The 115343-nt window shown below is 65.7% G+C and carries 97 protein-coding genes, 1 tRNA gene, 2 other RNA genes and 3 pseudogenes (2 of these 103 running past the window's edge); 45 read left to right on the forward strand and 58 right to left on the reverse strand.

The window, feature by feature from the left end:
* Window positions 1-122, reverse strand: partial view of a serine--tRNA ligase gene (gene serS, locus FHY19_RS08990; RefSeq protein WP_259164959.1) — the start only. Its footprint begins 1159 nt before the window's first position; 122 of the gene's 1281 nt are visible here — the first part of the coding sequence; it begins with the start codon at window positions 120-122; its stop codon lies beyond the left edge, outside the window.
* A 111-nt stretch (window positions 123-233) separates the two neighbouring features.
* Here serS and FHY19_RS08995 point away from each other — a divergent pair, with 111 nt between their 5' ends.
* Window positions 234-899, forward strand: coding sequence for an energy transducer TonB (locus FHY19_RS08995; RefSeq protein ID WP_259153778.1), 666 nt, complete (start codon window positions 234-236; stop codon window positions 897-899).
* 245 nt (window positions 900-1144) lie between these two features.
* Window positions 1145-1723 (forward strand): energy transducer TonB, encoded by a 579-nt coding sequence (locus tag FHY19_RS09000; RefSeq protein WP_259164962.1) that lies wholly within the window; start codon window positions 1145-1147, stop codon window positions 1721-1723.
* Here FHY19_RS09000 and aroA read toward each other — a convergent pair.
* From aroA to serC, 3 genes are all read right to left on the reverse strand, one after another.
* Window positions 1707-3023, reverse strand: a complete 1317-nt coding sequence (aroA, locus tag FHY19_RS09005; RefSeq protein WP_259164988.1) for a 3-phosphoshikimate 1-carboxyvinyltransferase — start codon at window positions 3021-3023, stop codon at window positions 1707-1709. The genes FHY19_RS09000 and aroA overlap by 17 nt on opposite strands.
* 109 nt (window positions 3024-3132) lie before the next feature.
* Entirely contained in the window at window positions 3133-4356 is a 1224-nt protein-coding gene (gene pheA / locus FHY19_RS09010; RefSeq protein ID WP_259164993.1) for a prephenate dehydratase, read from the reverse strand.
* Between the two features lie 66 nt (window positions 4357-4422).
* Window positions 4423-5508 (reverse strand): 3-phosphoserine/phosphohydroxythreonine transaminase, encoded by a 1086-nt coding sequence (gene serC / locus FHY19_RS09015; protein WP_259165001.1) that lies wholly within the window; start codon window positions 5506-5508, stop codon window positions 4423-4425.
* A 176-nt stretch (window positions 5509-5684) separates the two neighbouring features.
* On the opposite strand from serC, the gene msrP reads away from it, so the two are divergent.
* Both msrP and msrQ read left to right on the forward strand, forming a co-directional pair.
* A complete protein-coding gene (gene msrP, locus FHY19_RS09020) occupies window positions 5685-6653 on the forward strand; it encodes a protein-methionine-sulfoxide reductase catalytic subunit MsrP (protein ID WP_259153773.1) in 969 nt (322 codons plus the stop codon).
* A gap of 142 nt (window positions 6654-6795) precedes the next feature.
* Window positions 6796-7452, forward strand: coding sequence for a protein-methionine-sulfoxide reductase heme-binding subunit MsrQ (msrQ, locus tag FHY19_RS09025; RefSeq protein WP_259165005.1), 657 nt, complete (start codon window positions 6796-6798; stop codon window positions 7450-7452).
* Here msrQ and FHY19_RS09030 read toward each other — a convergent pair.
* Window positions 7394-8203 (reverse strand): FHA domain-containing protein, encoded by an 810-nt coding sequence (locus tag FHY19_RS09030; RefSeq protein ID WP_259165011.1) that lies wholly within the window; start codon window positions 8201-8203, stop codon window positions 7394-7396. The genes msrQ and FHY19_RS09030 overlap by 59 nt on opposite strands.
* 239 nt (window positions 8204-8442) lie before the next feature.
* Between FHY19_RS09030 and FHY19_RS09035 the strand changes: the two genes are divergently transcribed.
* The 3 genes from FHY19_RS09035 to FHY19_RS09045 all read left to right on the forward strand — a co-directional run bounded on the left by FHY19_RS09035 (window position 8443) and on the right by FHY19_RS09045 (window position 10903).
* The gene (locus FHY19_RS09035; RefSeq protein ID WP_005991192.1) at window positions 8443-8718 is read left to right on the forward strand and encodes a polyhydroxyalkanoic acid system family protein; all 276 of its coding nucleotides are present in this window, start codon (window positions 8443-8445) and stop codon (window positions 8716-8718) included.
* Window positions 8719-8880: 162 nt separating this feature from the next.
* Window positions 8881-9414: a phasin family protein gene (locus FHY19_RS09040; protein WP_046965565.1), complete on the forward strand. Its 534-nt coding sequence runs from the start codon at window positions 8881-8883 to the stop codon at window positions 9412-9414.
* A 478-nt stretch (window positions 9415-9892) separates the two neighbouring features.
* Window positions 9893-10903: a restriction endonuclease gene (locus FHY19_RS09045; RefSeq protein ID WP_259165013.1), complete on the forward strand. Its 1011-nt coding sequence runs from the start codon at window positions 9893-9895 to the stop codon at window positions 10901-10903.
* A gap of 485 nt (window positions 10904-11388) precedes the next feature.
* Here the strand turns inward: FHY19_RS09045 and hutC are convergent, their stop codons facing one another.
* Together hutC and FHY19_RS09055 are read right to left on the reverse strand one after the other, a co-directional pair.
* On the reverse strand, window positions 11389-12126 hold the full coding sequence (hutC, locus tag FHY19_RS09050; protein ID WP_259153767.1) for a histidine utilization repressor: 738 nt from the start codon (window positions 12124-12126) through the stop codon (window positions 11389-11391).
* A 42-nt stretch (window positions 12127-12168) separates the two neighbouring features.
* Window positions 12169-13539: a formimidoylglutamate deiminase gene (locus FHY19_RS09055; protein ID WP_259165015.1), complete on the reverse strand. Its 1371-nt coding sequence runs from the start codon at window positions 13537-13539 to the stop codon at window positions 12169-12171.
* A 60-nt stretch (window positions 13540-13599) separates the two neighbouring features.
* On the opposite strand from FHY19_RS09055, the gene hutI reads away from it, so the two are divergent.
* The 7 genes from hutI (at window position 13600) to FHY19_RS09090 (ending at window position 22848) form a co-directional block, all read left to right on the forward strand.
* Window positions 13600-14805: an imidazolonepropionase gene (gene hutI, locus FHY19_RS09060; protein ID WP_259165028.1), complete on the forward strand. Its 1206-nt coding sequence runs from the start codon at window positions 13600-13602 to the stop codon at window positions 14803-14805.
* Between the two features lie 17 nt (window positions 14806-14822).
* A complete protein-coding gene (gene hutH / locus FHY19_RS09065; RefSeq protein ID WP_259165034.1) occupies window positions 14823-16364 on the forward strand; it encodes a histidine ammonia-lyase in 1542 nt (513 codons plus the stop codon).
* A gap of 166 nt (window positions 16365-16530) precedes the next feature.
* Window positions 16531-17388, forward strand: a complete 858-nt coding sequence (gene hutG / locus FHY19_RS09070; RefSeq protein WP_259165042.1) for an N-formylglutamate deformylase — start codon at window positions 16531-16533, stop codon at window positions 17386-17388.
* A 16-nt stretch (window positions 17389-17404) separates the two neighbouring features.
* The gene (hutU, locus tag FHY19_RS09075) at window positions 17405-19072 is read left to right on the forward strand and encodes a urocanate hydratase (RefSeq protein WP_259165044.1); all 1668 of its coding nucleotides are present in this window, start codon (window positions 17405-17407) and stop codon (window positions 19070-19072) included.
* 469 nt (window positions 19073-19541) lie between these two features.
* Window positions 19542-20666, forward strand: coding sequence for an acyltransferase (locus FHY19_RS09080; RefSeq protein ID WP_259165049.1), 1125 nt, complete (start codon window positions 19542-19544; stop codon window positions 20664-20666).
* A gap of 234 nt (window positions 20667-20900) precedes the next feature.
* Window positions 20901-21995 carry an acyltransferase gene (locus FHY19_RS09085; protein ID WP_259165051.1) on the forward strand — a complete coding sequence of 365 codons (1095 nt, stop codon included), beginning with the start codon at window positions 20901-20903 and terminating at the stop codon, window positions 21993-21995.
* 124 nt (window positions 21996-22119) lie between these two features.
* Complete coding sequence (locus tag FHY19_RS09090) at window positions 22120-22848, forward strand: hypothetical protein (protein WP_259165053.1); 729 nt, start codon at window positions 22120-22122, stop codon at window positions 22846-22848.
* A gap of 187 nt (window positions 22849-23035) precedes the next feature.
* Here FHY19_RS09090 and FHY19_RS09095 read toward each other — a convergent pair whose 3' ends face one another.
* The 7 genes and pseudogenes from FHY19_RS09095 to ligA form a co-directional block, all read right to left on the reverse strand.
* A complete protein-coding gene (locus tag FHY19_RS09095; RefSeq protein ID WP_259165058.1) occupies window positions 23036-25507 on the reverse strand; it encodes a membrane-bound PQQ-dependent dehydrogenase, glucose/quinate/shikimate family in 2472 nt (823 codons plus the stop codon).
* Window positions 25508-25729: 222 nt separating this feature from the next.
* Window positions 25730-28438 carry a DNA gyrase subunit A gene (gene gyrA, locus FHY19_RS09100; protein ID WP_259165075.1) on the reverse strand — a complete coding sequence of 903 codons (2709 nt, stop codon included), beginning with the start codon at window positions 28436-28438 and terminating at the stop codon, window positions 25730-25732.
* Between the two features lie 210 nt (window positions 28439-28648).
* Window positions 28649-29713 (reverse strand): S-methyl-5-thioribose-1-phosphate isomerase, encoded by a 1065-nt coding sequence (gene mtnA, locus FHY19_RS09105; RefSeq protein WP_259165090.1) that lies wholly within the window; start codon window positions 29711-29713, stop codon window positions 28649-28651.
* Between the two features lie 42 nt (window positions 29714-29755).
* Window positions 29756-29945 (reverse strand): annotated as a pseudogene (locus FHY19_RS22370) (hypothetical protein); the annotation flags it as partial.
* 267 nt (window positions 29946-30212) lie between these two features.
* Window positions 30213-30896 (reverse strand): DUF3011 domain-containing protein, encoded by a 684-nt coding sequence (locus FHY19_RS09110; RefSeq protein ID WP_259165092.1) that lies wholly within the window; start codon window positions 30894-30896, stop codon window positions 30213-30215.
* 442 nt (window positions 30897-31338) lie between these two features.
* Window positions 31339-32301 carry an EF-P lysine aminoacylase EpmA gene (gene epmA, locus FHY19_RS09115; protein ID WP_259165100.1) on the reverse strand — a complete coding sequence of 321 codons (963 nt, stop codon included), beginning with the start codon at window positions 32299-32301 and terminating at the stop codon, window positions 31339-31341.
* Complete coding sequence (ligA, locus tag FHY19_RS09120; protein ID WP_259165106.1) at window positions 32298-34799, reverse strand: NAD-dependent DNA ligase LigA; 2502 nt, start codon at window positions 34797-34799, stop codon at window positions 32298-32300. Before ligA ends, epmA begins: the two co-directional genes overlap by 4 nt.
* A 341-nt stretch (window positions 34800-35140) precedes the next feature.
* Between ligA and FHY19_RS09125 the strand changes: the two genes are divergently transcribed.
* The gene (locus tag FHY19_RS09125) at window positions 35141-36265 is read left to right on the forward strand and encodes a pyridoxal phosphate-dependent aminotransferase (protein WP_259165108.1); all 1125 of its coding nucleotides are present in this window, start codon (window positions 35141-35143) and stop codon (window positions 36263-36265) included.
* A 246-nt stretch (window positions 36266-36511) separates the two neighbouring features.
* Here FHY19_RS09125 and FHY19_RS09130 read toward each other — a convergent pair whose 3' ends face one another.
* The 8 genes from FHY19_RS09130 to FHY19_RS09165 form a co-directional block, all read right to left on the reverse strand.
* Window positions 36512-36895, reverse strand: a complete 384-nt coding sequence (locus FHY19_RS09130) for a hypothetical protein (RefSeq protein ID WP_259165109.1) — start codon at window positions 36893-36895, stop codon at window positions 36512-36514.
* Window positions 36896-36903: 8 nt separating this feature from the next.
* Entirely contained in the window at window positions 36904-37638 is a 735-nt protein-coding gene (gene zipA / locus FHY19_RS09135; RefSeq protein ID WP_259165117.1) for a cell division protein ZipA, read from the reverse strand.
* A gap of 56 nt (window positions 37639-37694) precedes the next feature.
* The gene (smc, locus tag FHY19_RS09140; protein ID WP_259165128.1) at window positions 37695-41198 is read right to left on the reverse strand and encodes a chromosome segregation protein SMC; all 3504 of its coding nucleotides are present in this window, start codon (window positions 41196-41198) and stop codon (window positions 37695-37697) included.
* Between the two features lie 182 nt (window positions 41199-41380).
* Window positions 41381-42346 (reverse strand): alpha/beta hydrolase-fold protein, encoded by a 966-nt coding sequence (locus tag FHY19_RS09145; RefSeq protein WP_259165132.1) that lies wholly within the window; start codon window positions 42344-42346, stop codon window positions 41381-41383.
* A gap of 152 nt (window positions 42347-42498) precedes the next feature.
* Window positions 42499-42948, reverse strand: coding sequence for a 50S ribosomal protein L9 (rplI, locus tag FHY19_RS09150; protein ID WP_005991240.1), 450 nt, complete (start codon window positions 42946-42948; stop codon window positions 42499-42501).
* 269 nt (window positions 42949-43217) lie between these two features.
* A complete protein-coding gene (gene rpsR / locus FHY19_RS09155) occupies window positions 43218-43448 on the reverse strand; it encodes a 30S ribosomal protein S18 (protein ID WP_005991243.1) in 231 nt (76 codons plus the stop codon).
* Between the two features lie 11 nt (window positions 43449-43459).
* Window positions 43460-43891, reverse strand: a complete 432-nt coding sequence (gene rpsF, locus FHY19_RS09160) for a 30S ribosomal protein S6 (RefSeq protein WP_039411444.1) — start codon at window positions 43889-43891, stop codon at window positions 43460-43462.
* A gap of 354 nt (window positions 43892-44245) precedes the next feature.
* Window positions 44246-44584 (reverse strand): iron-sulfur cluster assembly accessory protein, encoded by a 339-nt coding sequence (locus FHY19_RS09165; protein ID WP_259165134.1) that lies wholly within the window; start codon window positions 44582-44584, stop codon window positions 44246-44248.
* Window positions 44585-44802: 218 nt separating this feature from the next.
* Between FHY19_RS09165 and asnS the strand changes: the two genes are divergently transcribed.
* From asnS to FHY19_RS09190, 5 genes are read left to right on the forward strand one after another with little or no spacing between them, the layout of a single operon-like run.
* Window positions 44803-46197, forward strand: a complete 1395-nt coding sequence (gene asnS, locus FHY19_RS09170; protein ID WP_259153716.1) for an asparagine--tRNA ligase — start codon at window positions 44803-44805, stop codon at window positions 46195-46197.
* 28 nt (window positions 46198-46225) lie between these two features.
* Window positions 46226-46576: a hypothetical protein gene (locus FHY19_RS09175; protein ID WP_259153714.1), complete on the forward strand. Its 351-nt coding sequence runs from the start codon at window positions 46226-46228 to the stop codon at window positions 46574-46576.
* Complete coding sequence (locus FHY19_RS09180) at window positions 46573-46878, forward strand: hypothetical protein (protein WP_046964620.1); 306 nt, start codon at window positions 46573-46575, stop codon at window positions 46876-46878. The genes FHY19_RS09175 and FHY19_RS09180 overlap by 4 nt, the downstream gene beginning before the upstream one ends.
* Window positions 46875-47210 (forward strand): hypothetical protein, encoded by a 336-nt coding sequence (locus FHY19_RS09185; RefSeq protein WP_259153713.1) that lies wholly within the window; start codon window positions 46875-46877, stop codon window positions 47208-47210. Before FHY19_RS09180 ends, FHY19_RS09185 begins: the two co-directional genes overlap by 4 nt.
* Window position 47211: 1 nt before the next feature.
* Window positions 47212-47847, forward strand: a complete 636-nt coding sequence (locus FHY19_RS09190; protein ID WP_259165136.1) for an FMN-binding negative transcriptional regulator — start codon at window positions 47212-47214, stop codon at window positions 47845-47847.
* A 534-nt stretch (window positions 47848-48381) separates the two neighbouring features.
* On the opposite strand, the gene FHY19_RS09195 is transcribed toward FHY19_RS09190, so the two are convergent.
* Complete coding sequence (locus FHY19_RS09195) at window positions 48382-49092, reverse strand: hypothetical protein (RefSeq protein ID WP_259166351.1); 711 nt, start codon at window positions 49090-49092, stop codon at window positions 48382-48384.
* Between the two features lie 517 nt (window positions 49093-49609).
* On the opposite strand from FHY19_RS09195, the gene can reads away from it, so the two are divergent.
* The 8 genes from can to FHY19_RS09235 all read left to right on the forward strand — a co-directional run bounded on the left by can (window position 49610) and on the right by FHY19_RS09235 (window position 59223).
* The gene (gene can / locus FHY19_RS09200; RefSeq protein ID WP_005996458.1) at window positions 49610-50272 is read left to right on the forward strand and encodes a carbonate dehydratase; all 663 of its coding nucleotides are present in this window, start codon (window positions 49610-49612) and stop codon (window positions 50270-50272) included.
* Window positions 50273-50357: 85 nt separating this feature from the next.
* Window positions 50358-50888, forward strand: coding sequence for a 3-hydroxyanthranilate 3,4-dioxygenase (locus FHY19_RS09205; protein WP_259165144.1), 531 nt, complete (start codon window positions 50358-50360; stop codon window positions 50886-50888).
* A gap of 207 nt (window positions 50889-51095) precedes the next feature.
* Window positions 51096-53225, forward strand: a complete 2130-nt coding sequence (locus FHY19_RS09210) for an FUSC family protein (RefSeq protein ID WP_259166355.1) — start codon at window positions 51096-51098, stop codon at window positions 53223-53225.
* A gap of 32 nt (window positions 53226-53257) precedes the next feature.
* Complete coding sequence (kynU, locus tag FHY19_RS09215; protein ID WP_259165151.1) at window positions 53258-54532, forward strand: kynureninase; 1275 nt, start codon at window positions 53258-53260, stop codon at window positions 54530-54532.
* Between the two features lie 170 nt (window positions 54533-54702).
* Window positions 54703-56070, forward strand: a complete 1368-nt coding sequence (locus FHY19_RS09220; RefSeq protein ID WP_259165153.1) for an NAD(P)/FAD-dependent oxidoreductase — start codon at window positions 54703-54705, stop codon at window positions 56068-56070.
* 339 nt (window positions 56071-56409) lie between these two features.
* Window positions 56410-57855 carry an exodeoxyribonuclease I gene (gene sbcB, locus FHY19_RS09225; protein WP_259165165.1) on the forward strand — a complete coding sequence of 482 codons (1446 nt, stop codon included), beginning with the start codon at window positions 56410-56412 and terminating at the stop codon, window positions 57853-57855.
* On the forward strand, window positions 57852-58538 hold the full coding sequence (locus tag FHY19_RS09230) for a DUF2461 domain-containing protein (protein WP_259153705.1): 687 nt from the start codon (window positions 57852-57854) through the stop codon (window positions 58536-58538). Before sbcB ends, FHY19_RS09230 begins: the two co-directional genes overlap by 4 nt.
* Window positions 58539-58656: 118 nt before the next feature.
* Window positions 58657-59223: a DUF2939 domain-containing protein gene (locus FHY19_RS09235; protein ID WP_259153704.1), complete on the forward strand. Its 567-nt coding sequence runs from the start codon at window positions 58657-58659 to the stop codon at window positions 59221-59223.
* 211 nt (window positions 59224-59434) lie between these two features.
* Here FHY19_RS09235 and FHY19_RS09240 read toward each other — a convergent pair whose 3' ends face one another.
* The 10 genes from FHY19_RS09240 to FHY19_RS09285 all read right to left on the reverse strand — a co-directional run bounded on the left by FHY19_RS09240 (window position 59435) and on the right by FHY19_RS09285 (window position 69443).
* Window positions 59435-60178: a transferase gene (locus FHY19_RS09240; RefSeq protein WP_259165166.1), complete on the reverse strand. Its 744-nt coding sequence runs from the start codon at window positions 60176-60178 to the stop codon at window positions 59435-59437.
* Complete coding sequence (locus tag FHY19_RS09245) at window positions 60175-61140, reverse strand: 5'-nucleotidase (protein ID WP_259153701.1); 966 nt, start codon at window positions 61138-61140, stop codon at window positions 60175-60177. The genes FHY19_RS09240 and FHY19_RS09245 overlap by 4 nt, the downstream gene beginning before the upstream one ends.
* 181 nt (window positions 61141-61321) lie before the next feature.
* Window positions 61322-62098, reverse strand: coding sequence for an NAD kinase (locus tag FHY19_RS09250; protein ID WP_259153699.1), 777 nt, complete (start codon window positions 62096-62098; stop codon window positions 61322-61324).
* 204 nt (window positions 62099-62302) lie between these two features.
* Complete coding sequence (rlmKL, locus tag FHY19_RS09255; RefSeq protein ID WP_259166358.1) at window positions 62303-64438, reverse strand: bifunctional 23S rRNA (guanine(2069)-N(7))-methyltransferase RlmK/23S rRNA (guanine(2445)-N(2))-methyltransferase RlmL; 2136 nt, start codon at window positions 64436-64438, stop codon at window positions 62303-62305.
* 165 nt (window positions 64439-64603) lie between these two features.
* A complete protein-coding gene (locus FHY19_RS09260; RefSeq protein ID WP_259165178.1) occupies window positions 64604-66217 on the reverse strand; it encodes an ATP-binding cassette domain-containing protein in 1614 nt (537 codons plus the stop codon).
* Between the two features lie 229 nt (window positions 66218-66446).
* Window positions 66447-66520, reverse strand: a non-coding RNA gene (locus FHY19_RS09265) — sX9 sRNA.
* 234 nt (window positions 66521-66754) lie between these two features.
* On the reverse strand, window positions 66755-67714 hold the full coding sequence (locus FHY19_RS09270; protein ID WP_259165180.1) for a class I SAM-dependent methyltransferase: 960 nt from the start codon (window positions 67712-67714) through the stop codon (window positions 66755-66757).
* 162 nt (window positions 67715-67876) lie between these two features.
* Entirely contained in the window at window positions 67877-68383 is a 507-nt protein-coding gene (locus tag FHY19_RS09275) for an N-acetyltransferase (protein WP_259154004.1), read from the reverse strand.
* Window positions 68384-68427: 44 nt separating this feature from the next.
* Entirely contained in the window at window positions 68428-68955 is a 528-nt protein-coding gene (locus FHY19_RS09280; protein WP_326521118.1) for an alpha/beta fold hydrolase, read from the reverse strand.
* Window positions 68952-69443 (reverse strand): MOSC domain-containing protein, encoded by a 492-nt coding sequence (locus FHY19_RS09285; protein WP_259153693.1) that lies wholly within the window; start codon window positions 69441-69443, stop codon window positions 68952-68954. Before FHY19_RS09285 ends, FHY19_RS09280 begins: the two co-directional genes overlap by 4 nt.
* Window positions 69444-69466: 23 nt before the next feature.
* Between FHY19_RS09285 and FHY19_RS09290 the strand changes: the two genes are divergently transcribed.
* A complete protein-coding gene (locus FHY19_RS09290) occupies window positions 69467-70042 on the forward strand; it encodes an N-acetylmuramoyl-L-alanine amidase (protein ID WP_259153692.1) in 576 nt (191 codons plus the stop codon).
* 43 nt (window positions 70043-70085) lie between these two features.
* On the opposite strand, the gene FHY19_RS09295 is transcribed toward FHY19_RS09290, so the two are convergent.
* The 4 genes from FHY19_RS09295 to FHY19_RS09310 form a co-directional block, all read right to left on the reverse strand.
* Window positions 70086-71033 (reverse strand): DUF1684 domain-containing protein, encoded by a 948-nt coding sequence (locus FHY19_RS09295; protein WP_259165185.1) that lies wholly within the window; start codon window positions 71031-71033, stop codon window positions 70086-70088.
* An 87-nt stretch (window positions 71034-71120) separates the two neighbouring features.
* Window positions 71121-71993, reverse strand: a complete 873-nt coding sequence (locus tag FHY19_RS09300; RefSeq protein WP_259165193.1) for a sulfurtransferase — start codon at window positions 71991-71993, stop codon at window positions 71121-71123.
* Complete coding sequence (locus FHY19_RS09305; RefSeq protein ID WP_259165200.1) at window positions 71990-72787, reverse strand: CoA pyrophosphatase; 798 nt, start codon at window positions 72785-72787, stop codon at window positions 71990-71992. Before FHY19_RS09305 ends, FHY19_RS09300 begins: the two co-directional genes overlap by 4 nt.
* 117 nt (window positions 72788-72904) lie before the next feature.
* Complete coding sequence (locus tag FHY19_RS09310; protein WP_259153687.1) at window positions 72905-73603, reverse strand: FKBP-type peptidyl-prolyl cis-trans isomerase; 699 nt, start codon at window positions 73601-73603, stop codon at window positions 72905-72907.
* A 164-nt stretch (window positions 73604-73767) separates the two neighbouring features.
* Between FHY19_RS09310 and FHY19_RS09315 the strand changes: the two genes are divergently transcribed.
* The 3 genes from FHY19_RS09315 to nth are packed head-to-tail and all read left to right on the forward strand — an operon-like array spanning window position 73768 to window position 75636.
* On the forward strand, window positions 73768-74550 hold the full coding sequence (locus FHY19_RS09315) for an enoyl-CoA hydratase-related protein (RefSeq protein WP_259153685.1): 783 nt from the start codon (window positions 73768-73770) through the stop codon (window positions 74548-74550).
* Window positions 74551-74557: 7 nt separating this feature from the next.
* Window positions 74558-74929 carry a hypothetical protein gene (locus FHY19_RS09320; RefSeq protein WP_259153684.1) on the forward strand — a complete coding sequence of 124 codons (372 nt, stop codon included), beginning with the start codon at window positions 74558-74560 and terminating at the stop codon, window positions 74927-74929.
* A gap of 41 nt (window positions 74930-74970) precedes the next feature.
* Window positions 74971-75636: an endonuclease III gene (nth, locus tag FHY19_RS09325; RefSeq protein WP_259165207.1), complete on the forward strand. Its 666-nt coding sequence runs from the start codon at window positions 74971-74973 to the stop codon at window positions 75634-75636.
* Window positions 75637-76042: 406 nt separating this feature from the next.
* Here the strand turns inward: nth and FHY19_RS09330 are convergent, their stop codons facing one another.
* From FHY19_RS09330 to FHY19_RS09340, 3 genes are all read right to left on the reverse strand, one after another.
* A complete protein-coding gene (locus FHY19_RS09330) occupies window positions 76043-77602 on the reverse strand; it encodes a SulP family inorganic anion transporter (RefSeq protein ID WP_259153682.1) in 1560 nt (519 codons plus the stop codon).
* Between the two features lie 11 nt (window positions 77603-77613).
* On the reverse strand, window positions 77614-78294 hold the full coding sequence (locus FHY19_RS09335; RefSeq protein WP_259153680.1) for a carbonic anhydrase: 681 nt from the start codon (window positions 78292-78294) through the stop codon (window positions 77614-77616).
* A 115-nt stretch (window positions 78295-78409) separates the two neighbouring features.
* Complete coding sequence (locus FHY19_RS09340; protein ID WP_259154002.1) at window positions 78410-78730, reverse strand: hypothetical protein; 321 nt, start codon at window positions 78728-78730, stop codon at window positions 78410-78412.
* A gap of 337 nt (window positions 78731-79067) precedes the next feature.
* Between FHY19_RS09340 and FHY19_RS09345 the strand changes: the two genes are divergently transcribed.
* From FHY19_RS09345 to FHY19_RS09380, 8 genes are all read left to right on the forward strand, one after another.
* On the forward strand, window positions 79068-80318 hold the full coding sequence (locus tag FHY19_RS09345; RefSeq protein WP_259165209.1) for an OprO/OprP family phosphate-selective porin: 1251 nt from the start codon (window positions 79068-79070) through the stop codon (window positions 80316-80318).
* A gap of 196 nt (window positions 80319-80514) precedes the next feature.
* On the forward strand, window positions 80515-81534 hold the full coding sequence (pstS, locus tag FHY19_RS09350; protein ID WP_259153671.1) for a phosphate ABC transporter substrate-binding protein PstS: 1020 nt from the start codon (window positions 80515-80517) through the stop codon (window positions 81532-81534).
* A 336-nt stretch (window positions 81535-81870) separates the two neighbouring features.
* Window positions 81871-82962 carry a phosphate ABC transporter substrate-binding protein PstS gene (gene pstS / locus FHY19_RS09355; RefSeq protein WP_259153668.1) on the forward strand — a complete coding sequence of 364 codons (1092 nt, stop codon included), beginning with the start codon at window positions 81871-81873 and terminating at the stop codon, window positions 82960-82962.
* A 112-nt stretch (window positions 82963-83074) separates the two neighbouring features.
* Window positions 83075-84049: a phosphate ABC transporter permease subunit PstC gene (gene pstC, locus FHY19_RS09360; RefSeq protein ID WP_039420811.1), complete on the forward strand. Its 975-nt coding sequence runs from the start codon at window positions 83075-83077 to the stop codon at window positions 84047-84049.
* A complete protein-coding gene (gene pstA, locus FHY19_RS09365) occupies window positions 84049-84918 on the forward strand; it encodes a phosphate ABC transporter permease PstA (RefSeq protein ID WP_046964651.1) in 870 nt (289 codons plus the stop codon). Before pstC ends, pstA begins: the two co-directional genes overlap by 1 nt.
* A 22-nt stretch (window positions 84919-84940) precedes the next feature.
* Entirely contained in the window at window positions 84941-85771 is an 831-nt protein-coding gene (gene pstB / locus FHY19_RS09370) for a phosphate ABC transporter ATP-binding protein PstB (protein WP_039420807.1), read from the forward strand.
* 128 nt (window positions 85772-85899) lie between these two features.
* Window positions 85900-86610 (forward strand): phosphate signaling complex protein PhoU, encoded by a 711-nt coding sequence (phoU, locus tag FHY19_RS09375; RefSeq protein WP_075285808.1) that lies wholly within the window; start codon window positions 85900-85902, stop codon window positions 86608-86610.
* A 121-nt stretch (window positions 86611-86731) separates the two neighbouring features.
* Entirely contained in the window at window positions 86732-87121 is a 390-nt protein-coding gene (locus FHY19_RS09380; RefSeq protein ID WP_259165216.1) for an RcnB family protein, read from the forward strand.
* Window positions 87122-87268: 147 nt separating this feature from the next.
* On the opposite strand, the gene FHY19_RS09385 is transcribed toward FHY19_RS09380, so the two are convergent.
* Window positions 87269-87335: non-coding RNA, sX9 sRNA (locus FHY19_RS09385), on the reverse strand.
* Window positions 87336-87840: 505 nt separating this feature from the next.
* Here FHY19_RS09385 and rnt point away from each other — a divergent pair.
* On the forward strand, window positions 87841-88476 hold the full coding sequence (rnt, locus tag FHY19_RS09390) for a ribonuclease T (RefSeq protein ID WP_259165224.1): 636 nt from the start codon (window positions 87841-87843) through the stop codon (window positions 88474-88476).
* A 216-nt stretch (window positions 88477-88692) separates the two neighbouring features.
* Here the strand turns inward: rnt and FHY19_RS09395 are convergent, their stop codons facing one another.
* The 4 genes from FHY19_RS09395 to rnr form a co-directional block, all read right to left on the reverse strand.
* Window positions 88693-91617, reverse strand: a complete 2925-nt coding sequence (locus FHY19_RS09395) for a ligand-binding sensor domain-containing diguanylate cyclase (RefSeq protein WP_259166359.1) — start codon at window positions 91615-91617, stop codon at window positions 88693-88695.
* A 343-nt stretch (window positions 91618-91960) separates the two neighbouring features.
* Window positions 91961-92710, reverse strand: coding sequence for a 23S rRNA (guanosine(2251)-2'-O)-methyltransferase RlmB (gene rlmB, locus FHY19_RS09400; RefSeq protein ID WP_046964963.1), 750 nt, complete (start codon window positions 92708-92710; stop codon window positions 91961-91963).
* 315 nt (window positions 92711-93025) lie between these two features.
* Window positions 93026-93499 (reverse strand): GFA family protein, encoded by a 474-nt coding sequence (locus tag FHY19_RS09405; protein ID WP_259153658.1) that lies wholly within the window; start codon window positions 93497-93499, stop codon window positions 93026-93028.
* 132 nt (window positions 93500-93631) lie between these two features.
* Complete coding sequence (gene rnr / locus FHY19_RS09410; protein ID WP_259165236.1) at window positions 93632-96154, reverse strand: ribonuclease R; 2523 nt, start codon at window positions 96152-96154, stop codon at window positions 93632-93634.
* A gap of 121 nt (window positions 96155-96275) precedes the next feature.
* Here rnr and FHY19_RS09415 point away from each other — a divergent pair.
* Window positions 96276-96362: transfer RNA gene (locus FHY19_RS09415), tRNA-Leu, on the forward strand.
* A gap of 458 nt (window positions 96363-96820) precedes the next feature.
* Here FHY19_RS09415 and FHY19_RS09420 read toward each other — a convergent pair.
* The 3 genes and pseudogenes from FHY19_RS09420 to FHY19_RS09430 form a co-directional block, all read right to left on the reverse strand.
* Window positions 96821-98344 carry a platelet-activating factor acetylhydrolase IB subunit gene (locus FHY19_RS09420; RefSeq protein WP_259165237.1) on the reverse strand — a complete coding sequence of 508 codons (1524 nt, stop codon included), beginning with the start codon at window positions 98342-98344 and terminating at the stop codon, window positions 96821-96823.
* 531 nt (window positions 98345-98875) lie between these two features.
* Window positions 98876-98962 (reverse strand): annotated as a pseudogene (locus tag FHY19_RS09425) (acyl-CoA dehydrogenase family protein); the annotation flags it as partial.
* 191 nt (window positions 98963-99153) lie between these two features.
* Entirely contained in the window at window positions 99154-100302 is a 1149-nt protein-coding gene (locus FHY19_RS09430; protein WP_259153652.1) for an acyl-CoA dehydrogenase family protein, read from the reverse strand.
* Window positions 100303-100425: 123 nt separating this feature from the next.
* Between FHY19_RS09430 and FHY19_RS09435 the strand changes: the two genes are divergently transcribed.
* Window positions 100426-101421 carry a metalloregulator ArsR/SmtB family transcription factor gene (locus tag FHY19_RS09435; RefSeq protein WP_259153651.1) on the forward strand — a complete coding sequence of 332 codons (996 nt, stop codon included), beginning with the start codon at window positions 100426-100428 and terminating at the stop codon, window positions 101419-101421.
* Window positions 101418-102548 (forward strand): homocysteine S-methyltransferase family protein, encoded by a 1131-nt coding sequence (locus FHY19_RS09440; protein WP_259165247.1) that lies wholly within the window; start codon window positions 101418-101420, stop codon window positions 102546-102548. The genes FHY19_RS09435 and FHY19_RS09440 overlap by 4 nt, the downstream gene beginning before the upstream one ends.
* Window positions 102549-102564: 16 nt before the next feature.
* On the opposite strand, the gene FHY19_RS09445 is transcribed toward FHY19_RS09440, so the two are convergent.
* A complete protein-coding gene (locus FHY19_RS09445; protein WP_259166389.1) occupies window positions 102565-102747 on the reverse strand; it encodes a hypothetical protein in 183 nt (60 codons plus the stop codon).
* A gap of 48 nt (window positions 102748-102795) precedes the next feature.
* On the opposite strand from FHY19_RS09445, the gene metH reads away from it, so the two are divergent.
* A complete protein-coding gene (gene metH / locus FHY19_RS09450; RefSeq protein WP_259166360.1) occupies window positions 102796-105582 on the forward strand; it encodes a methionine synthase in 2787 nt (928 codons plus the stop codon).
* Between the two features lie 371 nt (window positions 105583-105953).
* Here the strand turns inward: metH and FHY19_RS09455 are convergent, their stop codons facing one another.
* The 9 genes and pseudogenes from FHY19_RS09455 to FHY19_RS09495 all read right to left on the reverse strand — a co-directional run.
* The gene (locus FHY19_RS09455) at window positions 105954-107159 is read right to left on the reverse strand and encodes an AGE family epimerase/isomerase (RefSeq protein WP_259165249.1); all 1206 of its coding nucleotides are present in this window, start codon (window positions 107157-107159) and stop codon (window positions 105954-105956) included.
* Entirely contained in the window at window positions 107156-108142 is a 987-nt protein-coding gene (locus FHY19_RS09460; protein ID WP_259165251.1) for a carbohydrate kinase, read from the reverse strand. The genes FHY19_RS09455 and FHY19_RS09460 overlap by 4 nt, the downstream gene beginning before the upstream one ends.
* Window positions 108139-109449, reverse strand: a complete 1311-nt coding sequence (fucP, locus tag FHY19_RS09465; protein WP_259165263.1) for an L-fucose:H+ symporter permease — start codon at window positions 109447-109449, stop codon at window positions 108139-108141. Before fucP ends, FHY19_RS09460 begins: the two co-directional genes overlap by 4 nt.
* 13 nt (window positions 109450-109462) lie before the next feature.
* A pseudogene (locus FHY19_RS09470) lies at window positions 109463-110545 on the reverse strand (LacI family DNA-binding transcriptional regulator); the annotation flags it as partial.
* Between the two features lie 516 nt (window positions 110546-111061).
* The gene (locus FHY19_RS09475; RefSeq protein WP_259165267.1) at window positions 111062-111895 is read right to left on the reverse strand and encodes a transporter; all 834 of its coding nucleotides are present in this window, start codon (window positions 111893-111895) and stop codon (window positions 111062-111064) included.
* Window positions 111896-112336: 441 nt separating this feature from the next.
* On the reverse strand, window positions 112337-113074 hold the full coding sequence (locus FHY19_RS09480) for a DUF2058 family protein (RefSeq protein WP_326521119.1): 738 nt from the start codon (window positions 113072-113074) through the stop codon (window positions 112337-112339).
* A gap of 18 nt (window positions 113075-113092) precedes the next feature.
* Window positions 113093-113329, reverse strand: a complete 237-nt coding sequence (locus FHY19_RS09485) for a SlyX family protein (RefSeq protein WP_005988457.1) — start codon at window positions 113327-113329, stop codon at window positions 113093-113095.
* Window positions 113322-114668 (reverse strand): UDP-glucose/GDP-mannose dehydrogenase family protein, encoded by a 1347-nt coding sequence (locus FHY19_RS09490; RefSeq protein ID WP_046964976.1) that lies wholly within the window; start codon window positions 114666-114668, stop codon window positions 113322-113324. The genes FHY19_RS09485 and FHY19_RS09490 overlap by 8 nt, the downstream gene beginning before the upstream one ends.
* A gap of 24 nt (window positions 114669-114692) precedes the next feature.
* Window positions 114693-115343: the 3' portion of an FKBP-type peptidyl-prolyl cis-trans isomerase gene (locus tag FHY19_RS09495; protein ID WP_259153641.1), read on the reverse strand. 321 nt of this gene lie beyond the right edge of the window; only the last 651 of its 972 coding nucleotides appear in the window; its start codon lies off the right edge, out of view; it ends in the stop codon at window positions 114693-114695.

Consider the following 115343-nt stretch of genomic DNA (forward strand, 5'->3'; position numbering starts at 1 on the left):
ATCCGCTTGCGTTCGCTCTCCAGCGACTCCAGTTCCGCAGTGTCCAGGGAGAAACTGCGCGTGCTGCGCAGGCGCTCGGCAAGGTCGGCGGGATGTTGGCGAAGCAGGGCCGGATCTAGCATCGGAAGTCTGTGTGTCGGTGAGGAGCACTAGATTATCGCCTGTTCCGCCACCTGCTGCGATCGATTCACCGGGGCTATGCCAGAATTACCGCGATCCTTCAGGTGAGCCCTATGCCCGCGCCCCGCCCTGCATCCGATCGTCAGATCGTCCTGCGTCTGCCCCGCCACACCCTGAAAATCGCCGGTATCGCCTTCGGCGCCGGCCTGCTGCTGTTCCTGCTGGTGTGGGCAACCGGCCGCAAGGACGATTTTTACAAGGCCTCCCCGACACAGCCGACGGCCGGCACGCCGGCCGCCGACGACACCATTCAACCGCTGCCGGCGCCGCTGCCCGCCCAGGACGGCGCCAGCGACATGCCACAGGCCAAGCCGCCCGAACAGGCGCCGACCCTGGTGGAGACCGCGCCACCGGCGCCGCCTGCACCGGCTCCGTTGCCGGAGAACACGGTACCCGGTGCGCCAGGCACTTCGGCGCCGCCTAACGCGCCAGTGGCAGGCGGCAACCGCCCGGTCCCCATGCAGGGCCAGATGCCACCGCCGCGTTATCCGTCGGCAGCACTGCGGCGCGGCGATGCCGGCGATGTGGTCGTGCGTGTGGACGTCGATGCCGCCGGCAATCCGGGCGGTGTGACCCTGGTCAAGCGCAGCGGCTCACGCGATCTGGATCGCGCCGCAATGGAAGCGGTACGCCATTGGCGCTTTCACCCAGCCCAGCAAAACGGGCAGCCGGCTGCAGGAAGTCTGGATATCCCCTTCGAGTTCAAGCCGGCGCAGTAAGCACGGCACGCCAGCTGGACCGGCGGACTCGGTCCGCCACCATAAGCACGTGCAAGGGGCTGTTTTGCAAGGGATCGGCTGGCGCTGCCCGGACGATTGTCGGCAGTGCCATCACGCAATAGGCGCCTCACCAAGCTGAACGACTACAGCGTCGTAACAGTGACGCGGGCATTCGCCTTAGCTGCCCCTCAGGCAGCGCCGACCAGACTGGCTGCGTCATCCCAAAGATGCGCCAGGAGGCGGCCATGTCCTTCATCTCGAACCCCTCGTCACATCACACGCCGTCACTGTCTCGCTCTGCCCCTACAGCGTCCGGGCGTCGGCAGGACATGCAGGACGACGGTGCCTCGCCGTGGCTATGGGCAACGCTGCTGGCCTTGTTGGTGGTGATCCCGGCGTGGTGGTGGGCCCGGCATGGCGATGAGTCGCTCGCCACCGACATCCGCCCTGCCCCTGCTGCCAGCCGCCAGATCCTGCCCAGCGCGGATGGCCCGCGCGCGATGACGATGATTGCGCATCAGCCGGTGCGCGCGGCGATCAACAGCGTGGATGCCAAGCCACTGCCGGGTAACACGATGCCCCGCTACCCGACCGATGTTGCGCGTGCCGGCATTCAGGGCAGCCGCACCGCACGCCTGCAACTGGACATGCAGGGCCAGGTGCGTGCAGTGACAATCGTCGACCGCAGCGGCAGCAACGACCCGCGGCTTGACGCAGCGGTGACCGAGAGCCTGCGCCAGTGGCGTTTCGAACCGGCCACGCGCGATGGCCACGCAGTGGTCAGCAGCGTGCAGGTGCCGGTCGAGTTCAGCGCAGAGCGCTGAGCCCGAAACCGGCGCCCTGCGCCAGCGTATCGAAGTCCGGGAACGAGGTGGCGACGTTGGCGATGTCGTTGACCTGCACGGCGCCGGTCGAGAGCTGACCGGCAATGGCGAATGCCATCGCGATACGGTGATCGCCGTAACTTTCGATCACACCGCTGCCAATCGTGCCGCCGTGAATGGTGGCGCCATCCGGTGTTTCATCGACCTGCACGCCGAGCGTGCGCAGACCGGTGGCCATGGCGGCCAGACGATCGGACTCCTTGACCCGCAGCTCGGCAGCGCCGGTCACGACGGTCTTGCCGTTGGCGGCCGCAGCGGCCACGAACAAGGCGGGGAATTCGTCGATCATGTCCGGCACCAGCGCTTCGGGAATCTGCGTGCCCTGCAACGGCGCATAGCGCACGCGCAGATCGGCCACCGGCTCGCCGCCATGTTCGGCATGGTTTTCTTCGGCAATATCCGCGCCCATCAACCGCAATGCAGCCAGCAGGCCGGTGCGCCGCGGATTCAGGCCCACCGCGCGCAGCACAATCTGCGAATCGGGAATGATGCTGGCAGCCACAATGAAAAACGCTGCCGACGAAAAGTCCGCAGGCACCGCAATGTCGGTCGCACGCAAACGCTGGCCGCCACGCAGACGCGCCTTGCCCGGCGAAAAATCGATCTCCACACCGAATGCAGACAACATGCGCTCGGTGTAATCGCGCGTGGGATGCGGCTCGGTCACCGAGGTCTCGCCCTGGGCGTACAGACCTGCCAGCAGCACGGCGGATTTGACCTGCGCACTGGCGACCGGCGACACAAAATCGATGCCGTGCAACGACTGACCGCCGTGCACACGCAAGGGAGGCGTGCCGTCGTCCTGGGTCTCGATGCTTGCGCCCATTTGCGCCAACGGGCCGGTCACGCGTCGCATCGGCCGCTTGGACAAGGACGCATCGCCGACCAGCACGCTGTCGAAGCGCTGCGCGGCCAGCAGGCCGGCGAGCAGGCGCATGCCGGTGCCGGCGTTACCGCAATCCAGTTCCTCGGTGGGCGCCTGCAAGCCGTCCACGCCGACGCCGTGCACAACGCGCTGCGATGCCGATGGGGTGTCGATCCGCACGCCCAGCTTGGCGAAGATGGCTGCGGTGGAGCGCGTGTCCTCGCCTTCGAGAAACCCATCGATCTGCGAAATGCCATCGGCGAGCGCGGCAAACATCACCGCACGATGCGACACCGACTTGTCGCCGGGAATGGCCAACGTACCGCGCAATGCGCTGCCCTGCTGCGCGATCCAGTGTTGCGTGCTGCTGCTCATGCGAATGATCCGATTGCTGCGCCGCCATGCAGGCGATGCGCTGGGTAAGAGATGGCAGCGCCGTCATCGCCAGAGCGGCGGCGCGCCAGTTGGGCGGGTGGTCGAGTGCTCAGGGGATCGCCACCGGATACGAGCCCAGCACCTTGATCTGCGCCGAATGCGCTTCCAGTTCGGCCAACGCCTGCTTCATCGCCTCGTCTTCTACGTGGCCGGCCAGATCGATGAAAAAGCCGTATTCCCACTTGGCCTGGTGCGAGGGACGCGACTCGATGCGATTCATGCTGATGCCATGCCGCGCGAACGGGCTGAGCACGTCGAACAACGCGCCCGGCTTGTCGTGGATGAACACCAGCACCGAGGTGCGGTCATGCCCGGAGGTGGGAAAGATCTGCCGGCCGATCACCAGGAAACGCGTGGTGTTGTCGTCGTCGTCTTCGATCGACTTCATGATGACTTTCTTCAAGCCATACACGTGCGCGGCGCTCTCGCCGCCGATCGCTGCGGCATCTTCGGCATTGCGCGCGCGCCGCGCGCCCTCGGCATTGCTGGAGACGGCGATCTTCTCGACCTTGGGCAGGTGCGAGCGCAGCCAGCCGGCGGTCTGGGCGAAGGATTGCGAATGCGCGTAGATGCGCTCGATGTCTTCCAGTCGGCCGTTGCGCGAGAGCAGGTACTGGTGCACGCGCAGCTCGACTTCGCCGCAGATTTTCAGGTTGGAGGTCAGGAACATGTCCAGCGTGACCTGGATGGTGCCCTGGCCCGAGTTCTCCACCGGCACCACGCCGAAGTCCGCATTGCCGGCTTCAACTTCCTGGAACACTTCCTCGATGGTCGCCATCGGCAGACCCACGGCCGAGCGCCCGAAGTGCTTGAGCACCGCCTGCTGGCTGAAGGTCCCTTCCGGGCCGAGATAACCGATCTTCAGCGGCTCCTGCTGGGCCAGGCAGGCCGACATGATTTCGCGGTACACGTGCACCAGCACTTCATCGCTGAGCGGGCCTTCGTTGCGGTCCACCACCATGCGCAGCACCTGCGCCTCGCGCTCGGGGCGGTAGTAATCCACCGCTGCGGCAAGCTTGCCCTTGGCCTTGCCGACCTGGTGGGCGAAGTTGGCGCGCTCGGCGATCAAGGCCTGGATGTTGCGGTCGATCTCGTCGATCTTGGCGCGCACGTCGGCCAGCACCGGTGCGGCGGCGGCAGGCTTGCCGATGGCGTTGCCCGGCTTGGTCGCGGGCTGGGCGACCTGCCTGGTCGCCGAGGCATCAGCCGCGCTGCTCGCTGTTTTGGTCTTGCTGCCCTTGGCAGCAGCGGGTTTGTTGGACTTGGGAGCCATCGCTGGGCATTCCTTGAGAAACGGCGCAAGCGCCTGCGCGGCCTGCGCCGCGGTCGAAGATGGGACTCAGCCGTGACGCTGCTGAAAGTCGTGCATGAAGGCCACCAGCGCCTGCGCGCCAGCCACCGGCATGGCGTTGTAGAGCGAGGCGCGAATGCCACCGACGGCTTTGTGGCCCTTCAATGCCAGCAGACCGGCGGCCTTGGATTGGCTGACGAACAACGCGTCCAGCTGCTCGTCCGGCAGGAAGAACGGGATGTTCATGCGCGAGCGCACGGCCGGCTTGATCAGGTTGCGATAGAAGCCGCCGGAGCGATCGATGGCGCCGTAGACCAACGCGGCTTTCTCGGCATTGCGACGTGCGAACTCTTCCACCCCGCCCTGCTCCAGCATCCACTTCACGGTGAGCCCGAGCAGATACCAGTTCCAGGTCGGCGGGGTGTTGAGCATCGAATCGCGCGCGGCATGCGAGGCGTAGTTGAAGATGTCCGCACGCGGCTGGCCGGCGCGCTCCAGCAGGTCGCGCCGCACGATCAGCACCGAGATACCGACCGGGCCCAGGTTCTTTTGCGCACCGGCATAGATCAGCCCGTAGCGCGAGATATCCAGCGGCTCGGAGGCAATGGACGAGCTGAAATCGGCAAACAGCGGCAAGGTACCGACATCCGGCGTGTCGCGAAATTCGACGCCGTGGATGGTCTCGTTGGCGGTGATGTGCACGTAGGCCGAGTGCGGCGACAAGGTCCAGCTGGCCACCGGCGGAATGTCGATAAAGCCATCTGCCTGCGCATCGGCGGCAATGCGCGCATCCACATAGGTGGCCGCCTGCTTGATCGCAGTCTTGCCCCAGTGCCCGGTGATCACGTAGTCGGCGGCCTGCCCGGGCGCGGCGAAATTCAGCGGCAACAAGGCCTGGATGGTGGTGGCGCCACCAGCGGTGAACAGCACCGCGTAGTCGTCGGGAATGGACAACAAACTGCGCAGATCGGCTTCGGCCGCGGCCGCTACGGCCATGAAATCGGCGCTGCGGTGGCTGATTTCAACGATCGAGGCGCCAACGCCATTCCACTCGATCATTTCCGCCTGCGCCTGCCGCAGGACAGCTTCCGGCAATGTCGCAGGGCCGGCACTGAAATTGAACGCGCGTGTCATGGCACACCTTGTCGAGCTAGCCTTCTAGTATGCCGCAGCGCATCGGGCTTGGCAGCGGGCAAAAAAGTTGCAGCTGCATCCTTTTGACCGGGCCTCACGTAACGTGGTGACAGCCACGGGACGAACGTTCACCCCTGTGGGCTACTCTCACGCTGCAGCCACTGCCGGAGCCTGCCATGTCGTTTCGCGATGCGTTCAAACTGCCGTCCAGCCAGATCACCGATGAGTCCGTCTACCGCGACCGGCGCCGGCTGCTGCAGCTGTTTGCGCTGACCCCGGCACTGGGCATGGCCGGATGCGCCGAGGCCGACCCGCCGCCTCCGCCCAAGACCGTGGTGACGCCGGCGCAGGCGCGCAGCGGCTTCCGCACCGCCGAAGAACTGACCAAGCTGGAAGACGTGACCAGCTACAACAACTTCTACGAGTTCGGCACCGACAAGACCGACCCGTCCAAGGCCGCCAAGACCCTGAAGTTGTCGCCCTGGTCGGTGAAGGTCAGCGGCGAATGCGAAAAGCCCGGCAGCCTGTCGCTGGACGAATTGCTCAAAGGCATCAGCGCCGAAGAACGCATCTACCGGCTGCGCTGCGTGGAAGGCTGGTCGATGGTGATCCCGTGGACCGGTGTGCCGCTGGGCGAGGTACTCAAGCGCTTCGCGCCAACCTCCAAGGCCAAGTACGTGGCGTTCACCACGCTGGCCGATCCGCAGCAGATGCCAGGCGTGCGCTATCGCTCGATCAACTGGCCCTACCGCGAAGGCCTGCGCATCGATGAAGCGATGCACCCGCTGACGCTGCTGGCCACCGGCCTGTACGGCAAGCCGCTGCCGCAGCAGAACGGCGCGCCGCTGCGGCTGGTGGTGCCATGGAAGTACGGCTTCAAGAGCATCAAGTCGATCGTGGAGATCCGCTTTGTCGAAAAGATGCCCGAGACCGCCTGGCACGACCTGCAGCCCTCCGAGTACGGGTTCTTTTCCAACGTCAATCCAGCGGTGGACCATCCGCGCTGGAGCCAGAAGACCGAGCGCCGGATCGCCGGTACCGCCAGCAAGCTGTTCGCCGAGCGCATCGCGACCAAGCCGTTCAACGGCTATGCGGATCAGGTCGCCTCGCTGTACGCGGGGATGGACCTGAAGAAGTGGTTCTAGGCAGTGATGTCCCCCGCGTAGGAGCGCACCCGGGCGCGACGGGCCTTACCGGTAATGCCTGTCGCGCCCGGGTGCGCCCCTACGTTTCCTGCCCGCGTGGCATCTCCTGCCCGCGTGGCACCGCTTCCTTGTTCGAGATCGCATGGCCAAGACGTCCGCTTCCCTGATTGCCGCCAAGACCCTGGTCCATGCCGCCGCACTGACGCCGATCGCATTGCTGGCCTGGCAGTTCTGGCAGGTGTGGCAGACCGGCAGCGATGCACTTGGCGCCGACCCGGTGGCCGAGATCGAGCATCGCACCGGGGTGTGGGCGCTGCGCTTTCTGGTGATCACCCTGGCGATCACCCCGCTCCGCCAGCTCACCGGCCAGGCCGTGCTGATCCGCTTCCGCCGCATGCTGGGGCTGTACGCCTTCTTCTATGCCAGCGTGCACCTGGCGGTGTACCTGAGCCTGGACCTGCGCGGCTTCTGGACGCAGATCTTCGAGGAGATCATCAAGCGCCCCTACATCACCGTGGGCTTTGCGGCGTGGCTACTGCTGGTGCCGCTGGCGATCACCTCGACCCAGGGCTGGATGCGGCGGCTCAAGCGCAACTGGGGCCGCCTGCATCAGCTGATCTATCCGATCGGCGTGCTGGCGGTGCTGCACTTCTGGTGGCTGGTGAAATCCGATATCCGCGAACCGGCGCTGTATGCCGGCATCCTTGCGGCCCTGCTGGGCTGGCGGATCTGGAAGAAGCTCAGCGCGCGCCGAACCACAGCAAGGCGCTCAGCGCAGCCGCCAGCAACACCGCGCTGAGCAGCAGCCATGGCCAACGCGCCACCTTCATCGGCGCGCGCGCCGGCTCGGCGACGGCGCGCGGGGGGAGCGGCGGCTCGGAATCGGGGATGTCCCAGGTGGTGCCGTGATGGATGCGCGGCACTTCCACCACGAAGCGGTGGCGGGCGTCGAACACCACCTGGTCGCCGGCCTGCAGCCAGCCATCGCGCACCTGCACGCCGTTGATCCAGCTGCCCTCCTCCGAGCCGAGATCGCGGATCAGTACGCGGTCGCCATGACGCTCCAGGCGTGCATGCTGCGCGGCGAAGGCGGGGTCGTCGATGACGATGTCCGAGGCCGGGTCGCTGCCGACCAGACGCGAGCGGTCCAGGGTGAAGCTGCGCCCGTGGTGACGGCCGCCCAGCCCGCGTAACAGCAGGCAGACTTCGCTCAGGCCGGCATCGTCTTCCTGCGTATCGTTGGCCGGCGCGCTGGAGGGCGCACTGCGCAACAGCATCTCCACGCCATCGGCATAGATCGCATCGCCCGGGCGCAACAACGCCATGCGGCGCACCGGGCGCCCGTTGACGTGGATGCCGCGGATGCCGTTGGCCACCTGCAGCCACAGGCCGCGCTGGTCCAGACAGAATTGCGCCAACAGCAGCGCCCCCTGGGCATCAGCCACCACCCGCACGCTGCCAGAGGCATGACGGACGATCCGGTGGACGCCGGGCTTGAGGGAATGATCCGGCTGCTGCCGGTGAGTGAAATGAACTTGCAGGTCGCGCACCCGCGGCAGACTAACAGGTTTGCCCCCGCCAGCGGCCAATCACCTCGCGCCCAGCCGCTGGGTGCCGGCATCGCGCGCAGCGGCCACCACGCGTTCGAAATGCGGGCCGCGTCCGTCACCGCATCGCCGCAGCATCGCTTTGCTCGCCTCGGTGCGGCCTTGCCACGTGCGTCCGCACTTGGAGCCAGCCGCGCGCATGCGCACAATGCGCGACTACTTTCGTCTTACCCAGGCAGCTCATGTCCAGCATCGATATCCGCCACGACCATTCCCTGCCGCCGGCACAGGCCCGCGCGGCGATCGACGAGGCGGCGCGCAAACTGACCGATCGCTACGGCGTCGCCTCGCATTGGGAAGGCGACACCTTGCGCATCTCCCGCGCCGGCGTGGACGGGGCGATCGCGCTACTGCCGCAGCAGGTGCATGTCACCGCCGAACTCGGCTTCCTGCTATCGGCCATGCAGCCGATGGTGGAGTCGGAAATACGTCGCCTGCTGTCGGAAAAGCTCGCCTGAGCGAGCGCTGTCGTCACAGCTGCTTCAGCGCCAAGTCACCCGCCCCGCACGCGATGGGCGGATGCTTGAGCCGGGCCAGGTCGGGCACCGCTTCACCTGCCCGATGCAGGGCCGGCACTAGGGTGAACGTAACGTCACTTCGGCAATCGACAGGAGCATCGCATGACGACCGGATACGATCAGAACGGCAACCGTGACACCACGGCGTCGGGCTTCCAGGCCCAGGCAGAGCAGATTTCGCGGCGGCTTGGCGAGTCGGCGCAGACCGTATGGCTGGCCGGACTCGGCGCACTGGGCCGCGTGCAGAGCGAAGGCGGCAAGTTGTTCGACTCGCTGGTGCGCGAAGGCGCCGCCTACGAACGCAGCGGCCAGCGCAAGGCCGCCGACAGCGTGGACGAGCTGCGCGAGGAAGTGGAGACCCAGTTCGAGCAGGCCCGCGATACCGCAGTGCGCGGCTGGGACAAGCTGGGCAAGGCCTTCGACGAGCGCGTCAAGGGGGTGCTGCGCACGCTCAATATCCCCGAGCAGGAAGAACTGGAAAACCTGCGTCGCGAGGTCGAATCGTTGAAGGCGCAGGTGCGGGCCAACACCGCCGCAACCAAGCGGGCCAATCGCACCGCCAACCAGGCCGCACAGGCTGCGAGCAGCGACGCGGGCTCGTCGACCGGCAATCCGGCGGCGTTCGACGGGGAATAAGCGTTACCGCCGCTGGTGATGGCGAAATCTCACGGCCCCCGGCGGCGGGTAGAGGTGGCAGTTCGATCTGCCTGTGGGTTGCCCGTGCAACTCTTTGGGGTCGGACCTTCTGTGGGCTATCGGCACTACTGAGCCTTCCGTCAGGTATCGATAGGCTGGACGCCATTACGGCAGGATGGCGTCGCAAGCCGTGCTTGCGTCGCCATGCTGCGCCACGCTTACACACCTGCGGCTGGGCAGCAGCCATACGCATGCGCGATGTTGCAAGGCAGCATTATTTTTCGGACAATCGGGAAGGACCCGCCAGTCCTGCAACACGAAGTCCGTTTGCTCCCCTCCCCTCACGGCTTCGGACTGGCGGGTCTTTCGCTGCCTGGGTCACGGCTCGTGACATCCCTGCCTGCGATGCATTGACGAAACCTGCGCGAAGGATTCTTCTAGGCGTACCGATTCGTTATACGCGCCATACCCTCGCTTGATGCTTATGCCTTCCTGGATCTTGGCGCTGCTGGCCGCACTGCTGCTCTGGCTGGCGGTGTCTGTCTACTTCTGGCTGGTGCGACGTCGCGCCAACGAAACCGATGCGGGCATACGCGCGCTGGCGGCCATGCACTGGCGCGATTTTTCCGCCGTGGTGCTGCGGGTCCTGCAGGACCAGCGCGGCTGGCAGCCGGTCCAGCTGCCGCAGGACGGCCTGCCCACGGCCGACTTCATGATGCAGACCGATCACGGCACCCGCCTGGTGGCCTGCAAGCATGGCCGCGGCTATCGCATCGGCGTGGCTGCTGTGAACGAGCTGGGCGCGATGGCGCGGCTGGCCGGTGCCGGCGGCGGGGTGATGGTGACCGAGGGCCGCATGGAGCGCGAAGGCCTGGCCGCTGCGGAAAAACAGTCCATCGAAGTGCTGGACGGCACGCGGCTATGGCCACTGCTCAAGCCTTATCTGCCAGGCGATGTGGAGACCGGCGTGGTCAACATGGCGCGGCGACGGGCGATCCGCCACAGCATCATCGCCGGTGCCGCACTGGCCACGCTGGCGCTGGTAGCGGTGCTGGCGCTGCGCCCCCCTGAGCCTGCTCCGGCACCGGCGCAGACGGTGGCCGCTGCGCGTGCATCGGCGGATGCGGCACCGCGCACGCCACCGGCGGCCACTTCGCCGGTGAACGCTACGCAGGCCGCGCCCGGTGCAGCGTCGACAACGGCCGCCCCCCTGCCGCCGGCAACGGCGGCAGAGCCGGACGACGCAACGCTGCAAGGCTATCGCCGCGAAGTGTCCAGGACGCTGGCGCAAACGCCGGGCCTGGTGCGCGGCATCTGGATCACCCAGGCAACGCTGGCGGTGGATCGCACCGTGGAAGACAGCGCGGCCTGGCCATTGATCTGCCAGCAGCTCGAACGCTACCCCTATCTGCGCACGGTCCGCGTGCAGCTCAATCCCCGCCCCGGTGTGGACGAGCCGGTACGCTGGCGGCAATGCACCACGATCTGACCGGGTGTGCCCTACAGATTGCGCCGCGCCATCGAGCACCGGCGGTTCTGATATGGACGCGATTGATCGAGACGGCAGTTGCATGCACAAGCAGCTGCAAGTCCAGAAAGGAGTGGCGCAAATGCGCCGGCTGACTACCTGCGGACGTCGAGGTCGCGATCCTTATGTCACCCGATCCAGCCAAGACAGCACGAGAAGGCATGAGAAGGCAGTCGTGAGCATGATCGTCTGCACACCGGCGCTGCCCTGCCGCAGATAGACCGGCTGGCTGCCTGCAGTCGGGAGTCACGCCCCTCTGTCAGCCAAATGTCGGGATACATGGATTGGCCGACCGACGCCTCGAAGGGATTGCGCGTTCGATTTGCGGCGTGATTGCAGCTGCTGACCCGCTCAGGCAGCCCTGCCTGCGACACGTCGATGTCGATCACGCCGACATCGTCCACAGCACCGTTACCGATGCCACCCACCCATTCCAGCACCGCCCCTCAACGCATGCCGGGCGCAAATCGCGCCACCAGATCGTATGAGCCGCCCAGAAACATTTGCCGCACGTAGGTCACCGGCTGATCGCCGCGCCAGGTGTGGCGGTCGATCACCAGGCATGCAGCACCCTCGTTGACCTGCAGGCACCTGGCTTGTACGGCGTCGACGCTGACCGCACTGATGCGATGCTCGGCGCGCGTCCACGGCACGTTGCGCAATAGCCAGCTCCCGGGCGCCACATCGGTGAACGTCTGCCTTAATGCGTCTGGCACGGTGGTCACATCGATCACGCGCTGCTCCAGCGCAAACGGGCTGCCGTCGGCCAGATGCACGCTATCGAGCGCCAACAGTTTGCCGGTGCTGCCCAACGCGCGCTCCTGAGGCACGCGCTGACGCACGTTGCGCAGCCGGCGCGACAACAGCGAAAACGCATACAGGTGACCGCGCGTGGTCATTTCCACTTCGATATCCGGGATCGAGAGCGCCACCTGCTCCAGATGCGGATGCGGCCGGGCCACGAACGACCCGGTGCGGCGGCGGCGCTCGATCATGCCCGCATCGGCGAGCAGGCCGAGCACCTTGTTGACGGTCATGCGCGAGCAGCCGTACTGCGTCATCAACTCGTGTTCGGGCGGGATGCGATGGCCCGGCGGCCAGTCGCCGCTATGAATGCGTTGCTCCAGATCCTGCCGGATGCGTTGATGCAAGGTGCCGGGTGCGGCGATGGGGGTGGCGGTCAAAGCTGCGGTCTCCGGTCAGACCTGCATTGTGCCCGCATCGTCTCAATTGCCCAGCACTGTGCGCAACACGCCGGCAAAACGCGTGGCAATGCGCGCGCGATCCACATGCCGACCATCGCGCACCACCTGGCGCCCGCCGCGCCAGACGTGACGCACGGCAGTGGCGCGTGCGGCGAACAGCCAGCTGTCCAGCAAGGCGTCGCCGCTGCGGGCGAGCAAGGACGGATGGGCAGTGTCCAGCTCCACCAGATCGGCCGCAGCGCCGGACTGGATTCCATGCCGCGCCACGCCCAGCGCCTGCGCTGCACCGTCGCCCGCCTGGTCGTACAACCAGCGCCCGCTGGAGATGTCGGCAGGCGCGAGCACGTTGCGCGCCTGCCGGTGCAGTCGTTGGCCGTATTCGAGCAGGCGCAGTTCTTCGGCCGCATCGATCAACACGTTCGAATCCGAGCCCACGCCAAAGCGACCACCGGCGGCGGCGAATGCCTGCATCGGGAACAAGCCGTCGCCCAGATTGGCCTCGGTGATCGGGCACAGCCCGACCACCGCGCCGCTGTCGGCGATCGCCCGCAGCTCGCTGGCATCCACATGCGTGGCGTGCACCAGACACCAGTGCGCCGCCACCGGTGCGTTGCCCAGCAACCATTGCACCGGACGCTGGCCCGACCACGCCAGGCAGGCGTCGACTTCGCGCTGCTGCTCGGCGATATGGATGTGGATCGGGCCATCGGTGAGCGGCACCAGCGCCTGCAGCTGCTGCGGCGTGACCGCGCGCAAACTGTGCGGTGCCAGCCCGAGCACGGCATCGGGCAATGCCTTGAGGCTGAGCCTGCAGTGCTCGAGCAGGCGCGCGAACCCATCGATGTCATGGATCAGGCGCTGTTGCGCCGCGCTCGGTGCAGCCCCGCCGAAATCCGAATGCGCATAGAACACCGGCAGCAGGGTCAGCCCGATCCCGCTGCTGACGGCCGCAGCGGCGATGCGCTCGGACATCTCGCCGGCATGCGCGTAGGGCGCACCGCCGACAGCGTGATGCAGATAATGGAATTCGCCGACGCGGGTGAAACCGCTCTCCAGCATCTCGACATAGGCCTGCTCGGCGATCGCCTGCAGGCTGTCCGGATCCAGCCGGTCGACGAAGCGGTACATCAACTCGCGCCAGCTCCAGAAGCTGTCGCCGCTGCGCCCCCCCACTTCGGTCAGGCCGGCCATGCCGCGCTGGAGCGCATGGCTGTGCAGGTTGCCCAGGCCTGGTACCAGCATCTCTGCGCGGGTATCGGTGGCGGCCGCGGCCACCTCGGTCTGTACCGTGGCGACGCGCCCCTGCTCCAGGGTGATCCGGACGCTGCCCGCCCAGCCACTGGGCAACAGGGCCCGCGCTGCCCACAACGCCTGTACCGGTTGATCTGCCACTGGACACCCTCGATTGACGATCTTATTGTATATACATATCAGACACCACGAGCCTGCGCCATGCATTGCGACGCCCTCTGGCACAACGCGCAGCTGATGACCCTGGACGCCGCCGATGCTGGCCTGGGCATCGTGGACGATGGCGTGATCGCCTGCCGGGACGGCCGCATCGTGTATGCCGGCGCGGCGGCACAGGCGCCCGCGCTTGAAGCAGACAGCACGCACGATTGCCAGCGGCGCTGGATCAGCCCGGGCCTGATCGATTGCCATACCCACCTGGTCTATGCCGGCAATCGCGCCAACGAGTTTGAACAACGCCTGCGCGGCGCCAGCTATGCGCAGATCGCCGCGGCCGGTGGCGGCATCGTGGCCACCGTGCGCGCCACCCGCGCCGCAGACGATGCCGCATTGCTCGCCGCCAGCCTGCCGCGCCTGGATGCCATGCTCGCCGAGGGCGTGACCACGCTGGAAATCAAATCCGGCTACGGGCTCACGCTCGAGGACGAAACCAAGCAACTGCGCGTGGCGCGCCAACTTGCCACGCTGCGTCGGGTCGAAGTCGTGCCGACTTTTTTAGGCGCGCATGCGGTGCCGCCGGGCAGCGATGCGCAGCAGTACATCGATGCGGTGTGCACGCAGATGATTCCGGCCATTGCCGCGCAGGGGCTTGCCGAGGCGGTTGACGTGTTCTGCGAGCACCTGGCGTTTTCGCCGGCGCAGGCCGAACAGGTTTTTATCGCCGCGCAGGCCCAGGGCTTGCGCGTCAAGATCCATGCCGAGCAACTGAGCAACCAGCACGGCGCAGCGCTGGCGGCGCGCCATGGCGCGTTGTCGGCCGACCACATCGAATACCTGGACCAGGCCGGCATCGATGCGATGGCCGCTGCCGGTACCGTGGCGGTCCTGCTGCCCGGCGCGTTCTATTTCACCCGCGATACCCAGCTGCCGCCGATCGATGCGCTGCGTGCGGCCGGGGTGCCGCTGGCGTTGGCCACCGACTGCAATCCGGGCACCTCGCCGCTGACCAGCCCGTTGCTGGCGATGAACATGGCGGCCACGTTGTTCCGCATGACGGTGGACGAATGCATCGCCGGTTTCACCCGCGAAGCTGCGCGTGCGCTCGGCCGCAGCGCCCGGCTTGGCCAGCTGCGCGCCGGCATGGACTGCGACCTGGCGATCTGGGACATCGACGCGCCGGCCGACCTGGTCTATCGCATGGGTTTCAACCCTCTTCATGCCCGCATCTGGCGCGGGCATTCGACCTGATCGATCGTGGAGTTGTCATGAGTGCTTCTGTTGTCTTGCAACCCGGCCAGGTGACGCTGGCGCAATGGCGCGCGTTGTATCGCGGCGCTGACGCGGCATTGGATGATGCCTGCGCGGCGGCGGTGCTACGCAGCGCGCAGACCGTGGAGGCCATCGTCGCGCGCGGCGAGCCGATCTATGGCGTCAACACCGGTTTCGGCAAGCTGGCCAGCGTGCGCATCGAGCGGCAGGACCTGCAGACCTTGCAACGCAATATCGTGTTGTCGCACGCAGCCGGCGTCGGCGATCCCACGCCGGTGGCGGTGGTGCGGCTGATGATGGCGCTCAAGCTCACCAGCCTTGCCCAGGGAGCCTCGGGCGTGCAGCCGGACACGCTGGCATTGCTGGAAGCGATGCTGCGTCAGGGCATCACCCCGGTGGTGCCGTGTCAGGGGTCGGTCGGTGCGTCCGGCGATCTGGCGCCGCTGTCGCATCTGGCGGCGGCGATGATCGGCGTCGGTGAAGCCTTCGTCGGCGGCAAGCGTTTGCCTGCCGCCGACGCGCTTGCGCAGGCGCAGTTGCAGCCCCGCGTGCTCGGCGCCAAGGAGGGCCTGGCGCTGCTCAACGGCACCCAGTTCTCCACCGCCTGTGCATTGGCCGGCCTGTTCGAGATCGAAACCGTGTTGCAGGCCGCGCTGGTGACCGGAGCGCTATCGGTGGAAGCGGCCAAGGGCTCCGATACGCCGTTCGATGCGCGCATCCATGCACTGCGCGGGCAACCGGGGCAGATCGCAACCGCTGCGGCGCTGCGGGCGTTGATGGCCGACTCGGCGATCCGCGAATCGCATCGTCTTGGCGATGTGCGCGTGCAGGACCCGTATTGCCTGCGTTGCCAGCCGCAGGTGATGGGCGCAGCGCTGGACATCATGCGGCAGGCTGCGCGCACGCTGGAAATCGAAGCCAATGGCGTCTCCGATAACCCGTTGGTCTTCAGCGACACCGGCGAGGCCTTGTCTGGCGGCAACTTCCATGCCGAGCCGGTGGCCTTTGCTGCCGACATGCTGGCGATGGCGGTGTGCGAGATCGGCTCGATCAGCGAACGCCGCACCGCAATGCTGGTCGACCCGGCGCTGTCCGGCCTGCCGGCGTTTCTGACCCCGCGCCCGGGCCTGAATTCCGGCTTCATGATCCCGCAGGTGACTGCTGCGGCATTGGTGTCGGAAAACAAGCAGCGCGCGTATCCGGCCAGCGTCGACTCGATCCCGACCTCGGCCAACCAGGAAGATCATGTGTCGATGGCCGCGCATGGCGCGCGACGCCTGCTGGCCATGGCGGAAAATGCCGCGCACGTGATCGGCATCGAGTTGCTGGCGGCGGTGCAAGGCTGCGATTTCCATGCGCCGCTGCGCTCCAGCACTGCACTGGAAGCCGCACGCGCCCTGCTGCGTGCACAGGTGCCCATGCTGCAGGACGATCGCTACTTTCATCCCGACATGCTGGCGGCCAGCGCGCTGGTGCGCTCGGGTGCATTGGCAGACGCGGCGGCGATCGCGTTGCCGGGCGTGGAGCAGCACGCATGACGCGGCGGGTAACACAGCATTTGCGCAGCGCCATGGCGCCGTGCGGCGCGTTGGCGGCCAACGCGAGATCTGCACGCAACACGGCTGCATTGCGTACTCAACCCCATGACGCTCGCTCTGGCCGGCACGACTTTCTGGTTGCCATGCATGCAACCGGAGCACAGCGATGAGCGCCCTGCCCGCTTGGCTGGAAGTGCATCGCGGCGAGGCGCCATTGCTCATCAGCTTCCCGCATACCGGCACCGAGCTGCCCGATACGGTGGCCGACCAGTTCGTGTCGCCATGGCTGGCGCGCCGCGACGCCGATTGGTGGGTGCACCAGTTGTACGACTTCGCACAGGCGATGGGTGCCACGACGGTGCGCACGGCCATCTCGCGCTCGGTCATCGACGTCAACCGCGACCCCAGTGGCGCATCGCTGTATCCGGGCCAGAACACCACCGGCCTGTGTCCGCTGACCACCTTTGACAATCAGCCGCTGTATGCCGACGGGCAGGCGCCGGATCAGGCGCAGATCGATCTGCGCCGCACGCAGTGGTTCGACCCGTATCACCTCGCCCTGTCCGACGAAATCGCGCGCCTGCGTCAGCGCCACGCAAAGATTGTGGTGTACGACGCGCACTCGATCCGCTCGGTCATCCCGCATCTGTTCGACGGTGAGTTGCCGCAGTTCAACATCGGCAGCAACGACGATCGCAGCTGCGATCCCGCCCTGGCCGACGCCGTCGAACAGCTGTGCCGCAGCAGCGGCTCCAGCACCGTGCGCAACGGACGTTTCAAGGGCGGCTGGATCACCCGTCATTACGCGCAGCCCGAGCACGGCGTGCACACGCTGCAGATGGAGCTGGCCTGCCGCGGCTACATGCGCGAGCCGGACACCATCACCCAGGACAGCTGGCCCACGCCGTGGCAGCCGGTGCACGCCGTCGCGTTGCGCGCAGTGCTGCGACACGTGCTGCTGGCCTGCCTGCAGTTCGCCAATGCGCCCCTCTCCAACACCGCGCCGCACGCGGCCAACCGTTGATTGCAAGGAACCCGGCATGACCCGTCACGATGCAACCCGCGTCATCCGCGCCGCCACCGGCACCACGCTCACCGCCAGGAGCTGGCTCACCGAAGCGCCGCTGCGCATGCTGATGAACAATCTGGACCCGGACGTGGCCGAGCGCCCGCAGGAACTGGTGGTGTATGGCGGCATCGGCCGCGCCGCGCGCGATTGGGAATCCTTCGATGCGATCGTCGCCGCACTCACCCGCCTGGACGAGGACCAGACCTTGCTGGTGCAATCGGGCAAGCCGGTCGGGGTGTTCCGCACCCATGCCGATGCGCCGCGCGTGCTGATCGCCAACTCCAACCTGGTGCCGCGCTGGGCCACCTGGGACCACTTCAACGAACTGGATAAAAAAGGTCTGGCGATGTACGGCCAGATGACCGCCGGCAGCTGGATCTACATCGGCGCGCAAGGCATCGTGCAAGGCACCTACGAAACCTTCGTCGAGATGGGCCGCCAGCACTACGCCGGAAACCTGGCCGGCAAGTGGCTATTCACCGGCGGCCTCGGCGGCATGGGTGGCGCGCAGCCGCTGGCTGCGGTGATGGCCGGCGCTTCGTGCCTGGCGGTGGAATGCCGCCGTTCCAGCATCGACATGCGCCTGCGCACCGGCTATCTGGACACCTGGACCGACTCGCTGGACGAAGCGCTGCGCCTGATCGAGGAATCGTGCACGGCCAGGAAGCCGCTGTCGGTCGGCCTGCTCGGCAACGTCGCCGACGTGCTCGACGAACTGCTGCTACGCGGAATCAAGCCGGACCTGCTGACCGACCAGACCTCCGCACACGACCCGGTCAACGGCTATCTGCCGCAGGGCTGGAGCGTGGAAGCGTGGGACGCAAAGCGCGTCAGCGCGCCCAAGGAAGTAGAAGCCGCCGCGCGCGAGACAATGGCCAACCATATCCGCGCGATGCTCACCTTCCACGCGCTCGGCGTGCCCACCGTGGACTACGGCAACAACCTGCGCCAGATGGCGCTGGAGCAAGGTGTGTCCGACGCGTTCGACTTCCCCGGTTTCGTGCCGGCCTACATTCGCCCGCTGTTCTGTCGCGGCATCGGCCCGTTCCGCTGGGTGGCGCTGAGCGGCGATCCGGAAGATATCGCCAGGACCGATGCCAAGGTCAAGGAATTGATTCCCGACGATGCGCACCTGCACCGTTGGCTGGACATGGCCGCTGAAAAGATCGCCTTCCAGGGGCTGCCCGCGCGCATCTGCTGGGTCGGCCTGGGCGACCGCCACCGGCTCGGCCTTGCCTTCAACGCGATGGTGCGCAGCGGTGAGTTGAAAGCGCCGGTCGTGATCGGCCGCGATCATCTGGATTCGGGCAGCGTCGCCTCGCCGAACCGCGAAACCGAAGCCATGGCCGACGGCTCCGATGCGGTCTCCGACTGGCCATTGCTCAATGCCCTGCTCAATACCGCCAGCGGCGCGACCTGGGTCTCGCTGCACCACGGCGGCGGCGTCGGCATGGGCTTCTCGCAACACGCCGGCATGGTAATCGTCTGCGACGGCAGCGAAGCGGCCGACAAACGCATCGAACGCGTGCTCTGGAACGACCCGGCGACCGGCGTGATGCGCCATGCCGATGCCGGCTATGCCATTGCAACCGATTGCGCGCGCGAGAAGGGCCTGGATCTACCTGCCATCCTGTCCTGATGCTCGCATTCCGCCAATGGGGCGGAAGTGGGTCGCGGCTGCGGACGCGGCAGCACACAGCGGCGTGCGTGCGCCGCTGTCGTAACCGACGGCAGCCGCAGCTTTTAACGATTGCATGGTGCGCAGGGTCACCACTGAACCGCCGCACACAGGCGTTGGTTTACTCCGCTGATGCAGTGCCGCTGATGCAGCGGCTCACTCCGCTGCATCGCGCCGCACACATCAGTTCGCTACGCAGCTGTTGAATGCATCGTTGCGGGCGAGCTGGACGCAGAGTGATCTTGGTCACGACTCTCGATAACGCCAGGCAAAACGATAATGCGCAACCTGCCGATCGAGTAAGCTCGCGGCAAGTCAGACGAACGTGGGGAAGCGTCTGACCGGTACCGATCTTGAAACGCACTCAAACGACATCGCGCCCCCGGCAGGCGCGGGTTTTTCGTATGGATCACACTGAGAGCCCCCACTCATGCAGCAGGAACAGCGCATCGATTCGTTGACCGGTATCCGCGGTCTTGCTGCGTTGCTTGTCGTCTACGCGCATCTGGCGGAAGAAAGATTCTTCACCGATACCCACCTGTTTCCAGGTGAGATGGGCGTCATGGTGTTCTTTACCCTGAGCGGGTTTCTGATGGCCTTTCTCTACGGAGAGAGAGACCCCAATTACCCCTCGGTGGCGCGCTACGCCATTTCCAGATTCTCGCGCATTGCTCCGGCCTACCTGACTGTCGTGCTGGCGTCCTATTTGATCTACAACCTGGTCGATCCGCAGTTCGTCTACGCCATCAGCCACGACAACCTGTTACGCCATCTGTTGTTTTCCGGCAACGTGTCCGCGCTGTGGAGCATTCCGCCGGAGGTCCAGTTCTACGTGATCTTCGTGGGCATCTGGTTTGCGCTGCGTGCCTTCCGCACCAACAGCAATGTCACCCTGATGGTGGCGGTGCTCGGCACCATCCTGATGCTCATCGCCTACAGGGCACAGCTGCCCGGCACCTTTGTCGGCTCCAAGATCCATTATTTCCTGGCCGGCGTGGTGTTCGGCCTGGTGCGCACCCGGGTTGGCGCCAGCGTCAACATGACCACCCTGGCGGTGCTGCAGGCCGGCGTCATCGGGCTGGTGCTTGCGGTCATCCTGGGCATTATCGATGTCGATCTAGGCTCCAAGCGCGAGCTTTACCTCACGCTGGAGACCGCTGGCTTCGCCGGCATCTTCGTGTTCCTGTTCTCCTTCGACACCGGGCTGAGCAAGCGCCTGCTCGGCAACCGCTTGATGATGCTCAGCGGCGAATGCAGTTTCTCGATGTATCTGCTGAATATCCCGATCATCTACGCCGCCCTGGCGGTCATGGGCGGCCTGCCCCCAAGGCCGGCGCTGGCCTTGCCGATCATTGCGATCACCATCGCGGCCGCCTGGACGATGTACCGCCTGATCGAAATGCCGGGAAATACCCTGCTGCGCCAGCTGGGGACGTGGCTGTTGCTGCGCCCGCGCAGCGCGCCGGTCGTTGTGCCTGCGGCGGTGGAAGGTGCCGGGCCAGTACTGATCCAGGCGCCACAGGTCGGACAGGGCGTGCAAGTCGAGCGACCGTAAGGCCGCGCCCATCCGGCCGGAGCCAGGCCGATCCACGCAGCGCCATTGCAGCCAGCCACGTGACATCGCAGCACGTCCTGCGAGCGCATGGCCTGGCTCTTTTCCGCAGCCATACTGTCAGGTACGCTTATGTCCGGGACAGGACTCATGGGGACTCCTGGCTTACCGCAGCACGACCTGCGCCGACGATAGGCGCCACCGTGCCTGCCCGCAAATGCATGGAGTGGGACTGCAATGGAGCAGGAAAGACGGATCGACGCGCTGACCGGCATTCGCGGCCTGGCCGCGCTGATGGTGGTCTACGACCATTTGGGCGAACAAGGCTTCTTCGTCGGCAGCGATCTGCATCTGGGCGAACTCGGCGTCATGGTGTTTTTCACCCTGAGCGGCTTCCTGATGGCCTTTTTGTATGGCGACAAGGATCCGAGCAGCCGGGCGATCGGCCGGTATGCCATTTCCAGATTCGCGCGCATTGCGCCGGCGTACCTGGCGATCGTCATCCTCTCTTACATGATCTACACCCTGGTCGACCCCAACTTTGTCTATCCCATCCACAACGGCAACCTGCTGCGGCACCTGCTGTTTTCCGGGAATGTATCGGCGCTCTGGAGCATTCCGCCGGAGGTCCAGTTTTACGCAATCTTCGTCGGGCTGTGGATGTCCCTGCATGCCCTGCGCAGCAAGGGCAATGCTGCCCCGCTGATCGTGGCGCTGGCATTGGTGGTTGTCCTGGTCACTTATCGCGCCCAGTTTCCTGGCACCTTCGTAGGCTCGAAGATCCATTACTTCTGCACCGGCGTCGTGCTGGGCCTGATCCGCAGCCAGGTGCCCGCCACCGCAGGCATGACGGCGCTGGCCTGCGTGCAGGCGGCAGCGATCGTGCTGTGCGTGATGGTCTTCACCGGCGTGATCGATCTCGACCTCGGCACCGCGCGCACGCTCTATCTGGACCTGGAAACCGCCGGATTTACCGGGGTCTTCGTCTTCCTTTTCTCTTTCGACACCCGATTGAGCGCACGCCTTCTGGGGAATCGCCTCATCCGCCTGTGCGGGGACTGCAGTTTCTCGATGTATCTGTTGAATGCTCCGGTCATCTATATCGCCCTGGCGCTGCTCGGCGACCGCGCTCCCCAGCCCGCCCTCGCTCTGCCGGTGCTGCTGGCGATCGTGGCCGCGTCCTGGTTGATGTACAGATGGCTCGAAATGCCGGCCAATACCCTGCTGCGTCGCCTCGGCCTGCGTTTGCTGCGCCAGCCTGCAACCGCGCTGGGTGTACATGCGCCGGCCATGGCGGCAACGTCCGTGCCGGCGGGCGACCCGGTGCGCTGAGCCGGTCGTCCGCTCGCGCCGTTGGCGCTGCGGCTGCTGAGTGCCCTCTCGCAGTGGTGCGGTGATTGCCCTCAAGACTGGACGTTGCAGGCCGACAATGTATGCAACGTTTCGAGGAATCCCCATGGGCATCCTGATCTACCTGGTGCCTGCTTTCGCACTCTGGGCGCTCATCGCCACGGGGCTGGCGTACGTGCGTGGGCGCCAGCTCAACGCCGAGTACGGGCAGCACGCCAGCACCCAGGACAGTCTTGCGCGCTATCAGGCAGCGCTGTCACAGCTCAAGGCGCGCGCCGCAGCCACGACGCTGGAGCTGGAATCGCTGCAGCGCAGTTATACCGTGCTCAAGCAGTCGCTGGAGCAGCAGGAACAAAGCGCCGTAGAACAGCAGGGCGCGGACGCGCCCGAGCAAGTGATCCCGATGGTCATGGTGCAACAGCTGGATATCGCCAACGAGATCGGAACGCTGTTTGCCCACGTGGCGCGCGTCGCCCGCAGCCTGCGCCGCTACAGCGCCTACAGCCGCGGTCACAATGCGCCCGAGCCCAGCACCGCACGTTACGATCTGCATTGGCTGGCCGACTGCCTGCACAGTTTCGACCAGATCGGCCACGCGTTGGTACGCGGCAATATCGCCGCATTGATCACCGCCTGCCAGGATCTGCTGTCGATGTACGAGCACTATCTGAAGGACGGCTCCGGCTACAACAGCCGCGATACCTTCCAGCGCCTGAGCAGCGACGTGCCGCTGTCGGAGGCCACCGACGCCATCCGCTCGATCATCGTCAAGGCGACGCTGGCGCAGGATGTGCGAGATGCGGTGCAGGACGATGCGGTGGCAGTGGCGCAGTGAGTTCGGGATTCGGGATTCGGGATTCGGGATTCGGGAATCGGGAATCGGGAATCGGGAATCGTAAGAGCGTGTGTGGCGCGAACTGCTGAGTCACCGCGTGCGCATGGATTGATGGCCTTGAAGCCGCGCCTGGCTAGCGCAAAAAAAACGCGCCGTTATCGGCGCGTTTTTGTTTCCACTTCCAGCACTAATGCTGCGGTAATGCGTAGGCGATCAACGCGTCGCCTGCTGGGGTTTCCATGAAGTGGTGGCCGCCGGCCATGATCACCAGGTACTCGCGGCCGCCATAGGAATACACCATGGGGTTGGCCTGCCCTCCTGCCGGCAACTTGGCGTGCCAGAGCTCCTTGCCTGTCGACAGGTCGATGGCGCGGATCAGGTCGTCGGTGGCTGCCGCGATGAAGATCAGCCCGCCCGCAGTCACTACCGAGCCACCGTTGTTGGGCGTCCCGATCTCGATCGGCAGGCCGGAGCGGATGCCGAACGGGCCATTGCCGCGCGCACTGCCGAACGGGCGATCCCACAGCGTCTTGCCGCTGGCCAGATCGATGGCGCGGATGCCGCCATACGGCGGTTCCTTGCACAACAGCTTGGTGAACGGCAGCCGCCAGCCGGCGTTGACGTTGATCGCATACGGCGTGCCGGCCTGCGGGTCGCCCGCGCCTTCTGCGCCGCCTGCATCGCCGCGCACCTGGTCGCGCGGCGCCCAACCCAGCTTGTCGGCCTTGGCCCGCGGCACCAGCAGGTTGTAGTTCGGCATGTCGTTGTAATTGGCCACGATCACGCCGCGCTGCGGGTCCACCGCCACGCTGCCCCAATCGGAGCCGCCGTTGTAACCGGGGTATTCGATCGAATGCCGCTCGGCTTCCGGTGGGGTGTAGATGCCCTTGTAACTGGCTTTGCGGAACTGGATACGACACACCAATTGGTCGATCGGGGTCATGCCCCACATGTCGCGTTCGGTCAGATCCGGCTTGCGCAACGTGTGATACAGCGAAAACGGCTGGGTCTTTGCGCGCATCTGTGGCTCGACGCCACCGGCGGGCACCGCGCGCTCTTCCACGCCAACCAGCGGCTTGCCGGTGCGTCGATCCAGCACATACAGCTCGCCCTGCTTGCTCGGCAGCAACACTGCCGGCACGTTGACGCCGTCCTTGGGGAAATCGATCAGGCTCGGCTGCGAACCCAGGTCGTAATCCCAGGCATCGATATGGGTGGTCTGGAAATTCCACACCGGCTTGCCGGTGGTGACATCCAGCGCCACCAGCGAGGTCGCGTAGCGATTCTCCTGCGGCGTACGCGAGCTGCTCCAGTAATCGGCGGTGGAGTTGCCCATCGGCAGGTACACATAGCCCAACTGCTCGTCCGCAGCGGCGGTGGTCCACATATTGGGCGTACCACGCGTCCAGGTCTGGCCCGGCGGTGGTGCGCCATTCCAGTCCGGATGGGTCATGTCCCAGGCCCAGCGCAGTTTTCCGGTGATCGCGTCGAACCCTTCGATCACACCGGAGGGTTCGTAGCGCTTCTGTCCATCCAGCACCTGATGGCCGGTGACCACCACGCCGCGCACGATGGCCGGCGGCGAATTGATCGACACATAGCCCGGCGGGGTGTCGCCCATGCCCACGGTGATATCGACCTGGCCATTGCTGCCGAAGTCCGGGCACAGTTGACCGCTACGTGCATCCAGCGCAATCAGGCGTCCATCCAGCGTGCCTTCGATCACCCGCGTGCGGCACAGCGCCGAACCGGCGGTTGCGGCCTCGGCAGCGCCCGTCGTGGTCACGGCCGGCACCTCGTAATACGACACGCCACGGCACGCGGCGGTATACGGAATCGCCTCGTCCTTGACCTTGGGGTCGTAGCGCCAGCGCTGCTTGCCGCTGGACGCATCCAGCGCGATCACCTGGTTGCGCGCAGTACACAGGTACAGGCTGTCGCCCACCTTCAACGGCGTGGTTTCCGCGCCCCAGCGCTTGTTTGGCAAGTCTCCGGTGTGGAAGACCCAGGCCTGCTGCAGCTGCGCGACGTTGTCGCGGTTGATCTGTTGCAGCGGCGAATAGCGCTGACCTGCCTGGCTACGCCCGTATGCGGCCCAATCGCCATCGGCGGGCGCGTTGGCCGGTTGCACGTCGGCCGTTGCAGACGCTGCCGATGCATCGCCATTGACCAAGCCGCCGACCATCCCTGCAGCATGGGCCAACGCGCCATCGGCCTCGGTCACCCCAAACGGCTTGAACGCCAGCGCGAACGCGACCACAAACACCGCCGCCAACACACCCGCCACGCTGCGCGACACCGCGCGCGATACCGGGCGTTGCAGCCTGGGCAACAGCAGCGCAAGCACCAACGCCAGACCGACGATCAGGCCCAGGCGCGGCACCCAACGCCAGTAATCGCTGCCCGACTCCCACCATGTCCAGAGCAGCGAGCCGGCCACCACAGCTGCAAACCACCACGCGCCCGCGTTGCGGCCACGCAACAGCAACACGCCTGAAATCAGCATCGCCGCACCAGCCGGAGCGTAATACCAGGAGCCACCCAGCGCGGCCAACCACACACCACCGGCCAGCAACACCGCACCCAGTACGGCAATCACGCCTCCCAGGATCGCAAGCGCCCAATGGCCGCGACCGGAAGGACGATCCACATTCGTCATCAGTTGTTCCTCTTCGACTCAGCGGCGACGCAACGCCGCCGCACCGCCACTTACCTTCGACCCGCAGCGGTGAAAGCACCGCGTTTTTCGCGGGGATGAAGGGTAAACACTGCGTTGCACATGTCATCGCGTGCAACAAACCAAGCACGTAACACTGGAACGCAAAAAAAAACGCCGGCATTGCCGGCGTTTTCGTTCGACTGCAGCGATGACGCTACACGATCACTCTTCGGTTGCCGGTGGCAGTGCGACGGACTCGGCGGTTGCGCCCGCGTCGTCCGCCACGTCGTCCACTTCATCCAGCGATGCATCCAGGCGTTCGACCGCCTGCAGCTTTTCGCCCTTGGACAAGCGGATCAACGTCACGCCCTGGGTATTGCGGCCGACGCGCGAAATTTCCGAACCGCGTGTGCGCACCAGGGTGCCGCCATCGGAGATCAGCAACACTTCGTCGGTAGCGCCCAGCAGCACCGCACGCACCAACTTGCCGTTGCGCTCGGTAGTCTGGATACCGATCACGCCCTGCGTACCGCGCCCCTTGCGCGGATATTCGGCCAGCGGAGTGCGTTTGCCGTAGCCGTTCTCGGTGGCGGTGAGGATATAGGCCACATTGCCGTCGTCGGTGACTTCAATCACGCCTGCATCGGCGCCGTCGGCGGTGTCGACGACTTCGTCGGCAGCGTCTTCATCGGACTCGATCTCGATGCCACCGGCCGGGTCGGACACGATCAGGCTGACCACTTCCTCGCCCTTGGGCATGCGGATACCACGCACGCCGGTGGCGGTACGGCCCATCGAACGCACGGTGGACTCGCCGAAGCGCACGGTCTTGCCGTTGGAGGCGAACAACAGCACGTCGCGATCGCCATCGGTCAGGGCCACGCCGACCAGCGCATCGCCTTCATCCAGATTGATGGCGATCTTGCCGCGCGCCAGACGGAAGGCGAATTCGCTCAGCGGGGTCTTCTTGACGGTACCGTTGCGGGTAGCGAAGAACACAAAACGGTTGTCGGCGTATTCGCGCACCGGCAATACCGCCTGCACCCGCTCGCCGGATTCCAGCGGAATCCAGTTGATGATCGGGCGGCCCCGCGCATTGGAGCCGGCTTCCGGCAATTGATGCACAGGCAGCCAAAACACCTTGCCGCTGCTGGTGAAGGTCAGCAGCGTGTCGTGCGTATTGACCAACCACAGCTGGTCGATGAAATCCTCTTCCTTGGTCGCTGCGGCAGAACGACCACGGCCGCCACGCCGCTGCGCGCGATACGCGCTCACCGGCTGACGCTTGGCATAACCGGCGTGCGACAGCGTCACCACCACGTCTTCCGGCGCGATCAGATCGAGAATATCCAGATCTTCTTCGCTGTGACGGATCTCGGTGCGGCGCTCGTCGCCGTACTCTTCGCGGATGTTGATCAGCTCGTCGCGGATCACCTGCAGCAGCACGTCCGGGTTTTCCAAGATGCGGATCAGGCCCTGGATGACCTCGAGCAACTGCTTGTACTCGTCGGTCAGCTTTTCCTGTTCCAACCCGGTCAGGCGATGCAGACGCATTTCCAGGATCTGCGCGGCCTGCACTTCGCTGAGCTGATAGAAACCATTGGCCAGGCCCACGCCCGGCGCCAGGTCTTCCGGCTTGGAGGCCTCTGCGCCGGCCGCGCCAAGCAGCGCACCGACCAGACCCGGTTCCCAGGTCTTGGCCAGCATGCGCTCGCGCGCTTCCTGCGGGTTGGCCGAGGTCTTGATCAACTCGATCATTTCATCGATGTTGGCCAACGCAACGGTCAGGCCTTCCAGCACATGCGCACGCGCGCGCGCCTTGCGCAGTTCGTAAATGGTGCGGCGGGTGACCACCTCGCGGCGGTGGCGGATGAACGCCTCCAGCATCTGCTTGAGGTTCATCAACTGCGGGCGACCGTCGATCAGCGCCACCATGTTGATGCCGAACACCGACTCCATCTGGGTTTGCTGGTACAGGTTGTTGAGCACAACCTCGGCCGACTCGCCGCGCTTGATTTCGATGTAGATGCGCATGCCGTCCTTGTCGGACTCATCGCGCAGCTCGCTGATGCCTTCGAGCTTCTTTTCCTTGACCAGCTCGGCGATCTTTTCGATCAACCGCGCCTTGTTGACCTGGTAGGGGATCTCGGTGACGACGATCGCCTCGCGGCCGTTGTCGGCCACTTCCACATCGGCCTTGGCGCGGATGCGCACGCGGCCGCGGCCGGTGCGATAGCCCGCGGCAATGCCGGCGGTGCCGTTGATGATGCCGGCGGTGGGGAAATCCGGGCCCGGGATGTATTCCATCAAGCCTTCGACGTCCAGCTCGGGCGTGTCGATCAGCGCGATGCAGGCGTTGATCGCCTCGGTCAGGTTGTGCGGCGGGATATTGGTGGCCATGCCCACCGCGATACCGGCCGAACCGTTGACCAGCAGGCTCGGGAACCGCGTCGGCATGACCGTCGGTTCCAGTTCCTTTTCATCGTAATTGGGCTGGAAATCGACGGTTTCCTTGTCGATATCGGCCATCAGTTCATGCGCCAGCCGCGACATGCGCGACTCGGTATAACGCATCGCCGCGGCGGAGTCGCCGTCGACCGAACCGAAGTTACCCTGGCCGTCCACCATCATGTAGCGCAACGAGAACGGCTGTGCCATGCGCACCAGCGTGTCGTACACCGACTGGTCGCCGTGCGGATGGTATTTACCGATGACGTCGCCGACGATACGCGCCGACTTGAAGTAGGCCTTGTTGCTGTGGGCGCCCAGTTCGTGCATCGCGAACAACACACGGCGGTGCACAGGTTTGAGGCCATCACGGGCATCGGGGAGTGCGCGGCCCACGATCACGCTCATGGCGTAATCGAGATAGCTCTTGCGCATCTCGTCTTCCAGGTTGACCTGGATGATTTCCTTGGCGGTTTCTGCCATTCGGGTTCCGTAAGTGAGGTGGCGGGCGAGCCGGAAAGCCGCGTCAGGGGCGCCTTAGTCACAGGCTGCCGACCCTACGCTCCCGCCGATCGATTCAAGCCCCGGATTGTACCACGAAGGGGCTTCCCGATACCGTCGCTTTACGGCCAGAAACAAGCACTTGCGGGGATTTTGGCGGGACGTTGGCGGCAACCTTGCCGCCGGTCCGGCTCAGCTGCCGAAAGCGGCCTGCATTCGGGCCGGATCGGGGTGCTCGATCACCCCTCGCTCGGTGACGATGGCATCGATCAGTGCCCCCGGGGTGACGTCGAACACCGGGTTCCAGGCATGGATGCCCTCGGCCACGGTCCGCACCCCGCCCACGCCGAACAGCTCGCCGGGATCGCGCTGTTCGATCTCGATCTGATCGCCATCGCTGGTGGCCATGTCCACCGTCGACGACGGCGCCACCACCATGAACTTGACCCCGTGGTGGCGTGCGGCAATGGCCAGCTGATAGGTGCCGATCTTGTTGGCGGTATCGCCGTTGGAGCAGATGCGGTCCGCACCGACGATCACCCATTGCACCAGGCCGGATTTCATCAGATGCGCGGCCGCCGAATCGGCGATCAGGGTGGCATCGATGCCGTCCTGCTGCAGTTCCCACACGGTCAGGCGCGCGCCCTGCAGCCACGGGCGGGTTTCGCCGGCGAACACCTTGGCGATGCGTTGCTGCGCCATGCCGGCGCGAATCACGCCCAGCGCAGTGCCGAAACCGGCGGTGGCCAGCGAGCCGGTGTTGCAGTGGGTGAGCACGCCGCTACCCGGCGCGATCAGCCCGGCACCGAGCGCGCCCATGTGACGATTGGCGGCCAGGTCTTCATCGGCGATGGCCTGTGCCTCGCGGGCAATCACCTCGCGCCAGTCGGCACCGGCCGCGCCCAGCACGCGACGCATCCGCATCAATGCCCAGGCCAGGTTGACCGCGGTCGGGCGCGCAGCATTGAGCCGCAACAGCGCCGGTTCGAGTTTCTGCAAGGCCGCACTGCCATCGTCGGCAGCGATGTCGCGCGCCGCCAACACCACGCCCCACCCGGCCGCGATACCAATCGCCGGCGCACCGCGCACGGCCAGCGAACGGATGGCCTCGGCCACCGCATCGCTGCTCTGGCAGCGCACATGCTCCACCACGAAAGGCAACTTGCGTTGGTCGAGCAATTCCAGGGCATCGCCGGTCCACAACAGGGGACGAATGTGGTCGTAGCGGGCGTAATCGATATGGGCGCTGTCGTTCATGCGTCTATTGTAAGGCGCAGGGGCGGTGCAGTCAGTGGGCCGTCAATGGGCAGCTCGCAGCGCGCACGGCGATGCGTAAGCGCAAACGCCCGGTTGGTTGAGGGCGCGGTGCCCTCGCCGCTCGCGGGACACGCCGTGAACCCGTCCATGGGGGCTCGGTGGCGGCATCCATGCCGCCAACGGTCCCGCAATCGGCGAGGACACCGCACCAGACAGTTGGCTAGTGGTTTATTGAAGAACGAGGGCAGCGCGTCGCTGTCTGCCGATTGCTTGTTGCAAACCACGCACGCCGACCATCTCGACTGGTCCTTGCCCGCCCAGCGTCGCGGGATCTTACGCGGCGTGGACGGCGTGACAGCTTGCGAGGACGTACCTTCAGCACGTGCCGGGATGGTGGGCGGGCAAGGACGCTGCGACCAAACCACAGATCAGCGCGCTACGGCGCAAGCCGACATCCCGCTCAATACTTAGGCCGACACCCAACGGGCTTGTCAGCCGCTCAGTCGACGATGAACTCGGCGCGGCAACCGTCGTTGACCCACACCCCGTCGCGGCTCCAGCCCCAGGTCTGGCCCTCCACGCACGGCGTTCGGGACATCTGCCGGCCCAGGCGCACCTTGCGCTCCACCGACACCCCGCAGGTGCGGCGCGTGCTCTTCTTCGATTCGCAGGTGACCATGCGCGGCACCGCCACGAACCCGGAGCCATCTTCGGCACCGACCTCGAACTCGCCGTCGCAACCGCGCGACACCCAGATTTCGTTACGGCGCGTTCCCCAGGTGCGGCCTTCCTTGCACGGCCACATCGAGCGCTGACGCAGCAGGCGTACCGGCGCGCCGCGCAGCACCACCGGGCACGCGACCTTGCCGCCATTGGAATCGCAGCGCACCACGCGCCGCATCAAGGTAGCCGCAGGCGCAGCGGTAGCGAATTCGGCACGGCAGCCCTGCTCCACCCACACACCGTCGCGGTCGACATCCCATTCGCTGCCGCGGATGCAGCTGGTTTCGGAGAGCTGACGGACCAGCTGCACGCCGCTGGCGACATCCATCGCGCAGTGCACGCGGGCCAGGTCCTTGGATTCGCAACGCACCACGCCCGAGCCCCGCTCGGCGGCACGCGCATCAGCGAGCATCAGCAGCGGCAGGCACCACAAACCGCATAAGCTGATCAGCCACTTCATGCCAACAATCCTCACCCGAAACGATCGACGTCGCGCCCCCGTGGACGTGAAGATGAGAGCATCATCGATGTGAAGATGGCAATACGGTGGCGATGACAACCGGATGGCAGCGTCACGCCATCGTGGTGGTCGCACTGCCGGGTGCGGGCGGTATTGCTTGCATGGAATGAGTTGCACCGATTGGATCTATGCCGTGATCGGTGCTGGCCCACTGCGGCCTACCGCGACGCGACAACTGCATTCCCGTAGTGGATCAGGAGCGGCCAAGAACGCCTGGCAAGTCGTCGTCAGGTGGGCATGAACAGTGCGCTCGAACCGGAGTGACGCCCGCAACGGGCACCACGTACCGCGCCGAGTACCGCCTACACCCGCCTGGCGATGCGCGCAGCCAGTTCATTGACCGCTCTCGGTGCCTGCTACGCCGCCACTGCCTGTCAACACATCAGGCGCGCGCGAAGTCGAATGCCAGCACGTCGGCAATCTGCGTAGTGTCGCGCAAGGCCATCAATAGCCGATCCACTCCCACCGCCACGCCGGCGCAATCGGGCAGCTGCGACAACACCGCCAGCAGGTGCTCATCCAGCGGCAGCTGCGGCAAGCCGCGCGCCGCACGCACGCTGTTGTCGCGGATGAAGCGGGCCCGTTGCTCCCGGGCGTCGTTCAATTCGTGGTAGCCGTTGGCCACTTCATAGGCGCCCAGATACAGCTCGAAGCGCTCGGCCACCGGCGGGCTGTCCTGACGGATCCGTGCCAGCGCGCATTGGCTGGCGGGCCAGTCGTGCACCACGGTCAAGGTATCGCTGGCAAAGCCCGGCTGGAGGCGATGGGTCATCAACAGGTCCAGCCAATCGTCGCGCGTCAGTCCCTGTGGATCGATGGCGACGTCATGCAGTACTGCACGCAGCGTGTCGACCGGATCCAGCAAGGGGTCGATGCCCAGGCGTTGCACGAACAGCTCGCGATAGCTGAACACCTGTACCGTCGCTTGGCGCTGCACCAGGGCCAGTGCGCGCTGGACCAGCGCGATGGTTTCCTGGGCCAGGGCGCGGTCGTCCCAGCCCACCCGATACCACTCGAGCATGCTGAATTCCGGATTGTGCCGGCCGCCGGCTTCGCCATTGCGAAACACGCGTCCCAGCTCGTAACAATCGCCCAGGCCGGCTGCGAGCAATCGCTTGAGCGAATACTCCGGCGAGGTGCGCAGCCAGCGCACCGGCGCGCCGGCATCCACGTGCCCGCTGAAGCAGGTGCTGAAGCTGTCGATGTTCGGTTCGGTGTTGCCGGCCTGCGACAGCACCGGCGTCTCCACTTCCAGCACGTCGCGCTCGGCAAAGAACGCGCGAATCGCGGCATTGAGCTGCGCGCGCAGTTGCAGCGCGGCCAGATCCAGTTGCACTGCCGTCATGGCTGTTGACCGTGCTCGCCCAGGAAGGCCAGCAGCCGTGCTTCGTCCCAGATTTCCACACCCAGCGATTGCGCCTTGTCGAGCTTGGAACCGGCCTCTTCGCCAGCCACCAGGAACGCGGTTTTCTTGGAGACGCTGCCGGCGACCTTGGCGCCCAAGGCTTCGAGCCGCTGCTTGGCGGCATCGCGCGTCAATGCGGCCAGGGTGCCGGTGATCACCACGGTCTGCCCGTCCAGTGGACCGGACTGCACGGCCTCGGCTTCCGGCAGGCGCGCCAGCACTGTTTCCATCGCCTGCTGCGCCGATGTGGCGAGTGCCGCGTTTTCGGGGCGATCCAGCCATTGCAGCAGCGCGGCGACCACCGGTGCGGGCACGCCGGCCTGCAGCAAGGCGTCGCTGCCGGCAGTACGCAGCGCATCGAACGACGGCACCGCTGCCGCCAGTTGCTGGGCGCGCACCGGCGTCACCTTGGGAATGTCCATGTCTTCCAGCACGCTGGCAAAACTCAGGGCATCGCGCAGCTTGGGCGATGGCGGATGTGCATCGCCGATGCGCACGCCACGTTGCAGCAAGTCGTCGATGGCCTGCTGATTGCCCGGCTGATCGAGAAAGTGCCCGAGCGAACGAGCTACTTCGCCACCGATATCGGGCACGCGCTTGAACAGCGGCCACGGCAGATGGCGGATCAGCTCCAGATCGCCGAACCAGGCCGACAAGGCCTTGGCGGTGCTCTCGCCCACATGCTCGATGCCCAGCGCGAACAGGAAACGTTCCAGCGTGGTGTCGCGCGATGTTTCGATCGCCTCGATCAGGTTCTCGGCCCATTTGGTGGCGATCTTGCGGCGGTTCCAATCGAAGCTCGGCAGCCCCGCACGCAGCAGGTCGGCCTGCCAGCTCTGCGGCGCCTCGCGCTCGCCGGCCAGATCCACGCCGATGCTCGCCACGGTGGCTTCCAGCTGCGCATACGCAGCGGTTGCCAGATGCTCACGCGCCTCACGCAAGAACGCATGCGGGCTGTCGGCGGTGCTGATCAGGCGCAACTGCAGCAGTTGATCGACGGTGAGCAGATACAGATCGGCCACGCCCTGCACCAGCCCGCTATCGACCAGCACTTCGATGAATTTTTCGCCCAGGCCATCGACATCCATCGCGCGGCGCGAGACGAAATGCCGAAACGCTTCCTTGCGCTGCGCCGGGCAAGTCAACTCGCCCGAGCAGCGCCACACCGCCTGGCCTTCTTCGCGCACGATCTCCGACCCGCACACCGGGCATTGGGTGGGCATGCGCCATTCCTGCGTGCCCGGCGGGCGCTGATCGGCGACCACACCGGCCACTTCGGGAATCACATCGCCGGCACGGCGCACGATCACCGTATCGCCCACGCGCACATCCAGCCGCGCGATCTGGTCGGCGTTGTGCAAGGTCGCGTTGGTGACGATCACGCCCGCCACATGCACCGGCTTCAGTCGCGCCACCGGCGTGGCCGCACCGGTACGGCCGATCTGGATCTCGATCGCCTCCACCGTGGTGGATTGCTCCTGGGCCGGGAACTTGTGCGCGATCGCCCAGCGCGGTGCGCGCGAGACAAAGCCCATCTCGCGCTGCCCGGCCAGATCGTCGAGCTTGTAGACCACGCCGTCGATATCGAAAGCCAGCCCGTCGCGCGCCGCTCCGATGCGTTGGTAGTACGCCAACAGGCCGTCGCCGCCCTGCACCACCTCCACCAGCTGGCTGACCGGAAACCCCCAGTCGCGCAGCTGCGCCAGGATGGCCGAATGCGTCTGCGGCAAGGCACCGTCGCGCACCTCGCCCACGCCATAGGCAAAAAAGCTCAGCGGACGCTGCGCGGTGATGCGCGCGTCCAGCTGCCGGAGCGAGCCGGCCGCGCCATTGCGCGGATTGGCCAGCACCTTGCCGCCTTGCGCGCGCATCTGCGCGTTGTACGCCTCGAACGCGACGCGCGGCATGTAGACCTCGCCGCGCACCTCCAGCACCTTCGGCCAGCCCTGCCCGCGCAGGCGCAACGGAATCGCCTTGACGGTGCGCAGGTTGGCGCTGACATCCTCGCCGGTGGCGCCGTCGCCACGGGTCGCACCCTGCACGAATTCGCCGTCTTCGTAGCGCAGGCTGATCGCCAGGCCATCGAGCTTGGGTTCGGCCGAGAACACCGGTTGTTTGAGCTCCAGCCGCTCGCTGATGCGTCGGACGAACTCGTTCACTTCCTCGTCGCTGAAGGCATTGCCCAACGACAACATCGGCATGGCATGCCGCACCTCGGCAAAGCGCGACGCGGCCAGATGGCCCACCCGTTGCGTTGGCGAATCGGCACTGGCCAGTGCCGGGTGCTCGGCTTCCAGCGCCTCCAGCTCACGCATCAGGCGGTCGTAATCGACGTCGGCCATCTGCGGCTCGTCGAGCACGTGATAGCGGTAGTTCGCGTCTTCGATTCGACGACGCAAGGCGTCGATGCGCTGAGCGGGATCCGGGCTGACAGTCATACGATCGCTGGGCTGGCACTGGGCCGCCCATTCTAACGGGCCGTGCCGATACGCAAGCGATGGTGGGCGTGACCACGACGCCCGACATGCCCCCCTCACTGAATGGACCGATGCAGGCAACCGCAAGGCTGGAGGCGATGGCGCTGCTGGAGCGTGGGGCGCAGCCGGCCAGCAAACCCGGCAGGAGGCGCCAGAGCGCAGCCGGCCTCGACGGGCTTTCTGGACCAACGGCTCTGCCCGCTGACGGCCGACAGCCTACCGCCCGGGGATTTCCCGATAGGCAGACCGGCGCAAACCCGCTAGCGTGGCGCCCTCTTCGCCGCCCCATCTGGAGCTCACCCGTGTCGTTGCCCGTCTCGCGCCGTTCGTTTCTCAGCCTTGCCACCACTGGCGTGGCGGTTTCCGCATTGGGGCTGGCACCCGCGGCCGAGGCAGCCCGCAAGCGCGCTGCCGCTCCGGCAGCGCCCGGCGTGGCCGCGGCGGCCGGCACGGTGTACCTCAATCTCAACGAGCACCCGCTTGGGCCCGCTCCGGCCGCGCTGGATGCCGCAACGCGGTCGCTGGCGCGGTCGGGGCGCTACCTGCTGGAGATGGAGCAGGACCTGCGCAATCTGATGACCGGCGAACTGCAGCTGCCCAACGACCATCTGGCGTTGTTTGCCGGCTCCAGGGATGCGCTCAACCGCGCCGGCAACCTGTTCACCTCGGCGCGCGCCGGCCTGGTGGTGGCAGACCCGAGCTTCGACCCGGTGATCGACAGCGCCACTGCCCGCGGCGTCGCGGTGCGCAAGGTGCCGCTGCGGGCCGACGGCGCGCACGACGTCAAGGCGATGGCCAAGGCCGACCCGACCGCCGGCCTGATCTATCTGTGCAACCCCGGCAACGCCACCGGCAGCATCACCCCGCGCAGCGACATCGAATGGCTGCTGGCCAACAAGCCGGCCAGCGCGGTGCTGGTGGTCGACGAGGCATACATCCACTACAGCAACGAGCCGTCGGTGGTCGATCTGGTGCGTCAGCGCCAGGACCTGATCGTGTTGCGCAGCTTCTCCAAGCTCTACGGCATGGCCGGTCTGCGCCTGGGTGCGGCGCTGGCCCCGCCGGGCCTGCAGACCAAGCTCGCCAGCTTCGGCAGCAACCCGCTGCCGGTCCCGGCGATGGCCGCCGGCATCGCCAGCCTGCGCGATCCGCAGCTGGTGCAGACCCGGCGCGCCGACAACGCGCGCGTGCGCGATGAGACCGTCGCCTGGCTCAAGGGCAAGGGCTACACCTGCCTGCCCACGCAAGCGAACTGCTTCATGCTGGACGTCAAGCGCGACGCCGGCGTGTTTGTCGATTCGATGCAGAAGCAGGGCGTGATCGTCGGCCGCAGCTGGCCGATCTGGCCCAAGCGCGTGCGCGTGAGCGTCGGCACCGAGGCGGAGATGGTGCGGTTCCGCGAGGCATTCACCAAAGCCAAGCGCTGAGCACTGAGCATTGCGTGGTCATCCCTTCTCCCTACGGGAGAAGGTGCCCCGAAGGGGCGGATGAGGGTGCGCCTCGAAGATCTGCCAACACATGTAATGACAAACGCGTCGCCACGCGCCGTCAATAGTGAATCACCAACTGCGCCACTGCTTCGCTCCGTGCCCGCACCCCTGCTCCGCGCCCCGGCCCGCGCGTGCGGCGCGAAAGCCGTGCGTGCTCGTCCCGCAGGGAGAGGTGCGTTAGAGCTACCGATCCAACGCCTCCCGCTGCGGTGTGCGCAGCGTGTGCCGGATCCAGCAATAACTGATCACAAAGGTCAGCACCATCGAGCCGGCATTCCACAGCAGCAGCTCACGCAACATCGGCGGGCCTTGCAGGATATGCGCGTAATAGCGGCGATCCAGTAGCGCGATCGCATGCGGCAGGAACACGCTGATGAAGGGCGTCGGCACCGGGGCAACCAGCAAGGTGATGGCAGCGGCGAAACTGCCCACCACCCACGGCGAGTTGCGCGGGCGTTTGCGCAGGCGCGCGGTGATCAGCGAAAAGATCCACAACAGCGGCATTGCCAGAATCGTCCACAGCACCAGCAGCAATGCCACTGCCAGCATGCCCTGCAGACTCAACATCGCTCAACTCACCAGCGCGGGGATTTGGTCAGCGGCGGTGCCTGGTGCTGACGATCGTAGGCACGCAGTTCGTCGCGGATATGCGCCACGCGCTGACGGCCCAGCGCATTGCGGCTGTCATCCAGTACCACGCCGTCCAGCAACTCGGCCATGCGTTGTACGGTTGGCAACATCTTTTCCCAGGCATCCAGCGCGGTCATCGGCGCCGGCAGGGTCAGGAAAAACGCGATCGCCGGCGTCTGCATCTCGCGGATGTTGGCCATGTCGAAACTGCCCGGCTTGAGGATGCTGGCCATGCTGAAGATCGGCCCGCGTTCCGGATGCCCTTCCACCAGGCGGTGGAACACATTCATATGGCCGAACACCAGGCCGGTCTTTTCCGCAGCGACCACCACATCTTCGCCACGCAGGATCTGACCTGCCTTGGCCGCCACGAAGAGCGACACGATCTTGTCGAAGTCCTGATTCGGGCGCTTGCCGACGTCGTTGCCGCCTGCCGCATCCTGCTCGCCCAGGTCGAGCTCGCTCTGTTCGGCGCCGCCTTCGCTGCGCTCGAACGCGTCTGCGTCAATCCCCGCATCGCCGGAAATCACCGGCTCGCGGCGTTCGCGCGGTTGGCTCTCGTCCTTGTCGACGCGACGTCCCTGCGGCGACTTCTTCGGGCGGCCGAACAGAAAAATGGCAGCGACCAGCAGCACTCCCGCGATCAGGATCCCGATCCGGATCATGGCCATGTCGGACATTCAGCGTGCCTCCGCATAAGAGTGACAGGTGTCGATATTCCGACAAGCATGGCACGTCATGCCGCACCCGCCAAACGTGCGGCTTCTTCCAGGTCCACGCTGACCAGGCGGCTGACGCCTGGCTCGCGCATGGTCACGCCGGACAACTGGCGCGCCGCTTCCATGGTCGCCTTGTTATGGCTGACGAACAGGAACTGCACCTTCTCGCTCATCTCGCGCACCATGTTGGCCAGGCGGCCGACATTGGCTTCGTCCAGCGGCGCGTCCACCTCGTCCAGCAGGCAGAACGGCGCCGGATTGAGCTGGAAGATCGCAAACACCAGCGCCACCGCGGTCATCGCCTTTTCGCCGCCGGACAGCAGCGAAATGCTGGACACGCGCTTGCCGGGCGGGCGCGCCATGATGGTCACGCCGGTATCGAGCAGGTCTTCGCCGGTGAGTTCCAGGTATGCGTGGCCGCCGCCGAACAGGCGCGGATACAGCGCCTGAACGCCTGAGTTGACGCGATCAAAGGTGTCCTTGAACCGGCCACGGGTTTCGCGGTCGATCTTGCGGATGGCTTCTTCCAGCGTTTCCAGTGCGGTGTTGAGGTCCAGGTTCTGCGCGTCCAGATATTCCGAACGCTGCGCGGCCTCGCCGTATTCCTGGATCGCCGCCAGGTTCACCGGCTCCAGGCGCCGCATGCGGCCGTCGATCTGGTTCACCGCCGCTTCCCATTCGGCCACGTTGGCGGACTCGGACAGGCCGTTGACCACGTCTTCGAGCACGAAGCCGGCCTTGACCACTGCGGCAGACAACTGTTCGGCGTTGAGCACCAGCGCCTGTTGATCGAGCTTGCGCTGGTTGATGCGCTCGCGCTGCGCCAGCGCCTGTTCGTCGCGCTGCTGGCGGGTCTGCTCGAAGCTGCGCAGCTCGCCGTCGATGCTGTCGAGCAGCGCGCGCGTTTCGCTGAGCACACGCTCGGTGCGGACGCGCTCGCTGAGCGCGGCCTGATGTTCGTGCTCCAGCGTTTCCACCGGCGAATCGCCATCGCTGAGCTGGGCGACCAGATCCTCCAGACGCGTGTCCAGCTGGCCGCGCTGGCTGTCCATTCGCTCCAGGGTCTGGCTGAGCGAGGTGATCTGGGTGCGCTGCGATTCCAGCGTGAGCGCCAGCGCATGCATCGCATCGCGCACGCCGCGTGCGGCATCGCGGGCCTGGTCGCGGCCATCGGTGAGCTGGCGGCGTTCGTCTTCCAGCGCCTGACGCGTGCCTTGCAGGTCGCCCATCAAGGTGACCGCGTCTTCGAGTTTCGCACGTGCCTCGCGGGCCTGTTCGCGGCTGGTGTCCAGCGTTTCCAGCAACTGCGACAGCTCGTTTTCGATGCGCTCGATGCGCGTACGCGCGGCATCGACCTTGCCCTGCTGGCTCTGCAACTGGCCGGCCAGTTCGGACACGCTGCGGTGCGCCATGTACAGCTGGCGCTGTGCATCTTCGCGCTGCTGTTCGGCCGCCAGCAGCTGCTCGCGGAAGCTGCCCAGGCGCTGCTCGAGTTCGGCTTCGCGCTCCTGCAGCGTTTCGATCTGCGCACGCAGCTCCTGGATTTCGCGCTCGCGCAGCAAGGCGCCCTGCTTGGCCGCGCCGGAGCGCGATACGCGCACCCAGCCCTCGCCCAAGCGCTCGCCGTTGCGGGTAATGACCGAGTCGCCTTCCGGCAACGAGGCCTGCAACGCGCGTGCGGCCTGCAGATCGTCGGCGGCGTGCAGACGCGCCAGCAGGCGACGAATCGCGATCGGCCCCTGTACCTTGGCCGCCAACGAGGTCGGTGCGAAGGTGGCGGCATCGGTGGCACTGGACACCAGCGCGATGCGGCCTTCGCCCAACTCGCCCAGCGCGTCGACCAGCTGCTCGGGCGCATCCACCAGCACGCCTTCGATCAACTGCCCCAGCGCGCTTTCGACGGTATTTTCCCAGCCGCTTTCCACCGTGATGCGCTCGCCCACGCGCGCCGCCGAATCCAGCCCGCGCGACTTCAGCCACGCCACCGCCGCGCCCTGTTCCTGGCCAAGGGCGGCCTGTTGCAGGGTTTCCAGCGACGACAGCCGGCCACGCGCGGCCTGCGCCTGCTTGCGCACCTCGGCCAGCTCGCCCTGGCTGGCGCGCTGCTGTTCCTGCAGCCCGCCAAGTGCGTGCTTGCGCGCCTCGACCTGCTCGGTCAGCCCGTCCAGCGACGTCTTTTGCGTCTCATGGCGCAGCTCGATCTGCTCGAACGCCTCGGCCAGCGCGTCCAGATCCAGCCCGGCACGTTCGTTGACCAACGCTTCGCGGCGGCGGTCGGCTTCCAGCGACTGGCGGTCCAGGTAATCGACACGCGTACGCTCCACCTCGCCGGCGCGCGAGGCTTCGCCGGTGTCGCGATTATGGGTTTCCCAGCGTTGCTGCCAGTCGGCCAGCCGCGCTTCGGCTTCGCGCAGCGATTCCTGGCGGAACTCATGGTCTTCGCGCAGCTGTTCCAGCTGCGGCTCGGCCGCATCCACGGCCTCGCGCAACACCGCCAGTTTTGCCGAATCGCCGCTGATGTGCTGGGTCAGTTCCTGCAACTGGCTTTGCGCCTCGTCGCGCGCCTTGTGCAGGCGATGCGAGAGTTCGCGCTGGTGCTGGATCTGCTGCTCGATGCGCGCCAACGCGCTGCCCACCTGGTACACATCGGCCTGCGCCTTGGCCACCGCTTCGGCGGCTTCTTCGCGACGCACGCGCCCGGTTTCGATCCGCGCCTCGGCATCGCGCTGGTCGGCGATCAGCTGCTGCAGGCGGGTCTCTTCCTGGTTCAATTTTTCGCGCAGGCCCTGCAATTGCCCATCCAGGCCGCGGTATTCCAGCGCCTTCCACTCGGCATCCTTGATCCGGCGTTCTTCCTGCAAGGCCTGGTACTGCTCGGCCTGGCGCGCCTGGCGCTGCAGATGCGCCAGCTGCTTGGTGATTTCCTCACGCAGGTCGCCCAGGCGGTCGAGGTTTTCGCGGGTGTGGCGGATGCGGGTTTCGGTTTCCTTGCGGCGTTCCTTGTACTTGGAAATGCCGGCGGCCTCTTCCAGATACACGCGCAGGTCTTCGGGGCGCGCCTCGATGATCTGGCTGATCATGCCCTGCTCGATGATCGAGTAGCTGCGCGGGCCCAGGCCGGTCCCCAGGAACAGGTCGGTGATGTCGCGACGCCGGCACTTGGTGCCGTTGAGGTAGTAGGCGCTGTTGCCGTCGCGGCTGACCAGGCGCTTGACCGAGATCTCGTTGAACGAGGCGAACTCGCCGGTGATGGTGTGATCGGAGTTGTCGAAGATCAGTTCCACCGTCGCCTGCGACACCGGCTTGCGCGCCGAGGAGCCGGAAAAGATCACGTCGGTCAGCGAGTCGCCACGCAGCCGGCTGGCCGAGCTTTCGCCCATCACCCAGCGCACCGCATCGATGATGTTGGACTTGCCGCAGCCATTGGGGCCGACGATGCCGGTCATGTTGGTGGGCAGGTGCAACGTGGTCGGGTCGACGAACGACTTGAAACCGGACAGCTTGATCGTGGACAGGCGCATGGAAACAGGGATCTCGGTCAACGGCGCGGGGCACGCCATCGGGTCGGGGTTGCAACGGCGTCGCGCTGGCCGACAGGACGCCAGCAACACGGGCCACGCGAACGATTGGCGTTGAGTATAACGGCCGGGCACGGCGGACACCGGCAGGCCCGCCAGCGCCGGTGTCCGGAGGCTGCGTCGATTCAGACCCTGGGCTGTGCCTGGCCCCTTGCCGGCAACCCGACCACCTCCCGCAAAACGGCCCGCAACGACGCCTGGAACACCGCCGCATGGTGCAGCGCAGGGAACTGGCGGTAACGCACATCCAGACCCGGCAGGGCCATCAGGCGCCGGGCAAGCTGCCATGCCGCATCGGCCGGCGCGCCCTGGATCGCGGCCAGCAGCGCAGCGCGATCGGGGTCATCGCGGCGGCGCGCATCGATCTGCCCGGCCCGCTCCGCGCCGCCAAGAAACAGCCACAGCCGCTCGGCATGACGCAGGCCGCGCGCGACCAGCGCGTGTTCGGGCGTGCCCAGCAGGGCGCCCTGCCCCCACCAGAGCGACGGACTGGCGGCCGCAAAATCGGTAAACCAGCCCTCGCCGGCATACAGCGCGTGCATTACGAACAGGCCGGCCAGCGAGTGACCCCACAGCGCCTGCCGCCTGCCATCCAGTCGTACGCGCTGCGCCAGCGCGGGCACCGCCTTTTGCAGCAGCGCAGCGTGCAGCGCCTGCGCGCCGCCGCCCACCCGCCCTGCAGCGGCACCGGGCGCGGCAAGGAATGGATGATCGGCCGGCTGGAACGTGTAATGGCGAGCCCGGGTGGGCAAGTCGATCAGCAGCGCGTGGTCCGCGTCGACAAAGACCAGCACCGGCGGCACCGGCAGGCGCGCCAGCCGCCACAGCGTCACGGGATCGAACAGGCCCAGCGCCCGGTTGCCGTCCAGCATCCACAGCCCCGGAGCGCCACGCCTGGGCGTTACCGCGTGCGGAATCGCAAAACGGATGCGCCAGCGACAGGCGTCATCGTCGCCAACCGGCACGCTGACGCTGCCGAAGCGATACCCGCGCGCCAATGGCGAACGGGCGCTTGCCAGCGCCGCGCCCAGCCGCAACCGATCAGTGCCGGGTGGTTGCGCATTGATTCCGCGCCATGTCGTCGGGCTCATCGGTCGCGGCTCGCCACCGCCGTACAGCGCTTGAGAACGATCGGCAGCATGCCGCGCCCGAACGCACAACGGGCGCCCTGAGGCGCCCGTTGTTGTTGCCGCAAGCGAACTGTTCCCTAAGATCAGCTTCGCTTAGATGCCACTGACCAGGATCAGGCGTCGGATTCGACGATGACCTTGACGGTGGTTTCCACATCGGCGTGCAGGTGCAGCACAACGTCGTACTCGCCGACATTGCGGAATGCGCCTTCGCCCAGGATCACTTCGCTCTTTTCCAGCGGCAGGCCGGCGGCGGTGAACGCCTCGGCGATATCGCGCGGACCGACCGAGCCGTACAGCTTGCCTTCGGTCGACGCGTGCGCACCGATGGTGACGCTGGCGCCTTCGAACTTGGTGGCGCGGCTCTGTGCATCGGCCAGGATGGTGTTGGCCTTGGCTTCGTACTCGGCGCGCTTGGTTTCGAACGCTTCGACGTTGGCAGCGGTGGCCGGGACGGCCTTGCCCTGCGGCACGAGGAAGTTACGGCCGTAGCCCGGCTTGACGCTGACCTTGTCGCCCAGATTGCCCAGGTTGGTCACTTTCTGCAGAAGAATCAGATCCATGGTGGTGCTCCGTTATTCGTTAGCGCCGGCGCTTTGGCCGACGCAACGTTTGCTGTCCGAAAAGACGGGATTCGGGAATCGGGATTTGGGAATCGCAAAAGCACGATCAACACCGCATCTCGAATGACCGGCCTCTAATTTTTTTTAAGTAACCCGCACATGGATGTGCGGGCTCTTGTGAGGGACTCACATACAAACTGCGGGCTTCTGTGAGGGACTCACATACAGCCGTGCGGGCTCTTGTGAGGAACTCACATCAACGACTCGGATTAGACGTCGTGGTTGTCCGTGTACGGGATCAGCGCCAGGAAACGCGAGCGCTTGACGGCCGTGGCCAGCTGACGCTGGTACTTGGACTTGGTACCGGTCACGCGGCTCGGCACGATCTTGCCGTTCTCGGTGAGGTACTGGCGCAGGGTGTTGAGATCCTTGTAATCGATCTCCTTGACGCCCTCGGCGGTGAACTTGCAGAACTTGCGACGACGGAAGAACTTGGACATGACAGCGCTCCTTAAGCGGCTTCGGCGTTGTCGCCGTCGGTATCGGTGGCAGCGGGGGCTTCGCCCTCTTCATCGTCACGACGACGACGCTCGCTACGCTCGGGCTTGTCGCCCTTCTCGTCCTTGCTCTTCATGATCAGCGACTGCTCGGTGTCCGGGCCATCGCGCTTGACGACCAGGTGACGCAGCACTGCATCGTTGAAGCGGAAGCTTTCCACCAGCTCGCTCAGCACGGCCTGGTCGACTTCGATGTTGAGCAGCACGTAGTGCGCCTTCACCAGGTTCTGGATCGGGTAGGCCAGCTGACGACGGCCCCAGTCTTCCAGACGGTGGATGGTGCCGTTACCGCCCTCGATCAGCGACTTGTAGCGCTCGATCATGGCCGGGACCTGCTCGCTCTGGTCCGGATGGACCAGGAACACGACTTCGTAATGACGACTCATGTTGTTTTACCTTTCGGATGTGGCCACGTGGGCCGGACAGCTCCCCGGTGACCCGCGCAAGGCGGCCGGTGGAGCAAGGGTTCCGGCCCGGAACCGGGCAGGAAGCAGGAAAGTATGGCAGTTCAGTTGCTTAGCTGCAACCGGGCTGTGCTAGCGGCCGGCCTACGAACAGAACATCTGCGCGGCAACTGCTTGAGCCCCTCTCCCGCCGGGAGAGGGGTTGGGGTGAGGGTCAGCGGCGAAGCCACTCGTGACGCCTCACCGCGCGAGGCTTCGCCCCGTACCCTCATCCGCCCTTCGGGCACCTTCTCCCGAGGGGAAAAGGACCTCCAGGGGAATTTGGCTTAGCCGGGCTCAGCGATGCTCGGCTTCGGTCGTGAAGCTCTCCCCGCATCCGCATTCGGCGGTCGCATTGGGATTGTTGAACGTGAAAGTCTCGCTGAGGCCGTGCTTGCCGAAATCGATGCGGGTGCCGTCGACCAGCGGCAGGCTGGTGGGGTCCACGAAGATGCGGACCCCGTCCTGCTCGAACACCGCATCGTCATCGCGCTTCTCGCGCGCCAGATCGGTGATGTGGCCCCAGCCCGAGCAACCGGTCTTGGTCACACCAAAGCGCAGACCCAGCGTCCCCGGGGTCTGCTGCACGAAACGCTGCACGCGCTCCAGCGCGGCGGGGGTGAGGCTGATGGCCATGGGCGTGCTCCAGAAACGATGGTGAAACGATGACGGCAAGTATAGCGAGGCTGCAAGAACCAAGGACTGCACCCGCCGATACGACGTGCTCTCCAGATGGGGCCATGCCGAGCCTTCGACAAGCGCGACCACCCGCAAGCGGTTCAGGCGCTCGCGCCAGCGCGCCCGCAGCCAGTAAACTCGCAGGCCATTCAAGGTCGCTACGGCGAGGAAAAGTCATGACGGTGGTCAGCGTTGAACATGCGCTTGCGGGCAAGCTCCCCGAAGGCGGCGAAGTCACGGTACGGGGGTGGGTGCGCACACTGCGCGGATCTGCCGGACTGGCCTTCATCAACGTGACCGATGGCTCGTGCTTCGCTCCGATCCAGGTGGTGGCCAACGACACCCTGCCCAACTTCGACGAGATCAAGCGCTTGACCAGCGGCTGCTCGCTGATCGCCAAGGGCGTGCTGGTGAAGTCGCAGGGCAAGGGCCAGTCGTTCGAGATCCAGGCCAGCGCTGTGGAAATCGTCGGTTGGGTGGAGGACCCGCTGACCTACCCGATCCAGCCCAAGCCGATGTCGCCGGAGTTCCTGCGCGAAGTGGCGCACCTGCGCCCGCGCACCAACCTGTTCGGCGCGGTCACCCGCATCCGCAACTGCCTGGCGCAGGCGGTGCACCGCTTCTTCCACCAGAACGGCTTCAACTGGATCAGCACCCCGATCATCACCACCTCTGATGCCGAAGGTGCCGGGCAGATGTTCCGCGTCTCCACGCTGGACATGGTCAACCTGCCGCGCGATGCCAGCGGCGCGGTGGATTTCAGCCGCGACTTCTTCGGCAAGGAAACCTTCCTGACCGTGTCCGGCCAGCTCAATGTGGAGGCCTACTGCCTGGCGCTGAGCAAGGTCTACACCTTCGGGCCGACCTTCCGTGCCGAGAACAGCCATACCACGCGCCATCTGGCCGAGTTCTGGATGATCGAGCCGGAAATCGCCTTCGCCGACCTGGCCGAAGATGCGCGCCTGGCCGAGCAGTTCCTCAAGTATCTGTTCCGCGCCGTGCTGGACGAGCGAGGCGACGACCTGGCCTTCCTGGCCGAGCGCGTGGACAAGAACGCAATCAGCAAGCTGGAGGCCTTCATCAATGCCCCGTTCGAGCAGATCGACTACACCGAGGCGGTGAAGCTGCTGCAGAACTCGGGCAAGAAGTTCGACTTCCCGGTCGAATGGGGCCTGGACCTGCAGACCGAGCACGAGCGCTGGCTGACCGAGGAACATATCGGCCGCCCGGTGGTGGTGACCAACTACCCCGAGCACATCAAGGCCTTCTACATGCGCCTGAACGACGACGGCAAGACCGTCGCAGCGATGGACGTGCTGGCGCCCGGCATCGGCGAGATCATCGGCGGCAGCCAGCGCGAAGAGCGCCTGGACGTGCTGGATGCGCGCATGGCGCAGTTCGGCCTGGATCAGGAGCACTACAGCTGGTACCGCGATTTCCGTCGCTACGGCTCGGTGCCGCATGCCGGCTTCGGCCTGGGGTTCGAGCGCCTGGTGGTCTACGTGTGCGGCCTGAGCAATATCCGCGACGCCATTCCGTATCCGCGCGCACCGGGCAGCGCCGAGTTCTGATGTGAGCAACGATGCGGCCACGGTGACCATGTACCGTCCGCTGGGGCCGGAGGAATACGCCCTGGTGCGTGACTCCGGCTTCCGACGCTGGCCGCCGCGATTGCCGGAGCAGCCGATCTTCTATCCCGTCACCAATCAGCGCTATGCCGAGGAAATCGCATCGCGCTGGAACGTCAAGGACAGCGGCGTTGGCTATGTGGCGCAGTTCGATGTGCGCAAGTCGTTCGTCGACAATTACGCCATTCAGAAAGTCGGCGGCGCACATCACACCGAATGGTGGATTCCTGCCGAAGAACTGGATGCATTGAACGACAATATCGTCGGCGTCATTGCGATCATCGCCCGCTTCGACGCTCCACCCCAGGAGCATTCCGTATGACGCTGTTCTTCGCGCTGTGTTTTGTCGGTGTCGCCGTTGCCGGGCTGACCGCGCTGCTGATCTTCTGGCCGCTGACCCTGGTGCACCTGCGCGACCGCCATCCGGATGCGTTGGACAGTTTCGGCGACCCGGCCTTCATCAGTCCCACCGCATGGCGCTGGTTGTTGGCGCGCCGCTACCGCAGCTACCGCGACGGTGCGCTGTCCGGTCTGGCCACACCCGCCTGGCTCTCGCTGCTGACCATTTTTTTCGGCCTGGGCATGGCGGCCCTGCTCGGGCTGCTTTCCAAGGTACTGGCATGAACATCATCGACACCGACGCAGCGCACGGCTCCGACAGCCACGACCAATGGTGGCTGGCGACCATCGGCCGCACCCTGATCTGGGCGCGCCTGCGTATCAAGGCCGCCGGCACCGCCGAAGTGCTGGACAGCGATGGCAAGACGCTGCCCTACGACAGCGAGGACACCGCGCGTGCGGCCTTGTTCGATGCCGAATTCGTGGCACTGGACGGGCTGGACGAAGAAGACGCGCTGATGCGCGGTTTCTCGCTGCACGAAATCTCGCCGCCACGCGGCGACAGCGATGCCGACCTGCGTGCGCGCATGGTGGTGACCATGGGCGGCCGCGCCTGAGATGTACGCACCGCGCGCGTTCGCACAGACCGATCTGGCGCTGCTGGACTGGCTGCTGGCGCGCGACCCGTTCGTCACCCTGATCAGTCAGGGCGAGGACGGAGCGCCGGCAATCTCGCACCTGCCGGTGCTGTATCACCGCGATGGCGAGGCCATCATCATCGAAGGCCATTGGGCACGCCCCAATCCACAGGCCCGCGCACCTGACGATGTGGTGATCGTGGTGCACGGGCCGCACGCCTATGTGTCGCCCGCCTGGTATCCGGACAAGGAGGCCGCCGCGCGCGTACCGACCTGGAATTACGCGGTTGCACACCTGCATGGCCAGTGCAGCCGGGTCGACGACGAAGCGGCCCTGGGCGACCTGATCGACCGCATGAGCCGGCATTTCGAGCACCGTGTCGGTAGCGACTGGCTGTTCGAAATGGAGCGCGACAGCCATCGCCGCCAGCTGCGCGGCCTGGTCGGGTTCCGCTTCGTGCCCAGCCGCATCGAACTCACTTTCAAGTTGAGTCAGAACCACCCGCCAGCCAATCGCCGCAGCGTCAGTCAGTTCCTGGCACAGCAACCCGACCAAGCCTCGCACGCGATTGCAGCGTTGATGCAGGCGGCGATGGACGCCGATACGACACGCTGAGACAGCCTCGGCCGCGCACCCCAACGACTGATCGCCAGACCGCCGCGACGCGTCGGCCGCATCATTGGCTGTCGCTGCAATTCTTCCCTCCACCCGACATTGCCCCTGACCCGGCTCATAGCAGGATCAGCAGATGGGGCCATCCACCTCGTCGTCGTGTCAGCTCTGCTCATCCAATGCCCGCTTCGTGCGGCGCAAAGTCGATACCGCGCCGGATCGACTCCTAGATGGCGACGCGCAGCCAATGCGTCGGCCCTGGTCCACGGTTTGTAATGACTGGGAGAGATAGAAAAGCGCGTATCGAAATAGTCGAAGATCAATTGCACATTGCTACGGCCCTCCCCTATCACCGTGTATTCCACATCTCCGGTCAGCACATCGCTGGTACCCGAACGTTCGCGCTGCCGGCTCTGGATGTATGCCTCGCCCCGCTGAAGGATGCAGTCGTGGTGGCGCCCGGCGCGACCGACGCGCATCCTGGCTCGCACTCACATAAGTAATGTCCTCAATGGCAGACGCGCGCCTGCAATAACCTCAGGGCATCCGCTCGAACAGTGTCGTATCGCGCTGGCCGTTCAAGACAAGTGCAAGCTCTGCGCTGCCGTCGGCACGGATCCGCAGGCTGGCTTGGCCATCGCTGAGCTGACGGCAATAGCCTCTATCGTTGGCCCCGATCCAGGCGTTCAACGCGCCTGCCGAACGCCCTGCGTAGCGCAACTCCACCTGGCAGTCGCGAGGAGCGCCATAGCGCAAGCGTCCAAGCACGTCGCCCGGGCGAATTGTGGCCGCCACGATCTCCAGTTGCACGGCCATCAGGCCCGCCCCGCGCCAGCGGCCGGCTTCGGCCAGTCCTGTGCTGCTCTGGTCCAGGACAACGATCAACGGCGAGTCGCGGCCGGGCAGCGTGAGTTGCATGCCGGAGGTCGCACCATCGGACATCTGAAGCTGGGCACGCCCACCGGCTAGCGCGTCACAAAACTTGCCGCCATTGCGCGAGGACAGCGCGTAGCCGTCCGGCTGCGCCTGTAGCTCAAGCGCGCAATTGAAGGGAGGACCAAATCGCACGTCCGCAGTCTGGATGCCATCGGATCCCGCCGCGCGCCCGCTCAGGCGGACATAGACCGGGCCGGCACCGCCGCTGGCAGACAGGATTCCGCGCCAGTCACCGGCCGGAATGCTGCCAACCGGAGCGGCCTGTCCTGCAGCTAGCGAAAGACACAAGGCCAGTGCCGAGGTGATGCGCAAGGTGTGACGTTGATGATGACGTTGACCAGACATGAGAAAACTCCGATAAGAAGTTAGACAGGATGCAGAGATCGATCAAGCTGCTACTCGGCACGCCCGCAGCAGCAATCACCGGAACGGCAGCCGGGCATATGATGAAGATGGATCGCTGTCGGCGCCGAGAACGCCGACAGAGATCTGATGCAAGGCGGCCACATCAGTTCCAGCCGTTCGGTCACCGCATGGGCATCGGCGTCGGACAGCACCAACCTCATGGCACCGCCCCGGCAGCGGAAAGTGCACGTCCACAAACGGATGAAACGTCCAATGCGTGAACGCAATGCCGTCAAACCAAAGCACGCCATGCGGACATTCGCTCCCATCGGCGTCACCTGTCGAGTTGATCGGTGGCGCCAGTTTCGGCATCGATGCAATGGTCGGACATCGGCCGTTCACCGATACTACGGAGCCTGAAAGCTGATTCATCCTGTGCCCCGACACTGGCCACCACGAACGCGTTTTCTGGAATACTGCGCCCATGAACGAGCTCAACCATTTACTTGAAAACAACCGTGCCTGGTCCGAGCGTATCCGTCGCGAAGACCCGGAATTCTTCTCCAAACTGTCGACGCAGCAGACCCCGGAATACCTGTGGATCGGCTGCTCCGACTCGCGCGTGCCGGCCAACCAGATCATCGACATGGCGCCGGGCGAAGTGTTCGTGCATCGCAATATCGCCAACGTGGTGGTGCACACCGATCTGAACTGCCTGTCGGTGATCCAGTTCGCCGTCGACGTGCTCAAAGTCAAGCACATCCTGGTGGTGGGCCATTATGGCTGCGGCGGCGTGTTCGCCAGCCTGACCCAGAAGCGCATGGGCCTGGTCGACAACTGGATCCGCCACGTCACCGATGTGGCCGACAAGCACGAAGCCTGCCTGCACGATGCCGGCGACCTGCCGGTGCAGCATGCGCGCCTGTGCGAGCTCAATGTGCTGGAGCAGGTGGTCAACGTCTGCCGCACCACCATCGTGCGCGATGCGTGGGAGCGTGGGCAGGAACTGTGCGTGCATGGCTGGGTATACAGCCTGCGCGATGGCCATGCGCACGATCTGGGCATGTCCATCGACCGCGCCGACCTGCTGCAGGAGCGTTACGACGCGGCGCTGGCGAAAATCCAGGCCGATCACGCCGAACGCTGAGTCGGCGCTGCATGCTTGGTCGACCGCGACGCCCATCGGCGTCGCGGTTGGCTATGCTGGACGTCTTCTTCGCCGAGGAATGTCGATGCTGGTCCCGCCGATCAACCTGCATGCCTGGATCGAGCAACACCGCCACCTGCTCAAACCGCCGGTCGGCAACAAGTGCATCCAGCAGGATGGCTTCATCATCATGATCGTCGGTGGGCCCAATGCGCGCACTGACTATCACTACGATGAAGGCCCGGAGTGGTTCTTCCAGCTGGAAGGCGAGATGGTGCTGAAGGTGCAGGATGCGGGCGTGCAACGCGACATCCCGATCCGCGCCGGCGAGATCTTTCTGCTGCCGCCGAAGGTGCCGCATTGCCCGCAACGCGCCGCCGGTTCGATCGGCCTGGTCATCGAGCGCGAGCGCCTGCCGCACGAGCGGGACGGGCTGCAGTGGTATTGCCCGCACTGCAATCACAAGCTGTACGAGGCGATGTTTCCGCTGGGCAATATCGAAACCGACTTCCCGCCTGTGTTCGATCACTTCTATCGCTCGCTGGCGCTGCGTACCTGCGGCCAATGCGGGCATATACACCCGGCGCCGGAGCGCTATGCCACGGTCGAGGTCTGAGCCGACGACGGGCCGCGACGGCGGCGAGCGGATCCAGTGCGGTGGGCGTGAGCCGACGTGCAGCGTCATTGGCGCACCGGTGCCGGGGCCACCATCGCCGGGCGCAAGGCCGAGGCCGGTGATGTGTGCACACGAGGACCGGGTGAAGATCGCCGTCCGCCTCGCCCTGCCCGTTTGCCTGCAGCCAAACCGGCCGACCTGCGCGCCATGCTGCGCGCACTGATCGACCTCAAGCCGCGCGACGTGCCACTGCGCGTGGCCTTGCGCAACACCGCTGCGGTGGTCTTGCCGTTGGCGGCAGGCGTGGCGACCGGGCATGTCGCGGCCGGGCTGGCCGTGGCCAGCGGTGCGCTCAACACCATGTTTTCCGACCAGCCCGGCCCGTATCGCGCCCGCCTGCAACGCATGTTGATGGCGGCCCTGGCCGCCGGTGGCGCGGCCTTGCTCGGCATCTGCGTCGGCCATCACACGCCGGCCCTGGTCGTGGCCGGGCTATTGCTCGGCCTGGGCGGCGGACTGCTGGTGGCGCTGGGCCCGGTCGCGGCGCGGGTGGGGCTGACCAGCATGATCCTGCTGGTGGTCAGTGCGGACATGCGACTGCCGGTGGACCAGGCGCCCGGCGTGGCTGCGCTGATCTTTGCCGGTGGCCTGCTGCAGGTGTTGCTGGCCCTGGCGGCCTGGCCCTTGCAACGTTATCGCCCGGAACGCTTCGCGCTGGCCGAGCTGATGCGCCAGCTGGCAGGGATTGCGCGGCAACGGCCGGAAGCCAGCGCGGCGCCGCCCGCAACGCAGGAAGTCCTCGATGCGATGGTGATGCTGCACGGCGAACACCGCTCGCGCGCGATTGCGGTGCAGAGCTTTCGCATCATCGCCGAGCTGTGCGACCGCGTGCGGCTGGAGCTGTTGTCGCTGGCCGATGCCCACGCCCGCCTGACCGACTCGCAGGCACGCCCGGCGATCGAGCGCGTGCTTGAACGCAGCGCCATCGTGCTGGAACAGCTGGCGCATGCGATGACGGTGGGCGAAGACCCGAAGGCGGCCGATGCATCGATGACCGGCTTCGACGATCTGGTCGGCGCGCTGGCGCAGTTTCAGCACGACAACGCCGATACCCGCGAGCGCCGCCTGGTCCGCGTGGCGGTGGCCCGTGCGCAGGGATTGGGCGGGCAATTGCGCGCCTTGATCCGAAACGCGCACTGGGCCAGCAGCCGCGGCGAAATCCAGGCGCAGCTGGCCGAAGCGCGGCTTCCCGCCGCACTGCGACCTGCCGCGACCTGGGCCACCCTGCGTGCAAACCTGGATCTGTCCTCGGTGGCGTTCCGGCATGCGCTGCGCTGTGGCGTATGCCTGGCCCTGGCGATCGCGTTCCAGCGCTGGCAGCAGATTCCGCACGGGTTCTGGATCCCGATGACCACCGCCATCGTGCTCAAGCCGGATTTCGGCGGCACTTTCAGCTTCGGCGCCCTGCGCGTGGCCGGCACCTTCATCGGTTTGTTGGTGGCTACCCTGCTGGCCCATTTTGCGATGGATGGCGCCGGTCTCCGCCTGGCCTTGCTGACGCTGTTCTGCCTGGGCTTTCGCTTGTTGACCCAGGTGAACTACGGCATCGGCGTGGCCTTCCTCACCGGCATGCTGGTGCTGTTGCTGTCCTTCGAAGGCATGACGCCTGGCGAAGCGGTCGGCGCGCGGCTGCAGGCTACCGTGGCCGGCAGCGCGCTGGCGCTGATCGCCTACGCGCTGTGGCCGACCCGCGAGCGCCGGCATATCCGCGCCTCGCTGGCGCAGTTGCTCACGGCCTATCGCGAGCATCTGCATAACCTGTTGCTGGGCGAGATGGATCGGTTGAGCGACAGCCGCGCCGCCGCACGCGTGGCGCGCACCAATGCGCAGGCGTCGATCGAACGCCTGCGCGGCGAGCCGCGCAGCCGCCGCAACCTGCACGAACTCAAGTTGGCCGAATCGCTGCTGGCCAATGGCAACCGACTGATCCGCGCCACCTTGCTGCTGGAGGCGGTGCTGCGCGATGGCCACCGGCTGCCCTCGCTGGAGGCACTGCCGGACTTCGCCGATCACGCCGACCGGGCACTGGCCGAGTTGATCGACTGCCTGCGCAGCGGCGGCACGCCGGCTACGGCCACGCTACGCAGCGCCGAGCGCAAACTCTCCGATGCGCTGGCCGCGCTGCCGGACGGCTCGCCCACCGCCGCCGCGCTTGCCGACACCGTCGACCGCGTCACCGACAGCATCGGCACGCTCACCCATCTTCTGCGCCCAGCCCGACCGGCCTCGACCGCAACGCCAGCGGTGCATGACGGCGCGCAAGGTGCCGGCGGGTAAACTGCCACATCGATTCAGACCCTGCGAGCCCGATGAGCACCGACCCGCTGTCCCGTTCCCACGCCGCGGCGCTGGATGCCGCCGACCCGCTGCGCAGCCTGCGCGAGGCCTTTGTGTTCCCGCAGCACGATGGCCGGGATCAGACCTATTTCGTCGGCAATTCGCTGGGCCTGCAGCCGCGTCAGGCCCGCGCGATGGTGAGCGAAGTGCTCGATCAGTGGGGCGCGCTTGCGGTGGAAGGCCACTTCACCGGCCCCACGCAATGGCTGACCTATCACCAGCTGGTGCGCGACGGGCTGGCACGCGTGGTCGGCGCGCAACCGGGCGAAGTGGTGGCGATGAACACCCTCAGCGTCAATCTGCATCTGATGATGGCCAGCTTCTATCGCCCCACCCCCGAGCGCGGCGCGATCCTGATCGAAGCCGGTGCGTTCCCGTCCGACCGCCATGCGGTGGAATCGCAGCTGCGCCTGCACGGACTGGACCCGGCCACGCAGTTGATCGAGGTGGACGCCGATGCGCCCGATGGCACGGTGTCGATGGCAGCGATTGCCGATGCCATCGCACGGCATGGTCCGCGGCTGGCGCTGGTGCTGTGGCCCGGTATCCAGTACCGCACCGGCCAGGCCTTCGACCTGGGCGAAATTGCGCGGCTGGCGCGCGCGCAAGGGGCGGCGGTGGGGTTCGACCTGGCGCATGCGGTGGGCAATATCCCGCTGACCCTGCACGACGACGGCGCCGATTTTGCGGTGTGGTGCCATTACAAGTATCTCAATGCCGGCCCGGGTGCGGTGGGTGGGTGCTTCGTGCATGCGCGCCATGCCACCAGCGATCTGCCGCGCATGGCCGGCTGGTGGGGACACGAGCAGCAGACCCGCTTCCGCATGGACCCGCAGTTCGTGCCCACCCCCGGCGCCGAAGGCTGGCAGCTGAGCAACCCGCCGGTTCTGGCATTGGCGCCACTACGCGCATCGCTGAACCTGTTCGACCAGGCCGGCATGGCCGCGTTGCGCGCCAAGTCCGAACAGCTCACCGGGCATCTGGAACAGCTGATCCACGCACGCGTGCCGCAGGTGCTGCAGATCGTCACCCCGGCCGAGCCGGCGCGGCGCGGCTGCCAGCTGTCGTTGCGGGTGGCCGGCGGACGCACGCAAGGACGCGCGTTGTTCGAGCATCTGCACGTGGCCGGCGTGCTTGGCGACTGGCGCGAACCGGACGTCATCCGTATCGCGCCGGTACCGCTGTACAACCGCTTCAGCGATCTGCACACCTTTGTGGAACAGGTGGAAGCCTGGGCCGCTCGCTGAGCGCGGCACGCTGACTGCAACACCACCGATGACGCGGCAGGCACACGCGAAACCCGCGCAGGCCCACGTACACTCCCAGCCCGCCTGCGACAACGCAGGCGGCCGCTTTCGCCAGCGGCTCTTCCCTCACCTTTGCCGGCTCGCGCATCCGGCCGCTGCCGGACATTGCATTGAGCCCAGTCTCCCCCCGCTCCCTGACCCTGATCGGCGCCGGCCTGGCCGGCTGTCTGCTGGCCATTCTGCTGTCGCGTCGCGGCTGGCAGGTCACCGTCTACGAACGGCGTGGCGACCCCCGCATCAAGGGCTACGAGTCCGGGCGCTCGATCAACCTGGCGCTGGCCGAACGCGGACGCCACGCCTTGCGTCAGGCCGGTGCCGAAGAGGCGGTGATGGCCAAGGCGGTGATGATGCGCGGCCGCATGGTGCACCCGCTCGACGGCGAACCGCAGCTGCAACGCTACGGCCGCGACGACAGCGAAGTGATCTGGTCGATCCACCGTGCGGCATTGAATGTCGCGCTGCTCGATCTGGCCGAGCAGGCCGGTGCGCGCGTGCACTTCTATCGCCGCCTGCACACGGTGGACTTCGACGCCGGCTACGCGCGTTTCATCGACGACCGCGACGACCAGCCGCACGAGATCCACTTCCAGAGTCTGATCGGCAGCGACGGTGCCGGCTCGGCACTGCGCGCGGCCATGCAGCGCAAATCGCCGCTGGGCGAACGCACCGAGTTCCTGGATCACTCGTACAAGGAACTGGAAATCCCGCCGCTGCCGGGCGGCGGCTTCCGCATTGAACGCAACGCGCTGCACATCTGGCCGCGCGGGCGCTACATGTGCATCGCGCTGCCCAACGATGGCGGCACCTTCACCGTCACCCTGTTCCTGCCCAACGCCGGCGACCCCAGTTTCGCCACCACCCGCACCGGCGAGGAAGCGCATGCCTTGTTCGCGCGCGATTTCCCCGACGCGTTGCCGCTGATTCCGCAGCTGGAAGAACACTGGGAAGAGCATCCGCCCGGTCTGCTCGGTACCCTCACCCTGGAGCGCTGGCATCTGGACAGCCGCGCCTTGCTGATCGGCGATGCAGCACACGCGATGGTGCCGTTCCACGGACAGGGCATGAATTGCGCGTTCGAAGATTGCGTGGCGCTGGCCGAGCAGATGGATGCGCACGACGATATCGGCAGCGCATTTGCCGCGTTCGAAGCCGCGCGCCGCGACGACGCCGCGGCGATCCAGCAGATGGCGCTGGAAAACTATCTGGAAATGCGCGACCGCGTCGGCGACGCCGAGTTCCTGCTGCAACGCGAGCTCGAGCAGCAATTGCAGGCGCGCTGGCCTACGCGCTTCGTGCCGCATTACACGATGGTGACCTTCCTGCGCACGCGCTATTCGATCGCGTTGGCACGCAGCGACATCCAGCGGCAGATTCTGGTCGAGGCCACGCGCGGGCATAGCGACCTGTCGCGCATCGACTGGGACGCACTGAAAGCGGTGGTGCATGCACGCCTGGAGCCACTGGAAGGCGCGCACTAAGAACGGCTGACAAAGGTCTGCGCCCACCGCCGGACGGGCGCGGCCGGTGCTCTGCGCGGCATGGAGCGTTCGTACTCTCCGGTACAGCGCGCGCCGGCCATACCCACCCGACGGCGGCTCTCCATGTGGTATCAGCCGCTCCAAGGTCATCTGCGCGTCTGCGCACCGTGCGCAAACGCGCACGCGGCGCTCGCCAACACGCACAGCACGCGGCCCCGCACGGCATGTGACTGCCCCAACGCACAGCTGCGCCTCAGCGAGCCGGCACTGCGATGAGGGATACTAGCGGGCACTGGCGGCGCATACGCCGTGCGCCGCGGATCTGGATCTCGCCCCCGCATGCCTGACAGCTTTCTCTTCTACGACCTGGAAACCTTCGGCCAGGACCCGCGCCGCACCCGCATCGCGCAGTTCGCCGCCGTGCGTACCGACGCGCAACTACGCGTGATCGACGAGCCGATCAGTTTCTTCGTGAAACCGGCCGACGATCTGCTGCCCTCGCCCTACGCCACCATGGTCACCGGCATCACCCCGCAGCACGCATTGCGCGAAGGCGTGACCGAGGCCGAAGCGTTCGCGCGCATCGCCGAGCAGATGAGCCGCCCGCAGACCTGCACGCTGGGCTACAACTCGATCCGCTTCGACGACGAGTTTGTGCGCTGCGGCCTGTTCCGCAATTTCTACGACCCGTACGAGCGCGAGTGGCGCGGCGGCAATTCGCGCTGGGACCTGCTGGATGTGCTGCGGCTGGTGCACGCCTTGCGCCCGGACGGCATCAGCTGGCCGCAGCGCGAAGATGGCGCCACCTCGTTCAAGCTCGAACATCTGGCCGACGCCAACGCCGTGCGCGAAGGCGATGCGCACGAAGCCCTGTCCGACGTGTACGCCACCATCGGCATGGCGCGTAAATTTCAGCAGCATCAACCCAAGTTGTGGGAGTACGCATTGCGCCTGCGCGACAAGCGCTTTGCTGCCAGCTTGCTCGATGTGATTGCAATGGAGCCGGTGCTGCACATTTCGCAGCGCTACCCGGCCTCGCGCATGTGCGCTGCGGCGGTGCTGCCGCTGACGCGGCATCCGCGCATCGACAGCCGCGTGATCGTGTTCGATCTGGACGGCGACCCGGAGGTACTGCTGCGGCTGAGCCCGGATGAGATCGCCGACCGGCTGTATATCCGTGCGGCCGATCTGCCCGACGGCGAACAACGCATCCCGCTCAAGGAAGTGCATCTGAACAAGTCGCCGGCCCTGGTGGCATGGCAGCATCTGCGCGAGCCGGATTTCCAGCGCCTGGGCGTGGACCGCGATGCGGTGCTGGCCAAGGCCGCGCGGCTGCGCGAACTGGGCCCTGAACTGGCCGAAAAGGTGCGCAGGGTCTACGGCAACGAGCGCGCTGCGGCGCCGGCCGTCAACGATGCCGACGCCTCGCTCTACGACGGTTTCCTGGCCGAAGGCGACAAACGCCTGCTGGGCCAGGTGCGCGCCAGCGCACCGGACGAACTGGGCGCGCTGGAAACGCGGTTTCGCGATCCGCGCCTGATCGAGCTTCTTTTCCGCTACCGCGCGCGCAACTGGCCGCAGACGCTGTCGTTCGACGAGCAGGAACGCTGGAACACGTATCGCCGCAAGCGCCTGCTCGAAGACCATGGGTTGGGCGAAGTCACCCTGGAGCAGTACAACGCGCAGATTGCGGATTTACGGCTCGCTCACCCCGACGATGCTACCAAGCAAACCCTGCTCGACCAGCTCGCTGCCTGGGGTTCGGACCTCCAACGTACGCTATGACCACCTATTTTTCAGACGCCAGCTTCAAGTTCCTGCGCGCCCTGGCCCGCCACAACGACAAGACCTGGTTCGCCGATCATCGCCACCAGTACGAGGCGCACGTGCGCCAGCCGTTTCTGCAGCTGATCACCGATCTGCAGCCGGCGCTTGCCGAGGTCAGCGAGCACTATCGTGCCGACCCCAAGACCCAGGGCGGCTCGCTGTTTCGCATCTATCGCGATGCGCGGTTTTCCAACGACAAATCGCCCTACAAGAACTGGCAGGGCGCGCGCCTGTTTCACGAGCGCAGGCGCCAGGTGCCGGCACCCTCGTTCTACATCCATCTACAGCCGGGCGAGAGTTTTGTCGGCGCTGGGCTATGGCACCCGGAACCGGACACGCAGCGCAAGCTGCGCCAGTTCATCTTCGAAAATCCGGGCAGCTGGAAGGCTGCCGCCTATGCTCCCAAATTGCGTCGCAAGTTCGCTCTGGACGACAGCGAAAAACTGGTCCGCGCACCGCGCGGGTTTCCCAACGATTTCGAGTTCATCGACGATCTCAAGCACCGCAACTGGGCGTATCTGCGTCATCTGGACGACGCCATCATGACCGGGCCGCGCCTGCGCCAGACCATCGAGGCGGACCTGGTGACGCTGGCGCCGTTTGTCGATTATCTGTGCGCGGCACTGGACCTGGAATTTTGAGGCCAGCGGCGGCGCAGGCACCTCGCGCCACGGCGCTGCCGCGCCGGCGGCCTGTCGCTACCGTTCGGCTGCCGTCGCGCACCCTGCCCACATCACGCCTTGCAACGGAGTGCGAACGATGAGAAAGCGCTGGTGGATCCTGCCATTGCTGGCCGTGGTGCTGCTGGCGGGGTATGTGGTGGCCGGCCCGTATCTGGCCATCCGCGGCATCAGTCAGGCGGTCGCCGATCGCGATGCCGCGCAGTTGGAAAGCTATGTGGATTTCCCCAGCCTGCGCGTCAACCTCAAGGCGCAACTGGACGATTACCTGATCCGCCAGGCCGGCAGCAGCATGCAATCGAGCCTGCTCGGCGGTTTTGCGCTGCAACTGGCCAGCGGCATCAGCGGCGCCGGCGTGGATACCTTGGTCACGCCGCTGGGGATCGGTGCCTTGCTGCAAGGCCACAGCGTGTGGAACCGTCTCATCGGCGACACCGTCAGCGCCGACACCTATGCGGCACCGGCGCCGGCGCGCCCGCTGCAAGGCGCCACGCAGCGCTTCGAATCCACCCGCCGCTTCACCGCCACCACGCAGACTGCCAATGGCGCGCCGGTGACCTTCGTGCTGACCCGCCAGGGCCTGCGCTGGCGACTGACCGATATCCAGTTGCCGTTGCCTGCCACACCCAGCGAGCGCACGCCATAATCGAGTAGCGCCGAGGCCCAGGGCGTCGACGCACAAGCCTTGAGTGACCAACAAAACCAGTGTGTAGCAGCCCGAGGCTGGCGCAGCCGCTCGACAGCGGGCTGGTGCACGCGGGCACTGCCGTTCCGGGCATGCCGTCCCCCCACACCGCCAACGACTGCTCGCTACGTCGTGTTAGCCGCTCATGGCCGGACCTGCAAAACGCAACGCCTCAGGAAAACCGCCAGGCCCGTTCCTGCCATGCCGCCTGCAAGCGCAGCATCGACGATCGCAATTGCCGGCGTGCCGACCATGCCAAGCCGGCCAGCGCGGCGTCCGGCGTACCCGGTGTACGTCGGCTATTCCAGGCGAACACCACCTGGTTACGCAGATCCGGTTCGGGCAGCAGCAGCACCAACCCGTCGAACAGCTCTCGCAGCTGCGCCAGATGCTCGGCCATCGGCACCTGGTAGAGATTCAGTGCCAGCACCCCGCCCTCGCGCAAGGCCGCGCGACAATCGGCATAGAACTGCGGCGTGCAGAGCGCCGGCGGAATGCCGTCGGCGTCGTAGGCATCCAGCAGCAACAGGTCGTAGCGGCCGGCGCGGCTGCCGATCCAGTCGGCGCCGTCCCCCAGCGTGATCTCCAGACGCGCGTCGTCGCGCGGGATGGCGAATGCATTGCGCAATGCCAGCACCTGCGGGTCGGCCTCCACCGCTTCCAGACGCGTGCTGCGCAAGTAGCGATGGCAGAACTTCAGCTGCGCACCGCCGCCCACCCCGATCAGCCCGATGCATTCCGGGCGCGGTTGCAGCCACAACGCAGCCAGCATGCTGCGCGTATACGGCAGCATCAGCCGATACGGTGCCCAGCGCGACATCCGGGTCTGCACCGTGTCGTCGGTGAAGGTCAGTTCCAGCTTGCGCCAGGTCCGCAGCAGCCCGGCACGCGCTGGCGCCTGCGGCGCTTCGCTCATCGGCTCGGCGGATCGTTGGCCACGCCGTGCGGCACGTGGCCGGCCGCCACATGCTGGTGCTGGCGTGCGCTGTCGATGTTGTGTTGCGAGTCGTCGAAGAAGATATCCGCGCCAAACGCTTCCAGAAACGGCCCCTTGTGCCGGCCGCCGAGAAACAGCGCTTCGTCCAGGCGCACGCCCCATTCGCGCAAGGTGCGGATCACCCGCTCATGCGCAGGCGCCGAACGCGCGGTGACCAGCGCCGTGCGGATCGGCGACGCTTCGCCCGGCGGAAACGCCGCCTGTAAGGTATGCAACGCCGACAGGAAATTGCGGAACGGCCCGACCGACAATGGCTCGCGTGCGCGCTCGCGCTCGTGGCGCCCGAACGCTTCCACACCCTGCTCGCGCGAGATGCGTTCGCTCTCATCGCCGAAGATCACCGCGTCCCCGTCGAAGGCAATGCGCAGCTGCGTGGACAGTCGGCTCTCGTCGTTGTCCACGATCGCTGCAGCCGCTTCGGCACGTTCGCCCGGCGCGCGCGGCATGATGGTGGCCGCAGCGATGCCGTGGGTCAGCGCACGCCGCACCGAGTCCGGGTTGGCCGACAGGAACAGATCGGTGCCGAACGGTTTGACGTACGGCCAGGTCGGCTCGCCGGAGGTGAAGGTCGCACGCACGATGCCCAGGTTGTAGTGCTGGATCGAATTGAAGATGCGCAACCCGGTATCGGCAGAGTTGCGCGACAGCAGAATCACTTCCACGCGCGGGGTCTCTTCGGGCACATCGTGGTTGAGCGCCAACAGCTTGCGCACTACCGGAAATGCCACGCCCGGCTGCAGGATGTCGTCTTCATGCTCGCGCTGAAATGCCGAATACGCCTCCACCCCGTCTGCCTCGAACAACGCATGGCCCTCTTCGAGATCGAACAGCGCGCGCGAGGTCACCGCGACGGTCAGGAGCCTGGGGGAGTTGTCAGCCATTTGGGTGCCGGGATTGGGGAGTGGGGATTCGGGATTGGTCAGAAGCTTAAGGAGTGGGGAATTTCAAATTCGGGATCGGATCATTCCTGCCGCAGCCTACCGTGTCGGCACCATCGCATGCGCCACGCGTCGCGCTGCAGCCGTTGCCAATCCCGAATCCCCAATGCCCAATCCCCGCCCCTCACACCGCAAACTGTTCGCTGAAGATGCGTTCTTCCAGATTGTGTTCGGGGTCGAACAGCAACGTCACCTGGCGCTGGGTGGACTCGCGGATGGTGACTTCCACCACGTCGCGGATCTCGTGCGAGTCGGCGGTGACGCTGACCGGACGCTTGTACGGGTCGAGCACGCGAAAGCGCACTTCGGTATCGGCCTTGAGGATGGCGCCACGCCAGCGGCGCGGGCGATACGGCGCGATCGGCGTCAGTGCCAGCGTATGCGAGCCCAGCGGCAGAATCGGCCCGTGCGCAGAATAGTTGTAGGCGGTGCTGCCGGCCGGCGTGGCGACCATCACGCCATCGCCGATCAGTTCGGCGATACGGGTCTGGCCATTGAGATCCACGCTCAGATGCGCGGCCTGGCGGGTCTGGCGCAGCAACGAGACCTCGTTGTAGGCCAGCGAGCCGGCACTGGTGCCCGATTCGGTCTGCACCAGCATTTCCAGGGGCCGCAGGTGCGCAGGTTCGGCGCGTTGCAGGCGCGCCAGCAGATCGTCTTCGTCGTCGCGGTACTGGTTCATCAGAAAGCCGACCGAGCCCAGCTTCATGCCGAACACCGGCTTGTCGGCGGCACCGTGACGATGCAGCGTCTGCAGCATGAAGCCGTCGCCACCCAGCGCGCAGACGACCTCGGCGTTCTCCAGCGGATGATCGCCGTAGCGCTGCACCAGACGCGCCCGCGCGCTCACCGCGGGCTCGGTGTGGCTGGCAAGAAAGGCAATGCGGGGTGATGCGGTCATCGTTGACTCCAAAGCATGCGAATCAGCATACCGCAGCACTGTGGTGGGCTTGTTGCCAGCGCGCCCTGCCCTCGCGCGCGCGGCCGCGATTGCGCCCGCGCGTTCAGGCGCCACCACGCCTTGGCCGTGTGTCCATGCAGTACCTGCGTTTGCTGGCGACTTCGCCACCGCAGGCAGTACTCCATCGGACACAACCGGCTGGGCTCAGGCCGTCAACCGCCACGCGCGATGGATGCGTGCATGGCGTTCGAAATCCGGGTCGATGGTGCGCGGGCTGATTTCCTCGCATTGCGCAAACTCGGCCACCGCCTCTTCATCCAGTTTGAAGCGACGGAAGTTGTTGGAGAAATACAGCACCCCACCCGGCGCCAGGCGTGCCACGGCCGCACGCAACAGCCGCACATGCTCGCGCTGGATATCGAAATCCTCCGCGCGCGCGGAGTTGGAGAAGGTCGGCGGGTCGCAGAAGATCACGTCGAAGTGCGCACGCTCGGCCTCCAGCCAGGCCAGCGCATCGGCCTGCACCAGCTTGTGCTTGCTGCCAGCCTGGCCGTTCAAGGCCAGGTTGTCGGCGCACCACTGCAGGTAGGTGCCGGACAGATCCACGCTGGTCGTGGCGCTGGCACCGGCTACCGCCGCCTGCACGCTGGCCACGCCGGTGTAGCAGAACAGGTTGAGGAAACGCCTGCCCTTGCTCTGCTGCGCCATAGTGCCGCGCAACGGGCGGTGATCCAGAAACAGGCCGGTGTCCAGGTAATCGAACAGGTTCACCCGCAGCAGCGCGCCGTGCTCGCGCACGTTGACGATTTCGTTGCGCTGCTCGAAACGGCCGTACTTGCTGCCGCCCTTGCCCCGTTCGCGCGACTTCAATGCGACACGCTCGGCCGGCACCTCGAACACCTCGCGCGCAGCCGCCAGCAGCTCGCCCAGGCGCCGGCGCACATCCGCCTCGGGAATGGTCGCCGGCGCGGCATATTCCTGTACATGCAGGAAGAGGCGCCGGTCGCCATCGGCTTGCTGATACACGTCGATGGCAGCGGAATACTCCGGCAGGTCCGCATCGTAGGCGCGGAAGCACTCGACGCCTTCGCGGGCGCGCCACTTCTTGAACTTCTGCAGGTTCTTGCGCAGGCGGTTGGCCACCATCTGCGCGCCTTCGCTGAGCGCAGTCGGTGCCGCCAATGGGGTACGGCGCAGCACCGCGATCGGGTCGCAGACGATCAACGCGCACTCGATCGCGCCATTGAACAGCTGGTATTTCTTGCCGGCGCGCAGCCCGGTGGCATAGGCCAGCTCGGCGTTGCCGCACAGCAGGCTCGCCCGCCACTGCGGCACCACGCGCTGCAGGGTGTCGCCCAGCTTGCGATACAAGGCCGCATCGGCAGCCAGGCGCTCGTCGTACGGCGGATTGCACACCACCACGCCGGTGGCCTGCGGCGGGGACTGCAGATCGCCGACCTCGCGCACGCCGAACCAGATCGCTTCGGCCACGCCGGCTACCTGCGCATTTTCCTTGGCGGCGCGGATCGCATGCGGGTCCATGTCGCTGCCGTGGATCACCTGCTTCAGCGCGGCACGCCCGGCGCTGTCGCGATCGCGCGCCTCGTTCACCAGCTGCTGCCAGCCCTCACGGTCGAAGCCGCGCCAGCGGCTGGGCACATCGCTCCCATAGCGTTGCAGGCCGGGCGCGACGTCGGCGGCCATCAAGGCACCTTCGATCAACAGTGTGCCGCTGCCGCACATCGGGTCCAGCAAGCCGCCGCCGTCGGCATATACGCGCGGCCAGCCGGCGCGCAGCAACACCGCCGCGGCCAGATTTTCCTTCAGCGGCGCCTCGTTCTGCGCCATGCGCCAGCCGCGCCGATGCAACGGGCCGCCGCCCAGGTCGACCGAGATGGTGGCGCGGCCCTTGCGCAGCGACAGGTTCAAGCGCAGGTCGGGGCTTTCCACATCCACCGACGGGCGTTCCAGCCCCTGCCTGCGCATGGTGTCGACCACCGCGTCCTTGATGCGCTGCGCGGCATAGCGCGCGTGCGTGATCGCGGTGCCGGAGACGTGCGCGTCCACCGACAGCGTGTGGCCGACGGACAGGTGCTCGTCCCACGGCAACTCGGACACGCCGGCATACAGCGCGTCCTCGTCCGGGCAGTCGAACTCGGTGAGCGGCCACAGCACGCGGCTGGCCAGGCGCGACCACATGACGGCGCGCAGCGCGTCGCGCGGTTCGCCTTCGACATTGACGCCGGAGATGGTGGCGGTGGCCTTGCTGGCACCGAGCGTCAGCAGCTCGTCGGCAAGCAGGTATTCCAGGCCCTTGGCACAGGATGCGAAGAATTTCACGTAGGCAGGTATCGATAAGACGCTGGCGCGGCGGCGAGCGTGGGAGCAGGACAGCGGGCCGGCGCCCGGGTGGGCAGTGCCGTGGTCGCCGTGGGTGGGCCGCAAATGGTCGGCCATCGCGGCCGGCATTACCACCCCCGCCGGCTGCACGGCCCGTCGCGCGGTTCACCAGGGCGCCAGCCGCCACTGCGCCTGCCCGGTGTCCAGCCGCTGCTGCAGGCCCAACCTGTCCAGGAAGGCGGCATCGTGCGAGGCCACCAGCAACGCGCCGGTGTAGCTGCGCAGCAGCGTTTCGATCGCTTCGACCGATGCCAGATCCAGATGATTGGTGGGTTCGTCCAGCAACAGCAGCTGCGCCGGCCGGGCCCGATAAAGCGCGCAGGCCAGCGCCGCCTTGAGCCGCTGGCCGCCGCTGAGCTGACCGGTGGGCAGGTCCGCGCGCTGCCGGTCCAGCCCCAGCAACGCCAGCCGCAGCCGCTGGGCGTGCTCGGCCGCGGCAGGATCGGCATCGCGCAGCTGCGCGACGACCGAGCGGGCCGGGTCGAGCATGGCCAGGTCCTGATCCAGATAGGCCACCGGCACATGCACCTCGCACTGGCCGGACTGTGCCGTCAGGCGCCCGCCCAGCAGCTGCAACAGCGAGGATTTGCCGCTGCCGTTCGGGCCGACCAGCCCGATGCGGGGCTGGCCGTGCAGCAGCAGATCCACGCGTCGCCCACCCAGCCGCCCAGCCGCCAGCTCCACCTGCCGCAGGGTCGCCAGGCGGTGCGACGCGCCCACCGCCATTGCCGGTGCCAGCAGTGCAATGGCCTGCGGCGCCTCCACCTGGGCGGCGGCCTGCGTCACCGCCTCCGCCAGGCGCGCCTGTTCGGCCTGGCGTTGCTGCTGCAGCCGGCCGGCACTCACCTCGCTGCGCTGCCGCTGGCCCCCGAGCAGGATCGGCGCCTGGTTGGCCTGCGCGGCCGCCCGCGCCCCTCGCGCCTGGCGCTGTTGCTGGCGCATGTGCTGCTCGCGCAGTGCCTGTTCGCCGCGTGCGCGCGCCTGTTTGCGCTGGGCGAGCAGTTCGCCGGCCGCCTGTTGCTCGCCTGCGTGTTGCTGGGCGTAGTGGGTGTAGTTGCCGCCATAACTGCGCACCCCGTGCGCGGACAGCGCCAGGATGCGCTGCATGCCGTCCAGCAGCACCCGGTCATGACTGATGACCAGCAATCCACCAGTCCACGCCTGCAGCTGCGCCATCAGCCGCTGTCGCTGCGGGCCGTCCAGATGGTTGCTGGGCTCATCCAGGATCAACATGTCCGGCTGCATCAGCCAGGCACCGGCAAGCGCCACCCGCATGGCCTGGCCGCCACTCAGATGCGCGGCGGGAGCATATGGATCGCAGCCGCCCAGCCCCTGCCGCGCAAGTGCTTCAGCGAACTCGGCGTGGGCGTTCCAGCGCTCGCCCACCCGCTCGAAATCGGCAGGCGCCACGCTCCCGGCGGCGATCCGCTTCAATGCATCCAGCAGCGGCGCCACCCCGGCCAGATCGGCGATGCGCTGCCCCGGCGTTGCGCTCACGCGCTGCGGCAGGTAATGCACGCTGCCACTGCGCACGCAGCGGCCGCTGCCGGGAGCCAGCTGGCCGGCCAGCAAACGGCCGAGCACACTCTTGCCCACGCCATTGCGCCCGACCAGGCCGGTATGGCGCTGATCGAGGTGCAGGGTCAGATCGGAAAACAGCGTACTGCCATCGGGCAGCACGAACGCGACGCTTTCCAGCGTCACCAACGGACAGGTCATCAGTGTCTCCATTGCATGCCAGGACACGTCGCGCTCCAGACGGAACGGCAACGGGTATGGCCGTCATCGCGACGGCGGCATCAATGGCGCATTGGACCAATCCTCGAATCGGGGTGCGGCCCAAGTGTAGGCCGGTCTGCGGCTGCAGCGAAAACTTCGAGCCCGGAGCTGCAGCGAAAACTTCGAGCCCGGATGCGCCGCAGGGCCGCTCGCTGCAATGGTTTAGATCGGCTAACAAAACGTGGCGAGCGGTCGTCAGGTGCGTGGGTGGCGCGGAGGAACCGGGGTGTACGGGTGGTACCTGAGCATGCCGGGCACCGGCCGCGCCCGCCTGGCGCGGAGCACAGTCGTTTTGTCAGCCGCTCTTGGCCGCAGCAAGCACCCGCCAGTGCACTAGATCACCCTGGCCGCCACCTTGCTGGCACAGCAGATCAGTGCGGTTGCGATTATCGGCGTCTGCAAGCGCGCGCCGACGCAGCGGACACGCGCCAACAACGCAGCGACACTCCACGCGGCAAGAGCGATTGGCCGCTGCCGTCAGTGACCCATCGGCTTTTGCGCAATGACCGTGGGAAAAATGCTGGCGCGATCGTCGATGAATCGCACGCTCGCAAAGCCGGCACTTTCCAGCTGCGCGCGCGTCTGCGCATGGGTGCGGAACGATGCCCAGCGCGCCTGGACGATATCGATGAAGACCTGGCTCTGCAGCACAAGCGACGCCTGGTCCAACAGCGCCAGCTTCCATGGGGATTGCGCACACAGGCTGGGCGGAGGCGTCAGGAAACTCGCCACCAGCGTACCGCCCGGCCGCAGCCTGTTGAAGAACGCGCTGTACAGCGCGACCACGCGTGCATCGTCGGGCTCGTAGAGATTGAGGCCGTTACTGGTCACCACGTCCACACTGCCTGCATCGCCCTGCGCCCAGGCATCGTCCAGACGCAGCGACAGCTGTTGTTCCAGCCCGTAGCCACGCGCCAGTTGCAGCGCACCGTCCAGCGCCTGCGGGTCCAGATCGATGCCGATCAGGCGCACATCCGGGCACTGCCGGTAATCCAGGCTCAACACGTCACCCATCCATCCGCACGGTACCGACGCGATGGTGATCCCGGGCCACAACAAGGCCTGCAATTGCGCACGGAAGATGCCGAACCGCTCGCGGGTTGCAAGCACGGCCGGCGTCTTCTCGAAAATTTCGTACTCCAGTGCCGGCGTGGTGTCTTGCGGCAGGGTGCCCGCCTGATAGGTGACCAACCGATGCGTCCACTCCGCATTGAGCCCGCGATTGCGCAACAGGAACCGGCCCAGCTCCATCGCCCACAGCGCATCGACCAATTGCAGCAAACGCTCCACCTCGGCAGCAGAACGGCTGGCGTCCTGTCGCAGTCGCGACCTGATCGACGCGAGCAGGGTCGCATCGTCGTGCAAGGCATCGCCTGCGTGCGAAATCAGGCGCGCATGCGGTGCGGTTGGCGGCACCGGTGGCTCGTCACGTTGCATCTTTCACCTCGGCAAGCGTCAATCGCTGGTGCCGACCATGGTGACGATGGCGGCGCTGCGCTGCGGCCGGAAGCGCGATGCAGGGTGCGGCTGAGCGAACGGGCGCGGCGGTGCGCGCGGGGTTGCGACGACACCGGGCACGCGTGTGCGGCGCAGCGCGACTCAGCCCAGACCGAATGCCGGGTGGTAGGCCACGTCGGCCAGCGGCAACAGCCGGTCCCCGAACGCCAGCGCCTGCAGTTCCGATACGGGTGCATCGGGCACGCTCAGGCCCGGCTCGACAGCAAACCCGAACCGGCGGAAAAAACCGGGTTCGCCAAAGACAACGCATCCCGCCGCACCGCGCTCGCGCAAGGTGGCCAGGGCTGCGTGCACCAGACGGGTGCCCAGGCCCTGGCGCTGGTGGCCCGGGCCCACCGCCAGCGGCCCCAGCGCGAACCAGCCGGACGAGCCGTCGGACAGGCTCACCGGCGACACCGCCAGATGGCCGACCACATATCCATCGTGGTCGGCGACCAGTGACAATGCCAGCGCATCGTCCTCGCGCAGCGCGGCGATCACGTGCTGCTCGTCATGGCGGCTGTGCTCGGCGCGCATGAACGCCACCATGGTCAATACCTCGATGGCTGCTGCGTCGCCGTCGCTGGCTTCGCGGATCAGTACCGCCATCGGCGGCTCGGACTGCGCGGGCGGCATGTCGTCGGCCTCGTGCATCACAGGCGCTGCAACAGCTCGGCAAACGCGCTCGCTGCCGTGTCCACATGCGCAGCAAGATCGTGCTCATCGTCGACCAACAACAGCCGCGCCCGACGCGCCTGCGCCCAGGCGATGACGTCTGCGGCAGGAATCAAGGCATCGCGCCAGGCATGCACCACCGAGGTCGGCACCGGTGCGGCGTCCAGCGCCGGCAACGGGCCCATCGTGGTTGGCGGCACCATCAGGAACAGTCCGCGCGTCGGCACCTGCAGGGACACCTGCGCGGCGATATAGGCGCCCAGGCTGGACCCGACCAGCACCAACGGCCCCTTGCCTGCGGCGTCGCGTGCGATCTGCAACAGGCGCTGCAGGCGTCCGCGCACGTCACCGAGCGGGCTGACGTCGCGTTGCGCGTCCAGATCGGTGAAATCCGGGCGCTCGTGGGTCCAGCCCAGGCGGTCGGCAACCTCGGCCAATGCGCTGACCTTGCGTGCCGCAGGGCCGCTCTCGAACCCGTGCGCCAGAATGCAATGGCCGCGGCTCATAGCGCCTGCACCGTATCGCCAACACGCAGCACACCGCCCCGCAAGACGCGCGCGCACAACCCGCCGTGTCCACGCATCGCGTTGTAGCCGCCAGCGCCCAGCGCGTCTTCCATGCGCGAACACGGGTCGCACGGGTCGGTGCCTTCCAGCTCGACATCGCCGATGCGAAAGCGCCGCCCTTTCAACGCGATCAGCGGAATGCCCGACACCACCAGATTGCGCCGCAGCGTGGCCGGCGCGATCGCCGCGTGCCCTGCCAGCGCCGCGATCACCGGCAGGTGCTCGGCCTGGATCAAGGTGATCCCACGCTTGCCGCTGCCGCCTTTGTAGCGATCGCCCACCAGCCCGGTGCCGGTGGTGGCCTGTGCGGCGTCCACCTCCAGCATGTCTACATCACGCGCAGGACGCACGCCGATCCAGGTCACCTGACCGGTCTGCGGCAGCGTCGCCATCAATTTGCCCAGCGGGCTGTCGGGATTCAAAGCCATCGGGCAATGCTAGCATTCGCTTCATGTCCGATGCCGTCCTGCCGTCGCCGCCGATCACCTACGCGCCGTTGCCTTATCAATCGCGACTGGCCCGCCGCCGGCTCGAGCACATCGACATGGTGGTCATCCACTGCACCGAACTACCGGACATGGCGATGGCGCGCGACTACGGCGAGCGCGTGCTCTACGACAGCGGCACCGGCAACAGCGGGCATTACTACATCGATCGCAACGGCAGCATCCAGCAGTACGTGGCGCTGGAGCGCGTGGCGCATCACGTGCGCGGCCACAATCCCCACACCCTGGGCATCGAACTGGTCAACAGCGGCCGCTATCCGCACTGGCTGGACTCGCGCCATCAGGTGATGCACGAACCGTATCCGGACGTGCAGATCGCCGCACTGGTCACCTTGCTGCAATGGCTGCAGCAGCAGCTGCCATCGGTGCGTCGCATTGCCGGTCATCAGGAACTGGACACCACCCAGGAAGCGGCCAGCGACGATCCCGCACGCAAGATCCAGCGCAAGCTCGATCCCGGGCCGTTGTTTCCATGGCCACGGATCGAAGCGGCGATCGGCTGGGCGCACGCATTGCGTTGAGGGCGCAGCTCACGCGTCGGCAACGCCCCCAATACTCGATCGATCAGGGGTCCAGGGCGCGATAGGTTTTTTCGCCGGCATTTACCGCCACTGCCAGCCGGTTTTCCGGTGGCGCGATCGGGCAGACCACGTGCGGGGTGAACGCGCAGGGTGGATTTTCGGCGAGATTGAAATCGAGCAGCACACGGCCATCGCGCGGCATCGCCGTGAACAGATAGCGCGCGCCACCATAACTTTCCTTGCCGCTGGTGCGATCGGTAAACAGAAAGAACAGGCCGCTGCCATCGTCCTGCGCGATCGCCTGCAGATGGTATTCCTGACGACTGCGGGTAAAGACCGCCTCGCCCGGAACCTGGACCGTCAATGGTGTGCCGATGGATGTCAGCAGGGTCACCGAGCGAGGCATGGCATACGGCTGCCAGCGTGCATCGACCCGCCAGTGCGGATCGATCGGAAAATACTCAAACCCCTGAAATGCGTTCAACGCCGGCGCTGACTGGTCGCGAAAACGCCAGCCGAACAACGTGCCGGTCTGCACCAGGTAGAACTGACGCTCGCCCACGTCGAGCCGGTCGCCACGCTGGCCCGCGCGCTCCGGTGTCAGGCCGACGTCAAGCACAGGCTGTCCGTTCAAGCGCACCGCCGCTCCGGCCGCCGCCTTGAAGCGCGCGTGCCCCTGCGCATCCAGGCTCAGCTCGCCCAGCTGTGCGGGGCCGGCAGGCAGGACGAGATCGCTGCGCAGATCGCTGCCCACCTGATACCGACCTGCACGCACGCGGCCGGAGCCGGTGTAGCTCAGCCAGCCATCGGGGGCGCGCACCTGCGCCAGCCGCTGCGCGCGCACACGTTCCAGCGCGAGCCGATACAGCTGCTTATCGGTCGTCGAACGCGTGGAGACACGCACATCGCCGGCATCACCAGAGCTTGCCGAACACGCAGCCATCGCCATCACCGCGACGCACAAGGCGCCCTTCTGCAACTGCAACCGCATGCATCCACCCACCACTGCAAGAAACTGCGCTCCGCGCAGCGAGCCTGCGTCCCCACAGACCACCATTCCTGCCAGTATTGTGCCTGATCAGGAAGCGGTCGCGACCGGGCGCGCCGGATCCTGCAACCAGCCGCTCCAGGAACCGGCATACACGCGCGCACCTGACAGGCCAGCCACTTCCAACGCCAACAGCAGGTGGCAGGCGGTCACGCCCGACCCGCACATCACCACGGCCTGCTCGGGCCGGTACGCGCCCAGCAATGCAGACAGCTCGCCACGCAATTCGTCGGCCGGCTTGAAACGGCCATCGCGGATGCTCAGACCCAGCGGGCGACTCACCGCACCCGGCACATGCCCGGCAACCGGGTCGATCGGCTCCACCTCACCCCGAAAGCGCTCGCCTGCGCGCGCATCCAGCAGCCAACCCGGAGCCTGCCCCAGTCGCGCCAGGATCTGGTCGGCGTCCACCACGGCATCGGCGTCGAAACTGCCGGGGTACGCAGCGCCGTCGTGTACTGCCGGCGGCTCGGTGGTTTGCGCCAGACCGGCGGCGCGCCAGGCGGCCAGTCCGCCATCGAGCACCGCCACGCGGCGATGCCCCATCAGCCGCAGCATCCACCACGCGCGTGCGGCGGCCATGCTGCCATCGCCGGCGTCGTAGACCACCACCTGACTCTGCGGATCGATGCCCCACGCACCCAGGCGCCCGGCGAAGTCGGCGCTGCGCGGCAACGGATGGCGCCCTTGATCGGCACGCGACAGGTCGGCCAGGTCGTGATCGAGATCGACGTAATGCGCACCGGGCAGATGCCCCTGGGCATACGCCTTGCGCGCCGCCTGCGGGTCGGGGGCAGTCGGCGGCGCGGCGCGCGCGTCGAGCAGCCGCAGCTGTGGGTACGTCAATGCTGCCGCCAGGGTGGCGCTATCGACCAGCGTGGTCCAGTTCGGATCGGCACTCATGCAACCTGCTCCAGGCGACGACGAAGATTGAGAAGAATGGCCGCGGTGGCGCCCCAGATACGCTGCCCGGGCCAGGCGTACTCGAGCACGCGACGTGGACGGCCGCGGAACTCAAGCTCCACGCTGCGCAGATTGTCCGGATCCATCAGATAGGCCAGCGGCACCTCGAAGATCTCGGCCACTTCCTCCGGTTGCGGCACGGCCACGAACGCAGGGTCGATCACCGCCACCACCGGCGTCACCCGAAACCCGCTGACGGTCAGGAACGGATCCAGATATCCCAGCGCATGCACCTGCTGCGCGCCCAGCGCGATCTCCTCGCAGCTCTCGCGCAACGCCGCCGCTGCCGCGTCGGCATCGGAGGGCTCCATCCGCCCGCCAGGGAAGCTGACCTGCCCGGCATGGTGGCGCAGGCTGTCGGTGCGCCGGGTCAGCAGCACCATCGTGCCCTGCTCGCGCGGCACCAGGCCGCACAGCACCGCCGCTTCGGCGGATGCGCCCCCTTCGCTCAGGTCGATCAATTCGGCATGGTTCCAGCCTGGGCCGTCGGGTGCGGTGTCCAGCGGATACAGCGCCCGGCGCAACTGCGCGTATTCGGGCAGCGCCGCCATCAGCCCGCGTGCAGGCAACACGGTATGCAATAACTCCTGGCGTTCGGCGTCACTCATGCTCATCCAGCGTGCGATTTCATCCAGGCTGCGCAAGCAGCCGACACAGTGCGACTGCGCGTCCAACGAACATACACCGATACACGGGCTGGGCAGATCCCCGCGATTGGAATCGGCGTCGCTCATCGCTCGTTTCCGCAGACGCGGCGTGGATGTTTCATCGGCTTCTTCAGGCAAGTCGGCCAGGCCAAAACGACAACGCCGGCCTGGTGGCCGGCGTTGTCAGTGCAACAGCAAGCGCAATTACTTGACGCTGACCAGCTTGATCTCGAACTGCACGGCCACGTTCGGCGGGAACGGCGTACGCGGGTCGGCGCCATAGGCCTGATCCGACGGCAAGGTCACTTCCCACTTGGAGCCGGCCGGCATCTGCAGCAGGGTTTCGCGCATGGCCTTCATTTCGACTTCGCTGACCTTGATGGCCGGGATCTGCTGGGCCGGACGCGCCTTCTCGCGGTCGCCGAAGGGGAACGGACCGGCCACTTCCAGCTGCACGGTGCTGGCCTGGGTCGGCTTGGCGCCCTTGCCCGCCTCGATCACGCGGTACTGCACGCCGCTCGGCAGCGTCTGCACGCCGGCGGTGCCCTTGTTCTTGGCCAGGAATGCGTCGCTCTTGGTCTTGTTGGCAGCGGCGGCCTTGTCGTACTCGGCCTTGGCCTGCTGGGCACGGCCCTGCTCGCGCTTCTGGAACGCTTCGACCGCCGGCTTGAGCTGGTCGGCGGTGATCGCCGGCTGCTTCTTGGCATAGGCGTCCTGCAGACCCTTTACCACCGCGTTGATGTCGAGCTGCTCGCCGCGACCGGTGAGCTCGGCAAGGTTATTGCCGTAGTCGTAACCGAAGTAATAGCTCAACTTGCCCTTTTCGGACGTCGTGTCCTGGGCCAGTGCATTGCCCGTCAGGGCCAGGGCCGCCACAGCGACCGCGATAGAACGCAACTTCATCAAACAATTCTCCAGGGTGGTGGCACAGGACGGGTCTGCCGCCTGAGATGACGCGCTAGGATAGCGGCCGCGATACCGAACCGCTACTTATCACGAAAGCTATGACCAGCAAGGCTTTCGGAAGTTCCGTATTTACTATTTTTTTACGTTCGCAAGGGTTTGCCATGTCCAATGACGTCATTCTGATCGCCGATCACGCCAGTGTCCGGACCATTACGGTCAATCGGCCGGACAAACTGAACGCATTGAACCGCGACACCATGCTGGCGTTGGACCAGGCGTTCGTGGACGCGGCCGATGCCGACGATGTGCGCGTGGTGATCCTCACCGGCGCCGGGCCCAAGTCCTTCGTGGCCGGTGCGGACATCGCGGAAATGAGCGACCTGTCGGCGATGGACGGCCGCGAATTCTCACTGGTCGGCCAGCGTTTGATGCGCCGGATCGAGCGCATGCCCAAACCGGTGATCGCCATGGTCAACGGATTTGCGCTTGGCGGCGGGCTGGAGCTGGCAATGGCCTGCCATCTGCGCATCGCCGCGTCCACCGCCCGCCTGGGGCAGCCGGAAATCAATCTTGGCCTGATTCCCGGCTTCGGCGGCACCCAGCGCCTGTTGCGCCTGACCGGACGTGCCGCAGCACTGGAGCTGTGCCTGCTCGGCATGCCGATCGATGCAGCGCGCGCCGTGCAACTGGGCCTGGTCAATCGCGTCGTCGAACCGGACGCCTTGCAGGAACAAACCCAGGCCTTGGCCCAACAGCTGGCCAGCGCCGCGCCATTGGCGTTGCGCGGCATTCTGGACGCGGTCGTGTTTGGCGGCGAATGCGGCATCGAAGAAGGCCTGCAGCTGGAAACCGCGCAATTTGCGCTGTTGTTCGCCAGCGAAGACATGCGCGAAGGCACCCGCGCGTTCCTCGACAAGCGCGCCGCACAGTTCCACAACCGCTGAGCCCCCGATGCCGAACGCCCCCATGCCGACACCGCGCGCACTGGCCTTGCACCTGTTCGACTGCGTGCAAGCGGACGATCTCGATCGCGCACTGCAGCTTGGCCTGATGGACTACCAGCCCGAGCCGCACCTCGATGCAGCGGATGCACCGATGGTTGCAACCCTGCGCGCCGCACAGCAACGCCTGCACGCTGCATGGGCCGCGCGCGAACGCTATCGCGCACGTGCCGCGCGCCTGCAACGCCGCGCCGCCGAGCGCGACGCGCGGCGTGCACCCGCACCGGCGCCCAGCCAGCCGACAGCGGCTGCGTTGCCGCCGCTGGCCGCGGCGATCCTTGCGCGTGCCAAGGCCAAGGCAGCCGGAGGCACGCAGCCTTGAACGTTGCACAGACGGCCCCGCCGGCACGCCGCGGCAGCACCATGCGCAAGCCTGAAATACAGGAAATGTTCGAGCGTCTGCGCGAACTCAATCCGCACCCGACCACCGAGCTGGAATACACCACGCCGTTCGAATTATTGATCGCGGTGTTGCTGTCGGCGCAGGCCACCGATGTCGGCGTCAACAAGGCCACCCGCAAGCTGTATCCGGTCGCCAATACCCCGCGCGACATTCTCGATCTTGGCGAAGAAGGGCTGAAACGCTACATCGCGACCATCGGCCTGTTCAACGCCAAGGCCAAGAACGTCATCGCCACCTGCCGCATCCTGCTCGAGCAGTACGGCGGCGAGGTGCCGCACGATCGCGCGGCGCTCGAAGCCCTGCCCGGCGTCGGCCGCAAGACCGCCAACGTCGTGCTCAACACCGCATTCGGCGAACCGACGATGGCCGTGGACACGCATATCTTTCGTGTCGCCAACCGCACCGGCCTTGCACCGGGCAAGGATGTGCGCGTGGTGGAGGACAAGCTGGTCAAGGTCATTCCCGCGCACTTCCTGGACGATGCGCACCACTGGCTGATCCTGCACGGCCGCTACGTCTGCAAGGCGCGCAAACCCGATTGCCCGGGCTGCGTGATCCACGACCTGTGCCGCTACCGGGACAAGACCCCGGCGCCCGCCGAACGGCCGTCAGCGTCGACGCGCTGAGCCGGTCCAAGCGCAGCCAACGCAACGATGCCCTCACCGCCAGGCGGGCGCCGCCAGTGCCCGGTGCGGCTGCGGCGTTGCAACTCGCGCATTCCGGCATTCCGGTCCTGAGCGCGCCAGCCACAGCCACCCCGAGACTCTCGCCGCGCTTGTTGAGCCGCTTCAAGAGCACGTGGCGGACACGCTGTAGCACAGCCACCCCCTAAAACAGCGACACACGGGCCCGCGTTCGCCCCCTGGTGCCGTCAAAACAATCTAGTACCGTCAACGCAAAAAGCCGTTGCGATTCCCGATTCTCGAATCCCGCCAAAAAAAAATCGTGACCGGATGATGCGTCTTTCGGCGCCATGCATCATCCGGTCACGACAGCTGTCACCCGGCGCGAACGCCGGGCGTTTGTCACTGATTACGCCGCTTTGCGCGGTTCGTCTACCGGCACGCTTTCCACGGTCGGCTGACCTTCGACGCGTCGGTCCAGTTCCTTCCAGTCCACCACCAGCTCGCATCCGCGCGAAGCCGCATTCCGGCTCCAGTCGCGCAGCAGTTCGATGCAGGCATGGTCGACGTGATGCAGCTTGGCCACGTCCAGATGCAGCGCGGTGTTCGGCGGCACACTCTCCAGCGTCCGCGCCATTGCCGGCACTTTCAGGAACGTTGCCGAACCCTGCAGGGTCAGGTGCATTTCGTCCTTCTTGTCGGCGTGCTCGCGCACCTCGACCTTCAGGCGCGAGGAGTGCAAGGCCAGACGGAACAGCGACAGGCCGAAGCCGATCAGCACGCCGGTCAGCAGGTCGGTCGCCACGATCGCGAAGGTGGTCGCCAGATAGATGGCCGCAGTTCCACGACCGTAGGTCGCCAACTCCTTGACCTGACCGATCTTGATCATCTTCACGCCGGTGTAGACCAGGATGCCGGCCAGACAGGCCACCGGCGTCATCCGCAGCAGCCATGGCAGCAGCATTGCGAACACCAGCAACCAACCGCCATGCAGGATGGTCGACGCACGCGTGGCCGCACCGGCCTGCACATTGGCCGCACTGCGCACGATCACGCCGGTCATCGGCAACGCGCCCAGGAAGCCGCACAGCATATTGCCCACGCCCTGCGCCGCCAGCTCACGGTCGTACTGCGTCCGCGCACCCTGATGCATGCGATCCACCGCCGCCGCCGACAACAACGTTTCGGCACTGGCGATGAAGGCGAAGGTCACCGCCGACACCAGCAAGGTGTGATTGAACACGCCGAAGATGTCGGAGATGCTGGGGATGCTGATCGCCGAGAACAGGTTGCTCGGAACGTCGACACGATTGACGTCCAGGCCCTGCAGCTGCGCCGTCGCGGTGACCGCAACCACAGCGATCAGGGCACCCGGCAAAAAGCGCAGACGCTGTGGACGCAACTTGTCCCAGGCCAGGATGATGCCGATCGTCGCCAGACCCACGAACAACGCCGTGCGGCCGGTGCCTTCGCTGACCGCCTGCCACAACACGGCAGGCAATGCGGCGAAGTTCTCCAAGCCACGCGCCTTGGGCGCAGCATCCATCAACACATGCGCCTGCGATGCCACGATCAGGATGCCGATGCCCGACAACATGCCGGCCACCACGGCCGGCGATGTCATGCGGAACCACACGCCAGCCCGGCACAGGCCGGCCACCAATTGGATCGCACCGGCCACCAGGATCACCGGACCAAGCGCGGCAGCGCCGTGCTCACGCACCAGTTCGAACACCAACACAGCCAGGCCGGCGGCCGGACCGCTCACCTGTAAAGGAGAGCCCGCCAGGAAGCCAACGACCAGCCCACCGATGATGCCGGTGATCAGACCTGTGGCCGGCGGCATTCCGGACGCGATCGCAATACCCATGCACAACGGCAGCGCGACAAGAAAGACCACGACAGACGACAACAAATCACGCCCGAACAGTCCCTGACGGAAATATCCGCCGATACCTGATGTGTTCATGATCGACTCCGTCAGGCGAGTTCAGCGCGAACGACTTGTTGCAGTCGCGGGCGCGGGGTGGCTTCGGGAGTGTTCTCGCCCAGCAACGGACGGAAGCCACCCTTCTCTGCATCGAAGGCGCGGATATCGCCATGGGCGATGTCGTAGATCCAGCCGTGGATGCGCAAGGTGCCAGCCGCAAGACGCGCTGCGACCACCGGCTGCGTGCGCAGATGGTCCAGCTGCGAGACCACGTTCTCTTCGGTCATGCAGCTGAGCGCATCGTGGCTGGCCGGGTCGTGGCCGTGGTGGGCAGTGACATGCCGCGCGGCATCGGTGTGCTTGAGCCACGCCGCCACCGACGGCACGTCTTCCAGCGATTCCGGCTTGAGCACGGCCTTCATCGCGCCGCAGTCGGTGTGACCGCAGATCACGATGTGACGCACGCCCAGAACGGCGATTGCGTATTCGATTGCCGCAACCACGCCGCTGACATGCTGGGAATACGGCGGCACCACGTTGCCGATATTGCGGTAGACGAACAGTTCGCCCGGCTGCGCGGAGAAGATCAGCTCCGGCATGACGCGCGAGTCGGCGCAGGTGATGAACAGGGTATGCGGGCTCTGGCCGCCGGCCAGCTCCTGAAAGAGCGCACTCTGGCGCGGATACACTTCCTTACGGAAATGACGAAAACCTTCTAGCAAACTTTCCATGGGAGATTCCTCTAGGCAACGAATGGCTCTCCGCGGCGCAAACCGCGAATTGCAAAGACAAACAAATCAATAGGAAGTCCGGCGCGCAACGCACCGGGTACAGCGACAGCGTGGATCAGCCAAGCAATGCGTTTGGAGGACGCAGTTGCGGGATCAGGTCGCGTTTTTGATTTGCCGGCGCGTGATGCGCGTGCCAAGAAGGGGAATACCGCGCCAGCATCGGCCATGCTTGGGAGAGCAAGGGGATATCGTCTGCAGGCTGTGTATCGACTTGGCTTTGTGTATCGCCTTCGTCCTGCGGATCTTCTGCTGCATCACGTTCTTCACCAGCATCCACCATCACCGCCAAGCCATCGCCCACCAACGCATTGTGGATGCGCGTGTGTGCATTGGCTGCCGACCACGCGGTGAGCGCGAGCAGGCAGACCAACAGCAATTGGAGGAATCGAGGAAACATGGCCTCGAAACTAACAATTTAGAAGCTGCATGCGCAAGTGGTGCGTTGCACAAGCTGACACATACGTTCAGCGGAAAGGAACTGCGGTTCAGGTCGCCATGCCGGACGACCGCGAAAGCAGCCAAACGAGCGTGACGCAGAGCACTGTCACATGGCAGCGCCGTTCAGATTTTTGACACACGGTGACACAGTCTAAACACACGTAAAGTATTGTCTTTATTGACAAAAATCGTTTATGACGATTCTGTTGTTTTGTCACATTAACGCAACCTTCACGCCATAGCCTGCGCCCACTTCCTCATGTCGCAAGGCATCTATGAATCTCGCTCCCACCCTGCTTGGCTCGGCCCTGTTGCTGGCACTGAGCGCGCCCGCCGCGCATGCCGAAATCGCCATCGATATGATCGGCGGCTCGGAGATCTCGCTGGAAGGCCTGGTCCAGGCCGACGGCAACTGGTTCCACAACGATGTGCAGGACCTCAATGGTCCGATCGGCGCCAATGGCGACAATTCCGAATTCAGCATCCGCCGCGCCGAGCTGGTGCTCAAGGGCAAGGGCCCGGGCAACTTTGAATGGGTGGCCGGGTACGACCCGAGCGTGCTGAAGGAGGTCACCATCCGCGGCACCACCATCCGCAGCACCGGGCGGTTCCTGGACAACAACGTCAAGTACAAGTTCGGCGGCAACGCCAACACCTATCTGCAGATCGGTCAGTTCAAGCAGCCCAACAGCCTGGAAGAACTGTCCAGCACCAAGAACAACGACTTCGTCTCCAAGGCGTCGGTGACCAACACCTACGGTATCTCGCGCCGGCTGGGCGTGGCGTACGGCATGGGCGACAACAACTGGAGCGTCACCGCCAGCGCGTTCGGCCGCGAACTGACGCGTAACCAGGCGCATGGCAGCGGCTACGGCGCGCGCGGCACCTGGGCGCCGATCAACGAAAGCGGCAACGTGCTGCACTTTGGCCTCAGCTACCTGGGTTACGACACCGACGACGACACCCTGCGCCTGCGCGCACGTCCGGACGCCGACCTCACCACCATCCGCCTGATCGACAGCGGCGCCATTACCAATGTCGATCGCGTGGGTGTGGCCGGTGCCGAGGCGATGTGGGTCACCGGCCCGTTCAAGCTGCAGAGCGAGTACTTCCAGGAAAACGCCAAGCGCATCGGCAACAACGCGCAGGACTACAAGAGCGACGGTTGGTACGTCAGCGGCGTGTGGAACATCACCGGCGAAACCTGGGGCTACAAGGCCGGTGTGCCGACTACCCCGCTGCCGAACGAACCGGCATCGGGCCTGTGGCAGCTGGCCGTGCGCTACGACACCCTGGATCTCAACGATGGTCACCTGATCGCCAACGGCAACACCCCGTTCGTGGATGGCGTACTCGGCGGCAAGATGAACGTGTGGACCGTCGGCGCCAACTGGTACTGGCGCTCCAACTTCAAGTTGGCGCTGGACTACGCGAAGGTGGAAAGCACCCGTTACAGCAGTGCCACGCGCGGCCTGGTCGATGACAACCCGTCGATCATCGAAGCGCGTGCGCAGTTCTATTGGTAAGCGTCTGCGTCCCTGGTCACCGTGTGCGCTCGCCCGAGCGCATGCGGTGGACGGATCCGCCTCGACGTGTTGCAGCGCGCACTTGCCCGGGGCCATCTTGTTTCTGTCATCTCTCCGACACCTCACGGTCATGCCCTTGCCCTGCAATGGCGCCACCGCGGGACGTCGCGATCCCTACCTTCTCTGGAGCTGTTCCGTGACCCATTCCTTCAAGACCCGTCTGGCCGTCGGCATGCTCGCCGCCTCGCTGGCTTTGTGCGCCCAGGCTGCCGATGTCACCGGCGCCGGTGCGTCCTTCATCTACCCCGTCATGTCCAAGTGGTCGGCCGACTACAACGCCGCTACCAAGAAGCAGGTCAACTATCAATCGATCGGCTCGGGCGGCGGCATTGCCCAGATCAAGGCGGCCAGCGTGGACTTCGGGTCCTCCGACGCCCCGCTGAAGCCGGAAGAGCTGGCCGCTGCCGGCCTGGCGCAGTTCCCGTCGGTGATCGGCGGCGTGGTGCCGGTGGTCAACGTCCCGGGCATTGCCGCCGGCGCGCTCAAGCTCGATGGCAAGACCCTGGGCGACATCTTCCTGGGCAAGGTCAGCTCCTGGAACGATCCGGCCATCGCCGCACTCAACCCGGGCGTGAAGCTCCCCGAAGGCAAGATCACCGTGGTGCACCGCTCCGACGGCTCGGGCACCAGCTTCAACTTCACCAACTACCTGTCCAAGGTCAACCCGGACTGGAAGAGCAAGGTCGGCGAAGGCACCGCCGTGCAGTGGCCGACCGGCATCGGCGGCAAGGGCAACGAGGGCGTGGCTGCCTACGTGAAGCAGATCAAGGGCGGCATCGGCTATGTCGAACTGTCGTATGCGCTGCAGAACAAGATGGCCTACACCGCGATGAAGAACGCCGCCGGCAAGTTCGTACAGCCGTCCGATGAGACGTTTGCCGCCGCGGCCAACAGCGCCGACTGGGGCTCGGCCAAGGACTTCTACCTGGTGATGACCAATGCCGCCGGCGACAACGCCTGGCCGATCACTGCCACCAACTTCATTTTGGTGCAGAAGAAGCCGAAGAACGCCGCTGGGCTCAAGAACACCCTGGAGTTCTTCCGCTGGGTCTACAGCAAGGGCGATGCGCAGGCCAAGGCGCTGGACTACGTGCCGCTGCCGGACAGCCTGGTGACGCAGATCGAAGGGTATTGGGCCAAGAACCTGCCGCACTAACCGCAGGCAGCGAGGTTGCCGCATGCATCGCCAGGTGCATGCGGCTGCCGTCGAACACGGTGATTGCGCACAAGCACAGGCTTGGCGTGCTCCACCAGGCCGGACTGACACCTGCGTGTCACGTTGACTGGCCACTCTCAGCAAGACAGGAACGACGCCGTCTCTCTCCCCGGCGTCGGAACCGGGACGCGGGTCTCGGGGGGTGCGACGCCCTCCGCGATCCGCGTCTTTTTTTGTGATGCCTCTTCTAAAAGGCACTGTCATGCGGGTGTAACAAAAACATCATTTCATAGCGTGGTCTGCCGGACACCCGGCCAATCCAGCCTCGGAGCTTCCATGAAACTGCAGTCGGCCAGCCTGACCGCCCTGTCCCTCACCATCGCCCTTGCCCTGGCCGCGTGCTCGCCCGGCAAGGACGCGCAGTCCGGCGATGCCGCCAAGGGCGCTCCCGGCGCAGGCGCCACTGCCAGCGACAGCAAGGCCGCGGAAATCTCCGGTGCCGGTGCGTCCTTCATCTACCCGCTGGTGTCCAAGTGGTCGGCCGACTACAACGCTGCGACCGGCAACAAGGTCAACTACCAGTCGATCGGTTCGGGCGGCGGTATTGCCCAGATCAAGGCGGGCACGGTGGATTTCGGCTCGACCGACAAGCCGCTCGATAGCGCCGAACTGCAGCAGGCCGGCCTGGGCCAGTTTCCGTCCGCCATCGGCGGCGTGGTGCCGGTGGTCAACCTGGAAGGCATCGCCCCGGGCAAGCTGCGCCTGACCGGCGCGCTGCTGGGCGACATCTTCCTGGGCAAGGTCAGCATGTGGAACGACGCGGCGATTGTCGCGGCCAACCCGGGCGTGACCCTGCCGGCCACCAAGATCAATCTGGTGCACCGCTCGGACGGTTCGGGCACCACCTTCAACTTCTCCAACTACCTGTCCAAGGTCAGCCCGGAGTGGAAGAGCAAGGTCGGCGAAGGCACCTCCGTGCAGTGGCCCGGTGGCGTCGGCGGCAAGGGCAACGAAGGCGTGGCATCGTACGTGCAGCAGATCAAGGGTTCGATCGGCTACGTCGAGCTGGCCTACGCGCTGCAGAACAAGATGCCGTACACCTCGCTGCAGAACGCTGCCGGCCAGTGGGTGGAGCCGAATGCAGACAGCTTTGCCGCCGCTGCCGCCAGCGCCGACTGGGCCAATGCCAAGGACTTCAACCTGGTGATCACCAATGCGCCGGGCGAAAAGGCCTGGCCGATCACCGCCACCAACTTCATGCTGATGCACAAGCAGGCCAAGGACGCGGCGCGCAGCAAGGCGACGCTGGACTTCTTCAAGTGGGCGCTGGAGAACGGCCAGGCCCAGGCCAGCGAGCTGCATTATGTGCCGCTGCCGCCGGAGCTGGTGAAGCAGATCCAGGCCTATTGGGGCAGCGAGTTCAAGTAATGCCTGCATCCCGCCTGCACGGTGGGCTGCGCGGCGGTGAGGTGCCTGCGGGCGCCTCACCGTTCCTGATGTCTCACGCTCCCGCCAGTGCGCGGGTGACGAGTTCAATCGAATGAATGCCACCGCCCTTCCCGAAGCGATGACCGCACCCCGCGGCCGCGACCTGCGCGATGCGCGCGCCGATCGCCTGTTCAAGCTTGCGCTGGCCGCCACCGTCGTGTTCGTCCTGTTGGCGCTCGGCAGCGCCGCGCTATCGATGTTGTGGGGCGGACGCCACGCACTGCAGATGCAGGGCCTGAGCTTTTTCTATTCCGCCGACTGGAATCCGGTCGAAAACAAATACGGCGCGCTGGCGCCGATCTACGGCACCCTGGTCACCGCACTGATTGCGATGGTGATCGCGGTGCCGGTGAGTTTTGGCATCGCGTTCTTTCTCACCGAAGTGGCGCCGCGCTGGTTGCGCGGGCCGGTCGGCACGGCGATCGAATTGCTGGCAGGCATCCCCTCCATCATCTACGGCATGTGGGGCCTGTTCGTGCTGGTGCCGGTGATGACCGAACACGTGACGCCATGGCTCAACGATCACCTGGGCACGCTGCCGGTGATCGGCCCGTTGTTTCAAGGCCCGCCGCTGGGCATCGGCTTGCTCACCGCAGGCTTCGTGCTGGCGATCATGGTGATCCCGTTTATCTCCTCGGTGATGCGCGAGGTGTTCCTGACCGTGCCGACACGGCTGAAGGAGTCGGCCTACGCACTGGGCTCCACAAAGTGGGAAGTCAGCTGGGACATCGTGCTGCCCTACACTCGCTCTGCGGTGATCGGCGGCGTGTTTCTCGGGCTGGGACGCGCCCTGGGCGAAACCATGGCGGTGGCCTTCGTGGTCGGCAACACGGTGCGGCTGTCGCCCTCGCTGCTGGAGCCCGGCACCACCATCGCCGCGTTGATCGCCAATGACTTCGGCGAAGCCACCGAAACCTATCGCTCGGCCTTGTTGCTGCTGGGCTTTGTGTTGTTCATCGTGACCTTCATCGTGCTGGCGATTGCACGCTTCATGCTGATGCAGCTGTCGCGCCGGGAGGGCAACTGATGTCTGCATCTTCGGTTTCGCAATCGCTGTACAACCGGCGCCGCATCACCAATGTGGTGGCACTGTTGTTGTCGTGCATCACCGCGCTGTTCGGGCTGTTCTTCCTGGCGTGGATTCTGTGGACCTTGTTGTCCAAGGGCGTGCCCGGCATCGATCTCAATCTGTTTACCAAGATGACACCGCCGCCGATGCAGGAAGGCGGCCTGCTCAATGCCTTCTTCGGTAGCGCCGTGATGTGCGGGCTGGCGTTGGCGATCGGCACGCCCTTGGGCGTGGCAGCCGGCACCTGGCTGGCCGAATACGGCAATGCGCGCAAGGCCGGCATCGTGGTGCGCTTCGTCAACGACATCCTGTTGTCGGCGCCGTCGATCGTGCTGGGCCTGTTTGTCTACACCCTGTACGTGATGCAGACCGGCGGGCGGTTCTCCGCGTTTGCAGGCGCGTTGTCGCTTGCCTTCATCGTGCTGCCGGTGGTGGTGCGTACCACCGACGAGATGTTGCGGCTGGTACCGGCGCAGATGCGCGAAGCGGCATTGTCGCTGGGCATTCCGCAGTGGAAGGTCACCGTGCAGGTGCTGTACCGCGCGGCTTCGGCCGGCATTCTCACCGGCGTGCTGCTGGCGCTGGCACGCATCAGCGGCGAAACCGCACCGCTGCTGTTCACTGCATTCGGCAATCAATACTGGAACAGCAACATCTTCCAACCGATGGCCAGCGTGCCGGTGATCATGAACCAGTTTGCAGGCAGCCCGTACGAATCCTGGCAGACCCTGGCCTGGTCCGGCGCACTGGTGCTGACCGTGTTCGTCCTGTTGGTGAGCCTGGGCGCACGTGCGCTGCTGTTGCGTAACAAGATTTCCAATGACTGACCTTTCTTTCCGGACACCCGACATGAACGATCTCCAAAACGCCAAGCCGATGCATCGCATCGCTGTTCCGGCCGCCAAGGGGGCGCCGACGGCGCAGGCGCCGGTGAAGGTGGCCGCACGCAATCTGGATTTCTATTACGACAAGTACCACGCGCTCAAGAGCATCGACATCGAGATTCCGGAAAAGCGCGTCACCGCACTGATCGGTCCGTCCGGTTGCGGCAAGTCGACCCTGCTGCGCATCTTCAACCGCATCTATGCGCTGTACCCGAAGATGGAAGCGCGCGGCGAAGTGCTGCTGGATGGCGAAAACATCCTGTCGCCGAAGTACCCGATGAACCGCCTGCGCAGCAAGGTGGGCATGGTGTTCCAGAAGCCGGTGCCGTTTCCGATGACCATCTTCGAAAACGTTGCCTACGGCATCCGTCACCACGAGAAACTGTCCAAGCCCGACATGCAGAACCGCGTGGAACAGGCCTTGCGCCAGGGCGCGTTGTGGGACGAGGTCAAGGACAAGCTGGGGCAAAGCGCGCTGGGCCTGTCTGGCGGTCAGCAGCAGCGCCTGTGCATTGCGCGCGCAGTCGCGCTGCGGCCGGACGTGCTGCTGCTGGACGAACCCACCTCGGCGCTGGACCCGATTTCCACCAGCCGTATCGAACAGTTGGTGGAAGAACTCAAGCGCGACTACACCATCGTGATCGTGACCCACAACATGCAGCAGGCCGCACGCGTGTCCGACTACACCGCCTTCATGTATCTGGGCGACCTGATCGAGCACGACCGTACCGAAACCATTTTTTCCCAGCCCTCCAAGCAACAGACCGAGGACTACATCACCGGCCGGTTCGGTTGATGTAAGGCGAGCCGTCGCAACACCGCACTGACGCAACGCCATCGCACATACCGGCACGACAATTGCTTCACGTGCCAGACCGCCAAGGTCAAGGCGGACATCCACCACTGCCAAGAATCGAGAACACGATGAACCAGCACCTCAACGACCACATCGTCAAAAGCTACGACGAGGAGCAGCACCGTCTTGTTGCCGAGATCGTGCGCATGGGCGACACGGCGGTGGCGCAGCTGGAAGCGGCGCTGGATGTGGTGGAGCGTCGCGACGACAATGCTGCGCATCGCATCGTGGTCAACGACGAGGCGATCGACGCACTGGAACACGCGATCAGCCACGACGTGATGCGTCTGGCACTGCGCGGCCCGATGGCGCGCGATCTGCGCGAGATTCTGGCCGGCCTGAGGATTCCTGCGGATATCGAGCGCATCGGCGACTACGCGGCCAACGTCGCCAAGCGTTCGATCGCACTCAATTCCGCACCGCCGCTGCCGCAAACGGTGGGCCTGCGCGCGCTTGGCCAGATGGCGGCCGATGCAGTGCGCGAAGCCGTGCAGGCGTATCGCAACAAGGATGCCGATGCAGCGATCCGTGTCCGCGACGAAGATGCACGCCTGGATGCGCAGTACACGGCGCTGTTCCGCGAGCTGTTGACCTACATGATGGAAGACCCGCGCAACATCACGCCATGCACGCACCTGCTGTTCATGGCCAAGAACCTGGAACGCATCGGCGACCATGCGACCAACATCGCCGAGAACGTGTGGTTCCTGGTGCACGGCGAACAGCCGCTGCCGCCGCGTCTGAAGCGCGACGAGACCAGCACCACCGGCGTGATCTGATCGCAGCAAGGTGTCGGCACAGCGCGCCGGTATTGGGCGACCGACAGTCTCATTGCGTATTCAGCTTCACATCCCTACGGTGGTGGTGCACAGGCCGTTCCTGTGGTGCAGGAGTATGCAGATGAAGCGCCTCATTGGATCTTTCATGGTTGTGTCGCTGCTGGCCTCGGGTGCCGCGTTCGCCGCACCCCAGCAGCATGACGATCACGATCACGACCGCATCGAGCAGCGCCACGACGCGCATGGCCCGGACCGGCATGACGATCGTCGCAACGACAAGCGCGACGACCGACGCAGCGCACACCACGACGATCGCAACAGTCGCCATGGCCCGCCCTTCCACCGCGGCGAGCGCCTGGCCCCGGACCATCGCGGCAGCCACGTTGCCGATTACCGCAAGCATCATCTCAAGCAACCGCCGCGCGGGCATGAGTGGCGGCGCGTAGACAATCAGTACGTGCTGATTGCCATCGCAACCGGCGTGATCGCCAGCGTGGTCGGCGGGAACTGATTCCGACGTGTCGGTGTCATCAGTCAGGCCCGGTCCGTGGCAACGCGGATCGGGCCTTCTGTTGCGTGCAGTTGTGCTCTGGATGGCGGAGCGAAGCCGCAGCGACCCATGGCGCATCGAACAGACGCGATGCGGTGCATTTACAGCGGCTAACAACACGTAGCGATCAGTCGTGAGGGGGACGCGGAGTGACCGGAGTCTACGAGTGGTCGATGCCGCACCGATATGCCGCACCGAGCACCGGCCGCGGCCCCTGGCGCTGAGCGCAGTCGTTTGGCTAGCCGCTCTGAATCGATGCATGGCTTATCGGCGTAAACGCCTGCGGACGGCGGGGCACCAGGCGACTTTCTGATCAGGACGCGGCTTCCTTCTGAAGCAGCTAACACCACGTTCTGAGCTCCCCTCCGGATGGACCTTGCCGTTGCTCGGCGCGAACATGCACGACGCGTGCACGGCGCTTCTGCAGGGATCGTCCAGACCTTGCTGACGACTGCTCGTCCGGTCTGTCCGCCCTGCTGAGCCCCGCCATTGACCGTCACAGGCCCCGCTGCCTGGCGATCCATCCGCCGCGTCACTGCACCAACCGCCGCTGGGCCTCGGCAGCATCCTGGCGATGCGCGGCGACGCCTGGCCTGTCGACCGGCTCGCCGGACCGACGGCGAAGAGACCGGGCGTGGTGCACCGGCCGAGCCCGGGGTGCGACCTGCTAGGCTATACAGATGAACGCACCGGTCGATCCGCAGCCTGCCCCCTCCTTTTTGCCCATGTCGCGGCGTTTCCGCGGCTATCTGCCCGTGGTGGTGGACGTGGAAACCGGCGGGTTCGACTGGAACAAGCACGCGCTGCTGGAAATCGCCTGCGTGCCGATCGAGATGGATGCCGACGGGCGTTTTTTTCCCGGCGAAACCGCCAGCGCGCATCTGGTGCCGGCACCGGGCCTGGAGATCGACCCCAAGTCGCTGGAGATCACCGGCATCGTGCTCGATCACCCGTTCCGTTTTGCCAAGCAGGAAAAGGACGCGCTGGACCACGTGTTCGCCCCCGTGCGCGCCGCAGTGAAGAAGTACGGGTGTCAGCGCGCCATCCTGGTCGGGCATAACGCGCATTTCGATTTGAACTTCCTCAACGCTGCGGTTGCGCGCGTGGGGCATAAACGCAATCCGTTTCACCCCTTCAGCGTGTTCGATACGGTGACCCTGGCCGGCGTGGCCTACGGGCAGACCGTATTGGCGCGTGCCGCGCAGGCCGCCGGCCTGGACTGGAACACCGCCGATGCGCACAGCGCGGTCTACGACACCGAGCAGACCGCGCGGCTGTTCTGCACGATCGCCAATGCCTGGCCGGGGCCTGTTTAGGGCGGGATTGGGGACTCGGGATTGGCAAGGGCCAGGTTTGTGCGCGGCTGAAAGATCGCTCGGCTGAAGCTGCAACAGGAGCAGCCGATGCGCACCGCATGACCGGTTGCAACAGTGCCCCCCGGCCTGCGGTGCGGGCCGTGGTAGTTCCCCACCGCCCGGCACGGGAACAAAAGCACCACCGACAGTGCTGTTACGACTCCCCAATCCCGGCCTCTAACCCACACAAATCCGGTCGCGGCCTGCGCTCTTGGCTACGTACAGCGCGTGATCGGCGCGCTGCATCAGCGACGAGCCGGTATCGTCGTCGCGCAACTCGGCCAGGCCGGCGCTGAAGGTCACCTGCAGCCCTTCCACGTCGCCCCAGTCGGCGCGCGCATGGAACAGCATGCGAAGGCGCTCGCACAGCACCTGTGCCTCGCTCAGGGTGGTCTCGGCCAGCAGCAGCGCGAATTCTTCGCCGCCCAGGCGCGCAGGCAGATCCGAGGTGCGCGCGGCTTCGGTGAGCAGCTCGCCGACGTCATGCAGCACCGCATCGCCACTGGCGTGCGAGTAGCGGTCGTTGATGCGCTTGAAATGATCGATGTCCAGAATCGCCAGCACCAACGGCCGGCCGCTGCGACGTGCGCGGCTGATGTCGCGCGCCAGCGCTTCGTCGAAGTGGCGACGGTTGGGCAAGCCGGTCAGTGCGTCTTCATGCGCCTGGCGCTCGAACACGTCGGACTTGATGCGCAGGCGCGTCAACAACTCGCTTTTCTCCTGATTGGCCTGCAGCAGGCGCTGCGCCTGCAGCTGCAGATCCTGCGTGCGCTTGCGCACCAGCTCGGCCAGACGCGCGTTATGGCTCCTGTAGCGATGCAGCAGCGCCCGATATAGCAGGGCCAGCGCCAGAATCGCGCCAAGTACCGCAGCAAACCGCACATCGTGGCGTTGCCACCACAGCGGCAGTACATCGAAAGTCCAGCGCGCTTCCTGCCGGCTCCACGCACCGCCCGGATGGCGTGCGGCCACGCGCAGGGTGTAGTGCCCGGGCGGCAAGCCGATGAACTCCACGCTGCGCTGCCGGCCACGCGCGATCCACACATTGTCCAGGCCGTCCAGACGCGTTCGGTATTCGATACGCTCGGACAGCAGGAAACTCATGCCCACATACGAGACATTGATCCGATAGCCACCAGGTAACTGCGCCTGTTGGCGCCAGGCCAGCGGCCGACCGTCCTGCTGCACGCTTTCGATCAGCGGCGGCGGTGGGCGTCGCTCGCGAAACCGCTGCAGGCGCGTCGGATCTACCGTGCTCACACCGCCGGCGGTGACCACCCACAGCGTGCCATCGGCACGTTCGATCATGCTGGGGCCGGAGCTGCCGTTGGCCTGTGCGCTGCCCATGCCATCGATCTCGCCATAGCGCTCGATGGCAAGCTGGCCGCGCCCATCGGCGACCGCATCGAGCGCGGCAAGCTCGGTGCGCAGGACGCCGCGATTGCTGCTGATCCACGCATTGCCCAGCCGGTCGTTCACGAGCTGGAACACCGTATCCACCGGCATACCCTGCTCCAGGCCAACACGTGCAAGCGTGCCGCCGCGCACGCGATACAGGCCGCGATCGGTGGAGATCCACACCGCATCGCCGATCGACTGGAAGCCGAACACGCTGCGCGCGCCACCCAGGCGCTCCAGATCCAGCTGCTGCAACTTGCCGTCGCGCAATACCGCCGCGCCATCGACCGAGCCGATCCACAGCGCGCCGTCGATGCTGGCCAACGCGGTCACCACGCCATCGGGCAGGCCCTGGATCGTCGCCGGCACGCGCCTGCCATCCTGTAGTTGCACCACGCCGCGCTGAGTGGCAAGCCACACCGCATCGCGCGCATCGATCACGATGGCGCGGATATGGCCACTGGGGATGCCGTCGGCCTCACCGTAGTGCTGCAGCACCCGGCCATCGCGCAGCACGAAGACGCCGTCGGCATAGGTGCCCACCCAGAGGTTGCCCTGCCGGTCGAGCGCCAGGCTGAGCACCGACAGCCGGCGTCCGGACGGCGTGGCGACAGGAACCGGCACGATCCGGCCGTCCGGCAGCATGCGGTCCAGACCAGCGGTGCTGGCGATCCACAGACTGCCATCGCGATCTTCGAGCACGGCTCGCGCGTAGTCGCCACTCAGCCCATCGCGCTGGCTGTAGCTGCTGAACAAAGTCTCGCGCAAGCGGAACAGGCCGCCGTTGGCGCCGACCCAGATGCTGCCCTCCGCATCTTCGCGCAGGCTGACGATGCGCCCGGTGGGCAGGCTGCGGCCTGCCGGCAAATGCTCCACCCCATGACTGCCGATCCGTAGCAGGCCCTCATTTTCGCTGCCCAGCCACAGATCGCCATTGCGATCCTGCAGCATCGCGGTGAAGTGGCCCTGCCCCGCCAGCCGATGCACCAGCTCGGCGCGCTCGTCGTGCAGGCGATACAGCTGCTCGCCCGCGACCACCCATACCGTGCCATCCGGGGCGCGATACGGCCAGGCCAGGCCGGGCGGCAAGCCGAACGCGGCAGGTGCGCGATGCATGCGCCCGTCGGGCTCGCGGTAGATCAGGCCGTCCAGCGTACCGATCAGCAGCCGGCCCTGGGCATCGAACAGCATGCGCGGAAAGCTGCTCTGCAGCGGCACCCCATCGCGCGGCGGGAAATAGTCGAAGCGGCCATCCGGCCACAGGCAGCCCAGCCCGTGCCCTTCGAACAACAGCCACATCCGGCCGTCCGCATCCATGGTCATCGCGTGGATCAATGCCTGCGGCCACTGGCCCTTGCGTTGCCATTGCCGCCACTGCCCATCGGCGCCGTGACGCACCAGATTGCCGCGCGCATCGCTCAGCCACAGCGCGCCATCGCGATCCACGTACAAGGCGCCGACACCGTTATCGGGCAGGCCTGGGCGCGTGCTGCGATCGATGACGTTGAATTCCAGGCCGTTGTAGCGCACCAGCCCTTCCCAGGTGGCGAACCACAGATAGCCATCGCGGGTCTGGGCGATGTCGCGCAGCGAGTTGTGCGGCAGGCCACTGCGCGAACTCCAGCTGTCGATGGCGTAATCGCGCAGTTGGGCGGTCCCGGCGGGTGCGGCGACCGCCGCCAGCGAGCACAACGCCAGCAACATGCAGACGGCAGCGCTCAGCCAGCGCCGCCACTGCCCCTGCCATCGTGCCGACGCCATGCCGGCGCCCCCGTTCCCGCCCCTACCACAGGCGCCCACCCCAAGTTTCATCAGACATGACACGCCGTTTGCTGACGATATGGTAGGCAAAAAGTCGCAGCGGCGCTGGGCGTGTGCGCCACTCGACGTCAAAATCCCTGTCGTGGCGGCGTTGTAGGCGCCATCGATCGCGCCTGCCCACCAGTCACAGCGGCACAATCTGCGCGGATTGCAGGCAACACGCCTGCGCGCAGCAGACCGGGTGCGTGCCGCAGGGCAGCGCCCGGGCGCGCCTCAATCACCGTCCTCAGACACCAAGGCGCTGGCGCACGGCCTCGAACAGGGTCACGCCGGTGGCGACCGACACGTTGAGGCTTTCGATATCGCCGGGCATCGGAATCTTGACCAGACCATCGCAGTGTTCGCGGGTCAGGCGACGCAGGCCATCGGCCTCGCCACCGAGCACCAGCCCGACGTTGCCGCGCAGGTCCACGCTGTACAACGACGCTTCGGCCTCGCCTGCCAGGCCATACAGCCATACGCCCTGCTTCTGCAGATCGCGCAGGCAGCGCGCCAGATTGGTCACCGCGACCACCGGAATGCGGTCCGCGGCACCGGCCGAGGTCTTGCGCACAGTGGCGTTCACGGTGGCCGACTTGTCCTTGGGAATCACCACCGCCGTGACCCCCGCCGCCGCAGCGCTACGCAGACAGGCGCCGAGGTTGTGCGGGTCCTGCACGCCATCGAGCACCAACACCAGCGCGCGGCCTTGCGCGGCCTCGACCAGGCCTTCCAGTTCGTTTTCGGCCCACAGGCGCGCGGCGGCGTAGCGCGCGGCCACGCCCTGATGGCGCACCTGCCCGCCGACGCCGTCCAGCGCCTGGGTATTGACCCGGCGCACGTCGATGCCCTTGCGGCGCGCCTGTTCTTCGATCTCGGTCAGACGCGGGTTCTTGCTACCGGCCTCGATCAAGACCTCGCGCACGTTGTCGGCGTCGTTCTCGACGGACGAGGCGACAGCGTTGACGCCGACGATCCACTGGTTCTGCTTGCTCATTGCGCGGGCATACGAAGAAATGAGGGGGAATGGTAGGGCCTGCGGCCTGCTACGTCACGGCCGGGGCAAGGATGGGCCTGGGAAAATCGGATAAGGTGACGCCGCAATGCCGCTGGCACCTGCGGGAATCATGCGTCACTGACTGCGCCGTACACGCTGCAACCGCATCACTGCACCGGCGGTCTTCGCGCAGCGTGGACCGCCGTGAGGCGGTGCCTGGACGCGTACTGCGCTGACGTCGGCAACCAACCGCAGCGCGCCGACATCAGCCTGATGGAGACAGCGGCGACCTGCATTGCGAAAGCCACCTCGCCGCTATGCCGGCCAGCGCTCGGTGTCGTGGTCCGGATGTTGATGCGATACCAGCGCGGTCTGAAACGCCAATGCCGCAGCATCGTCCTCGCTGCGGCGTGTCGGCAGCTGCGCCAAGCCATCGACGAACGGCAACTTGCGCTCCAGCCCGTACTGGATATGCGGAGGCAACCGCTCCGGCGTATCGAATGCGCCGGCGGCAATCGCCACGCCATCGGGCGCCTCATAGGTCAACGGCGTACCGCAGTCGGCGCAAAACCCGCGCTGCACCAGCGTCGACGACGCAAAGCGCCTGGGCTCGCCGCGGGTCCAGCGGAACTCGCTGCCACGCACCGACACCAGCGGGGCGTAATACGCCCCAAACGCTTTCTGACACATGCGGCAGTGACAGATCGATGCGTCGTCCAGCACGCCGCGCACATGAAAGCGCACGGCGCCGCATTGGCAGCCACCGCTGTACTCGGGGGATGTGCTCATCGTTTGCCTCGCAGATCAGCGTGTCATGCAAGCCGCCGCGTCACTACGGCACGCGGCGGCACCCACTACGCATGCAGACTCCACGCATTGCGGGCAGCCATTTCGGCCGCCCGCAACAGCATGCACCAAGCATCAATACGACTTCTTCTTGCGCTTGGCCGGCTTCTCGCGCGGCGGCAGCGGCGCTTCGACAGGCGCGCCGTCCTCTGCCAGACGGAAGTCGATCTTGCGCTCTTCCATGCTGGCCTTGAGCACCAGCACGCGTACCGGGTCGCCCAGGCGGAACTCACGGCCACGGCGCTCGCCGCTGAGCGTCTTGCGGATCGGATCGAACTGGTAATAGTCCTGCGGCAACTGGGTGACATGCACCAGACCGTTGACCTTGGATTGGGTCAATTCCACGAACAGGCCGAAGCCGGTCACGCCGCTGATCACGCCATCGAACTGGCCGCCGACATGCTTTTCCATCCAGGCCGCGCGATACCGCTCGTCCACTTCGCGCTCGGCCTCATCGGCACGCCGCCCACGCTCGGAGCATTGCAGCGACAGTGCCGCCATCTGCCGCGGCGTGTAGATGAATTTTTCCGGGCTGGCACCGGTCAGCGCGTGCTTGATGGCGCGATGCACCAGCAGATCCGGATACCGGCGGATTGGCGAGGTGAAGTGCGCATACGCCTCCAACGCCAGACCGAAGTGGCCGTTGTTGTCTGGCGAATATACCGCCAGGCTCTGGCTGCGCAGCAGCACCGATTCCAGCAGCGCCGCATCCGGGCGCGCACGCACCTTCTTCAGCAACTTGGTGTAATCGCCCGGGCGCACCTTGCTCCATGCCGGCAGGCTGAGCTGGAATTCCTTGAGAAACTCCAGCAGGTCTTCGTACTTGCTCTCCGGCGGCCGCTCGTGCACGCGATACGGCGCAGGTACGTGCACGCCCAGCAGATAGCGCGCGGCTTCCACGTTGGCGGCGATCATGCATTCTTCGATCAGCTTGTGCGCGTCGTTGCGCACCAGCATGCCGGCCTGGGTGACCTCGCCGGTATTGTCGAGCACGAAGCGCACTTCGGAGGTTTCGAATTCGATCGCACCGCGGTGCGTGCGCGCCTTCGACAGCACGTTGTACAGCTGATGCAGGCGCTGCACCTGCGGCAACAACGGGCCGATAAACGCCTTGGTATCGGCATCGTCTTCGCCAACCGCCTTCCAGACCTGGTTGTAGGTCAGGCGCGCGTGCGAGTTCATCACCGCTTCGTAAAAACGCGAACCGGTCACTTCGCCATCGCGTCCCACCTGCATGTCGCAGACGAAACACATGCGGTCGACCTTGGGCATCAGCGAGCAGATGCCGTTGGACAAGGTCTCCGGCAGCATCGGCACCACAAAGCCGGGGAAATACACCGAGGTAGCGCGCTTTTGCGCTTCGTCGTCCAGCGGCGTGCCGGGACGCACATAGTTGGACACGTCGGCGATCGCCACCACCAGACGGAACCCGTCGGCGTTGGGTTCGCAATACACCGCGTCGTCGAAATCCTTGGCATCCTCGCCATCGATGGTGACCAGCGGCATCTGCCGCAGATCCACACGCCCGCCGATCATCTGCGGCTCGACCACCAACGGCACCGCTGCGGCCTCATCCAGCACTTCCTGCGGGAATTCGTGCGGCAATTCATGGCCATGGATGGCCATCTCCACCACCAGCGACGGGGTGAGCTTGTCGCCGAGCACCGCGATGATCTTGCCGATCGCCGGGCGGCGGGCGTCCGGCGGCGCGATCAGTTCGCACACCACCAGCTGCCCTTCGCGCGCCTCGCCGATACCGTCCGGCGCAATCTGCACATTGCGTTGCACGCGCTTGTCGTCCGGGTCGACGTAGGCCACACCGTGCTCGTAGAAGAACCGCCCGATCATGCGCGACATGCGGCGTTCCAGCACACGCGCGATCGCGCCTTCGCGGCGGCCGCGGCGGTCGATGCCGGTGACGTTGGCCAGCGCACGGTCGCCATGCATGACCTTGCGCATCTCGAACGGCGGCAGGAACAGGTCGTCACCGCCCTCGTCCGGCTTGAGGAAACCGAAGCCTTCCGGGTTGGCGATCACCACGCCGGCGATCAGGCTGGTCTGCTGCACCGGCGCATAGCCGCCGCGGCGGTTCTGCACCAGTTGCGCTTCGCGCACCATCGCAGCCAGGCGCTTGCCAAGCGCATCGATGCGGTCGCTCAGACCAAGCTGCTCGGCGATCTCTTCGGCGGTCTGCGGGCCGTCGCAGGCGTCCAGCAACTGCAGGATCGCTTCGCGGCTGGCAATCGGCTCCGCGTAGCGCAGCGCCTCACGATCGGCATGCGGGTCCTTGAAGCCGACGGCGTCGGCCTGGACGACCTCTTGCTGGAAACGTTCCGGCGGCGGCGCGGGCGGCCCACTCTTGCGTGGATGCGGTGCGCGGGGTGCAGCAGGCTCGACGGGCGGTGGCGGCTGGTCGGGCGACGCCTTTGCCGCAGCGCGCTTGTTGGCGGATTTGGTGGACGCACCGGCCGCAGCGCGGACCAGGAAGTCCGGCATCCAACCCGGCAGTTTCTGTTGCTCGGCGGTGGTGGACTCGCCCGGGCTGGTGGATTTGCGGCGGCTGGGCCGGTCGGAATCTGGGGTGTTTTTCTTTGTCATTACCCTAATGGTACCCCTTGCTGTCCTGACGTGGGCGGCAAGGCCGGCCGGACCATTGACGATTGCGACAGACAACCCGTTGACAAGCCTGTCAGGAGTCTGCAAAATTCGCGGCTCACCTGCCCAGGTGGCGGAATTGGTAGACGCACTAGCTTCAGGTGCTAGCGGGGGCAACTTCGTGGAGGTTCGAGTCCTCTTCTGGGCACCAGTTTAAAAAGACCTCCGAGCAATCGGGGGTCTTCTGGTTTCTGGGATTCGAAAACATCTCCGCTGCGCCCAGATGCCGACGCCGATCAGCGCTGGGGACCAATGCGAGTCAGAGCAGGCAATGGAAGGTAGGAGCGGTCGTCAGCCGGGTGTGGCCGACGCCCTCAAAACCGCAGGGCACACAGTTCCAAGCGCCCGCCGCGTCCGCTTGGTCGTTAACGCAGCCCGATGAGCGCTGTCGACTTGTTAGCCGCCTCCAGTCGACTGATCCATCGAAGCGATCGGATGATTGCCACGCCTACGCGGCCTTGCGGCATGGTCCATTAACGACCGTCGATCAGCGCTACGCGCAACTCGTCGCGACCCGGACCTATGACGCACGCTGCGCCACGGCCCCATCCCACTACATCGAAACGACAGCAACTAGCTGCGCGGCAGGCGGCGCCGCGATGGGCCGTCCTACGGAGCGGCGGTGATTCCAGCATCGCGCAATGCCTGTGCCCAGAGTCGGTAGCCGGCTTCGCTGGGATGGGTGCCGTCGGGCATCAGCGCTTCCGGCAGGCTGCCATCGGGCTGCAGCAGTTGTTTGCCGATATCGACCAGGCGCAGCGATGGCTCGGCCGCATACCGTGCGCGCAGCAGGCGGTTGGTTTCGGCAATCGGGCCGCGTTGCGGGTCGCCGGCAGTGCGGCCGCGCGGCATGATCGCCATCAGGATCAGCTTGCTGTTGGGCATGCGCGTGCGCACTTCGCGCACGATGGCATCGATGCCCTGCGCGGTTTCGGCCGGCGTGCTCGCACGCGACTGCGTGGTGCCGGTGAGGTTGTTGGTGCCGATATGCAGCACCACCCAGCGCGGATCCAGGCCGTCGAGTTCGCCCTGGCGGATGCGCCACAGCACGTTCTGGGTGCGATCCCACCCGAAGCCCAGGTTCAATACCGGCCGCTTGCCGTACAGCCACTGCCAGGACTCCGGACCACTGACACGGGTGGCCTGCGGCGGGCCGGCCCAGAAGTGGGTGATCGAATCGCCGATCATCACCACCTCCGGCTTGAGCGTGCGTGCCGCCGCCAGCGCGGCATGGTGGCGCGCATACCAGTCGTAGGAATCCTGCTCCAGCCAATCGACCGGCATCAACGAGGTGGCGATGTCGCGGCCGAGTTCGGCCACCGGCTTGACCGGCGGCTCACCCAGCAGCCGCGCCAGGGTCGGTTCGATCGCTTCGGCCAGCATGCGCTGCCCCTGGGTATCCGGATGCAATGCTGCAGCAGCCGGTCGAAAGCGCGTGTCGTAGAACAACTCGGTGCGCAGCTTGCCGTCGCGCTGGAAGACCGAGCTCACATCCAGATACGTCACGCGCGGGTTGTCGCCATAGCGCACCGCCAGACCCTGGTTGATCTGCGCATCGCGAGCGGATTTCTCCGCCGAAATCGCGCTCGGCAGCACGCTCAGCAGCAGGATGTGCGTGCGCGGCAACTTCTGCTCGATCGCCGCGACCACCGCATCGATACCGAGCTGAGTCTGCTCTGCGGTCTGGCCGAGATGGCCGGTGTTGTTGGTGCCGATCAACACCAGCGCGACCTTGGGCTGCAGACCGTCGACCTCGCCATTGGCCAGCCGCCACAGCACGTTTTCGGTGCCGTCGCCGCTGAAGCCCAGATTGAGTGCACCGCGGCTGCCATAGAAGGTCTGCCAGGTGGGCTGAAAGTCTTCGTCGGGCGCCTTGGATTTTTCGTAGTTCTGGGTGATCGAATCGCCGATCAACAGCAGCTTCGTCTCCGGATGCTGTTTGACCTGTTCCAGCACCTGCGCGTGGCGCTGGGCCCACCACGGCTCCTGCAGGCGGTCGGTGGGCACGATCGACGGCGGTGGTGTTTGCGCGCCGACGGTGGCGCAGACCAGCAACAGCCCCCAGCACAGCAATGCGGGTGCAATGGCAGACCGCGAAGGGCGGGGAAACACGGCGTGCAGAAACCGGGGCATGCGCGCACCAGCAGACGGGAGAAGCGGCGATTGTGGTCCGCACGTGCCGTCAACGACAAGCGTGAACGCCGTGCACCTGCCGCCGGGCGCTGCGGCCGGAGATGCTATGAGCTGGCGACTTACCCAGCGCGGATCCACCAGAGCCAAGGCGCGCCTGCACGCTACAGCGTTATCGCCAACGCCGCCTCGCGTGCAAGCACGCTCCTACCAAACGCTGCATCGCACTGGCGGCAGCGCTGGAGTGCGGCCGGCCTCAGCGCAGCCCGGTTTCGCCGCGCGCGATCACCAGGCGCTGGATTTCCGAGGTGCCTTCATAGATCTCGGTGATTTTGGCAACGCGGAGAGCGCTCCAGCGTTGCCGCACTGGCAGCAGCGCTGGAGTGCGGCCGGGCTCAGCGCAGTCCAGTTTCGCCGCGCGCGATCACCAGGCGTTGAATCTCGGAGGTACCTTCGTAGATCTCGGTGATTTTTGCAGCGCGGAGAGCGCTCCAGCGTTGCCGTACTCGCGGCAGCGCTGGAGTGCGGCCGGCCTCAGCGCAGCCCGGTTTCGCCGCGCGCGATCACCAGGCGTTGAATCTCGGAGGTACCTTCGTAGATCTCGGTGATCTTGGCATCGCGGAGAGCGCTCCAGCGTTGCCGCACTCGCGGCAGCGCTGGAGTGCGGCCGGCCTCAGCGCAGCCCGGTTTCGCCGCGTGCAATCACCAGGCGCTGGATTTCCGAGGTGCCTTCATAGATCTCGGTGATTTTGGCAGCGCGGAGAGCGCTCCAGCGTTGCCGCACTCGCGGCAGCGCTGGAGTGCGGCAGGCCTCAGCGCAGCCCGGTTTCGCCGCGCGCGATCACCAGGCGTTGAATCTCCGAGGTACCTTCGTAGATCTCGGTGATCTTGGCATCGCGAAAGTAGCGCTCCAGCGGCATTTCCTTCGAATAGCCCATGCCGCCGTGGATCTGTACCGCCTGGTGGGTGATCCACATCGCCGCTTCCGATGCGGTGAGCTTGGCGACCGCCGCTTCAGTACCGAACTTCTTGCCCTGCCCCTTGAGCCAGGCCGCACGCAGCGTCAACAACAACGCCGCATCCAGCTTGCATTTCATGTCGGCGATCTTGGCCTGGGTCATCTGGAACGTGCCGATGGCAGCGCCGAAGGCCTTGCGCTCCTTGACGTAGGCAAGCGTCGCTTCATACGCGGCGCGCGCAATACCCACTGCCTGCGAGGCAATGCCGATCCGCCCGGCATCGAGCACGCTCATCGCGGTCTTGAAGCCCTCGCCTTCCACGCCCAACACCTCGTCGGCCTGTGCAACGTAATCGGCGAACTCGATCTCGCAGGTGGCCGAGGCGCGGATGCCCAGCTTGGGCTCGGTCTTGCCGCGATGAAAACCCGGCTTGTCGGTGTCGACCATGAAGGCGGTGATGCCGCGCGAGCCCTTGTCCGGCTCGGTCACCGCAAACAGCACGATGTACTTGGCCACCGGGCCGGAGGTGATCCAGCTCTTCTTGCCGTTGATGACGAAGCTGCCGTCGGCCTGCTTGACCGCCCGGCAGCGCATCGCCGATGCATCCGAGCCGGACTGCGGCTCGGTCAGCGCGAACGCGCCGATGTGCGTGCCTTCGGCGATCGCGCGCACATACAGCTGCTTCTGCGCCTCGGTGCCGTTCTTCAGGATGCCGGTGCAGAACAGCGAGTTGTTGACCGACATGATGGTGGAGTGCGCGCCGTCGCCGGCCGCAATCTCGATCATCGCCAGCGCGTAGCTGATCGGATCCATGCCGGCACCGCCATACTCGGACGGCACCTCGATGCCCATCAGGCCGTTTTCGCCCAGCAGCTGGATATTTTCCAACGGGAACTCGCCGCTGCGGTCGAACTGCTCGGCGCTGGGGGCGATCTTTTCCTGGGCGATCCGGCGGGCCACGTCCTGGATCATCAGTTGTTCTTCGGTAAAGCTGAAATCCACGTTCGACCCCTCCCGGGTATTGACTGAGCGGCCATTGTAGCCCCAACCATTCGCATGCGTATGTAGTTGACCCGGTACCCCGCCCGGCCGAAAATATCTCCATATCGCGATATAGAGATATTCATGGATCTGGAAGACTGGTCGGCGCGACTGAAAGTGTTTGCCGATGCCACCCGGGTACGCCTGCTGGCGCTGCTGGAACAGGAAGAGCTCACCGTGGCCGAGCTGTCGGCCATCACCCGCCTGGCCCAGCCGCGCGTGTCCACCCACCTGGCCAAGCTAAAGGAAGCCGGGCTGGTGCGCGACCGCCGCGCCGGCGTGTCGGCGTATTACCGTTTCGACGAAGTATCGCTGGATCCCGCACAGCGTGCCCTGTGGCTGGCGCTGAGCACCGGCAGCGACGACCCGCTGTTGCGCCAGGATGCCGAGCGCGTGGCCGCCGTGCTGGCCAACCGCGCCGCCGACCAGAACTGGGCCGATTCGGTGGCCGGCGACATGGAACGGCATTACTCCCCGGGGCGCACCTGGGAAGCACTGGCACGCACCGCCCTGCCCCTGCTGGAAACCGGCGACGTGCTCGACATCGCCTCCGGCGACGGCGTGCTGGCGGAACTGGTCGCCCCGCACGCCACCCGCTACATCTGCATCGACACCAGCGCACGCGTGGTTGCCGCTGCCAGCGAGCGTCTGCGCAAGCTGCGCAACGTGGAAGTACGCGAAGGCGATATGCATGCACTGCCCTTCCCCGATGCCAGCTTCGACCTGGTGGTGCTGATGCACGCGCTCACCTATGCCGCAAGACCGGCGCAAGCGGTGGCCGAATCTGCACGCGTGTTGCGCCCGGGCGGCCGCCTGCTGCTGTGCAGCCTGGCCAAGCACGAACACCGCGCGGCCGTGCATGCCTATGGCCACGTCAATCTGGGATTTGCCGCCAAGGAATTGCGCAAGTTCGTCGAGAAAGCCGGGCTGGATGTCTCCAGCCTGGAGACGGTGACGCGTGAGAAACGCCCACCGCATTTCGAGGTGATTTCGCTGATTGCGATGAAGCCGGGAATGGGGACTCTGGATTCGGGATCGATTGACGGCAAGAGCACTGCACCACGGAGAACCGCACCATGACGCCTGCACAGCCCCACACCCCACGTTCCTTCTCGCTGCCCTGGCTGCACCCGGAGCGCGCCGACAAACTCGGCACTGCACTGCGCGAACGCATCCTCATCATCGATGGTGCGATGGGCACCATGATTCAGCGCCACGATCTGCAGGAAACCGACTACCGCGGCACGCGGTTCGCCGAAGGCTACGACAGCGCGCATGTGCACGGCCCGGGCTGCGATCACGCACACACGCCAGAAGGCCACGACCTGAAGGGCAATAACGATCTGCTGTTGCTGACCCGCCCGGAGATCATTGCCGGTATCCATCGCGCGTACCTGGATGCCGGTGCCGACCTGCTGGAAACCAACACGTTCAACGCCACCTCGGTGAGCCAGGCCGACTATCACCTCGAGCACGTGGTGTACGAATTGAACAAGGCCGGCGCGCAGATCGCGCGCGAATGCTGCGATGCCGTCGAAGCGCTGACGCCGCACAAACCGCGCTTTGTGATCGGCGTGCTCGGCCCCACCAGCCGCACCGCCTCGATCAGTCCGGACGTCAACGACCCCGGCTACCGCAACACCAGTTTCGACGCGCTGCGCGAGACCTACCGCGAGGCCGTCGAAGGCTTGATCGATGGCGGTGCCGACACGCTGATGGTGGAGACCATCTTCGACACGCTCAATGCCAAGGCCGCGCTGTACGCGATCGAAGAGGTCTTCGAAGCGCGCGGCGGGCGCTTGCCGGTGATGGTCTCCGGCACCATTACCGATGCGTCCGGTCGCACGCTGTCCGGGCAGACAGCCGAAGCCTTCTACGCCTCGGTCGCACATGGCCGCCCACTGTCGGTGGGTTTGAACTGCGCACTGGGCGCCAAGGATCTACGCCCGCATGTGGAAACGCTGGCTCAGATTGCCGACGCCTATGTCAGCGCGCATCCGAATGCCGGCCTGCCCAATGCCTTCGGCGAGTACGACGAGACGCCCGAGGAAATGGCCGAGACCTTGCGCGAATTTGCCCAGTCCGGCTTGCTGAATCTGGTTGGCGGTTGCTGCGGCACATCGCCGGACCACATCCGCGCAATTGCAGAGGCGGTAGCGGGCCTACCGCCGCGACAGTTGCCGGGTGCGCAAGAGCTGGCGGCGTGATGCGGCACATGGGCCCTCATCCGGCGCTTCGCGCCACCTTCTCCCGCACGCGGGAGAAGGACGACACGTTGTGCGGCGCGTGGACGAGAGTTCCCTTCTCCCGCACGCGGGAGAACGACAGCACATTGCGCAGCATGTGGACAAAAGCCCCCTTCTCCCGCACGCGGGAGAAGGTGCCCGAAGGGCGGATGAGGGCCATCTCGATCCGCGCCCGGCCGACCGCCACCCGTCATCGCCTCGCCTGGACATTCGCCACGTCCGACGCCCACAAGAGCCTCGCATGAGCACTCCCCGCTACACCCGCCTGTCCGGCCTGGAGCCGTTGGTCATCACGCCGGACCTGCTGTTCGTCAACGTCGGCGAGCGCACCAACGTCACCGGCAGCGCGCAGTTCCGCAAGCTGATCAAGGAAGAGCGCTACGAAGAGGCGGTAGAGGTGGCACGCCAGCAGGTCGCCAACGGCGCGCAGATCCTCGACGTCAATATGGACGAGGGCCTGATCGATTCCGAAAAGGCGATGACGCGCTTTCTCAACCTGATCATGTCCGAGCCGGATATCGCACGCATCCCGGTGATGGTGGATTCGTCCAAATGGACGGTGATCGAGGCCGGCCTGAAGTGCCTGCAAGGCAAGAGCGTGGTCAACTCGATCTCGCTCAAAGAGGGCGAGGCAATTTTCATCGAACAGGCGCGCAAGGTGCTGCGTTACGGCGCCGCCGCCGTGGTGATGGCCTTCGATGAAGTGGGCCAGGCCGATACCTGCGCGCGCAAGGTGGAAATCTGCACGCGCGCCTACAAGGTGTTGACCGAGCAGGTGGGTTTTCCACCGGAAGACATCATCTTCGACCCGAATATCTTTGCCGTGGCCACCGGCATCGAGGAGCACGACAACTACGCGGTGGACTTCATCGAGGCGACGCGCCAGATCAAACGTACGCTGCCGCACTGCCATGTCTCCGGTGGCGTGTCGAATGTGTCGTTCTCGTTCCGCGGCAACGAGATGGTGCGCCAGGCGATCCATTCGGTGTTTCTGTTCCATGCGATCGAGGCTGGCATGGACATGGGCATCGTCAATGCCGGTGGCATGCCGATCTATGACGAACTGGACCCGGATCTGCGCGAGCGTGTGGAAGACGTCATCCTCAACCGGCGCAAGGACGGCACCGAGCGGCTGCTGGAAATCGCCGAACGCTACAAGGGCAGCAAGGGTGCGGCCAAGGTCGAAGACCTGGCATGGCGCGACAAGCCGGTACGCGCACGCTTGGCGCATGCGCTGGTGCATGGCATCGACGCCTACGTGGAAACCGATACCGAAGAGGCGCGCCAACAGTCCACGCGTCCGCTGGATGTGATTGAAGGCCCGCTGATGGACGGCATGAACGTGGTCGGCGACTTGTTCGGCGCCGGCAAGATGTTCCTGCCGCAGGTGGTCAAGTCCGCGCGCGTGATGAAAAAGGCCGTGGCCTATCTGCTCCCCTTTATCGAAGCGGAAAAACTGCGCACCGGCGATGTCGGCAAATCCAACGGCAAGATCATCATGGCCACCGTCAAGGGCGATGTGCACGACATCGGCAAGAACATCGTCGGCGTGGTGTTGGCATGCAACAACTTCGATGTGGTGGACCTGGGCGTGATGGTGTCTGCGCAGGTGATCCTTGACCGTGCGCGCGAAGAGAATGCAGACCTGATCGGCTTGTCCGGCCTGATCACGCCCTCGCTGGAAGAGATGTCGCATGTGGCGCGCGAAATGCAGCGGCAGGGTTTCGAGATCCCGTTGTTGATCGGCGGCGCCACCACCTCGCGCGCGCACACTGCGCTGAAGATCGACCCGCATTACACCGCGCCCACGGTCTGGGTGAAGGATGCCTCGCGTGCAGTGGGCGTTGCGCAATCGCTGATCTCGCGCGACCTGCGTCAGGCATTCGTCGCTGCCAACGATGCGGACTACGCCGAGATCCGCGCACGCCATCGCAACCGTGGCGATGCCAAACGGCTGGTATCGCTAGAAAAGGCGCGCGCACAGCGTTTCGATGGCGATTGGGTGAACTACACACCGCCCATTCCGCGGCAGCCGGGCCTGCATGTTTTCAACGATTACCCGCTGCAGGAGTTGACCCAGCTGATCGACTGGACGCCGTTCTTCCAGGCCTGGGAGCTGGCCGGCAAATTTCCCGCCATCCTCAGCGACGAGATCGTCGGCACCCAGGCCAGCGAACTGTATCGCGACGCGCGACGCATGCTGAAGCAGATCGTCGACGAAAAATGGCTTACGGCCAAGGCGGTATTTGGGCTGTGGCCAGCCAATAGCGTGGGCGATGATGTCGAAGTGATCCTCACAGATCACCGGGATTCGGCAATCGGGCCTGGGGATTCGCAGCACCCCGGCCAATCCCCAATCCCGAATACCCAATCCCGGCAGCTCCTGCATTTCTTGCGCCAGCAAGTCGACAAACCCGTCGACCGCCCCGACTTCTGCCTGGCCGATTTCATCGCGCCCAAGAGCAGCGGCAAGCAGGACTGGATCGGCGCGTTTGCGGTCACTGCCGGCATCGGGATCGACCCGCATGTGGCGCGCTTCGAGGCGGCGCACGACGACTACAACGCGATCCTGCTCAAAGCGTTGGCCGATCGCCTGGCCGAAGCCCTGGCCGAGCGCCTGCACCAGCGTGTGCGCACCGAATTCTGGGGCTACATCGACAATGAAGACCTCGACAACGAAGCATTGATTGCCGAACGCTATCGCGGCATTCGCCCGGCACCGGGCTACCCGGCATGCCCGGAACACAGCGAAAAACGCAGGCTATTCGATCTGCTCGATGCCGAACGCAATGCAGACATGTCGCTTACCGAAAGCTTTGCGATGCTGCCCACCGCGGCGGTATCCGGCTATTACTTCAGCCATCCCAAGAGCCAGTACTTCGTGGTGGGACGGCTAGGCAAGGAACAGGTCGCCGACTACGCAAAGCGCAAGGGCATCACGCTGGCACTGGCCGAGCGCTGGCTGGCATCGAACCTGGATTACGACCCGGAATAACATCGGGCCAGCATCCCCGGACGCGCCCTCCAACCAACGTAGGAGCGCACCCGGGCGCGAAGAGGCTTTACCGATAACGCCACGTCGCGCCCGGGTGCGCTCCTACGTCACGGCGCGGCCGCACATGTACGGCCACGCCATGTCACCTCCAGCATCAAGCCGCTGTCCGCACTACATTCGAACGTCGTAGTCCTCCCACACGGGGCGGCACCCAATTAACATCGGGCCAGCATCCCCGGACGCGCCCTCCGACCAACGTAGGAGCGCACCCGGGCGCGACAAGGCTTTACCGATAACGCCCCGTCGCGCCCGGGTGCGTTCCTACGTCACGGCGCGGCCGCACATAGGCGGCTGTGCTCTGTTACCCCCCATCAAGCTGCTGGCCGCAACACGTTCAACACTTCGTAACACGCGCCCATGGTGTGGTAATCGGTCTTGCCGGCCGGGCTCTTCTCATCGCTGTACTTGCGGTTATCTGCATCCAGAATGCGATACCACGCGCCATAGCGATGGTCGACCATGTGCTTCCAGGAGTAATCCCACAGCTTGTCGTACCACTGCCAGTAGCGCGCATCGCCACTGCGCTGTGCCAACAAGGCCGCTGCAGCCAACGACTCGGCCTGCACCCAGAAATACTTGTCGTCGTCGCACACCTGACCATCGGGCGCGAACCCGTAATACAGCCCGCCGCGCTGCGTATCCCAGGAGCGCTCCACCGCGACATCGAACAGATGCTGCGCAGTCGGCAACAACCAGTCCGTGGGTGCATAACGATCCAGCAGCATGAGCAACTTGGCCCATTCGGTCTGGTGGCCCGGCTGGAAGCCCCAGGGCCGGAACAAGTGCTTGGGGTTGTCGCGGTTATAGTCCCAATCGATGTTCCACTGCGGGTCGTAATGCTCCCACACCAGACCATCGGCCTTGGCCGCCTGGCGCCGGGTCATGTGATCGGCCAGCTGCAGCGCGCGATCCAGGTAGCGCTGCTCGCCGCTGGCTTCGTACGCGGCGATCATCGCCTCGCACATATGCATGTTGGCGTTCTGGCCGCGATACGTGGTGAAGTTGAACTGCGCATCGGCTTCGTCGCGGTACAAACCAAATTCCGGCTCCCAGAAGTGTTTTTCCAGCAGCTGCCAGGTTTCGCCCATCCACGCACGCGCCTCGCCGATGCCGGCCTTCAGCCCACACGAATACGCCAGCAGCACGAACGCCACGCCGTAGCAGTGGTTCATGTCGTCTTCCACGACGCCATCGCGCAAGGTCCAGGCATAACCGCCGGTGGCGGCGTTGCGATGCACGTTGCGCAGATAATCCAGGCCGTGGCGCACTGCCTCCAGGTACTGCGCGTTGCCGAACTCGCGGTAGGCCATTGCGTAGTTGAAGACGAAGCGCGTGCTGCTCACCAGATGCCGGTGACCGGCATCGTAGATGCTGCCGTCATCCTTGAAATACTGGAAGAAGCCACCGGCTGGATCGATCGCGCGCGGGTGATAGAACGCCATGGTGTCGGCAATATGCTGGCGCAACACATCGGCCGAGCGGAAATCGGGGGCGGGAGATGCGGGCAACGGGCTCATGCTTGTTCCTGGATCAGAGAATGGACTTCATCGAGGCTGGGCATCGCAGCAAACGCGCCCTTGCGTGTCACTGCCAGCGCACCGACTGCGGCGGCGAAACGAATCACCTGCGTCATCGCCGCAGCATCGCCGCACAGGTGTTCAAGCGTCGTCGCACGTGCGGCCAGCTGATACAGCAGACCACCAACGAAGGCATCGCCAGCAGCGGTGCTGTCGCGCACCTGCACGGTGAACGCCGACACCTGGCCGGAATCCACCCGTGTCTGCCAATGCACCGGGCCGCCGCCATCGGTAACCAGCAGCCAGCGCGCATTGCCCTGCCACAGCTTCTGCGTCACCGCGCTGGCGTCGGCGTTCAAGGTGCCGGCCAGATAGTCGAGTTCCTCGCGCGAGAGCTTGACCACATCGGCCAGCGCCAGCGCTTCCCACAGCAACGGAGCCGGGTCCACCTCCTGCGGCCACAGCATCGGGCGCAGATTCAGATCCAGGCTGACGATGGCGCCGTCGGCACGTGCACGGCGCATGCCGTCGAGCGTGCACTGCGCGATCGCAGGCTCGGTCATGCTGTTGGAACACACATGCAGCACGGCGGCTTGCGTGAATCCGTCTGCGGCGAAGTGTTCTGGGCGGAACAGCAGGTCCGCTGCAGGCGGGCGGTAGAAGCTGAAACTGCGCTCGCCCGCCTCGTCCAATGCGACGAAGGCAAGCGCGGTCTTGGCCTGATCGGTGCGCACGATGCCATCGGTGATCACCCCGGCCTGCTGCAGGCTCTGCAGCAGGAAGTCGCCGAACATGTCGCGGCCGAGCATGCCGACAAAATGCGCGGCGCCGCCGAGCTTTGCCACCGCCACCGCAACATTGGCCGGCGCACCACCGGCATATTGCGCAAAGGTGCGCGCGTCGTCGGTGCTGGCCTGCGGCAAGGCCAGCATGTCGATCAGGGCTTCGCCGAAACAGACCACCTGGTTCTTGGCAGCATTCATGCGCGCGCCTCCGCCAGTGCGCCACGCAGGCGCGAACCCCAGATGCCGTAGAACACGATGTACAGGTAGCACACCAGCGGCAGCACGAAGGACTCATGCAGGCCCATGTGATCTGCCAGCAAGCCCTGCAGATACGGCACGATCGCGCCGCCCACAATCGCCATGATCAACAGGCTGGACGCACGCCCGGTCAGCGGGCCAAGACGCTCGATGCCCAGGGTAAAAATGGTGGGGAACATGATCGAGTTGAACAGGCCGATCGCCACCAGCGCATACACCGCCAGCATGCCGCCACTGGCCATGGTCAGGCCCAGCAGCAAGGCATTGATACCCGCAAATACCGACAACAGCACGCGTGGCGACAGCTTGGCCAGCAAGGCCGACCCGATGAAGCGGCCGATCATGGCAAGCGTCCAGTACGCCGACACGTACTTGGTCGCCTCGCGCTCGGTGAACCCGCCGATCTCCGGCAAGGAGAAGTAATTGACCATCAGGCTGCCGATCGCGACTTCTGCGCCGACATAGAAAAAGATCGCCAGCACACCGAAGCGCACATGCGGGTGGCGCAGCGCATCCAGCAGCGAATGCTTGCTCTCTTCCTTCTGCGCGCCGCCATTGGTCAATGCCGGCAAACGGAACAGGAACACGAAGATCGCCAGCAGGAACAGCACCACACCCAGCCCGATGTAGGGGCCTTGCACGGCCTGGGCTTCCTGCACGCGATAGGCCAGTTGCTCGGCTTCCGGCAAGGCCTTGAGCTGGTCGCCGCTCATCACCGTGTTGGACAGGATCAACCAGCCACCCAGCAACGGCGCGATCGCGGTACCCAGCGAGTTGAGCGCCTGCGCCAGGGTCAGGCGGCTGGAGGCACTACGCTCCGGACCCAGCAACGCAACATATGGATTTGCCGCCACCTGCAGGATGGTGATGCCGGTGGCGAGCACGAACAGCGCGCCCAGGAATGCGCCGTACACGCGCAGTTCCGCCGCCGGCCAGAAGCCCAGCGCACCGACTGCCGCCACCGCGAGCCCGGCCACGATGCCCTGCTTGTAACCCAGGCGATTGACCAGCCAACCCGCCGGCAGCGACATCAGGAAGTACGCACCGAAGAAGGTGAACTGCACCAGCATCGCCTGCGCGAAGTTCAGCTCGAACACCGCCTTCAGATGCGGAATCAGGATGTCGTTGAGGCAGGTGAGAAAGCCCCACATGAAAAAGATCGTGGTCACCACCGACAACGCGACGCCGTTGTTGACGGGCGCCTTGTTGCCGCTTGGCACAGTGGATTGCGTGGAAAGGGAAACCATAGGAGTTGCCTGGTCAGCGGCCTGAGGCCTTGGTGGGGGAATGGACGGGGGAATCGCTTACGGGATGGTGCGAAGAAGACAGGTGAGAGGGTGCGCACGCACTGCTCGCGCGGACTTGTAGCGCAACTGCAGCGGTCAGCCGTTGCGAGGCCAGGTCCGGGCTGCCGATGCGCTGCAGCACCAGCTGCGCAGCTTGCTGGCCGCGCGCGCGCGGATCGGCAGCCAGCGTGGTCAGTGCCGGAGTGAACAATGCCGCTTCGGCAATGTCGTCGAAGCCGGTCACCGCGAAATCGCGGCCCGGCACGCTGCCGTGCATCGCCAGTGCGGCCATCAGGCCGAGCGCAACGCTGTCGTTGTAGCAAACCGCCGCAGTCGCAGCGTGGTCGGCGTTGTCGAGCATACGCGCGCCGCACAGTGCCGCATCCTGCCGATTGGGTGCCGACTCGACGTACCGCACCGCCAGGCCCGCAGCGGACATGGCGCGCGTATAGCCGGCACGACGCTGCCGGCACGAGCTGGATTCGGCATGCCCGCCGAAAAACACGATCTGCCGATGGCCTTGTGCAATCAGATGCGTGCAGGCCAGATACGCGCCCTGCTCGTTGTCCAGCGCCAGCAGGTCCCAACCGGCGCCCTCCACCTCACGGTTGAACAACACCACGTTGCGCTGGCGGCCGAGCACCTGCGCCAGGGCCTGCGCCTGGCTGCCCTCGGCGGGCGACAGGATGATCCCGGCCGGTGTGTGTTCCATCAACGAGGTCAGCACCGCCTGCTGACGCTGCGTGGACTCGCCGGTACTGCCCAGCAGGGTGACATAGCCGGCCGCGCCCAACGCTTCGTCAACGCCAGCCGCAAACTCTGCGAAGAACGGGTTGGACAGATCGTTGATGACCAGCGCAATGCTGGATGAGGTCCGCTGGCGCAAATTGGCGGCAGCGCGGTTGTAGACGTAATGTTGCCGGTCCAGTTCGGCCTCCACGCGCGCGCGCGTGCTGGCATGCACCAGGGGGCTGCCGCGCAGCACCAGCGACACGGTCGCGCGCGAGACACCGATTGCGCCTGCGATGTCGCGCAGCGTCACCGCCCCGCGCCGCGCCAGGCGCGCGTCGCCAGCCTCCGCGACGCCCGAGGCCTGCTTGGGACGCGTCAAGCGCCAAACTCCGCTGAATGAAAAACGTGCATGCAATGGACTGGAATTGGATCGATCCAATTAGGCCTTTTCCCGCCATTCAATGCATGCGGCAGTGCAGCATGGGCATGGTGCTCTCGGTGCAGCCTGGACCACCGCCCTTGCCGGGCCAGCGCCAGAGGATTGCCCGATGTCGGCACCCCATCGAGTCACGGCATCCGGCGGCAACAACAGGTTGCTCCAGCTTCCAGCAGACGCGGCGTGAGTTGCCGATACGCTGTCCTTGGCGCCGCACGCGAACCCCACACTCGCTTCGCCCACCTGTCTACCGACACCCAATGACGTTTCCAGCTCGATGAATCGTGGTCACGCAAGCACCGTTGGCCAGAGGCGGCACTGTTACCGGGGCATGCCCCCAATAATCAAGCAGCACCCGATGTCGCGCCTCTGCGTCGCATGCGTTCGTGCGCTGCCATTGCTCGATTACTGAAACGCGATCGACAACCCGATCCCGCCCTGCCAATCAGGGCTTTCCGACGTCAGCCCACGCAGCACCGAGACATCGAGCTGCATCGCATGCGGCAGCTGCCAGGCGCCGCCAGCGCCCGCTACCCGCGAATGCTCGCTACCGGTATCCAGACCCGCTTCCACGTAACTGCTGAAATGCTCGCCCGAGAAAAACGTGTAGTTGGGCGAGAACGTCCAGGTGTGCCCGTCGTTGTCGCGTGCGTAGTTGACGTAGAAGGCGAGCGCGCGCTGCTGCGACAGATCCCAGGATGCAGTCACCCCGAGCTCGCGCGAATACCCATCGCTGAAAGCAGGGCTGCCGGTCGGCACGCTATAGGTGCCAAGTGCCGCCCAATGAAAACTCTCCGATCGCGACGGCAAGGCGACCTTCAAACCGACATGGCTGTCGCCGCCGCCCCGCACACGCGCGCCACCGCCGTGCTGCCAGTTGTAACTGTCGCTGCCCAGTTGCAGCTCCACCTGCTGTGACAGCCCCAGACGCAGCACGGTGTCAGCGCTATACAGCGTCGTGCGCTGACCATCTGCACGGTCGGTACTGGCATCGGGCAATCCCTGCTCCCAGGCGAACGCACCGGGCTGCAGCACCTCGGCAGCGAACGGGATGCCGGGACGATCAAAGGCTGGCGCATCTTCCGACTGCGCAGATGCGTGCGGACTCGCACCACACAGCGCAAACACTACGCCGAACGACACGAGCAGGCGACCGGCATGCGAACGCAGTGCGTTACCCGTGGCCGATGAAATCGATTCGCCAGCGCAGGGCTTCATGCATTTCGAGGATGTGGACATATGCAGCACCAATCGGGAAGTGAGCCACGACGCAACAGACTCGAAGACTGCGAGCGCCAATCTGTAATGGCGCGCATAGTGCGGCCCTGGCCGTGACCAGCCTGTATAGCGACTGTACTCCCGTCGCTGATCCGCAACCGGCGGCCTGCAAAGAACATCCAAACAGATGCACGGCAGCACTCGGAATCGATAAGCAATTGCCAGTGTTCGCGCTAGTTGTCGCCCTACAAGAGGGCATCGATTGCCGGCTTGATCGGCGACAGATTGTTCGGCCGACCCAGACGCAGCGTGCAGCAGGCAACTGCATTACACGAGACGATATGAAACGGGCTGCACCACCACGATGCAAGCGCATCCAACGTTGCATGGCCTGGAAAACATCGCAAACAACAAGGGCACCCAACAGGTGCCCAGGTGTCACATCATCAGTGGATCAAGGTGTTACCAGACCAGATCGTCGGGCACCTGGAATTTGGGATCGGCGTACGGGTCGTCGCCTGCCGGTGCATTCGGGTCCACCTTCAGGGCGACCGACGGCGCGAATACGGATTCGGCCTCGGCGAGCACCTCGGCGGTCACCAGCAGGTAGCGGCCGTTGAGTTGCAGCACGCCCAGCTCGCCGGCGTTGAGCGCCTTGAGCTGATCGGCGGTGACGTAGATGCGCTTGATCTTGCCGCCATACGGGAAATGCCGCGCGATGTCGGCATCGGCATGGTTCAGGCCCTTGTCCTTGAGCAGTTCTTCGAGCTTGGCCTTGGCTTCGCGACGCAGGCGTGCTTCTTCCTGCTTCAGCCGCTCGGCTTCGATGCGCTCGTCCTTTTCGCGCTGCGCACGGATCGCATAGGCCTTGGCCAGGTCGATGTCCTCGCGCGTGCGCGCCGGCCGGGGGCCGCGTCGGTCTGCATTGGGTTGTTGCGGGCGCGGCGACGCTGCCGGCTTGCCATCGTGGCGCCGGTTGGGCCGGCCATCGCTTTTACGTGCGCCGGCTGCATCGGTCGCCGCAGCGGCGTGCGGCCGCTGCGGTCCCCTGCCCTGGCCACCCGGCCTGTTGCCGCCGGGCGCGGGCTTGCCACCATTGCCATGCTGACGCGCGGCAGGACGTGCGTCGGGTTTGCGTTCGGGCTTGGGCGCGGACTTGAAGCCCAGGCCAAGCAACTGGTCACGTAAGGTATCGCTCATGGCGGTGGCAATCTGCAATCAATAGTGCGGAGGCGGCGGTTCGTCCGCTGCATCGGCAAACAACGTGGAGCGCACCTTGCCCAGATCCTCGAGCAGGTGGCGGATCAGTTCGGCATTGCGGGCGCCCGTCAAACGGGCGTCCGCAAGTGCTTCACTCAGTTCATTGAGCGCCTGCTCCTGAAAGGAGAGGCGCGTTTCCAGTTCCACCAACCGCGCGTCCAGTGCCTGGTCGCGCGGCGAGAGTTGCTCATGCATGCAACGAACGGCCTCGTCCGATGGCGTAGTAAGCCAGGCCTGCAGCCTCGATCTCCTGCGGGTCGTAGAGGTTGCGACCGTCGAACACGACGTCGTCCTTCAAGGCCTGCTTGATCTTGCTGAAATCCGGGCTGCGGAATTGCTTCCACTCGGTGACCACGACCAGTGCATCGGCGCCTTCCAGTGCAGCAAAGGCTTCGTCGCAGAAGGTCAGGTCGTCGCGCTCGCCGAAGATGCGCTTGGCCTCATGGGTGGCTTCCGGGTCGTAGGCGCGCACGGTGGCACCGGCCTCCCACAACTGCGCCATCAGACGACGGCTGGATGCCGCACGCATGTCGTCGGTATTGGGCTTGAACGCCAGGCCCCACACCGCAAAGGTCTTGCCGGCGATGCTGCCGCCTTCGCCACCGTAATGACGCTGCACCAGCTCGAACAGGTGACCCTTCTGCGCGTTGTTGACGCTTTCCACTGCGTTGAGCAGGGTCGGCTCCATGCCGTACTGCTCGGCAGTCTTGGCAAGCGCCTGCACGTCCTTCGGGAAGCACGAGCCGCCGTAACCGGCACCCGGGTAGATGAAGTGCCAGCCGATACGCGGGTCCGAGCCGATCCCGTTACGCACGTGCTCGACGTCCGCACCGACACGCTCGGCAATATTGGCGATCTCGTTCATGAAACTGATCTTGGTCGCCAGCATCGCGTTGGCCGCGTACTTGGTGAGCTCGGCCGAGCGCACGTCCATTTCCACGATGCGATCGCGGTTGCGGTTGAACGGGGCATACAGACGGCGCATGCGTGCGATCGCCGCCGGCTTCTTGGCGCCGATCACGATCCGGTCCGGACGCATGCAGTCGGCCACCGCATCGCCTTCCTTCAGGAACTCTGGGTTGGAGACGACATCGAATTCGTGGTCCACGCCACGTGCGTCCAGTTCTTCCTGGATCGCCGCGCGCACCTTGTCGGCGGTACCGACCGGCACGGTGGACTTGTTGACCACGACCGACGGGCCATCGATATGGCGACCGACAGTGCGCGCAACCGCAAGCACGTACTGCAGGTCGGCACTGCCATCCTCGTCCGGCGGCGTGCCCACGGCGATGAAGGTGATTTCGCCGTGCGCAATCGCCTCGGCGGCGTCGGTGGTGAAGCGCAACCGGCCGGAGGCGTGGTTGGCTTTCACCATCGGCTCCAGGCCGGGTTCATAGATGGGTATCACCCCACGATTGAGACCATCAACTTTCGCCTGGTCGATATCCACGCAGATAACGTGATGACCTACTTCCGCCAGACAGGTACCGGTGACAAGACCAACATAGCCGGTACCAAAGATCGCAACTCGCATGGGTGGGGGTACTCCTGTGGGGGATCAGGGAAGGATACCCATCAGTTCGACATCGAACGTCAACGTTGCGTCTGGTCCGATCGGCCCCCCCTGCGTGCCGTTCGGGCCATAGGCCAAGTTGGATGGAATCCAGAAACGATATTTCGAACCGACCGGCATCAAGGCGACGCCCTCGGTCCAGCCGGGAATGACTTGATCCAGACCGAACTCGGCCGGCTGGCCGCGCTGGTACGAACTGTCGAAGACCTGCCCGCTGAGCAGCTTGCCTTCGTAGTTCACACGCACCTTGTTGGTCCGCATCGGGCGCTCGCCGCTGCCCTGGCGCAGCACCATGTACTGCAGGCCGGACGCGGTGGTGATAACGCCTTTCTCGGTCTTGTTCTTGGCAAGGAAGGCGTTGCCTTCTTCGCGATTCTTGGCACCGGCAGCGCCCTGCTTGGCAGCGGCGAACGCCTGCATGGTGGCAGCGGCTTCCTGCTGGGTCAGACGGGTGGTGCCCTTGGCGAACACGGTCCGCACCGCTTCCATCAGGATCGACAGATCGATCTCGTCCTTGATGCCGGCCAGCGACGGGCCGACCGCGCGGTCGCCGAGCATCAAGCCGACGTTTTCCTTGGACGGCGCGGCCGGCGTGGAGCCAGGCGCCATGCCCGGCACCTGCTGGCCGTTACGGGC

The sequence above is a fragment of the Xanthomonas sp. 4461 genome (assembly GCF_024806475.1).
GTDB classification, from domain to species: Bacteria; Pseudomonadota; Gammaproteobacteria; order Xanthomonadales; family Xanthomonadaceae; genus Xanthomonas; species Xanthomonas arboricola_F.

What these genes read in the sequence shown, in the direction of transcription:
- FHY19_RS08995 (WP_259153778.1), top strand. Translation starts at nt 234, where the DNA reads ATGCCCGCGCCCCGCCCTGCATCCGATCGTCAGATCGTCCTGCGTCTG.
- FHY19_RS09000 (WP_259164962.1), top strand. Translation starts at nt 1,145, where the DNA reads ATGTCCTTCATCTCGAACCCCTCGTCACATCACACGCCGTCACTGTCT.
- aroA (WP_259164988.1), bottom strand. Translation starts at nt 3,023, where the DNA reads ATGAGCAGCAGCACGCAACACTGGATCGCGCAGCAGGGCAGCGCATTG.
- pheA (WP_259164993.1), bottom strand. Translation starts at nt 4,356, where the DNA reads ATGGCTCCCAAGTCCAACAAACCCGCTGCTGCCAAGGGCAGCAAGACC.
- serC (WP_259165001.1), bottom strand. Translation starts at nt 5,508, where the DNA reads ATGACACGCGCGTTCAATTTCAGTGCCGGCCCTGCGACATTGCCGGAA.
- msrP (WP_259153773.1), top strand. Translation starts at nt 5,685, where the DNA reads ATGTCGTTTCGCGATGCGTTCAAACTGCCGTCCAGCCAGATCACCGAT.
- msrQ (WP_259165005.1), top strand. Translation starts at nt 6,796, where the DNA reads ATGGCCAAGACGTCCGCTTCCCTGATTGCCGCCAAGACCCTGGTCCAT.
- FHY19_RS09035 (WP_005991192.1), top strand. Translation starts at nt 8,443, where the DNA reads ATGTCCAGCATCGATATCCGCCACGACCATTCCCTGCCGCCGGCACAG.
- FHY19_RS09040 (WP_046965565.1), top strand. Translation starts at nt 8,881, where the DNA reads ATGACGACCGGATACGATCAGAACGGCAACCGTGACACCACGGCGTCG.
- FHY19_RS09045 (WP_259165013.1), top strand. Translation starts at nt 9,893, where the DNA reads ATGCTTATGCCTTCCTGGATCTTGGCGCTGCTGGCCGCACTGCTGCTC.
- hutI (WP_259165028.1), top strand. Translation starts at nt 13,600, where the DNA reads ATGCATTGCGACGCCCTCTGGCACAACGCGCAGCTGATGACCCTGGAC.
- hutH (WP_259165034.1), top strand. Translation starts at nt 14,823, where the DNA reads ATGAGTGCTTCTGTTGTCTTGCAACCCGGCCAGGTGACGCTGGCGCAA.
- hutG (WP_259165042.1), top strand. Translation starts at nt 16,531, where the DNA reads ATGAGCGCCCTGCCCGCTTGGCTGGAAGTGCATCGCGGCGAGGCGCCA.
- hutU (WP_259165044.1), top strand. Translation starts at nt 17,405, where the DNA reads ATGACCCGTCACGATGCAACCCGCGTCATCCGCGCCGCCACCGGCACC.
- FHY19_RS09080 (WP_259165049.1), top strand. Translation starts at nt 19,542, where the DNA reads ATGCAGCAGGAACAGCGCATCGATTCGTTGACCGGTATCCGCGGTCTT.
- FHY19_RS09085 (WP_259165051.1), top strand. Translation starts at nt 20,901, where the DNA reads ATGGAGCAGGAAAGACGGATCGACGCGCTGACCGGCATTCGCGGCCTG.
- FHY19_RS09090 (WP_259165053.1), top strand. Translation starts at nt 22,120, where the DNA reads ATGGGCATCCTGATCTACCTGGTGCCTGCTTTCGCACTCTGGGCGCTC.
- FHY19_RS09095 (WP_259165058.1), bottom strand. Translation starts at nt 25,507, where the DNA reads ATGACGAATGTGGATCGTCCTTCCGGTCGCGGCCATTGGGCGCTTGCG.
- gyrA (WP_259165075.1), bottom strand. Translation starts at nt 28,438, where the DNA reads ATGGCAGAAACCGCCAAGGAAATCATCCAGGTCAACCTGGAAGACGAG.
- mtnA (WP_259165090.1), bottom strand. Translation starts at nt 29,713, where the DNA reads ATGAACGACAGCGCCCATATCGATTACGCCCGCTACGACCACATTCGT.
- FHY19_RS09110 (WP_259165092.1), bottom strand. Translation starts at nt 30,896, where the DNA reads ATGAAGTGGCTGATCAGCTTATGCGGTTTGTGGTGCCTGCCGCTGCTG.
- epmA (WP_259165100.1), bottom strand. Translation starts at nt 32,301, where the DNA reads ATGACGGCAGTGCAACTGGATCTGGCCGCGCTGCAACTGCGCGCGCAG.
- ligA (WP_259165106.1), bottom strand. Translation starts at nt 34,799, where the DNA reads ATGACTGTCAGCCCGGATCCCGCTCAGCGCATCGACGCCTTGCGTCGT.
- FHY19_RS09130 (WP_259165109.1), bottom strand. Translation starts at nt 36,895, where the DNA reads ATGTTGAGTCTGCAGGGCATGCTGGCAGTGGCATTGCTGCTGGTGCTG.
- zipA (WP_259165117.1), bottom strand. Translation starts at nt 37,638, where the DNA reads ATGTCCGACATGGCCATGATCCGGATCGGGATCCTGATCGCGGGAGTG.
- smc (WP_259165128.1), bottom strand. Translation starts at nt 41,198, where the DNA reads ATGCGCCTGTCCACGATCAAGCTGTCCGGTTTCAAGTCGTTCGTCGAC.
- FHY19_RS09145 (WP_259165132.1), bottom strand. Translation starts at nt 42,346, where the DNA reads ATGAGCCCGACGACATGGCGCGGAATCAATGCGCAACCACCCGGCACT.
- rplI (WP_005991240.1), bottom strand. Translation starts at nt 42,948, where the DNA reads ATGGATCTGATTCTTCTGCAGAAAGTGACCAACCTGGGCAATCTGGGC.
- rpsR (WP_005991243.1), bottom strand. Translation starts at nt 43,448, where the DNA reads ATGTCCAAGTTCTTCCGTCGTCGCAAGTTCTGCAAGTTCACCGCCGAG.
- rpsF (WP_039411444.1), bottom strand. Translation starts at nt 43,891, where the DNA reads ATGAGTCGTCATTACGAAGTCGTGTTCCTGGTCCATCCGGACCAGAGC.
- FHY19_RS09165 (WP_259165134.1), bottom strand. Translation starts at nt 44,584, where the DNA reads ATGGCCATCAGCCTCACCCCCGCCGCGCTGGAGCGCGTGCAGCGTTTC.
- asnS (WP_259153716.1), top strand. Translation starts at nt 44,803, where the DNA reads ATGACGGTGGTCAGCGTTGAACATGCGCTTGCGGGCAAGCTCCCCGAA.
- FHY19_RS09175 (WP_259153714.1), top strand. Translation starts at nt 46,226, where the DNA reads ATGTACCGTCCGCTGGGGCCGGAGGAATACGCCCTGGTGCGTGACTCC.
- FHY19_RS09180 (WP_046964620.1), top strand. Translation starts at nt 46,573, where the DNA reads ATGACGCTGTTCTTCGCGCTGTGTTTTGTCGGTGTCGCCGTTGCCGGG.
- FHY19_RS09185 (WP_259153713.1), top strand. Translation starts at nt 46,875, where the DNA reads ATGAACATCATCGACACCGACGCAGCGCACGGCTCCGACAGCCACGAC.
- FHY19_RS09190 (WP_259165136.1), top strand. Translation starts at nt 47,212, where the DNA reads ATGTACGCACCGCGCGCGTTCGCACAGACCGATCTGGCGCTGCTGGAC.
- can (WP_005996458.1), top strand. Translation starts at nt 49,610, where the DNA reads ATGAACGAGCTCAACCATTTACTTGAAAACAACCGTGCCTGGTCCGAG.
- FHY19_RS09205 (WP_259165144.1), top strand. Translation starts at nt 50,358, where the DNA reads ATGCTGGTCCCGCCGATCAACCTGCATGCCTGGATCGAGCAACACCGC.
- FHY19_RS09210 (WP_259166355.1), top strand. Translation starts at nt 51,096, where the DNA reads ATGCTGCGCGCACTGATCGACCTCAAGCCGCGCGACGTGCCACTGCGC.
- kynU (WP_259165151.1), top strand. Translation starts at nt 53,258, where the DNA reads ATGAGCACCGACCCGCTGTCCCGTTCCCACGCCGCGGCGCTGGATGCC.
- sbcB (WP_259165165.1), top strand. Translation starts at nt 56,410, where the DNA reads ATGCCTGACAGCTTTCTCTTCTACGACCTGGAAACCTTCGGCCAGGAC.
- FHY19_RS09230 (WP_259153705.1), top strand. Translation starts at nt 57,852, where the DNA reads ATGACCACCTATTTTTCAGACGCCAGCTTCAAGTTCCTGCGCGCCCTG.
- FHY19_RS09235 (WP_259153704.1), top strand. Translation starts at nt 58,657, where the DNA reads ATGAGAAAGCGCTGGTGGATCCTGCCATTGCTGGCCGTGGTGCTGCTG.
- FHY19_RS09240 (WP_259165166.1), bottom strand. Translation starts at nt 60,178, where the DNA reads ATGAGCGAAGCGCCGCAGGCGCCAGCGCGTGCCGGGCTGCTGCGGACC.
- FHY19_RS09245 (WP_259153701.1), bottom strand. Translation starts at nt 61,140, where the DNA reads ATGGCTGACAACTCCCCCAGGCTCCTGACCGTCGCGGTGACCTCGCGC.
- FHY19_RS09250 (WP_259153699.1), bottom strand. Translation starts at nt 62,098, where the DNA reads ATGACCGCATCACCCCGCATTGCCTTTCTTGCCAGCCACACCGAGCCC.
- FHY19_RS09260 (WP_259165178.1), bottom strand. Translation starts at nt 66,217, where the DNA reads ATGACCTGTCCGTTGGTGACGCTGGAAAGCGTCGCGTTCGTGCTGCCC.
- FHY19_RS09270 (WP_259165180.1), bottom strand. Translation starts at nt 67,714, where the DNA reads ATGCAACGTGACGAGCCACCGGTGCCGCCAACCGCACCGCATGCGCGC.
- FHY19_RS09275 (WP_259154004.1), bottom strand. Translation starts at nt 68,383, where the DNA reads ATGGCGGTACTGATCCGCGAAGCCAGCGACGGCGACGCAGCAGCCATC.
- FHY19_RS09280 (WP_326521118.1), bottom strand. Translation starts at nt 68,955, where the DNA reads ATGAGCCGCGGCCATTGCATTCTGGCGCACGGGTTCGAGAGCGGCCCT.
- FHY19_RS09285 (WP_259153693.1), bottom strand. Translation starts at nt 69,443, where the DNA reads ATGGCTTTGAATCCCGACAGCCCGCTGGGCAAATTGATGGCGACGCTG.
- FHY19_RS09290 (WP_259153692.1), top strand. Translation starts at nt 69,467, where the DNA reads ATGTCCGATGCCGTCCTGCCGTCGCCGCCGATCACCTACGCGCCGTTG.
- FHY19_RS09295 (WP_259165185.1), bottom strand. Translation starts at nt 71,033, where the DNA reads ATGCGGTTGCAGTTGCAGAAGGGCGCCTTGTGCGTCGCGGTGATGGCG.
- FHY19_RS09300 (WP_259165193.1), bottom strand. Translation starts at nt 71,993, where the DNA reads ATGAGTGCCGATCCGAACTGGACCACGCTGGTCGATAGCGCCACCCTG.
- FHY19_RS09305 (WP_259165200.1), bottom strand. Translation starts at nt 72,787, where the DNA reads ATGAGCGACGCCGATTCCAATCGCGGGGATCTGCCCAGCCCGTGTATC.
- FHY19_RS09310 (WP_259153687.1), bottom strand. Translation starts at nt 73,603, where the DNA reads ATGAAGTTGCGTTCTATCGCGGTCGCTGTGGCGGCCCTGGCCCTGACG.
- FHY19_RS09315 (WP_259153685.1), top strand. Translation starts at nt 73,768, where the DNA reads ATGTCCAATGACGTCATTCTGATCGCCGATCACGCCAGTGTCCGGACC.
- FHY19_RS09320 (WP_259153684.1), top strand. Translation starts at nt 74,558, where the DNA reads ATGCCGAACGCCCCCATGCCGACACCGCGCGCACTGGCCTTGCACCTG.
- nth (WP_259165207.1), top strand. Translation starts at nt 74,971, where the DNA reads ATGCGCAAGCCTGAAATACAGGAAATGTTCGAGCGTCTGCGCGAACTC.
- FHY19_RS09330 (WP_259153682.1), bottom strand. Translation starts at nt 77,602, where the DNA reads ATGAACACATCAGGTATCGGCGGATATTTCCGTCAGGGACTGTTCGGG.
- FHY19_RS09335 (WP_259153680.1), bottom strand. Translation starts at nt 78,294, where the DNA reads ATGGAAAGTTTGCTAGAAGGTTTTCGTCATTTCCGTAAGGAAGTGTAT.
- FHY19_RS09345 (WP_259165209.1), top strand. Translation starts at nt 79,068, where the DNA reads ATGAATCTCGCTCCCACCCTGCTTGGCTCGGCCCTGTTGCTGGCACTG.
- pstS (WP_259153668.1), top strand. Translation starts at nt 81,871, where the DNA reads ATGAAACTGCAGTCGGCCAGCCTGACCGCCCTGTCCCTCACCATCGCC.
- pstC (WP_039420811.1), top strand. Translation starts at nt 83,075, where the DNA reads ATGAATGCCACCGCCCTTCCCGAAGCGATGACCGCACCCCGCGGCCGC.
- pstA (WP_046964651.1), top strand. Translation starts at nt 84,049, where the DNA reads ATGTCTGCATCTTCGGTTTCGCAATCGCTGTACAACCGGCGCCGCATC.
- pstB (WP_039420807.1), top strand. Translation starts at nt 84,941, where the DNA reads ATGAACGATCTCCAAAACGCCAAGCCGATGCATCGCATCGCTGTTCCG.
- phoU (WP_075285808.1), top strand. Translation starts at nt 85,900, where the DNA reads ATGAACCAGCACCTCAACGACCACATCGTCAAAAGCTACGACGAGGAG.
- FHY19_RS09380 (WP_259165216.1), top strand. Translation starts at nt 86,732, where the DNA reads ATGAAGCGCCTCATTGGATCTTTCATGGTTGTGTCGCTGCTGGCCTCG.
- rnt (WP_259165224.1), top strand. Translation starts at nt 87,841, where the DNA reads ATGAACGCACCGGTCGATCCGCAGCCTGCCCCCTCCTTTTTGCCCATG.
- FHY19_RS09395 (WP_259166359.1), bottom strand. Translation starts at nt 91,617, where the DNA reads ATGTTGCTGGCGTTGTGCTCGCTGGCGGCGGTCGCCGCACCCGCCGGG.
- rlmB (WP_046964963.1), bottom strand. Translation starts at nt 92,710, where the DNA reads ATGAGCAAGCAGAACCAGTGGATCGTCGGCGTCAACGCTGTCGCCTCG.
- FHY19_RS09405 (WP_259153658.1), bottom strand. Translation starts at nt 93,499, where the DNA reads ATGAGCACATCCCCCGAGTACAGCGGTGGCTGCCAATGCGGCGCCGTG.
- rnr (WP_259165236.1), bottom strand. Translation starts at nt 96,154, where the DNA reads ATGACAAAGAAAAACACCCCAGATTCCGACCGGCCCAGCCGCCGCAAA.
- FHY19_RS09420 (WP_259165237.1), bottom strand. Translation starts at nt 98,344, where the DNA reads ATGCCCCGGTTTCTGCACGCCGTGTTTCCCCGCCCTTCGCGGTCTGCC.
- FHY19_RS09435 (WP_259153651.1), top strand. Translation starts at nt 100,426, where the DNA reads ATGGATCTGGAAGACTGGTCGGCGCGACTGAAAGTGTTTGCCGATGCC.
- FHY19_RS09440 (WP_259165247.1), top strand. Translation starts at nt 101,418, where the DNA reads ATGACGCCTGCACAGCCCCACACCCCACGTTCCTTCTCGCTGCCCTGG.
- FHY19_RS09445 (WP_259166389.1), bottom strand. Translation starts at nt 102,747, where the DNA reads ATGGCCCTCATCCGCCCTTCGGGCACCTTCTCCCGCGTGCGGGAGAAG.
- FHY19_RS09455 (WP_259165249.1), bottom strand. Translation starts at nt 107,159, where the DNA reads ATGAGCCCGTTGCCCGCATCTCCCGCCCCCGATTTCCGCTCGGCCGAT.
- FHY19_RS09460 (WP_259165251.1), bottom strand. Translation starts at nt 108,142, where the DNA reads ATGAATGCTGCCAAGAACCAGGTGGTCTGTTTCGGCGAAGCCCTGATC.
- fucP (WP_259165263.1), bottom strand. Translation starts at nt 109,449, where the DNA reads ATGGTTTCCCTTTCCACGCAATCCACTGTGCCAAGCGGCAACAAGGCG.
- FHY19_RS09475 (WP_259165267.1), bottom strand. Translation starts at nt 111,895, where the DNA reads ATGTCCACATCCTCGAAATGCATGAAGCCCTGCGCTGGCGAATCGATT.
- FHY19_RS09480 (WP_326521119.1), bottom strand. Translation starts at nt 113,074, where the DNA reads ATGAGCGATACCTTACGTGACCAGTTGCTTGGCCTGGGCTTCAAGTCC.
- FHY19_RS09485 (WP_005988457.1), bottom strand. Translation starts at nt 113,329, where the DNA reads ATGCATGAGCAACTCTCGCCGCGCGACCAGGCACTGGACGCGCGGTTG.
- FHY19_RS09490 (WP_046964976.1), bottom strand. Translation starts at nt 114,668, where the DNA reads ATGCGAGTTGCGATCTTTGGTACCGGCTATGTTGGTCTTGTCACCGGT.